Source organism: Streptomyces sp. NPDC020731, assembly GCF_044334705.1.
Classification (GTDB): domain Bacteria; phylum Actinomycetota; class Actinomycetes; order Streptomycetales; family Streptomycetaceae; genus Streptomyces.
Window position 1 is genome coordinate 1 of sequence record NZ_JBIRTN010000019.1, and the last position, 112,704, is coordinate 112,704.

The 112,704-nt window shown below is 72.6% G+C and carries 104 protein-coding genes and 2 pseudogenes (1 of these 106 only partly in view); 62 read left to right on the forward strand and 44 right to left on the reverse strand.

Annotated features, from left to right (window positions below; genetic code table 11):
* Positions 1-269 (reverse strand): cbb3-type cytochrome c oxidase subunit I (locus ACH4VX_RS26685; protein ID WP_398370731.1); only part of this gene is annotated, 269 nt, incomplete at its 3' end.
* A gap of 106 nt (positions 270-375) precedes the next feature.
* Here ACH4VX_RS26685 and ACH4VX_RS26690 point away from each other — a divergent pair.
* Both ACH4VX_RS26690 and ACH4VX_RS26695 read left to right on the forward strand, forming a co-directional pair.
* The gene (locus tag ACH4VX_RS26690; protein ID WP_398370733.1) at positions 376-921 is read left to right on the forward strand and encodes an RNA polymerase sigma factor; all 546 of its coding nucleotides are present in this window, start codon (positions 376-378) and stop codon (positions 919-921) included.
* Positions 914-1,906 (forward strand): CU044_5270 family protein, encoded by a 993-nt coding sequence (locus tag ACH4VX_RS26695; RefSeq protein ID WP_398370735.1) that lies wholly within the window; start codon positions 914-916, stop codon positions 1,904-1,906. Before ACH4VX_RS26690 ends, ACH4VX_RS26695 begins: the two co-directional genes overlap by 8 nt.
* Before the next feature lie 20 nt (positions 1,907-1,926).
* Here ACH4VX_RS26695 and ACH4VX_RS26700 read toward each other — a convergent pair whose 3' ends face one another.
* On the reverse strand, positions 1,927-2,292 hold the full coding sequence (locus ACH4VX_RS26700) for a nuclear transport factor 2 family protein (protein WP_398370737.1): 366 nt from the start codon (positions 2,290-2,292) through the stop codon (positions 1,927-1,929).
* 122 nt (positions 2,293-2,414) lie between these two features.
* Entirely contained in the window at positions 2,415-4,169 is a 1,755-nt protein-coding gene (locus ACH4VX_RS26705; protein WP_398370739.1) for an ABC transporter ATP-binding protein, read from the reverse strand.
* Between the two features lie 141 nt (positions 4,170-4,310).
* Between ACH4VX_RS26705 and ACH4VX_RS26710 the strand changes: the two genes are divergently transcribed.
* The 6 genes from ACH4VX_RS26710 to ACH4VX_RS26735 all read left to right on the forward strand — a co-directional run bounded on the left by ACH4VX_RS26710 (position 4,311) and on the right by ACH4VX_RS26735 (position 9,086).
* On the forward strand, positions 4,311-5,399 hold the full coding sequence (locus ACH4VX_RS26710) for an S-(hydroxymethyl)mycothiol dehydrogenase (RefSeq protein ID WP_398370740.1): 1,089 nt from the start codon (positions 4,311-4,313) through the stop codon (positions 5,397-5,399).
* Positions 5,399-6,028: an MBL fold metallo-hydrolase gene (locus ACH4VX_RS26715; RefSeq protein ID WP_398370742.1), complete on the forward strand. Its 630-nt coding sequence runs from the start codon at positions 5,399-5,401 to the stop codon at positions 6,026-6,028. The genes ACH4VX_RS26710 and ACH4VX_RS26715 overlap by 1 nt, the downstream gene beginning before the upstream one ends.
* A gap of 102 nt (positions 6,029-6,130) precedes the next feature.
* Positions 6,131-7,045: an SDR family oxidoreductase gene (locus ACH4VX_RS26720; RefSeq protein WP_398370744.1), complete on the forward strand. Its 915-nt coding sequence runs from the start codon at positions 6,131-6,133 to the stop codon at positions 7,043-7,045.
* Between the two features lie 50 nt (positions 7,046-7,095).
* On the forward strand, positions 7,096-7,896 hold the full coding sequence (locus ACH4VX_RS26725) for an SDR family NAD(P)-dependent oxidoreductase (RefSeq protein WP_398370746.1): 801 nt from the start codon (positions 7,096-7,098) through the stop codon (positions 7,894-7,896).
* A 143-nt stretch (positions 7,897-8,039) separates the two neighbouring features.
* Positions 8,040-8,735, forward strand: coding sequence for a L,D-transpeptidase family protein (locus tag ACH4VX_RS26730; protein WP_398370747.1), 696 nt, complete (start codon positions 8,040-8,042; stop codon positions 8,733-8,735).
* Between the two features lie 165 nt (positions 8,736-8,900).
* Positions 8,901-9,086: a hypothetical protein gene (locus tag ACH4VX_RS26735; RefSeq protein WP_398370749.1), complete on the forward strand. Its 186-nt coding sequence runs from the start codon at positions 8,901-8,903 to the stop codon at positions 9,084-9,086.
* 549 nt (positions 9,087-9,635) lie between these two features.
* Here the strand turns inward: ACH4VX_RS26735 and ACH4VX_RS26740 are convergent.
* A complete protein-coding gene (locus ACH4VX_RS26740) occupies positions 9,636-11,012 on the reverse strand; it encodes a S1 family peptidase (protein WP_398370751.1) in 1,377 nt (458 codons plus the stop codon).
* Positions 11,013-11,199: 187 nt separating this feature from the next.
* Between ACH4VX_RS26740 and ACH4VX_RS26745 the strand changes: the two are divergent.
* The 3 genes and pseudogenes from ACH4VX_RS26745 to ACH4VX_RS26755 form a co-directional block, all read left to right on the forward strand.
* Positions 11,200-11,418 (forward strand): annotated as a pseudogene (locus ACH4VX_RS26745) (pyridoxal phosphate-dependent aminotransferase); the annotation flags it as partial.
* A 154-nt stretch (positions 11,419-11,572) separates the two neighbouring features.
* On the forward strand, positions 11,573-12,304 hold the full coding sequence (locus ACH4VX_RS26750; RefSeq protein WP_398371002.1) for a class I SAM-dependent methyltransferase: 732 nt from the start codon (positions 11,573-11,575) through the stop codon (positions 12,302-12,304).
* Between the two features lie 10 nt (positions 12,305-12,314).
* Positions 12,315-12,695: a PPOX class F420-dependent oxidoreductase gene (locus tag ACH4VX_RS26755; protein WP_398370753.1), complete on the forward strand. Its 381-nt coding sequence runs from the start codon at positions 12,315-12,317 to the stop codon at positions 12,693-12,695.
* Between the two features lie 30 nt (positions 12,696-12,725).
* On the opposite strand, the gene ACH4VX_RS26760 is transcribed toward ACH4VX_RS26755, so the two are convergent.
* Positions 12,726-13,142, reverse strand: a complete 417-nt coding sequence (locus ACH4VX_RS26760) for a Zn-ribbon domain-containing OB-fold protein (protein ID WP_398370754.1) — start codon at positions 13,140-13,142, stop codon at positions 12,726-12,728.
* 161 nt (positions 13,143-13,303) lie between these two features.
* A pseudogene (locus ACH4VX_RS26765) lies at positions 13,304-14,022 on the reverse strand (TetR family transcriptional regulator).
* A 129-nt stretch (positions 14,023-14,151) separates the two neighbouring features.
* Here ACH4VX_RS26765 and ACH4VX_RS26770 point away from each other — a divergent pair.
* Positions 14,152-14,982: a hypothetical protein gene (locus ACH4VX_RS26770; RefSeq protein WP_398370756.1), complete on the forward strand. Its 831-nt coding sequence runs from the start codon at positions 14,152-14,154 to the stop codon at positions 14,980-14,982.
* A 74-nt stretch (positions 14,983-15,056) separates the two neighbouring features.
* Positions 15,057-15,683: a peptidoglycan-binding protein gene (locus ACH4VX_RS26775; RefSeq protein WP_398370758.1), complete on the forward strand. Its 627-nt coding sequence runs from the start codon at positions 15,057-15,059 to the stop codon at positions 15,681-15,683.
* Positions 15,684-15,691: 8 nt separating this feature from the next.
* Here the strand turns inward: ACH4VX_RS26775 and ACH4VX_RS26780 are convergent, their stop codons facing one another.
* The 3 genes from ACH4VX_RS26780 to ACH4VX_RS26790 all read right to left on the reverse strand — a co-directional run bounded on the left by ACH4VX_RS26780 (position 15,692) and on the right by ACH4VX_RS26790 (position 19,785).
* Complete coding sequence (locus ACH4VX_RS26780; RefSeq protein ID WP_398370759.1) at positions 15,692-18,088, reverse strand: SpoIIE family protein phosphatase; 2,397 nt, start codon at positions 18,086-18,088, stop codon at positions 15,692-15,694.
* A 113-nt stretch (positions 18,089-18,201) separates the two neighbouring features.
* Entirely contained in the window at positions 18,202-18,576 is a 375-nt protein-coding gene (locus ACH4VX_RS26785) for a hypothetical protein (RefSeq protein ID WP_398370761.1), read from the reverse strand.
* A 291-nt stretch (positions 18,577-18,867) separates the two neighbouring features.
* Positions 18,868-19,785 (reverse strand): MurR/RpiR family transcriptional regulator, encoded by a 918-nt coding sequence (locus tag ACH4VX_RS26790; RefSeq protein ID WP_398370762.1) that lies wholly within the window; start codon positions 19,783-19,785, stop codon positions 18,868-18,870.
* 171 nt (positions 19,786-19,956) lie between these two features.
* On the opposite strand from ACH4VX_RS26790, the gene ACH4VX_RS26795 reads away from it, so the two are divergent.
* Entirely contained in the window at positions 19,957-20,118 is a 162-nt protein-coding gene (locus ACH4VX_RS26795) for a hypothetical protein (RefSeq protein WP_398370764.1), read from the forward strand.
* Between the two features lie 235 nt (positions 20,119-20,353).
* Positions 20,354-20,767: a DUF3662 domain-containing protein gene (locus ACH4VX_RS26800; RefSeq protein ID WP_398370765.1), complete on the forward strand. Its 414-nt coding sequence runs from the start codon at positions 20,354-20,356 to the stop codon at positions 20,765-20,767.
* A gap of 68 nt (positions 20,768-20,835) precedes the next feature.
* Here ACH4VX_RS26800 and ACH4VX_RS26805 read toward each other — a convergent pair whose 3' ends face one another.
* Together ACH4VX_RS26805 and ACH4VX_RS26810 are read right to left on the reverse strand one after the other, a co-directional pair.
* A complete protein-coding gene (locus tag ACH4VX_RS26805; RefSeq protein ID WP_398370767.1) occupies positions 20,836-21,345 on the reverse strand; it encodes a GNAT family N-acetyltransferase in 510 nt (169 codons plus the stop codon).
* A gap of 16 nt (positions 21,346-21,361) precedes the next feature.
* Positions 21,362-22,024, reverse strand: coding sequence for a nucleoside/nucleotide kinase family protein (locus tag ACH4VX_RS26810; RefSeq protein WP_398370768.1), 663 nt, complete (start codon positions 22,022-22,024; stop codon positions 21,362-21,364).
* 93 nt (positions 22,025-22,117) lie between these two features.
* Here ACH4VX_RS26810 and ACH4VX_RS26815 point away from each other — a divergent pair, with 93 nt between their 5' ends.
* The 4 genes from ACH4VX_RS26815 (at position 22,118) to ACH4VX_RS26830 (ending at position 27,559) form a co-directional block, all read left to right on the forward strand.
* A complete protein-coding gene (locus ACH4VX_RS26815) occupies positions 22,118-22,855 on the forward strand; it encodes a beta-phosphoglucomutase family hydrolase (protein ID WP_398370769.1) in 738 nt (245 codons plus the stop codon).
* Positions 22,852-25,206: a glycoside hydrolase family 65 protein gene (locus ACH4VX_RS26820; RefSeq protein ID WP_398370771.1), complete on the forward strand. Its 2,355-nt coding sequence runs from the start codon at positions 22,852-22,854 to the stop codon at positions 25,204-25,206. The genes ACH4VX_RS26815 and ACH4VX_RS26820 overlap by 4 nt, the downstream gene beginning before the upstream one ends.
* A gap of 168 nt (positions 25,207-25,374) precedes the next feature.
* Positions 25,375-26,886, forward strand: a complete 1,512-nt coding sequence (locus ACH4VX_RS26825; protein ID WP_398370773.1) for a hypothetical protein — start codon at positions 25,375-25,377, stop codon at positions 26,884-26,886.
* Positions 26,887-27,070: 184 nt separating this feature from the next.
* Entirely contained in the window at positions 27,071-27,559 is a 489-nt protein-coding gene (locus ACH4VX_RS26830) for a DUF5709 domain-containing protein (protein WP_398370774.1), read from the forward strand.
* 83 nt (positions 27,560-27,642) lie between these two features.
* Here ACH4VX_RS26830 and ACH4VX_RS26835 read toward each other — a convergent pair whose 3' ends face one another.
* The 4 genes from ACH4VX_RS26835 to ACH4VX_RS26850 form a co-directional block, all read right to left on the reverse strand.
* A complete protein-coding gene (locus ACH4VX_RS26835) occupies positions 27,643-27,849 on the reverse strand; it encodes a hypothetical protein (RefSeq protein WP_398370776.1) in 207 nt (68 codons plus the stop codon).
* 185 nt (positions 27,850-28,034) lie between these two features.
* The gene (locus tag ACH4VX_RS26840) at positions 28,035-29,240 is read right to left on the reverse strand and encodes a glycoside hydrolase family 64 protein (RefSeq protein ID WP_398370778.1); all 1,206 of its coding nucleotides are present in this window, start codon (positions 29,238-29,240) and stop codon (positions 28,035-28,037) included.
* Positions 29,241-29,553: 313 nt separating this feature from the next.
* Positions 29,554-30,444: a Gfo/Idh/MocA family protein gene (locus ACH4VX_RS26845; RefSeq protein ID WP_398370780.1), complete on the reverse strand. Its 891-nt coding sequence runs from the start codon at positions 30,442-30,444 to the stop codon at positions 29,554-29,556.
* 133 nt (positions 30,445-30,577) lie between these two features.
* Positions 30,578-30,991 (reverse strand): VOC family protein, encoded by a 414-nt coding sequence (locus tag ACH4VX_RS26850; RefSeq protein WP_398370782.1) that lies wholly within the window; start codon positions 30,989-30,991, stop codon positions 30,578-30,580.
* 218 nt (positions 30,992-31,209) lie between these two features.
* On the opposite strand from ACH4VX_RS26850, the gene ACH4VX_RS26855 reads away from it, so the two are divergent.
* The 3 genes from ACH4VX_RS26855 (at position 31,210) to ACH4VX_RS26865 (ending at position 34,330) form a co-directional block, all read left to right on the forward strand.
* Positions 31,210-32,067, forward strand: a complete 858-nt coding sequence (locus ACH4VX_RS26855; protein ID WP_398370784.1) for an aldo/keto reductase — start codon at positions 31,210-31,212, stop codon at positions 32,065-32,067.
* A gap of 123 nt (positions 32,068-32,190) precedes the next feature.
* Entirely contained in the window at positions 32,191-33,960 is a 1,770-nt protein-coding gene (locus ACH4VX_RS26860; protein WP_398370786.1) for an ABC transporter ATP-binding protein, read from the forward strand.
* Between the two features lie 112 nt (positions 33,961-34,072).
* Positions 34,073-34,330, forward strand: coding sequence for a DUF5133 domain-containing protein (locus ACH4VX_RS26865; protein ID WP_398370788.1), 258 nt, complete (start codon positions 34,073-34,075; stop codon positions 34,328-34,330).
* Positions 34,331-34,351: 21 nt separating this feature from the next.
* On the opposite strand, the gene ACH4VX_RS26870 is transcribed toward ACH4VX_RS26865, so the two are convergent.
* Positions 34,352-35,323, reverse strand: coding sequence for a GlxA family transcriptional regulator (locus ACH4VX_RS26870; protein ID WP_398370790.1), 972 nt, complete (start codon positions 35,321-35,323; stop codon positions 34,352-34,354).
* Positions 35,324-35,511: 188 nt separating this feature from the next.
* Between ACH4VX_RS26870 and ACH4VX_RS26875 the strand changes: the two genes are divergently transcribed.
* Both ACH4VX_RS26875 and ACH4VX_RS26880 read left to right on the forward strand, forming a co-directional pair.
* Positions 35,512-35,985, forward strand: coding sequence for a DUF2269 family protein (locus ACH4VX_RS26875; RefSeq protein ID WP_398370792.1), 474 nt, complete (start codon positions 35,512-35,514; stop codon positions 35,983-35,985).
* Between the two features lie 169 nt (positions 35,986-36,154).
* The gene (locus tag ACH4VX_RS26880; RefSeq protein WP_398370793.1) at positions 36,155-36,370 is read left to right on the forward strand and encodes a hypothetical protein; all 216 of its coding nucleotides are present in this window, start codon (positions 36,155-36,157) and stop codon (positions 36,368-36,370) included.
* Between the two features lie 22 nt (positions 36,371-36,392).
* Here ACH4VX_RS26880 and tgmB read toward each other — a convergent pair whose 3' ends face one another.
* From tgmB to ACH4VX_RS26900, 4 genes are all read right to left on the reverse strand, one after another.
* Positions 36,393-37,376: an ATP-grasp ribosomal peptide maturase gene (tgmB, locus tag ACH4VX_RS26885; RefSeq protein ID WP_398370795.1), complete on the reverse strand. Its 984-nt coding sequence runs from the start codon at positions 37,374-37,376 to the stop codon at positions 36,393-36,395.
* Between the two features lie 16 nt (positions 37,377-37,392).
* A complete protein-coding gene (gene tgmA / locus ACH4VX_RS26890) occupies positions 37,393-37,584 on the reverse strand; it encodes a putative ATP-grasp-modified RiPP (RefSeq protein ID WP_004935783.1) in 192 nt (63 codons plus the stop codon).
* Positions 37,585-37,704: 120 nt separating this feature from the next.
* A complete protein-coding gene (locus ACH4VX_RS26895; protein ID WP_398370797.1) occupies positions 37,705-38,031 on the reverse strand; it encodes a YkvA family protein in 327 nt (108 codons plus the stop codon).
* A gap of 348 nt (positions 38,032-38,379) precedes the next feature.
* Positions 38,380-39,492, reverse strand: coding sequence for a hypothetical protein (locus ACH4VX_RS26900; RefSeq protein WP_398370799.1), 1,113 nt, complete (start codon positions 39,490-39,492; stop codon positions 38,380-38,382).
* A gap of 409 nt (positions 39,493-39,901) precedes the next feature.
* Here ACH4VX_RS26900 and ACH4VX_RS26905 point away from each other — a divergent pair, with 409 nt between their 5' ends.
* From ACH4VX_RS26905 to ACH4VX_RS26920, 4 genes are all read left to right on the forward strand, one after another.
* A complete protein-coding gene (locus tag ACH4VX_RS26905; protein WP_398370800.1) occupies positions 39,902-40,309 on the forward strand; it encodes a hypothetical protein in 408 nt (135 codons plus the stop codon).
* The gene (locus tag ACH4VX_RS26910) at positions 40,306-41,082 is read left to right on the forward strand and encodes a DUF4388 domain-containing protein (RefSeq protein ID WP_398370802.1); all 777 of its coding nucleotides are present in this window, start codon (positions 40,306-40,308) and stop codon (positions 41,080-41,082) included. The genes ACH4VX_RS26905 and ACH4VX_RS26910 overlap by 4 nt, the downstream gene beginning before the upstream one ends.
* Before the next feature lie 38 nt (positions 41,083-41,120).
* A complete protein-coding gene (locus ACH4VX_RS26915) occupies positions 41,121-41,627 on the forward strand; it encodes a roadblock/LC7 domain-containing protein (RefSeq protein ID WP_398370803.1) in 507 nt (168 codons plus the stop codon).
* A gap of 86 nt (positions 41,628-41,713) precedes the next feature.
* Entirely contained in the window at positions 41,714-42,088 is a 375-nt protein-coding gene (locus ACH4VX_RS26920; RefSeq protein ID WP_398370805.1) for a hypothetical protein, read from the forward strand.
* 51 nt (positions 42,089-42,139) lie between these two features.
* Here ACH4VX_RS26920 and ACH4VX_RS26925 read toward each other — a convergent pair whose 3' ends face one another.
* Positions 42,140-43,342, reverse strand: coding sequence for a globin domain-containing protein (locus ACH4VX_RS26925; protein ID WP_398370806.1), 1,203 nt, complete (start codon positions 43,340-43,342; stop codon positions 42,140-42,142).
* Between the two features lie 340 nt (positions 43,343-43,682).
* Here ACH4VX_RS26925 and ACH4VX_RS26930 point away from each other — a divergent pair, with 340 nt between their 5' ends.
* Both ACH4VX_RS26930 and ACH4VX_RS26935 read left to right on the forward strand, forming a co-directional pair.
* Positions 43,683-45,413 carry a GAF domain-containing protein gene (locus ACH4VX_RS26930; RefSeq protein ID WP_398370808.1) on the forward strand — a complete coding sequence of 577 codons (1,731 nt, stop codon included), beginning with the start codon at positions 43,683-43,685 and terminating at the stop codon, positions 45,411-45,413.
* Positions 45,414-45,534: 121 nt separating this feature from the next.
* Positions 45,535-47,904 carry a glycoside hydrolase family 65 protein gene (locus tag ACH4VX_RS26935; protein WP_398370810.1) on the forward strand — a complete coding sequence of 790 codons (2,370 nt, stop codon included), beginning with the start codon at positions 45,535-45,537 and terminating at the stop codon, positions 47,902-47,904.
* 77 nt (positions 47,905-47,981) lie between these two features.
* On the opposite strand, the gene ACH4VX_RS26940 is transcribed toward ACH4VX_RS26935, so the two are convergent.
* From ACH4VX_RS26940 to ACH4VX_RS26955, 4 genes are all read right to left on the reverse strand, one after another.
* On the reverse strand, positions 47,982-49,346 hold the full coding sequence (locus tag ACH4VX_RS26940; RefSeq protein WP_398370811.1) for an FAD-dependent oxidoreductase: 1,365 nt from the start codon (positions 49,344-49,346) through the stop codon (positions 47,982-47,984).
* A gap of 134 nt (positions 49,347-49,480) precedes the next feature.
* Positions 49,481-52,219, reverse strand: coding sequence for a SpoIIE family protein phosphatase (locus ACH4VX_RS26945; protein WP_398370813.1), 2,739 nt, complete (start codon positions 52,217-52,219; stop codon positions 49,481-49,483).
* A gap of 209 nt (positions 52,220-52,428) precedes the next feature.
* Positions 52,429-52,974 (reverse strand): hypothetical protein, encoded by a 546-nt coding sequence (locus ACH4VX_RS26950; RefSeq protein WP_398370815.1) that lies wholly within the window; start codon positions 52,972-52,974, stop codon positions 52,429-52,431.
* Between the two features lie 29 nt (positions 52,975-53,003).
* Complete coding sequence (locus tag ACH4VX_RS26955) at positions 53,004-53,537, reverse strand: ATP-binding protein (protein WP_398370817.1); 534 nt, start codon at positions 53,535-53,537, stop codon at positions 53,004-53,006.
* Positions 53,538-53,720: 183 nt separating this feature from the next.
* Here ACH4VX_RS26955 and ACH4VX_RS26960 point away from each other — a divergent pair, with 183 nt between their 5' ends.
* Together ACH4VX_RS26960 and ACH4VX_RS26965 are read left to right on the forward strand one after the other, a co-directional pair.
* Positions 53,721-53,951, forward strand: coding sequence for a DUF397 domain-containing protein (locus ACH4VX_RS26960; protein WP_398370819.1), 231 nt, complete (start codon positions 53,721-53,723; stop codon positions 53,949-53,951).
* A gap of 163 nt (positions 53,952-54,114) precedes the next feature.
* A complete protein-coding gene (locus ACH4VX_RS26965; RefSeq protein WP_398370820.1) occupies positions 54,115-55,035 on the forward strand; it encodes a helix-turn-helix domain-containing protein in 921 nt (306 codons plus the stop codon).
* A 71-nt stretch (positions 55,036-55,106) separates the two neighbouring features.
* Here the strand turns inward: ACH4VX_RS26965 and ACH4VX_RS26970 are convergent, their stop codons facing one another.
* Positions 55,107-55,928 carry an SAM-dependent methyltransferase gene (locus ACH4VX_RS26970; protein WP_398370822.1) on the reverse strand — a complete coding sequence of 274 codons (822 nt, stop codon included), beginning with the start codon at positions 55,926-55,928 and terminating at the stop codon, positions 55,107-55,109.
* Positions 55,929-56,153: 225 nt separating this feature from the next.
* Here ACH4VX_RS26970 and ACH4VX_RS26975 point away from each other — a divergent pair, with 225 nt between their 5' ends.
* The 3 genes from ACH4VX_RS26975 to ACH4VX_RS26985 all read left to right on the forward strand — a co-directional run bounded on the left by ACH4VX_RS26975 (position 56,154) and on the right by ACH4VX_RS26985 (position 60,835).
* Positions 56,154-58,553, forward strand: coding sequence for a molybdopterin oxidoreductase family protein (locus ACH4VX_RS26975; RefSeq protein WP_398370824.1), 2,400 nt, complete (start codon positions 56,154-56,156; stop codon positions 58,551-58,553).
* On the forward strand, positions 58,550-59,041 hold the full coding sequence (locus ACH4VX_RS26980; protein WP_398370825.1) for a hypothetical protein: 492 nt from the start codon (positions 58,550-58,552) through the stop codon (positions 59,039-59,041). The genes ACH4VX_RS26975 and ACH4VX_RS26980 overlap by 4 nt, the downstream gene beginning before the upstream one ends.
* Before the next feature lie 132 nt (positions 59,042-59,173).
* Positions 59,174-60,835 carry a hypothetical protein gene (locus ACH4VX_RS26985; RefSeq protein WP_398370827.1) on the forward strand — a complete coding sequence of 554 codons (1,662 nt, stop codon included), beginning with the start codon at positions 59,174-59,176 and terminating at the stop codon, positions 60,833-60,835.
* 46 nt (positions 60,836-60,881) lie between these two features.
* Here ACH4VX_RS26985 and ACH4VX_RS26990 read toward each other — a convergent pair whose 3' ends face one another.
* Complete coding sequence (locus ACH4VX_RS26990) at positions 60,882-61,064, reverse strand: hypothetical protein (RefSeq protein ID WP_398370829.1); 183 nt, start codon at positions 61,062-61,064, stop codon at positions 60,882-60,884.
* An 88-nt stretch (positions 61,065-61,152) separates the two neighbouring features.
* On the opposite strand from ACH4VX_RS26990, the gene ACH4VX_RS26995 reads away from it, so the two are divergent.
* The 9 genes from ACH4VX_RS26995 (at position 61,153) to ACH4VX_RS27035 (ending at position 72,271) form a co-directional block, all read left to right on the forward strand.
* Positions 61,153-61,320: a hypothetical protein gene (locus ACH4VX_RS26995; RefSeq protein WP_398370831.1), complete on the forward strand. Its 168-nt coding sequence runs from the start codon at positions 61,153-61,155 to the stop codon at positions 61,318-61,320.
* A gap of 425 nt (positions 61,321-61,745) precedes the next feature.
* A complete protein-coding gene (locus ACH4VX_RS27000; RefSeq protein ID WP_398370833.1) occupies positions 61,746-62,648 on the forward strand; it encodes an alpha/beta hydrolase in 903 nt (300 codons plus the stop codon).
* Positions 62,649-62,813: 165 nt separating this feature from the next.
* Positions 62,814-65,567 carry a LuxR C-terminal-related transcriptional regulator gene (locus tag ACH4VX_RS27005; protein ID WP_398370834.1) on the forward strand — a complete coding sequence of 918 codons (2,754 nt, stop codon included), beginning with the start codon at positions 62,814-62,816 and terminating at the stop codon, positions 65,565-65,567.
* Positions 65,568-65,714: 147 nt separating this feature from the next.
* Complete coding sequence (locus ACH4VX_RS27010) at positions 65,715-66,974, forward strand: helix-turn-helix domain-containing protein (RefSeq protein WP_398370836.1); 1,260 nt, start codon at positions 65,715-65,717, stop codon at positions 66,972-66,974.
* A gap of 400 nt (positions 66,975-67,374) precedes the next feature.
* Entirely contained in the window at positions 67,375-68,157 is a 783-nt protein-coding gene (locus ACH4VX_RS27015) for an ABC transporter ATP-binding protein (RefSeq protein WP_398370837.1), read from the forward strand.
* Positions 68,154-68,957 (forward strand): ABC transporter ATP-binding protein, encoded by an 804-nt coding sequence (locus ACH4VX_RS27020; protein WP_398370838.1) that lies wholly within the window; start codon positions 68,154-68,156, stop codon positions 68,955-68,957. The genes ACH4VX_RS27015 and ACH4VX_RS27020 overlap by 4 nt, the downstream gene beginning before the upstream one ends.
* On the forward strand, positions 68,954-69,850 hold the full coding sequence (locus tag ACH4VX_RS27025; RefSeq protein ID WP_398370839.1) for a branched-chain amino acid ABC transporter permease: 897 nt from the start codon (positions 68,954-68,956) through the stop codon (positions 69,848-69,850). Before ACH4VX_RS27020 ends, ACH4VX_RS27025 begins: the two co-directional genes overlap by 4 nt.
* On the forward strand, positions 69,843-70,988 hold the full coding sequence (locus ACH4VX_RS27030) for a branched-chain amino acid ABC transporter permease (RefSeq protein WP_398370841.1): 1,146 nt from the start codon (positions 69,843-69,845) through the stop codon (positions 70,986-70,988). Before ACH4VX_RS27025 ends, ACH4VX_RS27030 begins: the two co-directional genes overlap by 8 nt.
* Positions 70,985-72,271: an ABC transporter substrate-binding protein gene (locus ACH4VX_RS27035; protein ID WP_398370843.1), complete on the forward strand. Its 1,287-nt coding sequence runs from the start codon at positions 70,985-70,987 to the stop codon at positions 72,269-72,271. Before ACH4VX_RS27030 ends, ACH4VX_RS27035 begins: the two co-directional genes overlap by 4 nt.
* A 23-nt stretch (positions 72,272-72,294) precedes the next feature.
* Here ACH4VX_RS27035 and ACH4VX_RS27040 read toward each other — a convergent pair whose 3' ends face one another.
* Positions 72,295-72,777 (reverse strand): MSMEG_6728 family protein, encoded by a 483-nt coding sequence (locus ACH4VX_RS27040; RefSeq protein WP_398370844.1) that lies wholly within the window; start codon positions 72,775-72,777, stop codon positions 72,295-72,297.
* A gap of 90 nt (positions 72,778-72,867) precedes the next feature.
* Positions 72,868-73,911 carry an L-glyceraldehyde 3-phosphate reductase gene (gene mgrA, locus ACH4VX_RS27045; protein WP_398370846.1) on the reverse strand — a complete coding sequence of 348 codons (1,044 nt, stop codon included), beginning with the start codon at positions 73,909-73,911 and terminating at the stop codon, positions 72,868-72,870.
* A gap of 230 nt (positions 73,912-74,141) precedes the next feature.
* Between mgrA and ACH4VX_RS27050 the strand changes: the two genes are divergently transcribed.
* Positions 74,142-74,690: a snapalysin family zinc-dependent metalloprotease gene (locus ACH4VX_RS27050; RefSeq protein WP_398370847.1), complete on the forward strand. Its 549-nt coding sequence runs from the start codon at positions 74,142-74,144 to the stop codon at positions 74,688-74,690.
* 203 nt (positions 74,691-74,893) lie between these two features.
* Here the strand turns inward: ACH4VX_RS27050 and ACH4VX_RS27055 are convergent, their stop codons facing one another.
* The 3 genes from ACH4VX_RS27055 to ACH4VX_RS27065 form a co-directional block, all read right to left on the reverse strand.
* A complete protein-coding gene (locus ACH4VX_RS27055; protein ID WP_398370849.1) occupies positions 74,894-76,216 on the reverse strand; it encodes a lipase family protein in 1,323 nt (440 codons plus the stop codon).
* A 176-nt stretch (positions 76,217-76,392) separates the two neighbouring features.
* Positions 76,393-77,568 (reverse strand): S1 family peptidase, encoded by a 1,176-nt coding sequence (locus tag ACH4VX_RS27060; protein ID WP_398370851.1) that lies wholly within the window; start codon positions 77,566-77,568, stop codon positions 76,393-76,395.
* 250 nt (positions 77,569-77,818) lie between these two features.
* Entirely contained in the window at positions 77,819-79,126 is a 1,308-nt protein-coding gene (locus tag ACH4VX_RS27065; protein WP_398370853.1) for a cation:proton antiporter, read from the reverse strand.
* A gap of 320 nt (positions 79,127-79,446) precedes the next feature.
* On the opposite strand from ACH4VX_RS27065, the gene ACH4VX_RS27070 reads away from it, so the two are divergent.
* The 4 genes from ACH4VX_RS27070 (at position 79,447) to ACH4VX_RS27085 (ending at position 82,381) form a co-directional block, all read left to right on the forward strand.
* Positions 79,447-79,911: a hypothetical protein gene (locus ACH4VX_RS27070; protein ID WP_398370855.1), complete on the forward strand. Its 465-nt coding sequence runs from the start codon at positions 79,447-79,449 to the stop codon at positions 79,909-79,911.
* A gap of 132 nt (positions 79,912-80,043) precedes the next feature.
* Positions 80,044-81,129, forward strand: coding sequence for a GNAT family N-acetyltransferase (locus ACH4VX_RS27075; protein ID WP_398370856.1), 1,086 nt, complete (start codon positions 80,044-80,046; stop codon positions 81,127-81,129).
* 51 nt (positions 81,130-81,180) lie between these two features.
* Positions 81,181-81,747, forward strand: coding sequence for a DUF2269 domain-containing protein (locus ACH4VX_RS27080; RefSeq protein ID WP_398370858.1), 567 nt, complete (start codon positions 81,181-81,183; stop codon positions 81,745-81,747).
* Positions 81,748-81,937: 190 nt separating this feature from the next.
* Complete coding sequence (locus ACH4VX_RS27085) at positions 81,938-82,381, forward strand: ATP-binding protein (RefSeq protein ID WP_398370860.1); 444 nt, start codon at positions 81,938-81,940, stop codon at positions 82,379-82,381.
* Between the two features lie 28 nt (positions 82,382-82,409).
* On the opposite strand, the gene ACH4VX_RS27090 is transcribed toward ACH4VX_RS27085, so the two are convergent.
* A complete protein-coding gene (locus ACH4VX_RS27090) occupies positions 82,410-82,538 on the reverse strand; it encodes a hypothetical protein (RefSeq protein WP_398370862.1) in 129 nt (42 codons plus the stop codon).
* 133 nt (positions 82,539-82,671) lie between these two features.
* On the opposite strand from ACH4VX_RS27090, the gene msrA reads away from it, so the two are divergent.
* Complete coding sequence (msrA, locus tag ACH4VX_RS27095; RefSeq protein ID WP_398370863.1) at positions 82,672-83,184, forward strand: peptide-methionine (S)-S-oxide reductase MsrA; 513 nt, start codon at positions 82,672-82,674, stop codon at positions 83,182-83,184.
* Between the two features lie 44 nt (positions 83,185-83,228).
* Here msrA and ACH4VX_RS27100 read toward each other — a convergent pair whose 3' ends face one another.
* Complete coding sequence (locus ACH4VX_RS27100; protein ID WP_398370865.1) at positions 83,229-83,702, reverse strand: carboxymuconolactone decarboxylase family protein; 474 nt, start codon at positions 83,700-83,702, stop codon at positions 83,229-83,231.
* Positions 83,703-83,878: 176 nt separating this feature from the next.
* On the opposite strand from ACH4VX_RS27100, the gene ACH4VX_RS27105 reads away from it, so the two are divergent.
* Positions 83,879-84,103: a hypothetical protein gene (locus ACH4VX_RS27105; protein ID WP_398370867.1), complete on the forward strand. Its 225-nt coding sequence runs from the start codon at positions 83,879-83,881 to the stop codon at positions 84,101-84,103.
* Between the two features lie 24 nt (positions 84,104-84,127).
* Here the strand turns inward: ACH4VX_RS27105 and ACH4VX_RS27110 are convergent, their stop codons facing one another.
* Positions 84,128-86,677 carry a discoidin domain-containing protein gene (locus ACH4VX_RS27110; protein WP_398371004.1) on the reverse strand — a complete coding sequence of 850 codons (2,550 nt, stop codon included), beginning with the start codon at positions 86,675-86,677 and terminating at the stop codon, positions 84,128-84,130.
* Positions 86,678-87,228: 551 nt separating this feature from the next.
* Between ACH4VX_RS27110 and ACH4VX_RS27115 the strand changes: the two genes are divergently transcribed.
* The 5 genes from ACH4VX_RS27115 (at position 87,229) to ACH4VX_RS27135 (ending at position 95,163) form a co-directional block, all read left to right on the forward strand.
* Positions 87,229-89,505 (forward strand): catalase, encoded by a 2,277-nt coding sequence (locus ACH4VX_RS27115; protein ID WP_398370869.1) that lies wholly within the window; start codon positions 87,229-87,231, stop codon positions 89,503-89,505.
* A gap of 493 nt (positions 89,506-89,998) precedes the next feature.
* Positions 89,999-91,180: a spore photoproduct lyase family protein gene (locus tag ACH4VX_RS27120; RefSeq protein WP_398370870.1), complete on the forward strand. Its 1,182-nt coding sequence runs from the start codon at positions 89,999-90,001 to the stop codon at positions 91,178-91,180.
* 80 nt (positions 91,181-91,260) lie between these two features.
* Positions 91,261-92,115 (forward strand): ABC transporter ATP-binding protein, encoded by an 855-nt coding sequence (locus tag ACH4VX_RS27125; protein ID WP_398370872.1) that lies wholly within the window; start codon positions 91,261-91,263, stop codon positions 92,113-92,115.
* Complete coding sequence (locus ACH4VX_RS27130) at positions 92,112-93,092, forward strand: ABC transporter substrate-binding protein (protein WP_398370874.1); 981 nt, start codon at positions 92,112-92,114, stop codon at positions 93,090-93,092. Before ACH4VX_RS27125 ends, ACH4VX_RS27130 begins: the two co-directional genes overlap by 4 nt.
* Before the next feature lie 4 nt (positions 93,093-93,096).
* Positions 93,097-95,163: an iron ABC transporter permease gene (locus tag ACH4VX_RS27135; RefSeq protein ID WP_398370875.1), complete on the forward strand. Its 2,067-nt coding sequence runs from the start codon at positions 93,097-93,099 to the stop codon at positions 95,161-95,163.
* A gap of 53 nt (positions 95,164-95,216) precedes the next feature.
* On the opposite strand, the gene ACH4VX_RS27140 is transcribed toward ACH4VX_RS27135, so the two are convergent.
* The 7 genes from ACH4VX_RS27140 to ACH4VX_RS27170 form a co-directional block, all read right to left on the reverse strand.
* A complete protein-coding gene (locus ACH4VX_RS27140) occupies positions 95,217-95,669 on the reverse strand; it encodes a phospholipase (protein ID WP_398370877.1) in 453 nt (150 codons plus the stop codon).
* Positions 95,670-95,812: 143 nt separating this feature from the next.
* Positions 95,813-96,406 (reverse strand): sugar O-acetyltransferase, encoded by a 594-nt coding sequence (locus tag ACH4VX_RS27145; RefSeq protein WP_398371005.1) that lies wholly within the window; start codon positions 96,404-96,406, stop codon positions 95,813-95,815.
* A 114-nt stretch (positions 96,407-96,520) separates the two neighbouring features.
* Positions 96,521-98,560 carry an RICIN domain-containing protein gene (locus ACH4VX_RS27150; RefSeq protein WP_398370878.1) on the reverse strand — a complete coding sequence of 680 codons (2,040 nt, stop codon included), beginning with the start codon at positions 98,558-98,560 and terminating at the stop codon, positions 96,521-96,523.
* A 121-nt stretch (positions 98,561-98,681) separates the two neighbouring features.
* Positions 98,682-100,718 (reverse strand): beta-galactosidase, encoded by a 2,037-nt coding sequence (locus ACH4VX_RS27155; protein ID WP_398370880.1) that lies wholly within the window; start codon positions 100,716-100,718, stop codon positions 98,682-98,684.
* 73 nt (positions 100,719-100,791) lie between these two features.
* Positions 100,792-102,129: an ABC transporter substrate-binding protein gene (locus ACH4VX_RS27160; RefSeq protein ID WP_398370881.1), complete on the reverse strand. Its 1,338-nt coding sequence runs from the start codon at positions 102,127-102,129 to the stop codon at positions 100,792-100,794.
* A gap of 89 nt (positions 102,130-102,218) precedes the next feature.
* Entirely contained in the window at positions 102,219-103,166 is a 948-nt protein-coding gene (locus ACH4VX_RS27165; protein ID WP_398370883.1) for a carbohydrate ABC transporter permease, read from the reverse strand.
* 4 nt (positions 103,167-103,170) lie between these two features.
* On the reverse strand, positions 103,171-104,097 hold the full coding sequence (locus tag ACH4VX_RS27170) for a carbohydrate ABC transporter permease (RefSeq protein WP_398370885.1): 927 nt from the start codon (positions 104,095-104,097) through the stop codon (positions 103,171-103,173).
* Between the two features lie 353 nt (positions 104,098-104,450).
* On the opposite strand from ACH4VX_RS27170, the gene ACH4VX_RS27175 reads away from it, so the two are divergent.
* The 3 genes from ACH4VX_RS27175 to ACH4VX_RS27185 all read left to right on the forward strand — a co-directional run bounded on the left by ACH4VX_RS27175 (position 104,451) and on the right by ACH4VX_RS27185 (position 106,621).
* The gene (locus ACH4VX_RS27175; RefSeq protein ID WP_398371007.1) at positions 104,451-105,446 is read left to right on the forward strand and encodes a LacI family DNA-binding transcriptional regulator; all 996 of its coding nucleotides are present in this window, start codon (positions 104,451-104,453) and stop codon (positions 105,444-105,446) included.
* Between the two features lie 46 nt (positions 105,447-105,492).
* Complete coding sequence (locus ACH4VX_RS27180; RefSeq protein WP_398371009.1) at positions 105,493-105,756, forward strand: SAM-dependent methyltransferase; 264 nt, start codon at positions 105,493-105,495, stop codon at positions 105,754-105,756.
* 103 nt (positions 105,757-105,859) lie between these two features.
* Complete coding sequence (locus ACH4VX_RS27185; RefSeq protein ID WP_398370886.1) at positions 105,860-106,621, forward strand: sulfite exporter TauE/SafE family protein; 762 nt, start codon at positions 105,860-105,862, stop codon at positions 106,619-106,621.
* Positions 106,622-106,627: 6 nt separating this feature from the next.
* Here ACH4VX_RS27185 and ACH4VX_RS27190 read toward each other — a convergent pair whose 3' ends face one another.
* Entirely contained in the window at positions 106,628-107,422 is a 795-nt protein-coding gene (locus tag ACH4VX_RS27190) for an SDR family NAD(P)-dependent oxidoreductase (protein ID WP_398370887.1), read from the reverse strand.
* Positions 107,423-107,621: 199 nt separating this feature from the next.
* Here ACH4VX_RS27190 and ppk2 point away from each other — a divergent pair, with 199 nt between their 5' ends.
* The gene (gene ppk2 / locus ACH4VX_RS27195; protein ID WP_398370889.1) at positions 107,622-108,620 is read left to right on the forward strand and encodes a polyphosphate kinase 2; all 999 of its coding nucleotides are present in this window, start codon (positions 107,622-107,624) and stop codon (positions 108,618-108,620) included.
* A 5-nt stretch (positions 108,621-108,625) separates the two neighbouring features.
* On the opposite strand, the gene yicI is transcribed toward ppk2, so the two are convergent.
* Entirely contained in the window at positions 108,626-110,896 is a 2,271-nt protein-coding gene (gene yicI / locus ACH4VX_RS27200) for an alpha-xylosidase (RefSeq protein ID WP_398370891.1), read from the reverse strand.
* 293 nt (positions 110,897-111,189) lie between these two features.
* Between yicI and ACH4VX_RS27205 the strand changes: the two genes are divergently transcribed.
* Both ACH4VX_RS27205 and ACH4VX_RS27210 read left to right on the forward strand, forming a co-directional pair.
* Entirely contained in the window at positions 111,190-112,449 is a 1,260-nt protein-coding gene (locus ACH4VX_RS27205; protein ID WP_398370892.1) for an ABC transporter substrate-binding protein, read from the forward strand.
* Between the two features lie 11 nt (positions 112,450-112,460).
* Positions 112,461-112,704, forward strand: partial view of a carbohydrate ABC transporter permease gene (locus tag ACH4VX_RS27210; protein WP_398370894.1) — the beginning only. Its footprint extends 710 nt past the window's final position; 244 of the gene's 954 nt are visible here — the first part of the coding sequence; its start codon is at positions 112,461-112,463; its stop codon lies beyond the right edge, outside the window.

The window sequence follows — 112,704 nt, forward strand, 5'->3', positions numbered from 1 at the left end:
ATCCAGTTCGCGAAACCGGCGAACAGCGGCGTCGCGAACATCAGCAGCATGATCGTGCCGTGCATCGTGAACGCCTGGTTGAACTGCTCGTTCGACACGATCTGCAGGCCCGGCCGGGCCAGCTCGGCACGCATCACCAGCGCCATCACGCCACCGATGCAGAAGAACACGAACGACGTCACCAGGTACAGCGTGCCGATCGTCTTGTGGTCCGTGGTCGTCAGCCACGCGAGGCCCTTGCGGCCCCTGAGTCCGTCGATGCTTTTCACGACCCGCCTGTGTCCGCGCCCCGCCCGCCGGTCACACTCGGAGGATGCGACATGGATCACGGCACCCGGCCGTGACGATCGTGGGGATGCCGGACACGAACGGGACATGAGCGACGACGAGATCTTCGCCGCTGCCTATCGCGAGCACTACTGGGCGGTCAGCCGCTATGTCGCGCGGCGACTGGACGGGCGTACGAGCGAGGTGGAGGAAGTGGTGGCGGAGGTGTTCACGGTCGCCTGGCGGCGCCGGGCGGACCTGCCGGCCTCCCCGCTGCCCTGGCTGTACGGCGTGGCACGCAACTGTCTGGCCAACGCGGTGCGCGGCCAGGGGCGCCGCCGACGGCTCGTCGACCGGCTCGGCAACGACCACACCGCCCACCGCCGGCACTTCGTGGCCGGCCCCGGCACCGAGGCGCCGGGCGACTGGGTGCACGAGGCGCTGGCCCGGCTCTCCCCGGGTGACCGGGAGGTGCTGCGGCTGACCGCCTGGGAGGAGCTCGGCATCGACGAGGTCGCCGTCGCCCTCGGCTGCGGCCGGCGGGCCGCCACCATGCGGCTGCACCGCGCCCGCCGGCGGCTGAGAGCCGAGATCGACCGACTGTGCCCCGCACTCGCCGACGCGCACGCCTCCAAGGACCACGGCCATGACTGACGAACTCGACCTGCTGCGCCGCGCCAACCCGGTGCCGGACGACGGCCCCCACTTCGGCGACGGCCCCCTCGACCACCGCGCGGAGCGCCGACTCGGCCGGCTGATGGACGACCGGCGCACCGGACGGCGTACCCCGCTGCGGCTCGGGGGCCGCTTCCGGCCGGCCTGGGCCCTCGCGGCCGTCGCGGTCGTCGCCGCGCTCACCTCCGTGCTGCTGCTCGGCGGGCCCGCCGCCACTCCCGCGATCGCCGCGCCCCGCCCGCTGGCCGTTCTGGCCGACTCCACGCCCGTCCCCCTGGACCGGCTCGCCGAGCGGGCCGCGACCGCCGCGGCCGACGGCACCCCGGCGCTGCGCCAGGGCACGCACGTGCAGTCCTGGAGCCTGGGCATGAGTGACGGAGAGCCGCCGCTCACCCTGCCCGAGGAGCGCATCGTGCGCTGGACGGCGGACGGCCGGCACACCGAACTCGTCGTGGCCACCGACCCCCGGCACCCGGGCCGGCCCGTCCTCACCGACGAGGACGGCGAGCCGCGCCTCGTCGACGACGGACAGGTGATCAGCCGGGGGACCTTCCCGCCGAGCTGGAGCGACGCCCCGCCCGCCGCGCGCCCGCCGCACGACACCGGCAGGCTGCGCGCCTACCTCGCCGAGACGGTGCACGGCGGGATCCGGACGACGCCCGAACTCCTCGACGCCACCGTGCAATTGCTCGACCACTGGACGCTCGGCGCCCGCGAGTCCGCGGCGCTCGCCCGGCTGCTGGCGGACGCCGACGGGCTGCGGCCCGCGGGCGGGGTGACGGACCGGCTGGGCCGGTCGGGCCAAACCTATGTGTACGACGACGGCTCCGGCGTCCGCCACATGCTGATCCTGGACCCGTCCACCGGCGCCGTCCTCGGCCTGGAGGAGACGTTCACCACCGATCAGCCCGAGTACGGTGTGCGGGCGGGCGATGTCATGCAGTACAGCGCCTGGATGCGCTGACCACCTCCGTACCGCCGTTCCTACTCGTCCCAGGCCTGGATCATCACCTGTCCGGTGATCCTGCCGTCCCGCAGCGTGAGCATCGACTCCGACAGCACCCGCACCCCGTCCGGGTACCGACAGCTCTCGCAGTAGGCCGCGTGATCGCCCTGGACGACGCACGCCTCGAGCGTGTGCGTCATGTCGCGGCTGTAGACGTCGTCCAGCACGGCGGCGATCTCGTCCCGGCCGTGCAGGACCTTGGGGTGGCTGGGCTGGGTGTTGCGGTCCACGATGCGCAGTTCCGCGTCGTCCGCGTAGAGCGACACCAGGTTCGCCGACGTGTCCGCCTCGATGCCCCGGCGCAGCGTGTCGGTGCCGAAGACGGGGTGTGCCGCGGTTGTCATGATGACCTACCTCCTCCGAGGGGCCGCGGCCCTGACCTCCGGCGGGCCGGGACGGCCTCTCCTACGAGCGTCCTCCGGCCCGCCGGGCACGGCAAGCCAGGCACCACGCCGGCCCGCGCCGCTCACTCGGCCGTCGCGAGGAACTGCGTGGCCGCCAGCTCCGCGTACAGCGGATCGGCGGTCACCAGCTCCCGGTGCGTGCCGACGGCCCGTACCCGGCCCGCGTCCATCACCACGATCCGGTCGGCCGTCGTCACCGTGGACAGCCGGTGCGCGACGACCAGGACGGTCGTCGTACGCGCCACATCGGCGACGGTGTCCCGCAGCGCCGCCTCGTTCACCGCGTCGAGCTGCGAGGTGGCCTCGTCGAGCAGCAGCAGCCGGGGGCGGCGCAGCAGGGCGCGGGCTATGGCGACCCGCTGCCGCTCACCGCCGGACAGCCTGGTGCCGCGATGCCCGACGAGGGTGTCGAGCCCGTTCGGCAGCTTGGCCACCAGACCGTCGAGCCGGGTCGTCTTCAGCACCCGCGTCAGGGTGCCGTCGTCCGCCTCGGGGTTGCCCAGCAACAGGTTGTCCCGCAGGGAGCCCGACAGCACCGGCGCGTCCTGCTCGACGTACCCGATCGCGGCCCGCAGTCGCGACAGCTCCCAGTCGGCCAGATCACGGCCGTCGAGCGTGATCACCCCGGAGTCGGGGTCGTAGAACCGCTCGATGAGGGAGAAGACGGTGGTCTTGCCCGCGCCGGAGGGACCGACGAACGCGGTCATGCCCCGGGCGGGCACGGTGAACGTCACCCCGTGGTGGACGTACGGCAGGTCGTCGTCGTACCGGAAGCGGACGTCCTCGAAGGCGAGCGCGGCGGGCGGCGTGCCGGTGTCGGGCAACCGCACGGGCCCGGCGGCCGGTTCGGCGGGCAGCCGCAGCGCCTCCTGGATCCGGGCGAGGGCGGCGCTGCCCGTCTGGTACTGCGTGAGCGCGCCGACGACCTGCTGGATCGGCGACATCAGATAGAACACGAACAGCAGGAACGCCACCAGCGTCCCGATGTCGATGGCGTCGGTCGCCACCCGCGCGCCGCCCACCGCGAGCACCGTGATGAACGCGATCTGCATCGCGAGCCCGGCCGTGTTGCCCGCCGCGGCCGACCACTTGGCGGCGCGCACGCTCTGCCGCCACGACTCCTGAGCGGCCTCGTGCAGCGTACGTTCCTCCCGCGGCTCGGCACCGGACGCCTTGACCGTGCGCAGCGCGCCGAGCACCCGCTCCAGCGAGGCACCCATCACACCGACCGCGTCCTGCGCCTGCCGGGAGGCCCGGTTGATGTGCGGCACGATCACACCCAGCACCGTGCCCGCGAGCGCGATCACCCCCAGGGTGACACCCAGCAGCACCGGGTCCACGAAACCCATCAGCGCCACGGTCGCGATCAGCGTCAGTCCGCCCGTGCCGAGACCCACCAGCGAGTCCGTGGTCACCTCGCGCAGCAGGGTGGTGTCGGAGGTGATGCGGGCCATCAGATCGCCCGGCTCACTGCGGTCGACGGCCGTGATCCGCAACCGCAGCAGATACGACGACAGCGAGCGCCGCGCCCCGAGCACCACCGACTCGGCGGTGCGCCGCAGCACATACGAACCCAGCGCCCCCAGTACGGCGTTGGCGACCACGAGCGCCGACATCAGCAGCAGCGCGCCGGTGATCGTCCGGTCGTCCGAGAGGTCGTCGATCAGGTCCCGGGCCACCAGCGGCAGCATCAGCCCCGTCGCCCCGGTCATCAGGGACAGCACGGCGCCGCCCAGCAGGGCCCACCGGTGCGGCCGTACATATCCGAGAAGCAGCCGCCAGGCGGGCGGACCGGATTCCTCTGCTGCGATGTTCACGTCGCCCCCCATGGCGTCGGATGGAGGTTCAGGCTACGTCGCGGGGGCGGACCCGCCGCACGGCGGGCGGCGGGCGGCGTGAGCGATCGTTCCCGCGTAGGGTCGGGGGGACGGACACCGGCCGACGAAGGAGTCAGCAGCATGGCGCAGGAAGTACGCGGCGTGATCGCACCCGGCAAGGACGAGCCGGTGCGGATCGAGACGATCGTCGTGCCCGATCCCGGCCCCGGCGAAGCGGTCGTCCGGGTCCAGGCCTGCGGGGTGTGTCACACCGATCTGCACTACAAGCAGGGCGGGATCAGCGACGACTTCCCCTTCCTGCTCGGTCACGAGGCCGCGGGCGTGGTCGAGTCGGTCGGCGACGGCGTCACCGACGTCGCGCCCGGTGACTTCGTGATCCTCAACTGGCGTGCGGTGTGCGGGAAGTGCCGCGCCTGTCTGCGCGGACGCCCCTGGTACTGCTTCGACACCCACAACGCGGAGCAGAGGATGACCCTCGCCTCCACCGGTCAGGAGCTCTCACCGGCCCTGGGCATCGGAGCCTTCGCCGAGAAGACCCTCGTCGCCGCCGGACAGTGCACCAAGGTCGACCCCGCCGTCTCCGCGCAGGTCGCCGGGCTGCTCGGCTGCGGGGTGATGGCCGGCATCGGCGCCGCGATCAACACCGGCAACGTCGGCCGGGGCGACTCGGTCGCCGTCATCGGCTGCGGAGGCGTCGGGGACGCGGCGATCGCCGGGTCCCGGCTGGCCGGAGCGGCGAGGATCATCGCCGTCGACATCGACGACCGCAAGCTCGACACCGCGCGCTCCATGGGCGCCACGCACACCGTCAACTCGCGCGAGACCGATCCCGTGGAGGCGATCCGCGGACTCACCGGCGGCTTCGGCGCCGACGTCGTCATCGAGGCCGTCGGCCGCCCCGAGACGTACCGGCAGGCCTTCTACGCCCGTGACCTGGCCGGCACGGTCGTCCTGGTCGGTGTACCCACCCCGGAGATGAAGCTCGAACTGCCGCTGCTCGACGTCTTCGGCCGCGGCGGCTCCCTGAAGTCCTCCTGGTACGGCGACTGTCTGCCCTCCCGGGACTTCCCGATGCTGATCGACCTGCATCTCCAGGGCCGCCTGGACCTGGGCGCGTTCGTCACCGAGACCATCCGACTGGACGAGGTGGAGAAGGCGTTCGAGCGGATGCACCAGGGCGACGTGCTGCGTTCGGTGGTGGTGCTGTGATGGCTGCCCGCATCGAACGACTCGTCACCTCCGGGCAGTTCAGCCTCGACGGCGGCACCTGGGACGTCGACAACAACGTGTGGATCGTCGGCGACGACCACGAGGTGATCGTCATCGACGCCGCCCACGACGCCGACGCGATCGCCGAGGCGGTGGGGGACCGGCGCCTCACCGCCATCGTGTGCACCCACGCCCACAACGACCACATCGACGCCGCGCCCGCCCTCGCCGAGCGCACCGGTGCCACCATCTGGCTGCACCCCGACGACCTGCAGCTGTGGAAGCGGACCCACCCGGACCGCGACCCCGACTCCTGGCTGGTCGACGGCCAGGTGATCGAGGCCGCCGGCGCCGACCTCACCGTGCTGCACACCCCGGGACACGCGCCCGGCGCGGTCTGCCTGTACGACCCGGGGCTGGCGGCCGTGTTCACCGGCGACACCCTCTTCCAGGGCGGTCCGGGCGCCACCGGCCGCTCCTTCTCCCACTTCCCGACGATCATCGACTCGATCCGGGACCGGCTGCTCACCCTCCCGCCCGAAACCGAGGTCCTCACCGGCCACGGCGACCCGACCACGATCGGCGCGGAGGCCCCGCACCTGGAGGAATGGATCGCCCGGGGCCACTGATGAGGCCCGCCCGGGTGACCGGCGCGAAAAGGTGACAGAAGATGTCCGGCTTACCCGTCACCCTCGAAGCGACAGCGGAGAACGGGTGACGGGAGGCCGTACATGTCGGAGCAGCTGAAGGGCGGGGTCGCGCTGGTGGCCGGGGCGACCCGGGGAGCCGGACGGGGCATCGCCGTGGAACTGGGGGCGGCGGGCGCGACCGTGTACGTCACGGGCCGCACCACCCGAGCCCGCCGCTCCGAGTACGACCGCCCCGAGACCATCGAGGACACCGCCGACCTGGTGACCGGGGCGGGTGGCCGGGGCATCGCGGTGCCGACCGACCATCTGGAACCGGGGCAGGTGAAGGCACTGGTCGACCGCATCGCCGGCGAACAGGGCCGCCTGGACGTCCTCGTCAACGACATCTGGGGCGGCGAGACGCTCTTCGACTGGGACGCGCCCGTCTGGGAGCACGACCTGGACAAGGGCCTGCGCCTGCTCCGCCTCGCGGTCGAGACACACGCGATCACCAGCCACCACGCGCTGCCACTGCTGCTGCGCCACCCCGGCGGACTGGTCGTCGAGGTCACCGACGGCACCGCCGACTACAACCGCGACCACTACCGCGTCTCCTTCTTCTACGACCTCGCCAAGTCCTCCGTCCTGCGCATGGCGTTCGCCCTCGGCCACGAACTCGGCCCGCGCGGCGCCACGGCTGTGGCCCTCACCCCGGGCTGGCTGCGCTCGGAGATCATGCTCGACCACTTCGGCGTACGCGAGGACAACTGGCGCGACGCTCTCGACGACGTCCCCCACTTCGCGATCTCGGAGACCCCGCGCTACGTCGGCCGGGCCGTCGCCGCCCTCGCCGCCGACCCGGACCCGGCCCGCTTCAACGGCACCTCCCTCTCCAGCGGCGGCCTCGCCCGGGAGTACGGCTTCACCGACCTCGACGGCAGCCGCCCGGACGCCTGGCGCTATCTCGTCGAGGTCCAGGACGCGGGCAAGCCGGCGGACGTGACCGGTTACCGCTGACCCCGTCCGCCCCCTGCCGCCGTGATCGCCCCGGCGGCTACCTTCACCCCATGACGACGGACACACGGCGCTTCGCCGGGCACGGGGTTCTCATCACGGGGGCGGCACGCGGCATCGGTGCGGCCACCGCCGCGCGGTTCGCCGAGGAGGGGGCGCGGGTCCTGGTGGCCGACGTGGACCCCGACGAGGCGGAGCGGACGGCGTCGGCGCTGCGGGAGCGGGGGCCCGGCGCCGAGTCCTTCGCCTGTGACGTGACCGACCGGGCCTCGGTCGAGGCGGCCGTCGCACACGCCGTGGACGCCTTCGGCTCGCTCGACGTCCTGGTGAACAACGCCGCCCACTGCACGCCGGACGCGTCCCGCTTCGAGGACGAGCCGGGCGACGAGTGGGCCACGGACCTCGACGTCACCCTCACCGGCGCGTACCGCTGCTGTCGCGCCGCGCTGCCGCACCTCGCCGCCTCCGGCCGGGGCGCCATCGTGAGCGTCGGTTCCGTCAACGGCCTCCAGGACTTCGGCAACCACGCCTACAGCGCGGCCAAGGCGGGCCTGATCTCCCTCACCCGCACCCTCGCCGGGCACGCGGCGCCCCGCGGGGTCCGGGTCAACCTCGTCGCACCGGGAACCGTCCGCACCCGCGCCTGGGCGGGCCGGGACGCGGAGCTCGAAGCGGCCCGGCGCCTCTATCCGCTGGGCCGGGTCGGCGAGCCCGAGGACATCGCGGCCGCCGTCGCCTTCCTCGCCTCCCGCGACGCGGCATGGATCACCGGCACCACCCTCGTCGTCGACGGCGGCATCACGGCGGTCAACTCGGGGTTCCGGCAGGCGCTGGGCGAGGCCGCGCCGCAGTAGTCGATCATTTTCGGCCCTGCTGCCCGGATGTCACCGCTCGGTCACGTACCGGTCCGTCCGTACAACCGATTTTCCTGTTGGGTCGTCTACCTGGCAGAGTGCGCAGGCCATGCGCTCACTTCTGCGGAAAGGCAAAACGGACCATGGGGGACATACGTAGACGGAGTGCCGTCGCTCTCGGGGTCACCTCGCTGGTGGCCCCGCTCACACTCGCGCTCGGCGCGACACCGGCGCAGGCCGCGAGCTGCACCACCTCGGCGGGCCCGTACCAGAAGAAGGTGGAGAAGTTCCTCGGCCGTCCGGTCGACGGGAAGCAGTCCTCCGCCGACTGCAAGGCCATCCGCGCCTTCCAGACCAAGCACGGCATCACACCGAACGTCGGGTACGCCGGCCCCGTGACCTGGGGCGTGATGGACCTGATGAACAAGCAGAAGGCCGTCGGAAAGAACCCGAACAAGTCGGGTAAGTGCCCCACGAACAAGGGCCGTATCGCCTGTGTGGACCTCACGCTCCAGCTCAGCTGGATCCAGGACGGCAAGAAGCTCGTCCACGGCCCCGTCCCGGTCCGCACGGGACGCAACGGGTACGAGACCCGCACCGGCCTGAAGAAGATCTACTGGCGCAACATCGACCACGTCTCGACCATCTACGACGTGCCGATGCCCTACAGCCAGTTCTTCGACGGCGGCCAGGCCTTCCACTCGGTCGGCGTCAGCATGTGGAACCCGCCCGGCTCCCACGGCTGCGTCAACATGACGAAGACCGCCGCCAAGAAGTACTGGTCGCTGCTGAAGAACGGCGACGACGTCTACGTGTACGGCCGCAAGCCGGGCACCTGATCGCCGCGGGCGCCCGGTCTGCCGGGCGCCTCGCACCCCGGGCGCGCCCATGGGATCCGGATGTGAACTCGCCCACGTTCCCTGGCAGATGGCGTGATCAGCGACACTGCCCGGAATGTCCGATAAGCGTGCGATTGCTCACAGCGCCTTCACGTCCGGCGCCGTATGCTTCACGGCATGTCCACCAGTGTTGAACCCTCCTCCGAGCGATCGGCTGCCGAGGTCAACGAGGAGATCCGGGCCCTGTGGCTCCGGTCGGGCGGGACACTCAGCGTCGAACAGCGCGAGGAGTACCAGCGCCTGGTCCAGGAATGGGCCTCGGCCTTCCCGCAGCCGGCCAGGGCCGCCTGAGCGGCTGCCGCACGGTCCCGGACAGTCATCCTGTCCACAGGGCACCCGTCACCGAATGGGTGCCCTCCTCGCACTGACCTCGGCCCTCTGCCGCGGCGTCGTCGACTTCGCCGGCGGGCTGCTGTCCCGCCGCGTCCCGCGTGCCGCCGTCACCTTCCTCGGCCGGCTCGGCGGCCTGCTGCCCGCCACAGGCGCCGCTCTCCTCCTGCCCGCAGGCGCCCTCGCCGGCTCCGACCTCCTCCGGGGCGCCCCGTCCGGCGCCCCCCCCGCCGCTCCGGTCTCCTGCGACTGCCCGTGCGACCGCGCGCCCAGGCCCTGCTGGCCGGGGCGGGCGCCGCCCTCGGCCTCATCCTCCACCTGCCGGCCGCCCGGCGGCAGATGCTCGCCGTCGCGGTGGTCCTCGCCTCCCTCGACCCCGCGCTCCCGGTCGTCCTCGGTCTCGCCGTCCCGCACGAACACATCACCCGGCGGCAGACCGCCGGGCTGCCGGGAGCCGCCCCGGCGGCCGTGCTGCTCACCGCCGGCCGACGGCCTGGCCCCGCCGCCCGCTCAGCCCCACGTCGCCGAGTAGTGACGCCGGTACGCCTTGCGGTCCTGCTCCGCCCGTATCCAGCGCGACGCCACCAGAGTGACCAGACTGCCCGCGATCACCAGCAGCCCGGGACCGACGTTGCGCGGGTCGGCCAGCCGGGACAGCAGTGTCGACGCGTCCGGGACGATGCCCCGCACCGGAGTCGACGACCCCGGCGAGGCGGCGTCCGGAGCCGCCGCGCCCCGCGCGTCCGACGGAGCGGGGGAGGGCGCCGCCGCACCGCCGTCGGCCCCGGGCGCCACGATGAGCCGTACGCCGAGCTGCGCCAGCGCCTTCGTCACCGGCTGGAAGTACGTCGTACCGCCCGTCCGGCAGTCACCGCTGCCGCCCGACGTGACACCGAGCGCGATGCCCTCGGAGAACATCGGACCACCACTGTCCCCGGGTTCGGCGCACACATCGGACTCGATGAGACCGCTGACCGTGCCCTCGGGATAGTTCACCGTCGCGTTGAGCGCGGTCACCTCGCCGTCCCGCAGCCCGCTGGTGCTGCCGCTGCGGAACACCCGCTGGCCCACCGCCGGATCCGCCACCCCCGTGATGCGTACGCCCTTGCCGTCGCCGACGGCCACCACGCCGGCGCCCTCACCGGCCCGGCCGCCGGCGTACTCGATCAGCGAGTAGTCGTCCCCGGGGAAGCTGCCGCCGACCGTCGTCCCGACCTCCTGCCTGGCCTGGTTGTCGGCGAACCACACCGACCCGTCGGGCCCGCAGTGCCCGGCCGTGAGGATGAAGTCCCGCTCCCCGTCGGTCACGTTGAAGCCCGCCGAGCAGCGGCCGGCCGTCGACAGGATGGGCCGCGCCCCGTTGAGACGGGTGGTGAAGGTGCCCTCGCTCCGCTCCATGCGGACGAAACCGCCGATGCCGTCCGCCACTTCGGTCAGCTCGGACCAGTCGTCCGCCGACACCGTGCGGTCGCCCCGGACCACCACCTCGTTGGTCCGGTAGTCCACGGCCCACGCCGTCCCGGGCACGCGCGGCGCCGAACCCAGTGTTCGGGCCGCGGACTTGAGGTCGTCCATGCTGTGCCGCACCATCTTCGGCTCGGCGCCGGCCTCGCGCACCTCGGCCGCCGCCTCCTCGTCGGTGACCGCGACCACCGCCTTGCCGTCGGCGGCGATCCAGCTGCCCGCCGTACGGGACGTGCCGAGCTTCGACACCAGGCCGGCGCCCGGTCCGGCCGCCGTCTCCTCGGCGGTGGCGAACGGAACCGCGTCGGGCGCGCGGGGCTCACTGGCGACGGCTTGGGTGACCATCGTGGCCCCCAGGAGGAGTCCGCCGACGGCCGCCAGCCGTGTCACTCGCCGGACGACCCGTCGTCGTGCGTGCCTCATGCGTGGCTCCCGAACCTCAGCGGCGCGGTGCGCACACCGCGAGGACCTCCCCTGAGTCGAAGGCCCTCTTCCCATACGGGTCCGCGGCCCGGCGCGTTCAGCCCGGGCGTGATCCCGTCCGGCGGAAGGCGGCCGACGCCCCGTCGTCCCGACGCCCACGCGCATCACGGCCGCCTATCGTGGGCCCATGACCAGGATCCCGCACGAGACGTCCGGTGAACCGAATCCGCCGCACGCCCTCGGCCTGGACCGCCTGCGCCGTCGCACCGGCATGAAAGGGCGCACCTGCCCCGAGGACGTGCTGCCCCTGTGGGCGGCCGGGATGGACGTACCCCTGGCCGAACCGATCGTCCGCGCCGTCACCGGGGCGATGGAACCCGGCGACACCGGCTCTCCCGCCCAGACCTTCCTCCGGCACGGCCGCGCGGCCCTCGACTCCGGCCTGCCCTCCGGCACGGGAGGGGCCGGCCACGCCCGGCTGAACCTCGCCGCCTCGCCCGAGGTGCCCGGGGAGGCGGTGCGGCGGATGGCGGCCGTCGTGGAGCGCGCGGGCGGTGCCCGTGGCTGACGAGTGCTACGGCCACCCGCGGCTCGCCGCGGTCTACGACCCGCTCGACCCCGACCGGGGCGATCTCGACGCGTACCTCGCCGTGGCGGAGGAGTTCGGCGCCCGACGGGTGCTGGACATCGGCTGCGGAACAGGGGTGTTCGCCCTGCTCCTGGCCGACCGGGGGATCGAGGTCGTCGGCGTCGACCCCGCCGGGGCGTCCCTCGACGTGGCCCGGGGGAAACCGGGCGGCACACGGGTCCGCTGGATCGAGGGCGACGCGACGGCGCTGCCGCCGCTCGAGGTCGATCTGGCGACCATGACGGCCAACGCCGCCCAGGCCGTCGCCGATCCCGGCGCCTGGCACGGCACCCTGCGGGGCGCCCACGCGGCACTGCGGCCCGGGGGGCGTCTGGTGTTCGAGACCCGCGATCCGGCCCGGCGGGCCTGGGAGCGGTGGACCCGGGAGGAGTCGTACCGCAGGGCGGACGTACCCGGCGTCGGCACGGTCGAGAGCCGGCATCAGGTGACCGCGGTGGACGGCCCGCTGGTGACGTTCCGCACCACCTACGTGTTCGCCGCGGACGGGGCGGTGCTGACGTCGGACTCGACGCTGCGCTTCCGCGAGCGGGAGGAGGTCGAGGCGGACCTGGCCGGGCACGGCTTCGCGGTGGAGGAGGTACGGGACGCCCCCGACCGTCCGGGCCGGGAGTTCGTCTTCGTCGCACGCCGCCCGGAGGCCTAGACTTCCCCGCATGGATGATGCGTCGCGGGACCGGCTCGGGGCGGGGAAGTACCTGTTGGTCACCAGCTACCGCAAGAACGGCACGCCCGTCGCCACGCCGGTGTGGGTGGTGCGGGACGGTGACGCGCTCGGGGCGTGGACCGTCGCCGACTCGTGGAAGGTGAAGCGGATCCGCGCCCGTGGCGACGTCCTCGTCGGCCCCTGCGACGTACGCGGCAACCCGACCGGTGACCAGCTCCCCGCCACGGCGGAGATCTGCGACCCGGCCACCACCGCCCGCTACCGGAGGCTGATCGCCCGCAAGTACGGCCTCGTGGGCCGGCTGACCCTCCTGGGCAGCCGCCTCCGCCGGGGCCCGAACGGCACGGTCGGCATCCGCTTCACCCTCTGAGGGGCGCGCCGGGCCGTACCCGGGAGCCCGTCAGGTCCAGGCCCGGAACGGCTCGTCCACCAGCTGGAAGACCGGCTCGCCGCGCACCGGGTCCTTGGCCGTCGACAGCCGTACCCGGTCGCCGCTGTGGATGCCGATGGGCGGCCCCATGACCCGGCCGCGCACCACGAACCCCTCGGCCATCTCGATCAGGGACACATTGCGGGCCGCCGGGGTGTTGCGGTGCAGCACCGTGGAATGGCGGATCGTACCGGCGCCCTCGCTGCGCTCCGTGCGCAGCTCGCTGCCCTGGCAGACCGGGCAGAGCAGCCGGTGGTACATGGCGGTGCCGCACCAGGTGCAGCGCTGGAAGAGCATGGCCTCCGCCCGGTCCCTGTCCTGGGGGTCGAGGACGCCCGTCGCGGAGCCGGCTGCCTGCTGAGCGACGCTTCCTGAGAGGTGGTACACGCTGGTCAACTCCCTGCACTCGGCCGGAATCCCGCGTGCGCGGTCACCCGGCACGCGCGTGCCGGTGCGCCCTGCCACCGTGCACAGCCACAGAGTATGGCACTCAGTGCCACCCGTAAAGGCACTCCGTACCCTCAATTCGGAGTGAGCGGCCCACCCCCTCACCCGCGTCCGAGCGCGGTCTCCAGTTCCTGCACCACCCGCCACAGCGGCGCCCCGCGCCGCGAGACGACCACCACCCGTCCTCGGGCCCCTCGCCCGCCGTGGCGACGGGCCCGGCGCCGAACGCGGACCGCACATGCCCCAGCGCGTGGTCCACCGCGGTCTCCGCGTCCCCCTCCCCGTCCGAACGCAGCCAGGAGCGCAGCGCGTTGTTGTGCGCCGCGACCACCGCCGCCGCGATCACATCGGCGCGGAGGATGCCGTCCCGCAGACCGGCGAAGCGCGTCCGCAGGTATCCGGCCAACGCCCGCTCGTACCGCCAGACCACGGACAACTCGTACGCCCGCAGTCCGGGCACGCTCCTGGTGAGCCGGTAGCGCTGCACGGAGAACGCCGGGTTCTCGGCGTACATCAGCAGCACCAGCCGGGCCGCGTCGCAGACCCTGCGCACCGGTTCGTCGTCGGAGCCCGCCGCCAGGAAGGCCGTCATGTCGGCGAGGCACCGCTCGTGGTCGGGGAAGACCACGTCCTCCTTGGACGGGAAGTAGCGGAAGAAGGACCGCCGTCCGACCCCGGCGAGCGCCACGATGTCGTCGACCGTGGTCTGCTCGTAGCCCCGCTCCAGGAACAGCCGGAACGCCGCCGCGACCAGGGCGTCCCGCATCGGCGGCTTCTCGGCCCTGTCCCCGCGGCCGGGAGCCGCACTGCTGGAGCTCATGCACGGAACGTAGCACCGGGAAACCACTGATGGCACTCAGTGCACTCCATACACGGAACCCGGTACCGCCGTGGCCCCTTCCCGCAGGTCGTTCCTATGATCGAGCCACCGCCGCCCCGAGGAGCCCGTATGCCGCCCGCCCGCCCCCGCGTCCTGTACGTCACCGACCTGGCCTACCCGGCCCGCGGGCGCCGCTACTGCGACGAGGACGTCTTCCTCACCTCCCGGCTGCGTGAGCACGTCGACCTCGCCCTGTGCCATCCGCGGGACACCGTCGCCCTGATGGACGGCTTCGACGCCGTCGTGGTCCGCAACAGCGGTCCCGTGCTGGCGTACCAGGACGCCTACGACGCCTTCCGCGAGCGTGCCGCCGCGACCGGCACACCGGTCTACAACCCGCTCACCGGCAGGGGCGACATGGCCGGCAAGCAGTACCTGCTCGACCTGACCGCCGCCGGCCGCCCGGTGATCCCCACCGTCGACCGGCCGGAGGACCTGCACCGGCTGCCCGGGACGCAGCGGTACGTGGTCAAGCCCAGGTTCGGCGCCGACTCCATGGGCCTGCGCGTCGTCCCCGCGGACGAGGTGGCCGGCCTCCTCGACGGGGACGTCCTGGCGCAGCCGCACGTCGACTTCGCCTACGAGGTCTCCTTCTACTTCGTCGACCACGACTTCCAGTACGCCCTGCACGCCCCGCACACCGAGCACCGCTGGCAGCTGGAGCGGTACGAACCCACCCGGGACGACCTGGAATTCGCCCGGGGCTTCATCGACTGGAACACCCTCGACCACGGCATCCAGCGCGTCGACGCCTGCCGCGCACCGGGCGGCGAACTGCTGCTGGTCGAACTGGAGGACCTCAATCCCTATCTGTCCCTCGACGCCCTCGACGACACCGGCCGGGAGGCGTTCGTGTCCGCCATGACGGCATCCCTGCGCCGCTTCCTCCACGACGCCTGAACCCGCGGGCCCCTCGCCACGTATCTCTGTGCGCAGGCGGATCGACTCCCCGCGCGGCACGGAAGGAGAGCGACGTGACGACACCGCCCGGGCCGGGACGGCCGCACGACGGACCGCCCCTCGAACCCGTCCGCGTCCTGCGCCCGCGCCGCACCGACGCGCTCGCGGAGCTGTTCCGGGAGTTCGAGCGGGAGGAGCGGGGCGGGTACGAGTCGGTTCCGCTGCCCCGGCCGCCGCACGGGTCCGAGGACCGGACACAGGAGCTCCCGCCCGTACCCGCGGCCCGGCACACCTCCGGGATCCGCCGTACGGCCCTGGCACTCGCCGTGGCCGCCGCCGCGGTGGCGGGCTTCGGCGGCGCGCTCCTGCTCGCGGAACACGGCGCCGAAACCCGCGCGGCACCGGACCCGCGTCCGTCCACGACCGCCCCCTCCACCCCGGCCCCGCCTGCCGCCCCCACCGGGCGGGGATTCCTCCACGAGGGCGACTCGGGCCCCGAGGTGACCGAACTCCAGGAGCGGCTGCTGCGCATCCCGGACGTCTACCGGTCCGGCACCGCCGACGGCCGCTACGACGCCACCCTCTCCGCCGCCGTCGCCCGCTTCCAGCTCTGGTACGGCATCCAGGGCGACGAGACCGGCGTCTACGGTGACGACACCCGCCTCGCGCTGGAGTCCCGCACCGGCCGGTCGGGCACCTGACCCGGTGGCTACGGCTCCTTCGGCACCCGGATGTCCAGCACGCACACGTCGTCGCGGCGCTCGTCCTCCAGCATCGCCTCCAGCAGCGTTCCCAGGGACCCGGTCTCGTCGCCGGGGTGGGCCGCCACGGCCTCGGCGAGACGCCCGAGGCCCACGTCGATGTTCTCCGGGGGCCGCTCCACCAGACCGTCGGTGTACAGCAGCACCCGGTCGCCCGGTTCGAGACGGCACTCGGCCTCCTCGAAACGCGGCGCGGTGGCTCCGCCGAGCAGCATGCCACTGGGCCGGCGCAGATACGTCACCTCGCCGTCGCGCAGCAGCAGGGGCGGGGTGTGTCCCGCCTGCGCCCAGACCAGGCGCCGCTGCGCCGGCCGGTAACGGGCGAGCACCATGGTCGCGGTGCCGTGGCTGTCCCGGGAGTGCAGCAGCAGGGTGTTGAGCCGGGCGAGCGCACCGGTCAGCGAGGACCCGGTGATGACCATGCCCTTGGCGGTGAACCGCAGCTGGGCCATGGTGGCCACGGCGCCGATCCCGTGCCCGGCGACATCGCCGACGACGAACAGGGCGTCGCCGTCGGGCAGTTCGATGGCACTGAACCAGTCGCCGCCGACGTGTATGCCGGCCTGGGCGGGAAGGTAGGCGACCTCGACGCGCAGTCCGGCCAGGTTCACCTCCCGTTCGGGCAGCGGCAGCAGGGCGTTCTGCAGCCGGGCGACCAGGGTCCGTTCGGCCTGGAGCACGTCGTGCTGGGTGAGGATGGCCCGCTCGGTCTCCACCAGGGCGAGCTCGGCCCGCCGCCGCGCGGTCAGGTCCTGCACGAAGCCGTGCACCTCGACGGGCGTGCCGTGCAGGTCGGCCACCGCCTCGGCGACGAGCCGCAGATGCCGGACGCCGTGTGTGCCGCGGACCCGGAACTGGATGTCCAACGGCAGCGCCTCGTGGGCCAGGGCGTCGACGGCGTGGCTCAGCGCGGACCGGTCCTCGGGCACCGCGAGTGCGGGGAGGCCGACGAGCCGGACGGGCCCGTCCGCGGGGTCCCGGCCGAGGATCGCGAAGACCTGTGACGACCAGGACGCCTCGGACCTGGCCAGGTTCCAGTTGGCCCAGCCGAGGTTGCCCAGCCGCTGCAGGTCGGCGAGCCGCTGCTCCTGCCGGTCGGAGGAGGCGTGCCGGACCCAGGTGACGACCAGCGCGTCCGCCGGCCGGGTCACCCGTACGGAGTACGTGGCCAGCTCGGTGACGCCGTCCACGACCTCCTGATGGGCGAACGGCTCGCTCTCGTACGTTCCTCCGTGGGCCAAGGTGTCCAGGCAGCCCTGCCACACCGGGGTGTCCGCCAGGTCGGGCCGCACCTCCCGCAGCCGCCGTCCGGCCGGATCGCCTCCGGTGCCGCCCAGGACGTCGGCCGTCCGGGCCGTCACGGCGTCGATCCGGAAGTCCTCGATCCCTCCGGACGGACCGCGCAGCGGGGTCAGCATCATGGCCGCGACCGGCAGCGCCGCGAAGAGCGCCCGTACGGCGTCCGGGAGCGGGGCGGCCACGGGCTCGGACGGGGTGGTGAACGTACGCATCCGGCCGGCGCAGAGCCGGACCACCCCGCGCAGATGGGCGCGGTCGCGCGGGGTGAAGGGGCCGGAGCGCCCGCGCAGCACACCGACGCAGACCTCGGGGCCGTCCCCGCCGGGCAGCGGCAGCCAGGCGCGGGACCGCCATCGCCCGGGCGGGTCGCCGATCAGCAGGTACCGCGTGCTGTCCTCGGCGAAGTCCTCCAGCCAGAGAGGTTCACCGGCTTCGAGCGCGTCCAGCACGGCGATCCCGCTGAAGGGGGGCACCTGACGCCACCGGGCGGCCAGCTGTTCGTCGACCCCGGAGTGCCCGAGCAGTTCGAGGCCACCGCCGGAGCGCCGGGCGTAGATCATGACCGAGTCCGCGGCCAGGTCCTGCCCGAGGTGTTCCAGCAGGCACCGGGCCAGTTCCTGGGGTGTGCCGGTGTGCACGAGGACCCGGGCGAGGCGGCTCAGGGCGTCGGCGACGTCGTCGGGAGCCGGGGGCGCCGCCGGCGGGTCGGCCTCGGGCAGGCCGGCCGTCGCGTCCCCGGTGTCCTCGACCGGCCGTGCGGGCGGCTCGCCGGACCGGGCGGGCACCAGTTCCCCCAGGGTGATCCAGCACTCCTCCAGCAGGGTGCGGCGGGCCGCCTTGGCGCGCTGGAGCAGGGTCTCGCCGGCGGCGTCGGCGGAGCAGCCGCTCAGCGCCATCACCACGCCCTTGGCCCGCTCCACGACGGTCGATGTCACGGCCTGTTCGCGCAGCCGGTCCATCTCGGCCCGCTGCCGGGCGACGACCTTGGCCAGTTCCACCAGGTCGGGTGCGGCTCCGGGCTCCACCGGGACAATGGGCTCCCTCATCACGCGATGAGCATCGCACACCTCTCCCGGTTCGTTGACCGGCTCGTTCGCCCGGAATCCGCGGACGGCCCGGACCAGGGGGGCGTGACGTGCGCACCCGGTGGGGACCGCGGTCAGCGGCCGGGCCCGGCCAGGGCCTGGGCGACCGCCCGCACACTGCGGGCGATGTGCTGGAGCTGCGTGACCTCGGCCGCGTAGAGCTTGATCGTGTGCTCGATGACCCCCTCGTGCAGTCCGGCCCGGGGCAGGTCGGCCCGGGCGGTCTGCAGGGCGGTGCGGGCCACCCGGATCTCGTGCTCGACCTGGATCTGGGCGTGCCGGGCCAGCAGGACGGGGTGCCGGACGAACGCCGGGTAGCTCGCGTAGCGCGCGGGCACCAGCTCGCGCAGCCACTTGACCGCCGAGCGCTCCCAGTCGTAGCTGCCGGGGGTCTTGACCTGGCAGGGCCAGTCGGGACCGAGTCGCGTGGTCGTCAAGGGCATGATCATCGCTTCCGGGTGTACGGCGTCGCGTGGGTGGACGACGGAGTGGGGCGGCCCCGGCCCAGGGGACGACCGGGGCCGCCACGAGTGGCCGGGCAGGGGAGGCCCGGCCGAACACCCCGGCCGCCGGAGCGGGTAGGAGCCGGTGACTTCGGGTGTTCGTGCAGGCGCCCGGTGCTGAGCGGCCGGGCGTGATCCGTGAGCAGTATTTATATATGCCATCTGGTTTGCAAGACGTATGAAAACATTCATGCGCGCTTTGATGGGGACGTTTCCCGTGGGGTGACTCCGGCGGGGTCAGTCCCTGAGGAAGAAATGATGTTCGTCGGCGACGTGCTCGTACTCGTCGAGCCGGGCCTGCGTCCGCTCCGGGTCCGCGTCCGTCATGGCCTGCAGCAGCGCCGCGCACATCACGCCCGGAGCGGCGTAGGAGTCGAACACCAGCCGTGACCCGGTGCCGGTGGCGAAGGTGACGTCGGCCTCGTCCACGATCGGGCCCAGCGCCAGGTCGGTGATCAGCGCGACCTTCAGCCCGGCGCTGCGGGCGACCCGCACCGCGGTCAGGGTCTCCTGGGCGTGCCGCGGCATGGAGAACGCCAGCACCCAGGTGCCGCCCGCTTCCCGCGACTGCAGCAGCGCGTCGTAGGCCACGCTGCCGCCCAGCGTCACGAGCCGTACGTCCGGGTGGACACGGCGGGCGGCGTAGGCGAAGTACTCGGCCAGGGAGACGGAGATGCGCAGGCCGAGGACGGTGAGCGGGGCGGAGGCGGACAGCCGGCGGCCGACCTCGATGAACCGGTCGGCGTCGGCGAAGTCCCGCCGCAGGTTCTCCAGGTTCTCGATCTCGGCGTCCACCGCCGCCTGCAGCTCGTTGCCCCGGATCTCCTCGGCGGGACCGCCGGAGCGGGCGCCCAGCGTGATCGACTGGAGCTTCTCCCGCAGCGCGGGGTAACCGCTGAAGCCGACCGCCGAGGCGAACCGGGTCACCGAGGGCTGGCTCACCCCGGCCCGGTCCGCGAGATCCGTGATCGACAGGAACGCCGCCTCGGCGATGTGCTCGATCAGGTACTGGGCGATGCGCCGCTGGCCGGGGGAGAGCCGGGGCCGGTCGAACAACGTGCGGAGCTGGGCCGTCGGGGACACCTCCGGGTCCTGTCCCGCCTTCCCCGAGGTGATCGCGGATGCCTGTGCGCGTGCCTGTTGCGGCGATCGCACCGGGGCGCCTCCTTCGTCTCCCACGAGGGTTCAACATAGCCCACCCACCGTGGTGACCAGGCTGCCCACCGGAGCACACCGGACCGCTCCACCGGGGATATCCGCGCCTCCCGTGGGAACCCGACGGCACAGTGAAGCGGAAACCCCATGACACACCAGGAGCCACCGGACATGACCGTCCCCGAGGAGAACCGGCCGAAGACCCGGGACACCGATGACGTCGTCGAGCGGCAGGACGACAACGAGGCGCGCACCCGGGGCGGCACCGGCCGCACGATGCGCGAGGCACTGGAGGAGGCCGAGATAGAGCCCGACGACTTCCAGGAGCGCTAGGAGATGTCGTCTGGATCTTGCCGAGCCGGGCGGGGTCCGGCACGCACCTCCGCGGCGTTGCCGTCGGTCCTCGACGCCCCGCGTCGACTCCCTCCTCCGCCTCGCGTCCGCACGCACCGGACCCCGCCCGGCTCGGCTGTGAGGCGCCGTCGCCCGAAGCCGGCCTGATCCAGACGACACCCCCTGGACCACCCACCGTCCCCCGCCCTCGACCACGTTTCAAGCAGGTGAAAGCATGAGCGCCCTGAGCGCACTGGAAGACGCCCTGGAAAACCGATGGGAAGCGCTGTGGGCGCGGCTGTTCGGCCGGGAGCCGGTCGAACTCGTCGACGCCCTGCGGCGCGAGTGCGACAGCCACGCCGTGGTGTGCCGGGCGGGCCGGGTGATGGTCCCCAACGCCTACGACGTGGAACTCGCCGAACCCGTGCACGAGGAACTGACCCGCCGCGGCAGTCGCGTGGGACAGGCTCTCACCGACCGGCTGGCCCGGCACGCGGCGCGCCACGGCTACGAATGGGCGGGCCCGCTCGCCGTGCACGTCCGCCGGTCCTCCGAGGTCCCCAACGGCCGCTACCGCGTGGCGAGCAGCGTCATGCCGCACGTGAGCGCGGACGCCTTCCAGCGCGCGGGGCAGCCGACGCCCGGCTGACGGCGCGGGTCGGCGCCGGTGGACCGTGATCGAGTGACCGACGTCGTCGACCGGACGGCTGCTCCCGATCAGCTCGGCCGGTCGGAGGTCACCACGGCCGGGGCCCGCATGGCGAGTTCCTCCAGCGGGGCACCGGTCAGCCGGCACACCGTCCACTCCTCCAACAGCTCCGCGCCGAGCGACCTGTAGAACGCGATCGCCGGTTCGTTCCAGTCCAGCACCACCCACTCGAAGCGCTCGAAACCGTTCTCCCGGCAGATCGCCGCGAGGGCGGCCAGCAGGGCCTTCCCGTGTCCGGCACCGCGAGTGCCGGGGCGGACGTAGAGGTCCTCCAGATGCATCCCGCGCGTGCCGGTCCAGGTCGAGAAGCGCGGGAACCACAACGCGAACCCCGCGATGCCGCCGGTGCCGTCGTCCTCGGCGACCAGGACGGACGCGGCGGGATGCTCGCCGAACAGGGCCGCGCGCAACTGCTCCTCCGTGGCGCGGGCCTGCTCGGCGGCCTTCTCGTAGGCGGCGAGTTCGCGGATCATCGCGCGGATCTCGGGGACATCGTCGACGGTGGCTTCTCTGATCACGGGACGAGAGCCTGCGTCACCGGGCCGTACCCCGTCCAGCCGGTTCCGGCGGGTGGACCACCAGATCGGCCCTGTCCCGCGTCGCTGCGACCAGTTCGGCGTTGCGCCGGTCGCTGCGCCCGGCCCACGCCACCGCCTCCTCGTGGCTCTTGCCGAACTCCTCGTGCCGGGCGATCAGCCGCCGCGACCGCTCCTCCTCGTCCAGGACGCAGAACCACACCTCGTCGAGCTGCGGCCGGACCCGCGCCCAGGCACCGGTGTCCAGCAGCAGGTAGTTGCCCTCCGTCACCACCAGCCGGGCCGCCGGCGGTACCGGGAGCGCGCCCGCGACCGGCTGCTCCAGCACCCGCTCGAAGCCGGGGGCGTACACGACATCGTCGTACGCCTCCTCGCGCAGCCGCCGCAGCAGTGCCGCGTATCCGGCCGCGTCGAAGGTGTCCGGGGCGCCCTTGCGGTCCCGGCGGCCGAGACGGTCCAGTTCGGCGTCGGCGAGATGGAAGCCGTCCATCGGGACATGTACGGCCCACGGCTCCCCGGGGCCGTTCAGCTCCCGCACCAGCCTCCCGGCGAGCGTGGACTTTCCCGCGCCCGGGCTGCCCGCGATGCCGAGGATCGCACGCCGGCCGCCTCGCGGGAGGGCACGGGCACGGCGGAGGAGGTCGTCGAAGGTCGGTGCCACACAGAAGAGTGTGGCACCGGGGAAGCAGGTGTCCTGCCGCCATGTGGCCCGCGCCACTCACTGTTCGGCGCCGTAGGGGGAACGGTGTCCTCTATGACGGATCTGGGTCTGCCCGATGACATCCTCGCCTGCCTCTTCGATCTCGACGGCGTCGTCACGAAGACGGCCGTCGTCCACGCGGCCGCCTGGAGGGAGATGTTCGACGACTTCCTCCGCGAACGGGACGGCGACGCCCTCCGGCCCTTCACCGACGCCGACTACGACGAGTACGTCGACGGACGCCCGCGCGCCGACGGCGTCCGCACCTTCCTCGCCTCCCGCGGCATCGAACTGCCCGAGGGCGAACCCGGCGACCCGCCCGACGCCCGCACCGTGCACGGCCTCGGCAACCGCAAGAACGAGCTGCTGCTGGCGAAGATCCGCACCGACGGCGTGGAGCCCTACGACGGCACCCTGCGCTACCTCGAGGCGGTCCGCGCCCGCGGACTGCGCACCGCGATCGTCTCCTCCAGTGCCAACTGCCGTGACGTACTGCGGTCGATCGGTGCCGAGGACCTCTTCGACGTCCGCATCGACGGCGTGGTCGCCGCCGAGCGCGGCCTGCCCGGGAAGCCGAAGCCCGACACCTTCCTCGCCGCCGCGGCGGACCTCGGCGTCGAGCCGTCCCGGGCCGCCGTGTTCGAGGACGCGCTGGCCGGCATGGACGCGGGCCGCGCCGGGCACTTCGGTTACGTCGTCGGCGTGGACCGGGTGGGCCGGGCCGACGCGCTGTACGCGCACGGCGCCGACCGGGTCGTGACGGACCTGGCCCACCTGGGAGGTGACGAGTGATCACCCAGCGGGCGTACGCCGTCGAGCCGTGGACCGTGCGCGAACGCAGCCTGGACCTCGACGTCCTGGCGCAGAGCGAGTCCGTGTTCGCGCTGTCCAACGGCCATGTCGGCTGGCGCGGCAACCTCGACGAGGGCGAACCGCACGGCCTGCCCGGCTCCTACCTCAACGGCGTCCACGAACTGCACCCGCTGCCCTACGCCGAAGCCGGCTACGGCTACCCGGAGTCGGGCCAGACGGTCATCAACGTCACCAACGGCAAGGTGATCCGGCTGCTGGTCGACGACGAGCCGTTCGACCTGCGCTACGGGCGGCTCGTCGGCCACGAGCGGACCCTGGACCTGCGCCGGGGCGTCCTCGAGCGGGTCTGCGAATGGACCTCCCCGGCCGGCTCCACGGTCCGGGTGCGCTCCACCCGTCTGGTCTCCCTCACCCAGCGGGCCGTCGCCGCCGTCGCCTACGAGGTCGAGCCCGTCGACAGCCGCACCCGCGTGGTGGTGCAGTCCGAACTGGTCGCCAACGAGAGCCTGCCCGGACCGGACGACGACCCGCGTGCCGCCCGCGCCCTGAAGTCCCCGCTGGAACCGGAGGAGGACCTCGCCAAGGACCACCGGCTGCGCCTGGTGCACCGCACCCGGCGCAGCGGCCTGAGAGTCGCCGTGGCCGCCGACCACGTCGTCGACGGCCCCGCACGCACCACCACCGGCTGCGAGAGCAACGTGGACGTGGCCCGGCTGACCGTCACCTCCGTCCTGGAGCCGGGGCAGCGGCTGCGGGTGGAGAAACTCGTCGCCCACGGCTGGTCCGGCGCCCGCTCCCGGCCCGCCATGAGCGACCAGGTGGAGGCGGCGCTGGCGGCCGCCGCGCACAGCGGCTGGCAGGGCCTCCTCGACGAACAGCGGGCCTACCTGGACGACTTCTGGGCCCGCGCCGACGTCGAGGTCGACGGCGACGAGGAGATCCAGCAGGCCGTCCGCTTCGCCCTCTTCCACGTCCTGCAGGCCGGGGCCCGCGCCGAACGGCGCGCGATACCCGCCAAGGGGCTGACCGGCTCCGGCTACGACGGCCACGCCTTCTGGGACACCGAGGTGTTCGTGCTGCCCCTGCTGATCTGCACCGCGCCGGACGCCGCCGCCGAGGCGCTGCGCTGGCGGCAGACCACCCTGCCCGTCGCCCGCGAGCGCGCCACCCAACTCGGTCTGCGCGGGGCCGCGTTCCCCTGGCGCACCATCGAGGGCTCGGAGGGCTCCGCCTACTGGCCGGCCGGCACCGCCGCCTTCCACGTCAACGCCGACATCGCCGACGCCGTGGTGCGTTACGTCCAGGCCACCGGTGACGAACGCTTCGAACGCGACACCGGCGTGGAGCTGCTGGTGGAGACCGCCCGCCTCTGGCGCTCCCTCGGCCACCACGACGACCGGGGCGTCTTCCACATCGACGGCGTCACCGGACCGGACGAGTACAGCGCCGTCGCCGACGACAACACGTACACCAACCTCATGGCCCGGGCGAACCTGCTGGCCGCCGCCGACGCCTGCAAGCGCCACCCCGACGTCGCGGCGGACCTCGGCGTCGACGAGGAGGAGAGCGCCGGCTGGCGGGACGCCGCCGAAGCCGTGAACGTCCCCTACAACGACGCGCTCGGCGTGCACGAACAGCACGCGGGCTTCACCCGCTACCAGCGCTGGGACTTCGCCGGCACCCGCGCCGACCAGTACCCGCTGATGCTGCACTTCCCCTACTTCGACCTCTACCGCAAGCAGGTGATCAAACAGGCGGACCTGGTGCTGGCGATGCACACCTGCGCCGCCTTCTTCGACGAGGTCTTCGACGAGGATCAGATCGCCCGCAACTTCGCCTACTACGAGCCGCTGACCGTACGGGACTCCTCGCTGTCGGCCTGCGTCCAGGCCGTCCTCGCCGCCCGCACCGGCCACCTGGACCTGGCCCACGCCTACACCGCCGAGGCCGCCCTCATGGACCTCGCGGACCTGGAGCACAACACCCGGGACGGACTGCACATCGCCTCCCTGGCCGGCACCTGGACGGCCCTGGTCGCCGGGTTCGGCGGCATGCGCTGGGACGACGGCAGCCTCCGGTTCGCCCCGCGGCTGCCGTCGAGACTGCGCCGCCTGGCCTTCACCCTGCGGTTCCTCGGCCGGTGCCTGCGCGTGGAGGTCACCGCGGACCGGGCGACGTACACGCTGCGGTCCGGACCGCCGCTGACCATCCGCCACCACGGAACCGAGCTGACCGTGCGCGAGGGCACCCCCGTCGGGCGTCCCGTCCCGCTGCCCAGGCCCCGCCCGGCGCCCGAGCAGCCCCCGCACCGGGGCCCGCACACGCGCTGACCGGCGGCGGGCCCCGGGGCGGGTGGCCGTATCCCGTCCTGCGGGCCCGCCGCCCGCGGGTTAAGTTGTCGGAGATCTCCGGAACGCCGGTTTCCTGGAACCCGTCCTTCAGAGCGCAGGGCCCGTGGAACCCGGGACCCGATGACACGCGGGAATGAGGGACGGACGATGACCGACGGCACCGGGGCCCTGCTCACCGGCACACGGCGGCGCGAGCAGCGGGGCGGGCCGGGTCCCTCACCGCGCGGCGGCACCCGCCCGCTCGCGGTGCTCGCCGCCGTCTTCACCCTCGCCCAACTCGCGCTGGTCCGCCCCGTGCTGGGCCTCGGCTGGGACGAGATCGTCTACACCAGCCAGGTCACCTCCCACCACCCGGCCGCCTTCTTCAGCGCACCCCGCTCCCGGGGCGTCTCCTTACTGGTGGCGCCCGTCGCGTCCTGGTCGGAGTCCACCGCCCTGCTGCGCGTCTACCTCGCCCTCCTCTCCGGCCTCGCCCTCCACCTGGCCCTGTGCTCCTGGCGCGGCCTGTTCCCCACCCGGGTCCTGGTCACCGCCGGCGCCTTCTTCGCCTCCTTGTGGGTCACGCTCTTCTACGGTCCCCAGGCCATGCCCAACTACTGGGTCGCCGTCGGCGCGCTGACCGTGGTCGGCTGCTTCCTGCGCCACCGCGCGGACCCCTCGTCCGGTGGCCCCCTGGGGGGAGTCGTGGCGGGGGCCGCGCTCATGGCCTGGATGCGGCCCACCGACGCCGTCTGGGTGACGGCCCCGCTCCTCGTCCTCGCCCTGGCCGGCCGGCACCGACGGTCACTGCTCGCCCTCGCCGGCGGCCTGCTGGCGGGAGCGGTCCCCTGGGTGGTCGAGGCGTACACCGCCTTCGGCGGTCTGCGGGAGCGGCTCGCCGAGGCCTCCCGCATCCAGGGCGGGCTCGGCCTGGACATCGCCGTCGACGACCAGTTGCGCAGCCTGGGCGGACGCGCCCTGTGCCGTCCGTGCACGGGCTCGATGCCCCACCCGGTGATCACCCTGTGGTGGTTCGTCCTGCCGCTGCTCGCCGTCCTCGGACTGATCGTCGCCGTACGGGCCCGCCGTGCCCTGCGCACCGCGGTGCCGCTGGCCTGTGCAACGACCGCCGCCCTGCCGTACCTGTTCATGATCGGGTACGCGGCACCCCGCTTCCTCCAGCCCGCCTACGCCCTGCTCGCGATCCCGGTCGCCGACGCGCTGTGGTATCTGGTCACGGCACCGCGCGGAAAGTGGCGGCCGGCCGCCAGGACTCTGGTCGCACTCGGTCTGGCCGGTCATCTCGCGGTGCAGCTGACCGTCCTCGTGCTCACCGTGGACCGCAACGTCGACAGCCGCCGGGACTGGGCCCGCACCGCCGACGACCTGCACCGGCTCGGTGTCCGCCCGCCCTGTCTGATCACCGGCCACGAGGCGATCCCCATCGGTTACTACACCGGCTGCTCCTCCGGCGCGACCGCCGGGAACAACGAGAACACCACGGCCGAGGAGATCCTGCGGACCGCGGGCCGCGTCCCGGTCGCCGCCCTCACCGGGCCCGGTGGCACACCGCCCGGGTACGCCCGCTCCTGGCCCGTCCACCGGCTCGGTGACCTCGAGGCCCGTATCGCCCCGGCGCCCGTCCCCGGCGCTTCGACGGGTCTCCCGCGCACCCGGTAGCGGAGGTTCTGCCGGCCTCCACGACTTCACGGGGGCGGCCCGGATCCTGCCGGTCGTGCCGGGCCACGGCGGCTGAGCCCGCGCAACCCGTGCTCGGTGAGGAACGGTTAGAGACCGCCTGACGGGAAACGCGGATCTGACACCCGGGACGAACGAGCCGACGCAGCGTGACAGGGAGGAAGACATGGGCACCGAGCCGATGGGGGACGACGCGTACCAGCCCACCGGGAGCAACGAGGAGCAGGAGGACGCCGCGCCGCTCGACATGCAGGACGCCGTCGACGAACGGACCTACGACGACACTCTCGACGAGGGCTACTCCCCGCCGGAGAAACCGCTCGGCGTGACCAAGTACGGCACCACGGCCTCGGAGCAGCACGAGGGGGAGACCCTCGACCAGCGGCTGGCCCAGGAGGTGCCGGACGCGTCCGTGCCCGCCGGCGACGAGGTGGGCGACCTCCCCGGCGGCGAGGGCGAGCCGGTCGACCCGGAAGCGGGCACCGGCCGCGCCGGACGCCTGGTCGCCCCGGACGAGGGCGCCCACCCCGACACCACGAAGGAGTCCGTCGCCGAGGACGTCGGCATCGACGCGGGGGCGGCCGGCGCGGAGGAGGCCGCGATGCACGTCGTGGAGGACGGGGCGGCGCTCCCGGAGGACCGGGACGGAACCTGACCCCGGCACGGCGCCGCCGGCCCGGTGCACGATCACACCGGGCCGGCGGCGCCGTCCTGTTCCGCGAGCGGGTGCACGCGGGTTCAGGGCAGCATCTTGTCCAGGGCGGCGGGCCCCTCCTCGTCCAGCTTCCGCCTGGCCCACTCGAGGTTGTGCGGGGTGAGGTCCTTGCCCGAGGCGAGGACAAGGTCTTCCGGCGACACATCGGTGCCGGTGCGGGCGTGGAGCAGGCTGTCCGGGGTGGCGCGGTCCTCGGGCTGCGGGGACGCGTCGGGCTGGGACGTCGACATCTTCTGGCTCCTCGGGTCCGGATCGCTGGAACGGCCCCGGTGCTGTCATCGGGTCCGACACCCACCATTCAACGCGGGAGCCCGCCGTGCATCCGGAACGCTCGCGGCACCGCGGTGAAGGGCCGCTCCTCCTTGGGGGCCGGGGTACCTTCCCCGGCCCGCGGGAAACCTGCTCCGCGAGCCGCCTAGAAGGCCGTGAGCGTCAGCCGCAGGCCCGTGGGGGCCGTGTCCTGGATGTACGAGGCGAAGTCGGCCACGTCGTCGAAGGCGAAGCCGTACGCCTTGCCGTCCTCGGTGGCCGTGTGAACGGCCTTGGAGTAGTGGTTGGTGAGCTCGGTCCGGTAGAAGACCGAGGCGTCGGCCGTCGGCTGGTCGGGGTGGCTGAGCAGCGTCGAGCGGTTGAAGCCGGCGCCCAGCACGGCGGCGACCGGGCCGGTCGTGCCGTCGTTGGGGGCGGCGAGGGCGCCGTCGCAGAAGAGGACGTCCCGGGTGGAGGGCTTGCCGAAGGAGACCTGGGCGGGCCCGTCGAAGGTGAACCTCTCGCCGCGCACCCGGCCGGTGAAGGTGCCGGCGTTGGTGGTGACCTCGAGGTCCCGGCCGGTGTAGGTGCTCCACACCTCGTCGATGTACGGGGCGAGGTAGTCCTTGGCGAACAGACCGGCGTCCAGACCGTGGCCGGGGGCGATGATCCGGGTGTCGTCCACGACGAGCCGGGAGAACGCCTCCACCTGCTTGACGGCGGCGAACGCGGCCGCGCGGCCGCCCTCGCGCACGGCGCCCGTGGTCTGGTCCTTGGAGCCGGTGAGCCGGATGCCCATCGGCACGCTGAACATGTCGACCATGGTCGTGTTGCAGAACATGCCCGAGGAGTTGTACGTGAACTCGGCACAATCGTGCAGCACGCCGTAGTTGGGGTCGGAGGTGACCCAGCCGGCCGGGTACTGCAGCGCCGCGTTGCCGTTGCCGTCCGTGACGACCTTGAACTTGAGCTTCGCGCCGAGGGACACGTAGATCCGGCCGGACATGTACGGCAGGGACAGCCTGGTCTCCCCGCTGCCGGCCAGACCGATCGCGTAGTCGGTGAAGCCGTCGGGGCCGTTGTCGGAGGCGGCGACCGGGGCGACGGTGCCCTCCGGGGTGACCCGGACCTGACGGCCGTCCACGTTGCCCACGATGTAGAGGTGCACGTTCGCGTTGCCGAAGGAACCGCTGTTGTTGACGATCGTCAGCGGCAGGGCCCCCGCCGCTGCCGTGCCGGCCTTCCGCTCACCGGACTGGTCCGCGAGGGCGTGCGGAGCGATCGCCGCCGCCGCGGGAATGGCCACGGCGGCTCCGCCGAGGGCGAAGAGGACCTTGCGACGGCCGAGGTTGCGCTGATGACGGGGAGTCATGTGGGGGATCTCCAGGAGTACTCGTGCGGATTCCTGACCGCGCCGACCGGCCGACGTGGGGGAGGAGAACTGCAGAGAGCGCTCTCAGGACGGTACGTCGGGACCGGCGCGCGACATTGATGCTAGGTACGGTCGTGGCCCCCGCCAACGGTCCGACTTGTCCTCTGCGCCGCGTTGACCTGCGGTTGCTTGAAGAAACGGCGAAGATCCGACGATCGCTTAACCGACCTTTAAGGGCTGCTTAAGCCGGTCGGGCCCGATGGCTACGGAGCGCGTCGAGAGCGCTCCGTTGCGCAGTCGCCCGGCGAAGCCGTCAGCGCGTTCCGCCGCTCAGCAGCGTCTCCGCCGCGGCCAGGGTCTCCGTCACCCGGAGCGCGAACGCCGCGTCGCAGGGATGGGGAGCACCGGTACCGGCCGCGGCGAGGAGGGCGTCCGCGGCCCGGGCGAGCGCCGGGACCGCGCCCTCGGTGGCCTCCGGGAGGGAGGTGACGCCCGCCGTGCCGCGGAGCTCGACCATGGCGCCGGCCGCGGCCGGGGGAGCGGTCAGGCTCAGGGTGAGGCTGCTCGACGCGCCGCTCGCGTGGTCGAGGACGAGATGGACGGTGTCGCCGGGTCCGTACGCCGCCGCCGTCACCCGCCGCGGTTCGCCGAGCACCGGAAGCAGTACGGACAGGGCGTGCGGGCCGACGTCCCACAGGGCGCCCTTCTCCCGCCGCCACTCGGAGGCGGCGAAGGGGTTGCCGTCGGAGGTGAACACCGCCCCGAGCCACTGCGCGCGCCCGGTGAACCAGCCGCCCACGCGTGCCTGTTCGGTGATCCACGCCTGAGGGCCGGGCTGGAAGCGGGTGGTGAAGAAGACCACGGACGCGACCCCCGCCCCCTCGGCCGCCTCGACCACCGCGCGCCCCTGCGCGACGGTCGGCGCGAGCGGCTTGTCGAGCAGCAGATGGCACCCGGCCCGCGCCGCGCGCACCGCCAGCTCCGCCTGTACCGCGGGCGGCAGCGCGACGGCGACGGCGTCCACGTCGGCGAGGAGCGCGTCGACGTCGTCGTACGCCCGGGTGCCGTGCAGCTCGGCCAGTTCCCCGGCGGCGTCGGGCCGGCGGCCCCACACGCCGGCGAGGTCGAGGTCCGGGTGCCCGCTCAGCGCGGGGGCGTGGACCGCCCGCGCCCAGGGTCCGGTGCCGAGCAGTCCGATCCGCATGCCGCCGCCTCTCCCGGGTCCGGCGACCGCCACCGGACCGGTGTCCTGGCGCGCTCCGCCCGCGCGCTCCGGTCAGTACCGTGATCCCTGCCGGAACGTCATGTCAACGGCTGCTCGCCGGGAGGTGCGGGGCTCAGCCCCCGGGCTGGTTGATGTTGACCATCCAGGGGATGCCGAAGCGGTCCGTGCACATTCCGAACACGTCCCCCCACATCTGCTTCTCCAGCGGTACGGCCACCGAGCCGCCGACGGACAGCTTCTCCCAGTAGCCGCGCAGCGCGGACTCGTCCTCGCCGCTGAGGCTCACGGCGAAGTTGTTCCCCGGGGCGTACTTCATGCCCGGCGGCATGTCGGCGCCCATGAGGGTGAAGCCGGCCGCGCTCGCCAGCATGCCGTGCATGATCTTGTCGGAGTTGTCGGCTCCGGGCCGGCCGAAGTCGCCGTACGTGTTGAGCCGCAGCCCGCCGCCGAAGACCTCCTTGTAGAACTCCAACGCCTGCCGTGCGTTCCCGTCGAAGCTGAGGTACGGATTGAGAAGCGAGGCCATGATCATCTCCCGGAACGTCCGCAAAGGGCCGGCTGCGCGCAGCGTAACGCCGGGCAACGGCACCCGCCCGGCGGCGGTGCCGCGGGCGGGGCCCTGATTCAGTGCCCCGTCTGCTGAATGCGTTCGCTTTCTTCTATTGGATTTCGAGCCGCGCGGGGACCAGGCTGGTACGCGCTTTCCGAGATCGTGGGACGACAGCCGGAAGAGGTCACGCGCATATGCACACCCGCCGTATCGGTGATGTCGAGGTCGGTGCCGTCGGACTGGGCGCCATGCCCATGTCGATCGAGGGGCGCCCGGACGAGGCCCGCTCCCTGGCCACCCTGCACGCCGCGCTGGACGCCGGTGTCACCCTGATCGACACCGCGGACTCCTACCATTTGCGCGCTGACGAGGTCGGCCACAACGAGACCCTGATCGCCAAGGCCCTCGCCTCCCACGACCGGGGCGGCGACGTCCTGGTCGCCACCAAGGGCGGTCATCTGCGCCCCGGCGACGGCAGCTGGACGCAGGACGGCAGCCCCGGACACCTGAAGAGGGCGTGCGAGGCGTCCCTGCGCCGGCTCGGTGTGGAGGCCATCGGGCTCTACCAGTTCCACCGGCCCGACCCCCGCGTCCCGTACGCCGAGTCCGTCGGCGCGCTGCGCGAGCTGCTGGACGAGGGGAAGATCCGCGCGGCCGGCATCTCCAACGCCGACCCGGAGCAGATCCGGCAGGCCGACGAGATCCTCGGCGGCCGGCTGGTCTCCGTGCAGAACAAGTTCTCCCCGGCCTTCCGCTCCAGCGAGCCGGAACTGCGCCTGTGCGGTGAGCTCGGCATCGCGTTCCTGCCCTACAGCCCCTTCGGCGGCATCGCCCGGGCCGGTGAACTGGCCTCGGCCCACGCCCCGTTCGCGCGGATCGCGCGGGCGCACGGGGTGAGCGCGTACCAGGTGTGCCTGGCGTGGATGCTCGCCAGGTCGCCGGTCGTCGTACCCATTCCGGGCGCGAGCAGGCCGGAGTCGGTCACCGACTCGGCGGGCGCCGCCGACCTCGTCCTGACGGCCGAGGACATCGCGGAGCTGGACGCCGTCTGAGCCCACCCCGCCCGTCTCAGGCGCTGGACGCCGTGGGCGGACGCCTCACGCGCCTGGTGTACTCCTGGCGCACCGGCGGAGAAAGCGCTTGCTAAAGAAAGTCACAGGGGAGGACCACCACTTATGGCGTCGTCGCTGGAAAGACCGCTCGACCACCGCTACCGCGGCGAGCACCCGATCCGCACCCTCGCCTACCTGTTCCGCGCCGACCGCGGCCGGCTCGCCGCCGCGGTCGGCGTCTTCACGGTCAAGCACAGCCCGGTCTGGCTGCTGCCGCTGATCACCGCGTCCATCATCGACACCGTCGTGCAGCACCAGCCGATCTCCCGGCTCTGGACCAGCACCGGCGTCATCATGTTCATCCTGCTGGTCAACTACCCGCTGCACGTGCTGTACGTCCGTCTGCTGTACGGCAGCGTCCGCCGCATGGGCACCGCCCTGCGCTCCGCCCTGTGCACCCGCATGCAGCAGCTCTCCATCGGCTACCACTCCCGCGTCAGCGCCGGCGTGCTCCAGGCCAAGGTCGTCCGGGACGTGGAGACCGTCGAGCAGATGGTGCAGCAGACCGCGGAGACCGGGCTCGGCGCGACGACCGTGCTCATCGGCGGGCTCGTCATCATCGGCGTCCGCACCCCCGAGTTCCTCCCCGTGTTCCTGATCGTCGTGCCCGCCGCCGCCCTGCTCGTCGCCCGGCTCAGGGCCCGGCTGCGCACGCACAACGAACACTTCCGCCACGAGGTGGAGACGCTGTCCTCCCGGGTGACGGAGATGACCCGGCTCATCCCCGTCACCCGCGCCCACGGCCTGGAGGGCAAGGCGCTGCGCCGGATGGACGGCACCCTGAACCGGCTGCTCACCTCCGGGATGCGCCTGGACCTGGTCAACGGCCGGTTCGGCTCGCTGGCCTGGGTCCTCCTCAACGTGATCGGCGTGAGCGTGCTGGCCGGCGCGGCGCTCATCTCGTACTACGAGGTCTGGAACGTCACCGCCGGCGACGTCGTGATGCTCAGCGCCTTCCTGACCACGCTCACCAACTCCACGACCACGCTGGCGGGGCTGGCCCCGGTCATCACCAAGGGACTGGAGTCCGTCCGCTCGGTCGGCGAGGTCCTCCAGGCCCCCGAACTGGAGGACAACGAGGGCAAGGCGGAGGTCGGCGGAGTGCGCGGTGCGATCACCTTCGAGGGCGTCGGCCACGCGTACGAGTCCGACGGGCGCCCCGCCGTGCGCGACTTCACCCTCGATGTCGCCCCGGGCGAGACCATCGCGCTCGTCGGCGCCTCCGGGGCGGGCAAGTCCACCGTGCTCAACCTGGTCATCGGCTTCATCCGCCCGACCTCCGGCCGGCTGCTGCTCGACGGCACCGACATGAACGGTCTCGACCTGCGCACCTACCGGCGCTTCTTGTCCGTGGTGCCCCAGGAGTCGATCCTGTTCGACGGCACCGTCCGGGAGAACGTCGCCTACGGCATGGACGACGCCGACGAGGAGACGGTACGGGCCGCGCTGCGCGACGCCAACGCGCTGGAGTTCGTCGACCGGCTGCCCCAGGGCCTCGACACCCTCGTCGGGGAGCGCGGCGCACGGCTGTCCGGCGGCCAGCGCCAGCGGCTCGCCATCGCCCGCGCGCTGATCCGGGACCCGAAGGTGCTGGTCCTGGACGAGGCGACCTCGGCGCTTGACACCCGCTCGGAGGCGCTGGTGCAGGAGGCCCTCGCCCGGCTGCTGCGCGGGCGCACCACGTTCGTGGTGGCGCACCGGCTGTCCACCGTGCGCGGCGCCGACCGGATCGTGGTGATGGCGGACGGCCGGATCCAGGAGATCGGCACCCACGAGGACCTGCTGCGCCGGGAAGGGGCCTACACGGCGCTGCACAGCGGGCAGGTGGCCTGACCACCCGGTCAGGGTGTGACGGTTTTCGGTCAATTACGGTCAGTCGATCATATGGGGTGAGTGCTTCCGCCGGGTACGGGCATACGCAGCGAAAACCAGAAAGGGGCGCTTCGTGCTCGTACCGGACCCGAAGGTCGTCAGACGGCTGCTGACACGCTATGCGACGCTGCGGATAGCTCAGGCGGAGCGGTGTTCGCCGGCGACGGCGCGCGAACTGGAGGACGTCAGTTACACACTCTGCGTGATGATGGGGACGTCCGACATCCACGACGCCATCGCCCTGGCGGACGCCCTGCTCGACCGGGCGCGGCCCCCGGCCGGCCGGACCCCGGAGGCCGACGGGGAGAGCGGCCTGTCCCTGGCCGTCTGAGTCACCGGGCCGCTCACCCGTTCACCCGCCGCCCGCGGTGGCGGCGCGCCGTCCGTTGAACGCCGAGCGGTAGGCGTACGGCGTCGTGCCCACGACCTTGCGGAACCGTTCGCGGAACGCCGTGGGCGAACCGAACCCGGCCTGCCGGGCGATCCGTTCGACCGTGTGGTCACTGTTCTCCAGCAGGTACTGGGCACGCCGCACCCGCGCCCGCAGCAGCCACTGCAACGGCGTGGTGCCCGTCTGCTCACGGAACCGGCGGCTGAAGGTGCGCTCGCTCATGCCGGCGCACGCCGCCATCGCCCCGAGGGTGACCTCGTGCGCCAGGTTGTCCTCGATCCAGTCCAGCAGCGGTTCCAGATCCGACCCGCGGGGCACGGGCGGGTGCTCGTGCACGATGAACTGGGCCTGTCCACCCTCCCGCTCCAGCGGCATCACCGACATCCGGGCGGCGTTCGCGGCCACGGCCGAGCCGAGGTCCCGGCGGATCATGTGCAGGCACATGTCCAGCGCGGCGGCGGCGCCGGCCGAGGTGAGGATCTGCCCGTTGTCGACGTAGAGCACGTCCGGCTGCACGTCGACGTCCGGGAAGGCGCGGGCCAGCCGGTCGGCGGCCACCCAGTGCGTGGTGGCGCGCAGGCCGTCCAGCAGCCCGGCCTCCGCCAGCACGAACGCGCCCACACAGACCGAGGCGATCCGGGTGCCCGCCCCGGCCGCCTCACGCAGTGCCGCGAGCACGGCGGGCGAGGGCGGGGGCGCGCCCTCGGCACGGCCAGGGACGATGACCGTGTCGGCGTCCGCCAGCGCCTGAAGACCACGGTCGACGCGCAGGGTGAAACCGCAGTCCGCGAGCACCTCCGGCCGCTCGGCGCAGAGCCGGACCCGGTAGGGGTGCCGGCCGTCGGGCAGCCGCGTCCAGTCGAAGACCTGCAGGGGCGCCGCCATGTCGAACGGCACGACCCCATCGAGAACCAGAATCGCCACGGAGTGCATGACCGCCACGATAGGCGGATTCCCGCCACCCTCCGGAACCGGGGCAACGAGGCGGCGACGGACGCGAGCCGTGGTGAACGGTGTTGGCGGGAACCCGTTGAAACCTGTCGTTCCAGCCGCTGGGTGATCACCCGGCGGGCCCCTAACGTGAGCCCGGCACCGCCGATCACACCATGGAAAGAGTCCCGGTGACCAAGCTCCTGCTGTCCCTCCACGTCCTGGCCGCCATCGTCGCCGTCGGTCCCGTCACCGTCGCGGCCAGCATGTTCCCGCCGGCCGCACGCCGTGCCGTCCCGGCGGAGGGCGACGGGCCCGTCGCGACGGCCGTGACCACCGTCGCGCTGCTCCACCGCATCTGCCGGGTCTACGCCCGCACGGGGATCGCGGTGCCCGTCCTCGGTCTCGCCACCGCCCTGGCGATGGGCGTCCTGGACGACGGCTGGCTCGTCACCTCGATCGGCCTCACCGGGGCCGCCGCCGGAATCCTGCTCGCCTTCGTGCTGCCCAGGCAGGGCGAACTCGTCGAACAGCTGAGCGAGAGCCGGCCCGTCGACCGGCAGAGCACGGTGCAACTCGCCATGTTCACCGGGGTGTTCAACCTGCTGTGGGCGACCGTCACCGTTCTGATGATCGTCCGCCCCGGCTCGACGACGGGGGCCTGATCGCCCGGACCGCCCGGACCGCCCGGCATGCCCGATCTGTGCCGCGCTTTCGGAGCATCCGTTCCGTGTTCCCCCGTACCGGGGAATTCCCCCTTCGGGATGGTCGGCCGCTTAGACTCTGCAGTCGCGTCCCGCATCGGGGCCGACGAGCAGAAAGGCGCGTTGACGGGTGTTCCAGGATTCCCCCATCTACGACCGACTCATCGCGGAGTGCGGCGACGTGCCCGCACAGGTGCGCCACGAGGCCGAACGCGTGAGCAGGGAACTGGAGCTGGTCATGCGGCCCCTGCAGTTCCCCGGCTACGCCCCTGGCCTCGACCGGCCGCACTCCCCGGGCAACGGCTGGCAGCGCACCGCCCTGCTGCCGGGACCACGGCCGCACTGAGCCCCGCGCGGTGACGGTCCCCTCACCGCACCGTGCTGCCCGCCTCGTCGAGCTCGACGGGTTCGTCGGGAATGGGACGGGACAGCCATTCGGCGATGGTCCGGGCGATCGGCTGCCCCGTCTCCACCTCCACGAACCCGAACTGCCCCGACTGGTTGCACTCCAGGAACCACCAGGTCCCGTCGGCGTCCTCGGCGAAGTCGAAAGCGCCGTACGCCAGTCCGGCCCGGCGCAGATACGCGCGTACGGCGTCGGCGGTGCGTGCCGGGACCTCGACCGGCTCCCAGGGCGATCCGGGAGCGGCGAAACGCACATCCACCTCCTCCGGATCCGCGTCCGGCCGCGTCGCCTTACGGGCCGCCAGCAGCCGCTCGCCCACCGCGGTGAGCCGGATGTCGGCCCGCTTGGCGATCCGCCGCTGCAGCAGCGTCGGCCCGAACGCGACCGCGGAGAAGTCCGTGTCCGGCGCCACCCGGCTGGTCGGCACCGCCCGCGGCGGGTCCTGCGGGTGCGCCCCCGACACCGGCTTGACCACCAGATCCGGGAAGCGCTCCGCGAACTCCCGCGCGGCACGCGGGAACGTGGTGATCACCGTGGCCGGCACGGGCAGGCCGCAGCGCTGGGCCAGTCGCAGCTGCCACGGCTTGTGGCGGGCCTGCCGGGCCGCGTCCGGATGGTTCATCCAGCGCGCGTCACAGCCGCGCAGCATGCCGTAGAGCGCCTGCGACGCCTCCTCGGTCAGCCACGCGGACGGCTGCGGCGCGCGCCCGGCCGGCGTGCCGGGCCGGCGCACCCACACGGACCGCAGCCCGCTGATGCTCACCAGCCTCCCCCCGACGGACAGATGGCCGCGGAAGCGGCCGTGGACGTACTCGCCGGACAGTGAGACGCCGTTCGTCAGATCGGCGGGATCGAGGCGCACCACCGGCACACCGGAGCCGTTCAGATGGACGACCGCCATGTCGGCGGTCACATCCTCCTCACAGGTGAGGATCAGCACGGTCATGGTTTACGGTCCGCGTTCAGTCGTCGAAGTGGGTCTTGGAGCCCGCGGTGGACGTCGTCGTCCCCACCTCGCGCAACAGCGCGTGGTCGCAGGCCGCGATCCGTCCGTCGCCGAGTACGTTCAACTGCAGTCCGGAGTCATACGCGTACGGAGTGGCAACGGCCAACTCCACCGCCGGACGTGCGTAGTTGAGCGCGAACGGTTGCATCGTCTCTCCCTCGTCGGTGCTGCGCCGAGCAGGCAACGGCCCCCTGTGCGCCGTCGCTTGGTCCGCCGACTTCTTTTGGCTTCCAGAGACTTATACGAATCGAACGGGTGGTTGGTTTCCTTACGGAGCGTAATCATCGGCGGGTCGCCGGCCGCCCCGCCGGAGGCGTCCTCCGGGAGCCCGGGCACCGGAGGAACCTCGCATGGTGCGCAGAGCGAGCAGGAGCACGCCGATGTCGTCCAAATAGACCGGATCGGGCAGCAGATCGGCCGGCAGCACCAGATAGAGGACCGCGCCCCAGAACACCCAGCGGGGCCCCGTGGGCAGGCCCGCGTGACGCAACTCACGCCGCGTGCGCACCAGTCGGACCAGGACGGCGACGGCGCCGGCCAGCACCACGGCCGCGAGGACCGCGGCGACGACGAGCACCACGGTGGTCGTCTCCAACGGACCGCCCTCCTCCCGTGACCCGTGCCGCGGCCCCGCCGCGACACAGCCTGCACTGAGCGGATTCCCGTTCGCGGCGCCGGTATGACGGCCGGGACCGGCCATGCGCGCACGCGTCCGATGCCCCGCGAAATCCGCGCGGAACGCCGGATCGCCGCAGGCCGCCCCGGTGGCTCGACCGAGTGGCGGTGGGGGTGGAGCGCCCGGAAATGGCCATCGGCCCTCCCGCGGAGCCGATCACGACCACTTCCTCTTCGTCACCTTCCCCGAACGAACCGGTCACACCCACCGGGACGGCCACGGCGACCGCCCCTCCCGCACACCGCGTCCGGGCCGTGCCGGAAGTGCCTAGTGGTCCGACGGGGCCGGGTCCTCGGAGGCGGGGCGGCGGGCCCTGGCGCCGGCCTTGAGGCGTTCCAGGGTGCGGGTCAGCGGGGACGGGGCCCGGGGCGCGGGAGTCTGCCCCGTGCCCAGGGCCCCGGCCGACTCCCGGTACGCGGCCAGCGCCTCATGCGCGCGCTCCGCGGCCTCCCGGTAGAGGTCCCGGGACTTCGTCATCGCCTCCAGCGCCTCGGCGTACATCGCCACCAGCGCCCGCTCGCGGGCGAGTTCCTCCGCCGTCGTCAGCAGGTGCCACTCCTCCCGCAGCGCCGTCAGCGCGTCCCGCGCCCCTTCCGGCAGCGCGCGCGGCAGCGCGTCGTACCGAACCACCGCCTCCACGAGGTCGACCGGTTCCGTGCCGTCCAGGAACACCGCGCGTACGGCGAAGGCGTCGGCGTCGTAGCCCTCGGGCACCGGGCTGCCGGGCAGCACCACCGCGCCCCCGCGCGGAACCTCCACGCCGAACTCCCGCAGCGCCCAGTTCGCCACCCGCGACTGCTGGGGCGTGGCCCGGTGCTCCACCACCCGGTCCCGCAGACCCGGCGGCAGCCAGCGCGCGAGCGGCACCCGGCCGCGCTCGTCCGTGGTCATGGCCTCATGGACGACGACATGGATGTGCCACGCGTCGCGCGCGCAGTCGCGCAGCAGTCGCCGTACGGCCTTGTCGTCCTCGGGAAGCGGATTGATCCCGCCCGGCCGCAGTCCCGTCACCGGGTCGGTGTTCCACTCCGCGTCCGGCTCCGACGGCCAGAACATGGCGGCCGGGGACGGCCAGGAGGAGTCCCAGGGCTGTTCCGCCTCGGCGACCAGGGTCCAGTCCCGACCCGCGTCCGTGCCGGGCGCGAGGCTCAGCCGGGCGCGCACGGTGACCCCGCCGGCGACCCGCGTCCGGGATTCGAACACCAGGTCGGGAGCGGTCTCCGGTGCGGGGAGTTCCAGGAAGTCGTCGATGTCCTGGCCGGCCTTGAGCCAGTGCAGGGTGTGCCGGAGCGACGTGTCGGGTGTGGCACCGGCGTGACGGCCGCGGGCCAGCCAGACTGTGGGAGGGACGGTGGGGCGGGCTGAGGGGGAGGTCGACATGGGTCCAGTCGTGAGCGGGGACACGTGCTCCTGCCAGTATCGTCGCCCGCCGGCCAAAGGGTTGAGCCGGGGCTCCGTCGATCGGCGTGTCGCGCGCGGGGTGTGCGCGGCGCACACGCGGTGACAGCGGTTCACCCGTGGTCCCGGTGACGGGGCCGTCACCACCATGGATGCCGCGGGCGGGGCCGGCCCGCCATCCGCACCGGGGCCGGCCCCGCCCGTACCCGGCCGGACGGCCGCCTCCCGTCCCGGCGGCGGTCGTGGCGGCAAAAGCCCGGACCCTACCAGCGGCGCACCGCCCTTGTCGCATATTCCCCCGGAAAACGCCAAAGCCCTCACCTCGGTCGAGCACACACCGTAGCGTCGACGTCACGTTCGCGGTACAGCCGTGCGAGAAGGGGGATCCGGCGTGCCCGGAATCGACGAGAGCCTGCTGGAAGCCATGCGACTGCCGGGGGCGCGCGGTGCCCTGGTGGTCGACTGGATCAGCGGGCTCGCCCTGGGGGCGGTGGGCGAGGCACCCGGCGAGGACGCGGAGGCCACGGCCGCGGAGACCGCCGAACTCGCCCGCCTGGCCATGGAGAGCGGCACACTCGCGCCCGTCGGCGGCGGCGGCGGCCGGGCCGAGGCGGGCAAGGAACCACCCGTCGACGACCTGATCCTCACCACCGCCGACGCGTACCACCTCCTGCGCTTCGTCGTCACGACCTTCGACAGCACGGTCTTCCTGTACCTCTGGCTCGACCGCGCCGACGGCAACCTCGCCCTGGCCCGGATCCGGCTGGCCGAGATGGCGGACCGGCTGGTGCTCGGATGACCACGGCGTGCACCGACGGAACCGTGCCGGAACTGCTCGGCACCCTCGCGGCCGACCGTGCCACCGGGGCACTCTCCACGGAGTCCGGGATCTTCTACCTCTCGGCGGGACGCGTCGTCCACGTCGAGTCCGCGTGCAGCCCCGACCTCGGCGACCTGCTCACCCGCAGCGGTGCCGTCGCCCCGGCCGGCTGGTGGGACGCGGTCGAGCGGGCCGGGGCCCGTCACCGCGTCGGCCGCCAGCTGGTCGACAGCGGGCGTCTCACCACCGGCGCGCTGGAACTGTGCCATCTGGGCGCCCTGTTCGACGCGGCGTACTTCGCGCTCGCCCACGACGGCGCCACGCTCCGCTTCCGCCCCGGAGTCGCGCACTGGCTCGGCGCGGTCCGCCCGGTACCGGTGGCGACCGTGCTCGGCGAGTCACGGCGCCGCCGCGACCTGCTGCACCGCATCTGGCCCGACCCGGCCGTCGACACCGCCCCGCTCACCCGCGTGCCCGGCACCTCTCCCGCCGAACTCCCGCCCCGCCGCGCCCGCACCCTCGCCCAGGTCGACGGCGCCCGCACCGCCGCACAGATCGCCGCGGTCCTCGCCCACCGCACCTTCCACACCCTCGTCGAACTGCGCCGCCTGGCCGCCGGCGGACTGGTCACCCCCGCGCCACCCCCGCCCGCCACGCCCGTCCACGCCGTCCCCGACGCGGGCGGCGCGGCGTGGGACGAGCCCGACACAGCGCTGCTGAGACGGCTCCTGGACGCCTTGGAGGCACTGTGATCCGCGCGCGCCGACAGCGTGCCGAAAGGAGACTGCTCATGGCCGTCGAGACCGACGTACTGGACGAACTGCGTCGGCTCCGCACCCGCGTACCCCGGCTGGCGGGCTCCCTCGCGGCCACCGTCGACGGACTCGTCCTCGCCCACGACGTACCGGACGCCGAACCGGAAGGGCTGGCCGCGCTCACCGCCGCCGCGCTCGGCGTCGCGTACCGCATGGCGGACGCCGCCGCCCGCGGCGAGTTCCGCGAGCTCCTGGTGCGCGGCAGCCAGGGCTACATCGCCACCTACGCGGCCGGCGCCACCGCCGTCCTCACCCTCCTCGCCGACGACCGGGTCAACGTGGGCCGGCTGCATCTGGAGGGCCGGCGCAGCGGTGCCCGGATCGCGGAGCTGGTGGATACCCACATCGGCCCGGGCGGAGGGCGGCACGCCGACCGGATCGCGACCCGGGAGACCCCCGGACCGGCCCGGCCCATCGGCACCCTCCCGGTGCGGACCCCGCAGCGGCCCGCACACCGGCCCCGGCCCCGGCCCGGCGGCTGACTCCCGACCTTCCCTCCCGGCCGGACGCCTCCGTACGACCCGGCGGCCGGCCCGAATCACCCGTCACGACCGAAAGGGACACTCCCATGGCCAACACCGAGACCTCGCTCAAGGAATGCCTCAGTTCCATCGACGGCGCGACGGCCGCCGCACTCGTCGACTACACCAGCGGCATGGCCCTCGGCACGCTGGGCGGCGGCAAGGACTTCAACCTGGAGGTCGCCGCCGCCGGCAACACCGACGTCGTACGGTCCAAGCTGCGCACCATGGAACACCTGGGGCTGAACGAGGAGATCGAGGACATCCTGATCACCCTGAGCAGCCAGTACCACCTGATCCGCCTGCTCAAGGGGCGCGGCGGGAACGGCCTCTTCCTGTACCTGGTGCTCGACGGCAGCCGGGCCAACCTGGCGATGGCGCGGCACCAGTTGCGCCGTATCGAGGCCGAGCTCGAGGTCTGATCCGGCGCCCGGGCCCTTCGCGCCGTAGTGGACGCGAAGGGCCCGGGGCGGTCAGGCCGCCTCCGGCAGCCACAGGTCGGGGCCGAAGACCTCGTAGTGGATGGCACGGGCGGGCACCCCGGCGTCGAGCAGCCCGCCGCGCACGGCACGCATGAACGGCAGCGGGCCGCACAGGTACACCGTCGCGTCCGCCGGTACGTCGATCCCCGCGAGGTCCATCAGGCCGTTGCGGGCGTCGGGCTCCTCGGGGCCGGGACGCTCGTACCAGAAGACCGCCTCCGCGTCGGGCAGCGAGTCCACCGTCTCGCGGGTCTCGGCGCGCAGGGCGTGCTCGTCGGGCGAGCCGTCCGCGTGCAGGACGAGCACCCGCCGGGTGGAGCCGGTGGCGGCCAGCCGGGCGAGCACGCCCAGCATCGGGGTGCAGCCGATGCCGGCCGAGACCAGGACCAGCGGGGTGTCGGCCTCGTCGAGCGTCACGTCGCCGGCGGGCACGGACAGCATGAGCTCGTCCCCGGTGCCGGTCCGCTCGTGCAGCAGGTCGGAGACCTCGCCGTCCGGTGCGCCGTCCGCTCCCGCGACCCGTTTGACGGTGATACGGCGCAGATCTCCCCCGGGGTCCGAGGACAGGCTGTACTGGCGCAGCTGGTGCACCCCGTCGGGCATGAGCAGCTTCACGCTGACGTACTGGCCCGCCCGGGCCGGCGGGGCGGGCTCGCCGTCGGCGGGGCGCAGCAGGAACGACACCACGTCGTCCGTCTCCTCGTGGCGTTCCACGACCGTCCACGGGCGCCAGATGTCGCCCGGTTCGACACCGGCGTCGTGGTAGAGGCGCGCCTCCCGCGCGATGAGGGCGCCGGCCATCAGCCAGTACACCTCGTCCCAGGCGGCGGCGACCTCGGGCGTCACCGCGTCACCCAGCACCTCGGCGATCGCACCGAACAGGTACTTGTGCACGATCGTGTACTGGTCGTCGGTGATCCCGACCGCCACGTGCTTGTGGGCGATCCGGGACAGCAGGGCGTCCGGGCGGGTGTCCGGATCGGTGAGCAGCGCCTGGGCGAAACCGGCTATGGACCCGGCGAGCGCCCGGCGCTGGGCGCCACTGGCCTGGTTGCCCCGGTTGAACAGGCCGTCCAGCAGCTCGGGCCGGTCGCGGAACATCGAGCCGTAGAAACGCGTGGTGATCTCGTCGAGCGCCCCGGCCACGGCGGGCAGGGTGGCCCGCAGTACTGCGGCGGACTCTTCGGACAGCATGAGGTCTCCCAAAGACGGGACGGGGAAAGAGGGTCGGACCGCGGATCCGGACCGGCGGCAGCACCTGTATAGCAACGCGACATGCCTGTTTCCGGGGGTAACGGGGTTCCTGGGGGCAATGCGGGACCGTCGTCCCGCGGGAAGGGGACCTCCGGCCCCGGAGACCGGCCACGGGACAGGGCCGTCCGGCCCATGCGGCCGAGCGGTCCGCCCGCCCGCGGTCCCCGCCGGTCCGGCCGTCCGGCCCATGCCGTACCGTCACCTTTACTGGACCGTTACCGGGGCGCCGGCCGGGTGGCCGCCGGGGGACGGCGGCGGACGAGGCGACGGAGGCACACGGGTGGCAGGCTCCGAGCGGGACGAGGATGCCCGCGTACGGCTACCGCAGCTGAGGCTCGACGAGCTGCTGGAGGAGCTCCAGGCGCGGATCGACGCGGCCCGTGGCACCCGTGACCGGGTGCACAGCCTGCTGGAGGCCGTTCTCTCGGTCGGCCGGGAACTCGACCTGGAGCAGGTGCTGCACAGCATCGTGGAGGCCGCGGCGGCGCTGGTGGACGCGCAGTACGCCGCGCTGGGCGTGATCGGCCCGGACGGCAGGCGGTTGTCCGCCTTCCACACCGTCGGGGTCAGCGAGGAGGCGATCGCCCGCATCGGCCACTACCCCGAGGGCCACGGCATCCTCGGTGAGCTGATCCGCCGTCCGGAGCCGCTGCGGTTGGAGAAACTCTCCGGCCACCCCGCCTCGTACGGATTCCCGGCCCACCACCCGCCGATGAACACCTTCCTCGGGGTCCCCATCCGGGTCCGCGACCAGGTCTTCGGCAACCTGTACCTGACCGAGAAGCGGGGAGGGGCGCACTTCGACGAGGAGGACGAGTCGGTCCTGTCCACCCTCGCGGTCGCCGCCGGCGTCGCCATCGACAACGCCCGCCTGTACGAGGAGTCCCGGCTGCGCGAGCGGTGGCTGCGGGCCAACGCCGAGATCACCCACGGACTGATGTCCGGCAGCGAACGCGGCGCGGCGCTCGCGCTCATCGCGGAACGCGCCCGGGAGATCACCGGGGCCGCCCTCGCCGTGGTCGCGGAGCCCATGGCCGACACCGACTCGCTGACCGTGGAACTGGCCATCGGACAGGGCGCGGACACCCACCACGGGCTCGTCGTGCCCGTCGACGACAGCCTGCTGGGCCGCGCCTTCACCAGTGCCGCTCCCGTCACCAGCGCGGACATCGCGCGCGACGACCGGGCCTTCCCGGGCCCCGAGCGGTACACGGACCTCGGCCCGGCGGTCGCCGTGCCCATCGGGTCGGGCGAGGGCGTGCGCGGCATCGTCCTGCTGGTGCGGGTGGCGGGCAGCAACGCGTTCACGGACAAGGAGATCGAACCGCTGCAGGGGTTCGCCGCCCAGGCGGCCGTGGCGATGGAGCTGGCGGAACGCCGTCAGGACGCCGAGCAGATCGCCGTGTTCGAGGACCGCGACCGCATCGCCCGCGATCTGCACGATCTGGCCATCCAGCGGCTGTTCGCCACCGGCATGACGCTCCAGAGCGCCGGCCGGTTCATCGACCACAAGGAGGCCTCGGAGCGGGTGCTGCGGGCCGTGGACGACCTGGACGAGACCATCAAGATCATCCGGTCGACCATCTTCGGCCTGCGCTCGCCCGGCGACGCGGGCGTGGGCGGAACCGGCCTGCGGGCCCGCGCCGTACGGGTGGTCGGCGAGGCCGCACCCGTGCTGGGCTTCCCCCCGAGCGTGCGGATGGAGGGCCTGATCGACACCCACGTCTCCAAGGAGGCCGCCGACCACCTGGTGGCCGTGCTCTCCGAGGCGCTGACCAACATCGCCCGGCACGCCCGCGCCGACCGCGCCGAGGTGGCGCTCGAGACCGACGGACGCGAGGTACGGCTGACGGTCGCGGACAACGGTGTGGGCATCCCGGACGGGGGCCGTCGCAGCGGGCTGCGCAACATGGCCGAACGCGCGGAACAGCTGGGCGGCACGTTCGACGTCACCAGCTCCGCCGACCGGGGCACCACCCTGCTGTGGCGCGTGCCGGTGGGGGAGCGGTAGGCGGCTCCCGCCGGTCGGTGTGTGCCGGGCACCCGCCACGGGTACTCCGGTGGTCGGCCGTGGCGTCCGTCCACGACCGGCGCGGAGCCGCGCGGCAGCCGTCGGCGGGAGGAGCGTCGCAGTGACGGGCTGGACCTGGGAGCACGAGGGGTACGATCCCGCCGACGCGCGCCTGCGGGAGTCGCTGTGCACCCTGGGCAACGGATACTTCGCCACCCGGGGCGCGCTGCCGGAGTGTTCCGCGGACGAGGTGCACTACCCGGGCACGTACGCGGCCGGCGTCTACAACCGGCTCGTCTCCGAGGTCGCCGGACGGCACGTCGAGAACGAGGACATGGTCAACCTGCCCAACTGGCTGCCGCTGCGCTTCCGGCTCCCCGGCGAGCCCTGGCTCACCCCCGACACCGCACACGTGCTCGACCACGGCGAGACCCTGCACCTGTCCTCGGGACTCCTGGAGCGCAGGACGCGGTACGGCCTCGGCGCCGGACGGACGCTCCTGGTGCGCCAGCACCGCTTCGTGCACATGGCCGATCCCCACCTGGCGGGCCTGCGCACCGAGTTCACCGCCGAGGGCTTCTCCGGCACCCTGGAGACCGAGGCGGCGCTCGACGGCGACGTCACCAACGCCGGGGTGCCGCGCTACCGGGAACTGGACGGCCGTCATCTGACCCATGTGCTCACCGGCACGACCGCCGCGGACACGGTGTGGCTGCGCTGCCGCACCCGCACCTCGGACGTCCGGATCGCGCTCGCCGCCCGGCTGACGGCACCCGGGCCCGTCACGAACCGGCACGACCGCCCGCGCGCCCTGCAGAGCACCCGTCTGGACCTGGCCGCCGGAGACACCGTCACCGTCGACAAGATCGTCGCCCTGCACACCTCCCGCGACCCCGCGATCAGTGACCCGCTGCACGCCGCCGTCGGCCGGGTGGTCCGGGCGGGCGGCTTCGACGAGCTGCTCCCGCCGCACCTGACGGCCTGGGGCCAGCTGTGGCGCCGGGCCGAACTGGACGTACCCGGCGAGGCGGGCCGCATCCTGCGGCTGCACCTCTTCCACGTCCTGCAGACCCTCTCCCCGCACACCGCGGACCTGGACGTGGGGGTCCCGGCCAGGGGGCTGCACGGCGAGGCGTACCGGGGGCATGTCTTCTGGGACGAGCTGTTCGTCCTGCCGTACCTCAACCTGCACTTCCCCGAGGTCTCCCGCGCGCTGCTGCACCATCGGCACCGGCGTCTGGAGCGCGCCCGCACCGCCGCCCGGGACGCCGGGCGCCACGGCGCGATGTATCCCTGGCAGAGCGGCAGCGACGGCCGGGAGGAGACCCAGCAACTGCACCTCAACCCCCGCTCCGGCCGCTGGCTGCCCGACCACTCCCACCTCCAGCACCACGTCGGATCGGCGATCGCCTACAACGTCTGGCAGTACTGCGAGGCCACTGGCGACCAGGAGTTCCTGCACACCAAGGGCGCCGAGATGCTGCTGAACATCTCCCGCTTCTGGGCGGACTCCGCCACCTTCGACGACCGTCTGGGCCGCTACCGCATCAAGGGCGTGGTCGGTCCCGACGAGTACCACGACGCCTACCCGGACGCCACCGAACCGGGCCTCGACGACAACGCGTACACCAATGTCACGGCCGCCTGGGTGCTCGCCCGCACCCTGGACGTGCTGCGCGGCCTGCCCGAGCCGCGCCGCCGTGAACTCGCCGAGCGGAGCGGACTGGACGCGAGGGAGCTGGAGAAGTGGGAGGAGGTCTCCCGCACCCTCCACGTACCCCTCCACCACGGCGTCATCAGCCAGTTCGAGGGCTACGGCGAACTCGCCGAACTCGACTGGCGGGGCTACCGGCACCGCTACGGCGACATCCGGCGGCTGGACCGGCTGCTGGAGGCCGAGGGCGACACCGTCAACCGGTACCAGGCCTCCAAGCAGGCGGACGTCCTGATGCTGGGCTACCTCTTCTCGCCCGCCGAACTCCAGTCGATCTTCCGCAGGCTGGGGACGATCCTGGACGAACGGACCTGGCGGCGCACGGTCGACCACTACCTGCACCGCACCAGCCACGGTTCCACCCTCAGCGGCCTGGTCCACGGCTGGGTGCTGGCCCGGGCCCGGCGCGCGGACGCCTGGAAGTTCTGCCAGGAGGCCCTGCAGGCGGACATCGCCGACATCCAGGGCGGCACCACCGGGGAGGGCATCCACCTCGGCGCCATGGCCGGCACCCTCGACCTCGTCCAGCGCGGACTGACCGGCCTCGAGACCCGCGGCGGAGCCCTGTGGCTCGACCCGGTGCCCCTGCCCGAACTCTCCTCCTACGGCTTCACCCTGCGCTACCACGGCCACTGGGGTGTCCGGCTGCGGCTGGAGCACGGCCTGCTGGAGATCGCCGTGCCCTCCTCCGGCCGCTCCCCGATCGAGGTCCACCTCCCGGACCGCACGGTCCGCCCGCACCCGGGCGAGACGGACCGCCTGGCCCTCCCCGACTGACACGCGCGGGCGCCCGTCCGGTCCGCGACCGGACCGGACGGGCGCCCGGGAGCGCGACCCCGCGCGGGGTCAACAGGTCACGCGCCGCTCTCCCGCAGCATGTCCTCGCGCTCCACGATCTTCACGCGCTCGCGGCCCTGCGGCTCGCCCAGTGCCTTCTCCGCGGCGTCCAGGCGGTACCAGCCGTCCCAGGTGGTGAAACGGATGCCGCGTTCGGCGAGGAAGGCGTCCACGGCCTCCGGGGCGGGCGAGCCGGGGGTCCCGAGCCGGCCGGCCGCGTAGTCCTTCAGCAGGTTCCCCACCGTCTCGTTGGCGTCGCCCTTGGTGTGGCCGATCAGGCCCACCGGACCGCGCCGGATCCAGCCGGTGACGTACGTGGACTCCAGGTGCTCGCCGGTCTCCTGGATGACGCGCCCGCCCTCGTCCGGGACCGTGCCGGAGTCGATGTCCCAGGGCAGCTTGGGGAGCTTGTCGGAGAGGTAGCCCACGGCCCGGTAGACCGCGCCGACGTCCCAGTCCTTGAACTCGCCGGTCCCCTTGACGTTGCCGGTGCCGTCGAGCTCGGTGCGCTCGGTGCGCAGGCCGACGACCTTGCCGTCCTCACCGAGGATCTCGGTGGGCGACTCGAAGAAGTGCAGGAACAGCTTGTGCGGACGGTCGCCGGCATCGCGGATCGCCCAGTTCTCCAGGGTCTTGGCGACCATGTCGGCCTGCTTGTTGCCGCGCCGGGTGGCGATCGAACCGTCGTCGTAGTCGATGTCCTCGGGGTCGACGATCACCTCGATGTTGGGGGAGTGGTCCAGCTCCCGCAGCTCCATCGGGCTGAACTTCGCCTGCGCCGGGCCGCGGCGGCCGAAGACGTGGACCTCCAGCGCCTTGTTGGCCTTCAGGCCCTCGTACACGTTCGCCGGGATCTCGGTGGGCAGCAGTTCGTCGGCCGTCTTGGCCAGGATCCGGGCCACGTCGAGGGCGACGTTGCCGACGCCGAGCACGGCGACCTTCTCGGCCTCCAGCGGCCAGGTGCGCGGCACGTCCGGGTGGCCGTCGTACCAGGAGACGAAGTCCGCGGCGCCGTAGGAGCCGTCGAGGTCGATGCCCGGGACCGGCAGCGCGCGGTCGGCCGTGGCGCCGGTGGCGAAGATCACACCGTCGTAGAACGCGCGCAGATCGTCGAGGTGGAGGTCGGTGCCGTAGTCCACATTGCCGAACAGCCGGATCTGCGGCTTGTCGAGCACTTGGTGCAGGGCCGTGATGATGCCCTTGATCCGCGGGTGGTCGGGGGCGACGCCGTACCGGATCAGTCCGAACGGCGCCGGCATGCGCTCGAAGATGTCGATGGACACGCCGGGCTCGGCGGCCACGTCGGACTTGAGCAGGGCGTCGGCGGCGTAGATCCCGGCGGGGCCGGATCCGACGATGGCTACCCGCAGGGGGCGGGGCATGGTCAGGTTCCCTTCGAGCGATGACAGGCGACTCGGTTGGAAGCCTAGACTGAGGCATGCCTTACTTGGTACGCGGGTCCGGTCTATGGGCTCATAAGCCTCTCTTATGAGTTCTCCCTACGTGCCCTTATGCCTCACGGAACGGGCTGTTCCGTCCAGATGACCTTGCCGGCGGGCAGATAGCGGGTCCCCCAGCGTTCGGCGAGCTGGGCCACCAGGAACAGGCCGCGCCCGCCCTCGTCCGTCATGGTCGCGTACCGCAGATGGGGCGAGGTGCTGCTGCTGTCGTACACCTCACAGATCAGGTTGCGGTCGTACAGCATCCGCACCTGGATGGGGGTGCCGCCGTAGCGGAGCGCGTTGGTGACCAGTTCGCTCAGGATCAGCTCCGTGCTGAACGCCAGCTCGTCCAGCCCCCACTCGGCCAGCTTCCGGGTGACCGCCGCCCGCACCTCGCCGACGGCCGCCGGATCCGGCGGCACCGGCCACCGGGCGATCCGCCCGGCGGCCAGCGCCCGCGTCCGCGCCACGAGCAGCGCGATGTCGTCACCGGCCCGCGCCGGGCGCCGGGACTCCAGTACGACCCTGCAGGTGTCCTCGGGGGAGTCACCGGCCCGGGACAGCGCCTCGCGCAGTTGCTCCAGGCCGACGTCGATGTCGTGCCCCCGGTCCTCGACCAGCCCGTCGGTGTAGAGGACGAGCCGGCTGCCCTCCGGCAGTTCCAGCTCGGCCGACTCGAACGGCAGACCGCCCAGCCCCAGCGGGGGGCCGGCGGGCACGTCCCAGAACTCCACACCGCCGTCCGGGCGGACCACGGCCGGCGGCGGATGGCCCGCCCGGGCCACGGTGCAGTGCCGGGAGACCGGGTCGTAGACCGCGTACAGACAGGTCGCCCCCGTCACCGGTGCGCTCTGCTCGTCCTGCGCCTCGTCCTGGTCGATGCGCCCGACCAGTTCGTCGAGCAGGGTCAGGAGTTCGTCGGGCGAGAGGTCCAGAGCGGAGAAGTTGTGCACCGCCGTGCGCAGCCGGCCCATCGTGGCCGCCGCGTGCAGGCCGTGGCCGACGACGTCGCCGACCACGAGCGCGACCCGGGCACCGGACAGCGGCAGCACGTCGAACCAGTCCCCGCCCACCCCGGCCTGCGCGGGAAGGTAGCGGTAGGCGATCTCCAGGGCGCTCTGCTCGGGCAGGGTGCGCGGCAGCAGGCTGCGCTGGAGCGTCACCGCCATGCTGTGCTCGCGCGTGTAACGGCGGGCGTTGTCGATGGAGACCGCGGCCCGGGCGACCAGCTCCTCCGCGAGAGCCAGCTCGTCGGTGTCGAACGGCTCCGTCCTCCGTGAACGCCAGAAGCTGACCACTCCGAGCACCAGCGCCCCGGCCCGCAGCGGCACGGTGATCAGTGAATGGATGCCGTACTCCATGACCTGCCCGGAGCGCTCCACGTCCTGTGCGTGCCAGCCCGGCGCCTCGCCGAGCCGGGGCTCCAGGACCGGCCGGCCGGTGGCGAGGCTGACGCCCTGCGGGGCCGACGCGACGAAGCGGATCTGCTCGTTCTTGGGGTAGAGCGGAGCGTCGGCGCCGATCCCCGCCGATGCCGCCCGGCGCAGTACGCCGGCCGCGTCGGGGTGGCCGCCGGCCAGCACCGACTCGAACAGGTCCACCGTGACGAAGTCGGCGAACCGCGGCACGGCCAGCTCGGCGAGCTCCTCGGCAGTGCGGGTGACGTCCAGGCTCGTCCCGATGCCCACTCCCGCGTCGTACAGCATGTTGAGCCGCTCGCGTGACGCCTCCGCCCGGCCGGACAGGGCGCGCAGCTCGGTGGAGTCGCGGACCGTGGCCACGCTGCCGGGCGGGCCGCCCGCCCGGTCGGTGGGCCGCTGGTTGACCGCCAGCAGCCGGTCGGCCACCAGATGCACCTCGTCCGTGGCGACGCGGCCCGAGGACAGCAGCTCGGCGGTGCCGGGGTCCAGGCCGATGTCCGGCACGGGCCGGCCCTCGGCGTCCTCGGGCAGGTCGAGCAGCCGGCGCGCCTCGTCGTTGGCGAGCATGAGCGTCCCGTCCCCGTCGACGATGATCACCCCTTCGCGCACCGAGTGCAGCACCGCGTCGTGGTGTTCGTACATCCGGGTCATCTCGCGCGGGCCCAGGCCGTGGGTCTGGCGCAGCAGCCGTCTGCTCACCAGGGCCGCGCCGCCGGTCGCCAGGGCGAGCGCGGCGAGCGCCGCGCTCAGGACGAGGGGCAGTTGGCCCTCCGCCGCCCCGCCGACGTGCTCGGTCGTGATGCCGGCCGACACCAGGCCCACCACCTCGCCGCCGGCGTCCTTCACCGGCACCACCGCCTGCACCAGCCGGCCGATGGTGCCCTCGATCTCCTCCACCACCGGCTCGCCGGCCAGCGCGGGCCCGATGGTGCCGACGAACTGTCTGCCGATGCGGTCAGGCCTGGGATGCGTGTAGCGGATGCCGTCGGTGTTCATGACGACGACGAAGTCGACCCGCGCCTGCTCGCGCGTCGCCTCGGCACGCGGCTGGAGCACGGCCGTGGGGTCGGGGGACCCCAGCGCCTCGACGATGCCCGGCGCGTTCGCGAAGGTCTCCGCGACGGCCAGCGAACGATGGCGGGCCTCCTGCGTGCTGTCCCGCCGCACCTGCAGCACCAGCGCCACGACGGCGGCCACGACCAGCAGCAGCACGATCATCAAGTGCAGCACGAACACCTGTCCGGCGACGCTGCGTCCGCTCAGCACCGACCGCAGCCCCGCCGCCGAATGCCACCGGGAGCGGCCGTCCGCGTCCCGCCGGCGCCGTACGGGCGCCGCGGCACCGGGCCGCTGGGACGACCGGGGCCGGGATCGACCCATGAGTCGGACCATGTGCCATGTCTACACTGCCGCGCCACGCGAGGCGAGGGACGGCACCCACCTGACCGGCGGGTTGTCACCTTTTCGTCACAGGTTCCCCGGGTCGCGCGCGGCCGTCCCCCGTTGACCGCGCGCGACCCTCCCCCCGGCGCGCGACTCGTCCCCCGAAGGGCCGCGCGCGTTCCTTGACCGGGCCACCCCGGAAACCGTGCTCCGCGGCCTCAGTCGGCCAGGGCGCGGGCCAGCTCCGCGGTGGCGCGGGCGATCTCGGTGTCCGGCTCGGCCAGCAGCCGGTTCAGGTCGCCGCGCCGGGAGCGGACCGCCTGCCGGGCGGCCCGCTCCCACACCACCGGGTTCTCCCGGCGGTTGAGCAGCTTGGGATACACGGCGGCGGTGCTCTCCCACTGCCGGGCGTCGGCGATGGCCCTGAGCAGCTGGATGATCCCGGCCCGGCAGGTGACGTGCGGCAGCTGGGCCAGCTCCCAGAGGAAGGGGACCGTGGCCGCGGTCGCCTGTTCCGTGACGAAGCCGTACTGGCAGATCCGTTTCCGCAGATCCTCCAGGGCGGCGCGGGCGGTGCCGGCGTCCCCCCAGGCGATGCCGTTCAGCAGCAGGGGGATGGCCGCCGCCGAGCCGGTGGAGTCCTGCATGCCGGCCCACGGCACGCGGGACAGCGCCGTGAGGGGTGTGGTCCGTGCCACTCCGGTGGGGGACGTGTGGCGCACAGGGCGCTCGCTGCTCGGCTGTTCCGTAGAAGCGCTGCGCATGGCGTGGGTGCCTTTCCGCGGCAGTCGTGTCAGATGGGAGGTCGGGTCGACAACCGGGTCCACACCGTCTTGCCCGCCGGAGGGGCGGGGGCCCGGCCCCGCCCCTCGGACAGGGCGTCGGCGGTGCGCGGCCCCCGGCCGTGCTCCTCCGGGCCGGAGCCGGCACCGGGTGGGCGGACGGGCGGGTGGTCGTCGGGGTCGGAGACGGTGAGCAGCAGGTACGAGGGCTCCGGGTGGAACCCGAGCCGGATGTCCGGCGCACCCGCGCGCCGCGGCGCCGTGTGTGTCACGGCGTCGGCGGCGGGCTCGGTGGTCACAAGGGTGGCGTCGTCGCGGTGGTGGCCGCGCGACCGGTCGCGCAGGGTGTCCCCGGTGAGGGACCGCGCCCGCGCGAGCCCCTCCCGGCCGCGTGCGAGGCGCAGCGTGACCGGGGTGGACGCGGGGCGGGCCGCCTTCGGTGCCGGGAGCGGCCGGCGCGGATCCGCCGGTACCGCGCCGCGGCCGCTCGTCCGTATCACGGCGGCGGCCGGTGGCCGGAGCAGTGGATGCGCAGGTGATGACACGGCATCTCCCCGATGCGACGTCAGGACGGGGCGCCAGCACGGGGGTTGACGCCGCAGCTATTATCCACGCTGACAGCGCTCGTGTGCAATTGCACGAGAAATTGCGCGAGATTTTTTCCCGGCGCGCGGCCGGACGCCCGGACGGCGCGCCGGGAGGGACACGGGAACAGCAAGGAGACAGCGGTGCCAGGAGTGCGGAACGGAGTGCGGGCCAGTCAGCTGGACGCCCGCTGGATCAAGAGCCGGCACAGCAACGCCGAGGGCAACTGTGTCGAGGTGGCCCCGCTGGCCGACGGGGGGATCGCGATGCGCAACTCCCGTGACCCCGACGGTCCCGCCCTCATCTACACGGCCGCGGAGCTGGCGGCGTTCCTGGCCGGCGCGAAGGACGGCGAGTTCGACCACCTGGTCTGAACGCCCGCGGCGCACCCGGCACCGGCCGCCCGGCCCGGTGCCGGGTGCCGGTGAAGCGGAGCGCAACTCACCACTTCCTCGGGGCTTTCGCACGCGGATGCGGTGAGGGGCAGTCAGATGCGATAGTGTAAACCGCCCTTGTGCCGGTCTGCTGGGAGTCAGGATGTCCGCCGCGTCGCATCGAATCTCCCGTCTGGAACCCTATCTGGACAGGCCCGAGCCTGCTCCGACTCTGCTGAAGATGCTGGTCGGCGTGCAGCTGGCAGGCTTCCGTGACGATGCCGGACTGTCCCAGGACCAGGCGGCGCGCTCCGCCGGCTTCAGCCCGGCGAAGCTGTCCCGCATCGAGTCCGGCAAGGGCCGCCGCCCGCCGGCCGAGAGTGATGTCCGGGCACTGCTGACGCTGTACGGCACCGACGAGTACGAGGCCTCGGTGCTGCTCAAGCTGCTCCTGCGGGCCGGGGAGCCGGGCTGGTGGCAGCGGTACGACAAGCGGCTGATGCCCGAGTGGTTCGACCGTCTGGTCGGGCTCCAGGAGGCCGCCGCCACCATCCGTACCTTCGAGATCCAGTACGTCCCCGGACTGCTGCAGACCGCCGCCTACACCCGCGCGGTCGTCGAGCGGGGGCTGCCGAACGCCCCGGCCGGCGAGGTGCAGCGCCGGGTCGAACTGCGCATGCGCCGCGCCGAACTGCTGCTGCGTGAGACCGCGCCGCAGATCTGGGCCGTCATCGACGAGTCGGTCCTGCTGCGCGTCCTGGGCAGCCCCGCGGTGATGCGTGAACAGCTCGAGCACCTGGCGACGATGGCCGAGCGGACCAACGTGACGGTGCAGATCGTGCCGCTGGACGTGACGAACGCGTCGGCTCCCGCCATCCCCGTGACCTATCTGCGCTTCGGCGGGCTCGACCTGCCCGACGTGGTCTATCTGGAGCACATCAGGAGCGCCAACTTCCTCGAGGACCGTGACGAGACGGAGGAGTACCGGATCGCGCTGGACCGCCTCGCCGACGAGGCGCTCAAACCGCGCGACTCGGTGGAACTGCTCCGCAGGACGATCAAGGAGCGCTACGCCACGGCGTAGCGGCGGGCGCGAACACGCCGACGCCCCCGTGGGACCCGAACGGTCCGGCGGGGGCGTCGCGGCGTCAGGGGCTACAGCGGGAGCCGGCCCACGCCGCCGAACTCGATCCACTCCTGGGTGAGCTGACGGGGTGCCACCTCGGTGTCCGGACGCCAGGTGGACACCTCCACCAGGCCGGGCTCCAGGACTTCCAGGCCCTCGAAGTACGACTCGACGTCCTTCGGCTCGCGCACCCGGCCCCAGTTTCCGTGGGTCGCCCGGCCCATGAAGTCGGTGACGAACTCACGGACCTCGGCGTTCTCGCTGACGAGCTGGCACATCACCATGAAGCTGCCGGGCGCCAGCCGTTCGCGCACCCGGCGGGCCAGGGCGAGCGGACCGTCGGCGTCGTCGTCCGGAATGCAGTGGAAGACCGAGTTGAACAGCACGCAGACCGGCTCCGAGAAGTCGATCAGCCGCTGCGTCTCCGGGTGACCGAATATCTCGTCGGTGTCGCGCATGTCGGCCTGGATGACCGCGGTGCGCCGGTCCTGCTCCAGCAGGGCACGGCCGTGCACCAGCACCATCGGGTCGTTGTCGGCGTACACCACGTGGACGGCCGGGTCGATGCGCTGCGCGACCTGGTGGACGTTGTCCTGGGTGGGCAGACCGGAACCGTGGTCGAGGTACTGCCGTATCCCGTACTCCTGCGTGAGGGTGCGGACCACCCGCTGGAGGAAGCGCCGGTTGTTCAGCGCCAGGCGGCGGGTGCTGGGCACCACCTTGTCGAGTTCCTCGGTCGCGGCACGGTCCGCCGCGTAGTTGTCCTTGCCGCCCAGGTAGTAGTCGTACATGCGCGCTGCCGTCGGCACGGTCGCGTCGATCTCGGTGGACAGCTGCTTACCGGTGTGCATCGTTCCCCCTGCGGGCCGCGCCAACTGGACTGGCTGGACAGGAAGTACATCCTAGGGAGCCAGGAAGGAGCCGTGCCAGCCCGTCGGTGAACGTCGCCCGGAAGGAATGGCGCGCCGACCGATCGAAATAACTCGGAGTGTCCTACTGGATGCCTAATGTGAATACTCACGCTCCGCGGAGTGGGTACTCGCGGGGCGACATCACTTCCCGTGGGAGGTCGGACCTTGGACAGCTCGACGGACCGGATCGCGAACCCCTGGGGCGCGCGCACCCCTTACGCGCCCGGCACCCCCTGGCCGGCCCGCACCGACATGCACCTGGCGGAGGGAATCGGCGAGGAGGACGTGGAGCGGTGGGTGCGGTCCGCCTCCATCCTGCACTCCAACGGCGACGCGCTGGACATCGCGGTGCGCGGGGGACGCATCGTGGGCGTGCGGGGCCGCGCGGTCGACCGGGTGAACCGCGGCCGGCTCGGGCCCAAGGACCTCTACGGCTGGCAGTCCAACCACTCACCGGACCGGCTGACCAGGCCACTCGTGCGGGAGAACGGACGGCTGGTGGAGTCGGACTGGGACACCGCCATGGACCGGGTCACGGCCCGCACGAAAAACCTGCTGGACGAACGCGGTCCGGGCGCCGTCGGCTTCTACACCACCGGACAGCTCTTCCTGGAGGAGTACTACACCCTCGCCCTCATCGCCCACGTCGGCATCCGCACCAACCACCTCGACGGCAACACCCGCCTGTGCACCGCGACGGCCGCCGAGGCCCTCAAGGAGACCTTCGGCTCCGACGGCCAGCCCGGCTCGTACGAGGACGTCGACCACGCCGACACCATCGCCCTGTTCGGGCACAACGCGGCGGAGACCCAGACCGTGCTGTGGATGCGGATCCTGGACCGGCTGGAGGGCTCCGATCCGCCCCGGCTGCTGTGCGTCGACCCCCGGTACACCCCCGTCGCCCGCCGCGCCGACGTGCACCTGGCGCCGCGCCCCGGCACCAACGTGGCGCTGCTCAACGCGCTGCTGCACGAAATCATCCGCACCGGCCGGACCGACCGCGCCTACCTCGACGCGCACACCGTCGGCTTCGACGAACTCACCGCCCGCGTCGAGCGGTGCACCCCGAAGTGGGCGGCGGAGATCTGTGACGTCCCCGCCGCGCAGATCGAACGGGCGGCGGAACTCCTCGGCGACGCACGGCGGTTGCTGTCCACCGTCCTGCAGGGCGTCTACCAGTCCCACCAGGCTTCCGCCGCCGCCGTCCAGGTCAACAACCTGCATCTGATCCGGGGCATGCTGGGCCGCCCCGGCTGCGGGCTGCTCCAGATGAACGGCCAGCCCACCGCCGAGAACACCCGCGAATGCGGCGCGAACGGCGACCTTCCGGGCTTCCGCAACTGGCAGAACGACGAGCACGTGGCCCAGCTCGCCGAGATCTGGAACGTCGAGCCGGACGCCATCCCGCACTACGCCCCGCCCACCCACGCCATGCAGATCTTCCGCTACGCCGAGCAGGGCTCGCTGGGCATGCTGTGGATCACCGGCACCAACCCGGCCGTCTCCCTGCCCGAACTCGCCAGGATCCGCTCGATCCTCGCCCAGGAGCGGCTGTTCGTGGTGGTGCAGGACCTGTTCCTCACCGAGACCGCCCAGCTCGCCGACGTCGTCCTGCCGGCCGCGACCTGGGGCGAGAAGACCGGCACCTTCACCAACACCGACCGCACCGTGCACCTGTCGGAGAAGGCCGTCGAACCGCCCGGCGAGGCCCGGGCCGACCTCGACATCTTCCTCGACTTCGCCGCCCGTATGGACTTCCGCGACAAGGACGGCGGCCCGCTGATCGGCTGGCGGGACCCGCAGGGCGCGTTCGCCGCCTGGCAGCGGTGCAGCGCCGGACGCCCCTGCGACTACACCGGGCTGAGCTACGACAAACTGCGGCACGGCAGCGGCATCCAGTGGCCCTGCACCGAGGACGCCCCCGACGGCACCGCCCGTCTCTATACCGACGGTATCGCCTACGCCCACCCCGACCGGTGCGAGAGCTACGGCAAGGACATGGTCACCGGCGCGACCGTCACCCCGGTCGAGTACCGCTCCCTCAACCCGGACGGCAAGGCGGTGATCAAGGCCGCGGAATACCTCCCGCCGCACGAGGACGCCTCACCCGAGTTCCCCCTCCATCTGATCACCGGCCGCACCGTGTACCACTTCCACACCCGCACCAAGACCGGCCGCGTGCCCGAGCTGAACGCCGCCGCACCGGACGTGTGGGCGGAGATCTCGCCCGCGGAGGCCGCCGCGCAGGGCCTGGCCGACGGTGACCTGGTCCAGGTCACCACCCCGCGCGGAGCGATCCGGGCCCGGCTGCGGACCACCGCGATCCGCGACGGCGTGGTGTTCGTGCCCTTCCACTACGGCTACTGGGACACCCCACAGGGCCACCGGCCGCCCGACGACCGGCCCGGCCGCGCCGCCAACGAGACCACCGTCACCGACTGGGACCCGCTCTCCAAACAGCCGCTGTTCAAGACGGCCGCGGCCCGCATGACGCTGGTCGCCCGGCGCGACGCGCGGCAGGGCACGGGCACCGACGGCAACGGGACGGCGGGGAGCGGCTCATGAGCGGCATCGGCATCACGCTCCGCATCCTGCACGACGACGAACGGGACCTGGAGCAGGACCTGCTGGCCGCCGCCGAGCGCCATCGCACCGAGCACGAGTTCCACCACGTCGCCACCGACGTCGCCCGCTGGTCCCGGGAGCACGCCACGCGGCTCGCCGCCCTCGGCCGCGACCGCGGCGTCCCCCTCTCCGGGCCCCGCGGCAACCCCTTGCCCGGAGCGCTCACCGCTTTGCGGGAGAAGGCCTCACAGGCCCTCGGGCGCCGTCCGGAGACGGGCCTGCTGCTCCTGCACGACCTGCGCGACCTGCATCTGGCCGCCTCGCGCAGCTCGCTCCACTGGGAGATGCTCGCCCAGGCGGCACAGGCCACCCGGGACGCGGAGCTGCTGGAGCTGGTCTCCTCCTGTCATCCGCAGACCCTGCGCCAGATGCGCTGGACCAACACGATGATCAAAGTGCTGTCGCCGCAGCTCCTCGTCGGCGCGTAACCGGCTCGGGCGGCGGATCTCCGCCGACGCCTGCACCAGCGTCTGTGTCCCGCTATCGTCGGGTTCGTCCCTACGGGACGTCCGCCGCCGGTGTCACCGGCGACCGGCCATCCGCTGCTCCGGGAGGCACGCATGGACGACTACTACGACCTCGGCGACCACCACCGGCCCGTGACGACCTCCTCCGCCGGCGCGCAACTCTGGTTCGACCGCGGGCTGATGTGGACGTACGCGTTCAACCACGAGGAGGCGGTCGCCTGTTTCGAGAAGGCGGCCGAGGCCGACCCGGACTGCGCCATGGCCCACTGGGGCATCGCCTACGCCCTCGGCCCCAACTACAACAAACCCTGGGAAGCCTTCGACGGCGACGAACTCGTCGACACCGTCGCACGCACCCACGGGGCGGTGGAGCGGGCGCACGAGAGGACCGCGCACGTCACCCCCGTCGAGCGGGCCCTCGTCGAGGCCCTGCGCGCCCGCTACCCGCAGGCGGAGGCCACACAGGACTGCTCGGTGTGGAACGAGCCCTACGCGGACCGGATGCTCGCGGTGTACGAGAACGCCCCCGGCGACCCGGACGTGGCCACGCTCTGCGCCGACGCCCTGATGAACCTCACCCCCTGGCAGCTGTGGGACCTGCGGACCGGCCGTCCGGCCGACGGCGCCCGCACCCTGGAGGCCAAGGCCGTCCTCGACGGCGCCCTCGCCACCGCCGCGGGCGCCCGGCACCCCGGAGTCCTCCACCTGTACATCCACCTGATGGAGATGTCCCCCACGCCGGAAGCGGCCCTCACCGTCGCCGACCGGCTGCGCGGCGCCGTGCCCGACGCCGGGCACCTGCACCACATGCCCTCGCACCTGGAAGTGCTGTGCGGCGACTACCGCCGGGTCGTCTCGGACAACACCGTCGCCGTCGCTGCCGACGAGAAGTACCTCGAGCGGGCCGGCGCCATGAACTTCTACACGCTCTACCGCGCCCACAACCACCACTTCAGGATCTACGGCGCCATGTTCGCCGGCCGGTCGAAGGTGGCCCTGGACGCCGCCGCGCGGCTCGAGGCCGCCGTCCCCGAGGAACTCCTCCGGGTACAGAGCCCGCCCATGGCCGACTGGCTCGAGGGATTCCTGGCGATGCGCGTCCACGTGCTGATCCGCTTCGGACGCTGGGACGACATCCTGGCGCTGCCGTTCCCCGCCGACCCGGAGCTGCACTGCGTGACCACCGCCATGCTCCACTACGCACGGGGCGTCGCCCTCTCCGCGACCGGCGTCACCGACGGGGCCGAGACGGAACGGGCCGGCTTCCGCGCGGCCGTGCGCCGCGTCCCCGGGAGCCGGACGCTGTTCAACAACACCTGCCACGACATCCTCGCCATCGCGTCGGCGATGCTGGACGGCGAACTCGCCTACCGCAAGGGCGAGTACGACACCGCCTTCGCCGCGCTGGAGCGGGCGGTCGACCTGGACGACAACCTGCCCTACGACGAGCCCTGGGGCTGGATGCAGCCCACCCGGCACGCCTACGGGGCGCTGCTGCTGGAGCAGGGCCGTGTCGAAGAGGCCGAAGCCGTGTACCGGGCCGATCTGGGCCTCGACGGCACCCTGCCCCGGCCCCTGCAGCACCCGGGCAACGTCTGGGCGCTGCACGGGTTCCACGAGTGCCTGCTGCGCACCGGGAGGACCGGGGAGGCGTCGATCATCGCCCAACAGCTCAAACAGGCGACCGCGCTGGCGGACGTACCCGTCGAGGCGTCCTGCTTCTGCCGGCTGGAGACTCACCACCCCTGCCACTGAACCGGCCCGAGCGGGCCGGTTCAGTGGCAGGGGTGGTGTTCCCGTCTCAGCTCGCCTCGACGACGGCCTGGAACGTCTTCATGCAGGAGAAACAGTGCCGGTCCGTCGTGTGCCGACGAGTCGACTCGTCCTGCTTCTCCACTCCGCAGAGCGTGGATGACTTGTCCGTCGTGAGGACATGCCACACCAGCTCCCCCGAAGTGTCTGCACCGCACCACATCTCGTGCATTCCCAGCTCCCTCCGGGTAGGCGTGGAGGCCGCTTCCATACGAGCACGGACCGGGCCCGGACGGCTCGTCCGGCGAGCCAGTCGGGTGATGTGCGGAGCCGGGACGCATACCGGCGGTGCCGGCATCGCGCACTCCGACCGGGACGTGGCGGAGTTCCTGCGGAGCGCGGGGCCGCCGGAGGACGAACGGCTGCTGGACGATCCCGCCCGGGTCGAGCGGGCCGGCGGCCGGGCCCACGTCCACGACGCGGCGTAAGACCCCGGCCGGCCGCCGAAGAGCCGGGAGCGGCGCGGGCCCCCGCCGCGCACCGCGGCCACCGTCGGCGCCGACTCCGGCGGTGACCGCGCCTGCCCGTGTACACCCGCTTCACACCGGCATGCCGCGCGCGGGCACGGCTGCCTCCGGGTGCCCGAGCCCGTCGCGGGGTTCTGCCGCCCGGCATCCGGCGTGCCCGGTGTGGCGTCCGAGCCCGTCGCGAAGCCCCGCGACCCGGCGTCCGGGACGCCGGGTGCGGCGCACGAGACCGGTGAGATTGCCGGTCCGCACCGACCCCCTCCTCTCCGACAGTGGCACCGCCAGTCAATCGGCGACGCCCCCGGCCGGGGCACGGCCCCCACCACGCCGTGATCCCCGTGCACCGGCCGGCGGACGGTTCGCCGCGACAGAGAGGACCACTCGTCGTGCAGCAGCACCCCCACACCAGCAGGCGCAGGACCGGCAGGTTCGCCGCACTGACCGCGGCGGTCGCCGCCGTCGTCGGTCTCACCACCCTCAGCGGCCCCGGCGCCCAGGCGGCCGACAACCCCTACGAGCGCGGCCCGGCACCGACCGAATCGAGCATCGAGGCGTCGCGCGGCCCGTACGCCGTGTCGGACATCTCCGTCTCCTCGCTGTCCGTCACCGGCTTCGGCGGGGGCACCATCTACTACCCGACCAGCACCGCCGACGGCACCTTCGGCGCGATCGCGATCTCGCCCGGCTTCACCGCCTACCAGTCCTCCATCGCCTGGCTGGGCCCGCGCCTGGCCTCCCAGGGCTTCGTGGTCTTCACCATCGACACCAACACCACCCTCGACCAGCCCGCCTCCCGCGGCGACCAGCTGCTCGCCGCGCTGGACTACCTGACCCAGCGCAGCGCGGTCCGCAGCCGCATCGACAGCAGCCGGCTCGGCGTCATGGGCCACTCGATGGGCGGCGGCGGATCCCTCGAAGCCGCCAAGGACCGGCCCTCGCTCCAGGCGGCGATCCCGCTGACGCCCTGGAACCTCGACAAGACCTGGCCCGAGGTCAGGACCCCCACTCTCCTCTTCGGGGCCGACGGCGACACCATCGCCCCGGTCTCCAGCCACGCCGAGCCCTTCTACACCGGTCTGCCGTCCTCCCTGGACCGGGCCTATGTCGAGCTGAACGGTGCCACCCACTTCACGCCCAACTCGTCGAACACGACGATCGCGAAGTACAGCGTTTCCTGGCTGAAGCGGTTCATCGACAACGACACCCGCTACGAGCAGTTCCTGTGCCCGCTGCCCCGGCCGAGCCTGACCATCGAGGAGTCCCGGGGCAACTGCCCGCACACCTCCTGAGATCCTCGAACCCCGCCGAACGACCACCCGGTGGCGGTCCGCGTACGACGCGGGCCGCCACCGGCGTTGTGCGCGCGCACCGCCGGACGCCGGACGCCCTGGGCCCCGGCACACTCGTGGACGCGCCCCCTCCACTCGACCTTACGCGTGAGTAACGTCGAGTGAATGACCGGACAGACGATCCCGCGGCGACAGGCGGTCCACCGGTTGCTGGACGGGCTGCGCACCGATGGCGGCGTCCGCGTCGTGACCGGTGAACCCGGTTGCGGCCGCACGGCGTTCCTGGAGTACGCCGCCGGCTCCTTCCGCGCAGGACCGGTGTGGCACGTACGCGCCGACCCCGGCCGTGGCGCACCGCCGCTGAGCGGCCTGCACACCCTGCTGCGTGCCGCCGGCCGTACCGTGCGGATCGCCGGCGACGGTACGGCGGGGGAGGCGCTGTTCGACGTCCTGCGCGCGGCGGCCGGCACGTCGCCGCTCCTGGTGTGCGTGGACGACGCGCACCTGTGGGACGCCGTGTCGCGCGCCGCGCTGGGGCAGGCCGCCGCGCGGGTGCGTGCGGCGGGGGTCCGGGCGGGACTGCTCCTCACGGTTCCCGGACACCGGCCCGTCGACCGGGAGCTGGCGGCACTGCCCGTGCTGCGGCTGGGTCCGCTGGCACCCGGGGACGCGGCCCGTGTGGTCGACGACGTGACCGGCGGTGCCGTCGACCCCGGAGTGCGCGAGGAGCTGGTGACGGCGGCCGAGGGCAACCCCGCGCTGCTGCTGGCGCTGATCCACCGGCTGTCGCCCGCCCAGCTCGGCGGGCGCCGGGCGCTGCCCCGGCCGCTGGCCGACGGGGAGGTCCTCACCGGGGTGGCCGGCGGATGCCTGACCGGCGTACCGCCGGACCGGGCCGGTCTGCTGCTGACGACGGCGGCCGCCGTGCGCGCGACGGGGGAACCGGACGCCGACGCGGACCTCGTACGGCGAGCGGCCGGGGCCGGCGCGGCACGGCCGTTGCCCGAGGTGCTGGTCCTGGCCGAGGGTCGCCTGCGGTTCCGCAGCGCGCTGCTGGGGAGGGCGGTGTACGCGGGTGCGCCGCCCGAACGGCGCCGTGCCGCGCACCGCGCACTGGCCGCGTGTCCGGCGGGCACCGGTGCGGACGGCGTCCTCGCGCTGCTGCACCGCTCCTGGGCCGTCACGGGCCCCGCCCCCGCCCTCGCGGCCGAACTCGCGGCGGCAGCGGCCTCCGCGCCGCCGGGCCTGCGCCGCAGGGCGCTCACACGCGCCGCCGAACTCACGCCGGACGACGCGGAGCGGGCACACCGCTACACCGCCGCCGCGGCACAGGCCCTGCTCGCAGGGCACTCGCCCGAGGCCCTGCGCCTGCTCGACGCCGCCCGGAGCCGTCCGGCCCCCGCCTCCGTGCGCGGCGGCACGGAACTCCTGCGGGGCGCGGTGCTCCTCGCCGACGGCCCGGTGGACGACGCCCGCGAGTCCTTCCTGCTCGCAGCGGGTCTGCTCGCCGAGACCGACCACGAGGCCGCCGGCACGGCGGCCCTGGGGGCGGCGGACGCGGCCTGGGTCGCAGGTGACCCGGCCTCCTGCCTGCGCGCCCTCACCGCCCCCGGACCGGAGAGGTCGGTTTCCGACCGGTCCGTCGCCGCCGGCCCCGGGGCGGAAGTACCGGCCGCCGGGGCGTCGGCCGGCGAGGGCGCGGGGCGTTCCGTACTGCTGCGGGATCACCGGGACGGGATGCGGGCCGTGCTCCTGGGGCGGTTCGACCGTGCCGCCGGACCACTGCGGCGGGTGGTCGAACGCGGGCTGTCCGGCGACGAACCCGAGCCGCTCCTGCGGTCCTCCTCCGCCGCGCTCATGCTCGGTGACGTGACCGCCGCCCGCCGCGCCGGCGCACGGGCACTCGCCGCGGCCCGCACCCTCGGTTCTGCCGCCCTCGAACCGCGGGCGCTGGAGTACCTGGCCTACGCGGAACTTCGGGCCGGCCGCCACCAGCTCGCCCGGACCCACGCCGAGGAGGGGCTGCGCACCGCGTCGCGGACCGGGCAGCGGAACACGGCCGCCCACCACCACGCGGTACTGGCGCTCGCCGCGTCCATCGAGGGGGAGCGGGAGGTCGTCGCCGAGCACGTCGCCGCGGCCCTGCGCACCGCCCGCCGGCACGGACTCGCGCAGGCCGCGACGCTCGCCCAGTGGGCCGCGGCCCGCGCCGACCTCGGCGCCGGCCGTCCCCGCGAGGCCGCGGACCGGCTGGGCCCCCTGGTCCGCCCCGGCGCCCGCCGCGGCCACTTCGCGGTGTGGATGCTCGCCGTTCCCTGCTTCGTGGAGGCCACCGCACTCGCCGGACATCCCGAGCACGCGGCCACGGCCGTCGAGGACTTCGCCCGGTGGGCCGCCTGCGGAGCCGACCCGCAGGCCCCCGCCCAACTCCTGCGCTGCCGCGCCCTCCTGGCCGCCCCGGACGCGGCCGACACCCTGTACCTGCGCGCCCTGGACCGCCATGAGGAGACAGCCGGAGACTTCGAGCGGGCACGCACGGAACTGCTCTACGGCAAGTGGCTGCGGCGCAGACGCCGGCTGCGCGAGGCACGGAACCGGCTCGGGGAGGCGCTGATGGGCTTCGAACGCTGCGGCGCGCACCTGTGGGCGCAACAGGCCGCCGCCGAGTCGCGGGCGGGCGGTGCGGCCCCCGGCCGGCCGGGGGCCGGGGAACTGTCCCGGCTGACCCCGCAGCAGCTGCGGATCGCGGGGTGCGTCGCCGAGGGCGCCACCAACCGGGAGGTGGCCCTGAGCCTGTCCGTCAGCACCCGCACCGTCGACTACCACCTGCGGAACATCTTCGCCACCCTGGGGGTCCGTTCCCGGGTCGAACTGGTCCGTCTCGTCGAGCAGGCGGAAAAGACCGGTGCACAACCCTAGGGACCGACCGGACGGTATGTCATCCTTCGGGGCAGGACGAGTCCGATGGCGGCCGGCCCACGGGCTCCCCCGTACCGGCCGGGCGCCGATACGGGGACCGCCGCCGCACGGGCACCGCCGGGAAGCCGACCCTGGGGGAGATGCGCGATGCAACACGCCGTACGGCCACGAACCCTGCTGCGCCCTGGACCCGCGCCCGCTCCGCGGCCCCGGACACCGCGCGTGCGGTCGCTGATAGACGCCGACGCGCTGCGCGTGCTGCACCGGGCCGCCCGCGTCCTGCTGGACGACCTGCCCCAGCTCACCGACGGGCTGGTCGCCGTACTGCAGGAGCAGGAGCCCGCGTACCGGGCCGCGGTGGAGGGGGACGCCACCACGACCTGGCAGGAGGTGCACCGCTCGCTGCGGCACAGCATCTCCTCGCTGCTCGATCCACGGGGCGCCCGCGACGCGGCACGGCGCTGCACCTGGAAGATCGGTGCCACGCGCGCCGAGCAGGGGCTGCCGCTGGACGCCCTGCTGCACGCCTTCCGGCTGGGAGGCTCGCTGGTGTGGCAGGGCCTGGTCGACGAGACGTCCCGGACGGCACCCGAGGACGTGCGGCTGCTGGTGCACGTGGCGTCCGACGTGTGGAACTTCGTCGACGAGCACTGCACCCTCGTCGCGGACGCCTACCGGCAGACCGAGCGACAGCTGGCGTGGCGGAGGGAGAACAGGGTGCGTCTGCTGGCCGCGGCCCTGCTGGACGGCACGAGCAGGATCGCCGACCTGCCCGAGGCCGCGCAGGCGCTGGGCCTGCCCGGGCACGGGCGGTACGTGGTCGTCGCGGTCGCCGGCGGACGGCCCACCGGTTGTCCCGGTGCCCAAGCGGCCCTCGCTCCGGGTGTGCGCGTGCACTGGCACACGGGCGTGGACGCCGACTACGGCATCGTCCTGGTCGAGGACGGCACGGAGCCCGTCGTGCCGGAGGAGCGGACGGCCGGTGCGCGGGTGGGCGTCAGCAGCGCGGTCGACGGGCTGTCCGCCGTGGGGGAGGCGCGGCGGCTGGCGGACACCGCGCTGGGTCTGTGCCCCGAGCAGGGCGGCACGGTCCACCTGACCGAGCACCTGCCGGCGGCGCTGGTGGTGTCGAGTCCCGAACTCGGCGCCGCGCTGGCCGAGCGGCTGCTCGGCCCGCTGGCCCACCTCGAACCCGCCGACGCGGAGGTCCTGCTGGACACCCTGGCCACCTGGCTGGCCTGCGACGGCTCGGCCCAACGGGCCAGCCGGCGCCTGTACTGCCACCGCAACACCGTCCTCAACCGCCTCCGCCGCTACGAACAACTCACCGGCCGCTCCCTCTCCCGCCCCACCGACCTGATCGAGGTCAGCCTGGCCCTGACGGCCCGCACCCTCCTCCGCCACTGACCCGCACCCGGCTGCGGGCGACCTGACACAGCCGCGGGCAGTCGTGCCGCCCCCTCACCCAGCTGCGGGCAGTCGTGCCGCTGGGGCGGCACGGGCGGGCGCAGCGGCACCCTGCCGGAGGCGCCCCAGCGGCACCCCGCCCCGGCACCCCGCCCCGGCACCCCGCCCCGGCACCCCGCCCCGGCACCTCGCCCCAGCGGCACCCCGCCCCGGTGTCGCTGCCCCGGCACCCCGTCCCGGTGTCACATGGGCACCCGCACAACCCCCACCCACCCCCATTGGTACGCCGCAGCGTACGGGCGCCGAAACCTGTACCGCCCGCCCGCCCCCGTGCTGTCGTGAGGCATCCCTTCCCCCGAAGCCGTGACCGCCCCGCGCGGTCCGGCCCCGAGGAGCCGTGATGCCCGAAGCACCACCGGACACCCTGCCCGCGCTGCACGTCGAGGACGTGGACGTGACCTACGGCCGCGCGCTGTCCGCCCTCCGCTCCGTGTCCTTGACCGTGCCCCCCGGCGCCGTCGTCGCCCTGCTCGGCGCCAACGGTGCCGGCAAGACGACCCTGCTGCGGGCCGTGTCCGGCACGCTGCGCCTGCACCGCGGCGCGATCACGGCCGGCCGCGTCCGCTACGGCGAGACGGTGCTCGACGGCAAGGATCCCGTCGCGGCGGTACGCGCCGGAGTCGTCCAGGTTCCCGAGGGACGACGGGTGTTCGCCGGACTCTCGGTCGACGAGAACCTGCGCTCCGGTGGCCTCGGCCTCGGCCGGCGCGGGCGCGCCCAGGTCCAGGAGGCCCGCGACCGGGTCTTCACGCTCTTCCCCCGCCTCGCCGAACGCACCCACCAGGCGGCCGGCCTGCTCTCCGGCGGCGAGCAGCAGATGCTCGCCATCGGCCGCGCCCTGATGGCAGCCCCGCGCCTGCTGCTCCTCGACGAGCCCTCCCTCGGTCTCGCCCCGCAGATGGTGTACCGCATCGCCGAGGTGATCCGCGAGATCAACACCCAGGGCACCGCCGTACTCCTCGTCGAGCAGAACGCCGGCATGGCGCTCTCCCTCGCCGATCACGCGCACGTCCTGGAGGTCGGCGAGACCCGTCTGTCCGGCCCCGCCGACGAACTCGCCCGCACCGACGCCGTACGCCGCCTCTACCTGGGCGAGTCGGCCGAGGACCAGGGGGCGGCGTGACCGACCGCACCACCACCGCACCGCCCGTGCTCGACGTACGGGACGTCACCGTGCGTTTCGCCGGACTCACCGCCCTCGACGGCGTCTCCTTCACCGTCGCCCCGGGCTCGGTGCACGCGCTCATCGGACCCAACGGCGCCGGCAAGTCGACCTGCTTCAACGTGCTGTCGGGCCTGTACCGCCCGGCCGCCGGCACGGTGACGCTCGGCGACACCGAGCTGACCCGCCTCGCCCCGCACCGCATCGCCGCGCTCGGCGTGGCCCGCACCTTCCAGAACATCGTCACCACCCACGGCACCGTCGCCGACAACCTGATGCTCGGCCGTCACGCCCTGTCCCGCGCCGGGTTCGCCGCGAGCGCGCTGCGCCTGCCGAGTGCCGTGCGGGAACAGCGCGAGCACCTCGGCAGGGCGCGCGAGATCGCCGAACTCACCGGTCTCGGGGACCACTTCGACAGCCCCGTCGCGCTGCTGTCGTACGGCGACCGCAAGCGCGTCGAACTCGCCCGAGCCCTCTGCCTGGAGCCCCGCGTGCTGCTCCTCGACGAACCCGTGGCCGGCATGAACGCCGCCGAACGTGTCCGCACCGCCGAGGTGGTGGGCGAACTGCGCGCCGAACTCGGCCTGTCCATCGTCCTCGTCGAACACGACATGGGTCTCGTCATGCGCCTCGCCGACGACGTCACCGTGCTCGACTTCGGCAGGCCCATCGCCCACGGCACCCCCGACGAGGTCCGCCAGGACCCCGAGGTGCTGCGCGCCTACCTCGGCACCGACGCGACCGGGGAGGACGCGGCATGACGGCATTCCTCGACAACATCCTCGGCGGACTGGCACTCGGCGCGGTCTACGCGCTGGTCGCCCTCGGCTTCGTCGTCATCTTCAAGGCCTCCGGCGTCCTCAACTTCGCCCACGGCTCCCTGCTCCTGCTCGGCGGCTACCTCACCGCAGTCCTGCACGACGACCTCGGCTTCGCCGGGGCGCTCGCGCTGGCGGTCCTCACCACGGCCGCCCTGGCGGGCGCACTCGACCGGTTCCTGCTGCAACGCGGTGGCCAGGACGCCCACTCCGCCCACGTGCAGACCATCGTCACCATCGGCATCGACATCGTCCTGCTCACCGATCTGTCCCGGCGCATCGGCGGCGACCTGCTGTCCCTGGGCGACCCGTGGGGAAACTCGGTGACCGAGCTGGGTCCGGTGACCGTCGCCGACAGCCGGCTCGCCGCGATCGTGGTGTCGGCCGTGGTCATCGGCGGAGTGTTCGCACTCTTCCGGTTCACCTCCTGGGGGCTGTCCCTGCGGGCGGCGGCCGAGGACCTGGAGGCCGCCGCGCTCATGGGCGTACGGCTCAGCCGGGTGCGCGCGGGCGCCTGGTGCCTGGCGGGCGCGCTCGCCGCGCTGGCCGCCGTGTTCCTCGCCGCGTTCCCCGCGCCCGGACTGGAGCGCACCACCGGCCAGATCGCCCTCAACGCCTTCCCCGCCGCGATCCTCGGCGGCCTCGCCTCCCCGGCCGGCGCCCTCGCGGGCAGCCTGATCATCGGCCTGACCGAGGCACTCGCCGTCGGCTACCAGTCCGAACTGCACGTCCTGGGTGAGGGCTTCGGCGACGTCGCCCCGTACGCCGTGATGCTGCTCGTCCTTCTCGTACGGCCCACCGGGCTGTTCGGCGCGAAGGGGGCGACCCGTGTCTGACCGCATACTCGGCGCCCTCGCACGTCGCCGGGCCGCGCTCCCGCTGCTCGCCGTCGTGCTGTGCCTGCCGCCGTTCTACCTGGACGCCTTCTGGCTGCGGATCGGCCTGTTCTCCATGGCCGCGGCCATCGGCGCCGTCGGTCTCGCCCTGCTCAGCGGCACCGCCGGCCAGCTCTCCCTCGGCCACGCCTTCTTCCTCGCCGTCGGCGCCTACGGCTACGCCTGGCTGGCCGGCGAACCCGGCCCGGGACTGCCCCCCGCCCTCGCCGCGCTCCTCGCGGTACTGCTCGCGGGAGCGGCCGGCGGACTGTTCAGCCCCGTCGCCGCCCGGGTCAAGGGCATCTACCTCGGCATCGCCACCCTCGCCCTGGTCTTCCTCGGCCACCACGTCCTGCTGACCGCCGACTCCGTCACCGGCGGCTTCAACGGCCGCTCCGTGCCCCCGCTGACCCTCGGCGGGTTCACCTTCGCGCAGAGCGACCCCGAACTGACCGTCCTCGGCGTGCCGTTCGGCGCGGAGGAACGGCTGTGGTTCCTGGGCCTGGCCCTGTTCGCGTTCACCTGGTTCACCGCCCGCGGCCTGCTGCGCTCCCGCCCCGGCCGGGCGCTGGCAGCCCTGCGCGACAGCGAGACCGCGGCCGCGGTGATGGGCGTCGACGTGGCCCGGCACCGGTCGGCGGCCTTCGTGGTGTCGTCGATGTACGCGGGCCTCGCGGGAGTGCTCCTGGCGCTCGCCTTCCGCCGCGTCGTCCCGGACTACTTCTCCCTCGCGCTCTCCGTCGACTACCTCGCCATGATCGTCATCGGCGGCCTCGGTTCCGTCGCCGGAGCCACCGCCGGCGCCGTCTTCGTGACCGCCCTGCCGCTGCTGATGACCCGTTACGCCGACCAACTCCCGCTGGTGACCGCCCCGGGCTCCGCCGAGGGCGCCGTGGGCCCCACCGAGGCGGCCCGCTACCTCTACGGCGCGGCGATCGTCCTGGTCCTGCTGTACGCCCCCGACGGTCTGCACGGCCTGGCACGCCGGGTCCAAGGCCGCGTAAGGCGCCGCCGATCCCGTACCCCCGCCCCGGACACCGTCGTCCCTTCGCCTTCGCAACCGGCCGCCGCCGCACGAACCAAGGAGCACACCCCGTGAACACCACGCACCGCACCCGCCGCAACCGGCACCGCACCGCCGGGACCGTCCTCGCCGGCACCCTCGCCCTGCTGCTCGCGGTCACCGGGTGCAGTTCCAAGGCGGACGACGGCGACAAGGGCGGCGAGGCCGCCGACGGCGTCCGCACCGGACCCGGCGTCGGCGCCGACACCATCAGACTGGGCGCCCTCACCGACCTGACCGGCCCCTACGCCACACTGGGCAAGAGCATCGTGCAGGCCCAGCAGATGTGGGCCGACGAGACCAACGCCAAGGGCGGCATCTGCGACCGCAAGGTGGAGATCGTCGTCAAGGACCACGGCTACGACGTGCAGAAGGCGGTCACCGCCTACGCCGACATCGCCCCGGACGTCGTGGCGCTGCCCCAGGTCATCGGCTCCCCGGTGGTCGCCGCGCTGCTCGACGACATCGAGCGGGACAAGATGCTCACCTTCCCGCAGGCCTGGGCGGCCTCGCTGCTCGGCAAGGACGCCATCCAGGTGCTCGGCACCACCTACGACGTCGACATGATCGCCGCGGTCGAGTTCCTCACCCGCACCAAGGGCCTGAAGAAGGGCGACACGATCGGTCACGTCTACTTCGAGGGCGACTACGGCGCCAACGCGCTGGAAGGGTCCACCTGGGCGGCGGAGAAGGCCGGCATGAAGGTGGCCGGCCAGAAGATCAAGGCGACGGACACCGACCTGTCCGCCCAGGTCTCGGCCCTGCGCAAGGAGGGCGTGAAGGCCATCCTGATCAGCGCGGGACCCGCGCAGACGGCCTCGTTGGTCGGCGTCGCCGCCTCCCGCGGTCTGAAGGTCCCCGTCGTCAGCAGCGCCCCCGGCTTCGCGCCCCAGCTGATGAAGACCCCGGCCGCGCCGGCCCTGGCGGCGATGCTCAGCATCGTGAGCGCCGCGCCCGCGGTCAGCTCCGACCTGCCCGGTGTGAAGAACATGGTGGCGTCGTACCGGAAGAAGTACCCGGACTCGCCCGTCGACTCCGGCGTGCTGTCCGGGTACAACGCCGCCCAGCTCATGGGCGCCGACCTGAAGAAGGCCTGCGAGGCGGGCGGCCTCACCCGTGAGGACGTCGTCAAGGCGCACCGGGCGCAGACGAACGCCGACACCGGCCTCGGCACCCCGCAGAACTTCTCCGACGTCGACCGCCCCGCGAGCGTCGAGACGTATGTGCTCAAGCCCGACGCCAAGGCGGTCGGCGGCGTGGTGAACGCGGAGGACGCGCACGCGGCGCCGGGAGCCGAGGAGTACTTGTCCTCGCACTGACGGCCCGCCGCCGGCTGAGACCGTCAGCCGGCGGCCGCCTCCGGGTCGCGGTCGGACGACGGCCAGACGTACGGCAGGTCGTCCGGCTCCCCGGGGAAGAGGTCCGCGTAGGCGGCCGGGTCCTTGCGGACCAGCGCCGAGCGGTGGCTGCGGTGCACGGCGTCGTCCCCCAGCCAGGGCGGGAGCTCACCGGCCTCGGCGAGCTCCCGCTGACCGCGCACCGGTGCCCCGGGCCGCACCCCGGCGAGGTCGGCCACGAGGGTGGCGGCGCAGCTGTCCTGATGGCCCCGGTCCCGCCAGACCCGGCAGACCTCCAGGCCGTACCGCACCAGTGCCTCCTCGTAACCGGTCCACATGCGGACCGCGGGGTGGCGGCGCCACCCGTAGCCCGGAACGATCAGACCGCGCAGCACCTGGAGCGCCTCCACCCGCTGTTTGCCGAGCCGGCGCCGGTCGAGCACCAGCGCCGACTCGCAGAAGTCGGGGTAGGGCAGAAAGGTCTGCATACGGCCGTCCGAACTGTGTGGGGGCCAAGCGGCTCACCGCACCGCAGTTCCCCTTCTCCGGCGGCACACACCTCACGGCGCCCCGAAGGCTCAGCCCAGCGTGCCCAGCCGGGCCTCGCGCCACAGGTCGACGCCGCCCTCGGTGGCGTACGTGTCGATCTCGGCCAGCTCCTCGCCGCTGAAGTCGAGGTTCTCCAGCGCGGCGACGTTCTGCTCCAGCTGCTCGGTGCGGGACGCCCCGATGACCAGCGAGGTGACCCGCGGGTCGCGCAGGGCCCAGGCCAGCGCCATCTGCGCGAGGGTCTGCCCGCGCCGGGCCGCGATGTCGTTCAGGGCGCGCAGCCGGTGCAGCATGTCGTCGGTCAGCCACCCGGTGTCGAACGACTTGCCGGCCGCCGCCCGCGAGTCCTGCGGCACGCCGTCGAGATAGCGCCCGGTCAGCATCCCCTGGGCGAGCGCGGTGAAGCCGATGATGCCGAAGCCCTCTTCCTGGGCCACGTCCAGCAGACCGTCCGTCTCGATCCAGCGGTTCAGCATGTTGTACGACGGCTGGTGGATGAGCAGGGGAGTGCCGAGGTCGCGGAGGACGGCCACGGCCTCACGGCTGCGCTCGGCGTCGTACGAGGAGATGCCGACGTAGAGCGCCTTGCCCTGGCGGACCGCCGTGTCGAGGGCGCCCATCGTCTCCTCGAGGGGAGTGGTGGCGTCCAGCCGGTGCGAATAGAAGATGTCGACGTACTCCAGGCCCGTGCGCTTCAGGGACTGGTCCAGCGAGGCCAGCAGGTACTTGCGGGAGCCGCCGCCCTGGCCGTACGGGCCGGGCCACATGTCCCAGCCGGCCTTGGTGGAGACCACCAGCTCGTCCCGGTACGGCGCGAGGTCCCGCTTCATCAGCCGGCCGAAGTTGATCTCGGCGGAGCCGTAGGGCGGACCGTAGTTGTTCGCCAGGTCGTGGTGGGTGATGCCCAGGTCGAAGGCGCGCAGGGCGATCTCGCGCTGCGTCTCGAACGGCTTGTCGTCGCCGAAGTTGTGCCAGTAGCCCAGGGACAGCAGGGGGAGGTCGAGCCCCGAGCGGCCGGTGCGCCGGTAGCGCATGGTGCCGTCGTAACGCTCGGGGCGGGCGATGTGGTTCATCGGCTGGTCTCCGGTGATGCGAGTGGGGGTGTCCCGTGGGATGGTGTTGATCCTTGCCACAGTGCCCCCGCCCGATCGGGAAGTCCAACCGGTCCCTTCCATGGGATTCAGCGGTACGGCTTCTGAATCGGCGGGCGGCCGGGACGACGGATTGGAGTCCGCGCCGACGGGCAGGCGAAAGCGGAAGCGGCATGAGCACGACTGCCCCGCCCCCCACAAGGAGATCGCCCATGCGAGTCCGTACGCTGACCGGCGGCCTGGCCGCGGTTCTCGTCCTGTCCGGCCCCCTGCTGAACGGCCCGGCCGAGGCCGTCCCGTCCGCCGCCGCGGCCCAGCGCCAGGTGGCCGACGACGTGGTCACCTACGACGCGAGCGGCGCCGCGGAGTTCAAGGCCGCGGTCGACCGGGGAGCGGCGATCTGGAACGAGAGCGTCGAGACCGTCGAGCTGCGTCCGGCCGCGTCCGGGCAGCGCGCCGACGTCCGGATCGTGGCGGACAACGGCTGGCCCCGCTCCGTTCCCGCCTCGCTGGGCAACGGCACCGTCTACATCGGGCGCCAGGCCGTGGACCAGGGCTACTCCACGATCCGCATCGCGGCCCACGAACTCGGCCACATGCTGGGCCTGCCCGACCGCAAGCCCGGCCCCTGCTCCCTGCTGATGTCGGGCGCCAGCGCCGGAACCTCGTGCGTGAACCCCTACCCGAGCGCGGCGGAGAAGGCGCAGGTCGAGCGGAACTTCGAAGGAGCTCCCGCCGGGGCACTCCTGGGACGGGCGTGAACCGATGTGACTACTGAGGCGATCGCCGCTATGGTTGACCCAGGTCACGGCGACGGGAACCTCCAGAGCCCGACCGTGCGTTGGTGGTCCAAGGAAAGACGCCCCGCTTCCTGCGGGGAGATGCAGGTGCAAGGCCTGCCCGGCGCTCCATCCCGAGCCCCGTCCCGGAATTCCGGGACGGGGCTCGCGGCGTTGCCGGTGGCTCAGCGCCGGGCCGGCATGCTCCAGCAGTTGGACCCCGTCGGCCTGCCCTTCAGCCGGTCGGTCAGCCAGGCCACCGCATCGCCCTGGTCGGTGATGAGCGGTGCCAGGTGGTTGGTGAGCAGCTTGTCGCCCAGGTTGGGCAGCCGGACCGCCTTGTAGGTGACGTCACCGCCCTTGGCGCACCAGTCCACCGCCAGCCGGCGCGCCTGCTCGTGCGGGACGATGTCGTCCTGGACGCCGGTGACCAGCCGGACCGGCCCGGTCGGCTTCGTCGTCCCGAGGCGCTGCTCGTCCAGCACGGCCTGGGCGGCGGGCTCGGCGGCGAGGACCTCGGCGATGGACCTGCCGCTCTTCGTCCACTTGGTGCTCTTCGTGAAGCCGTGGCCGAGGATCGCGTCACCGACGCAGGTGGTGGCGATGTCCTCCAGGGCGGCGCGTCCGGTGGCGTTGATGTTCTCCTCGACGACCGCGCGCAACTCCGGCTCGGTCTGGGCGAATCCGTTGATCGACCACCCCAGCGCGCCTGCCAGGGCGCTCCCGTCGATGCCCTTCATCACCTCGGTCAGATCGGCGGGCGGCGCCCCGCTGTAGGTGCCGACGAGCCGCACGTCGGGCGCGTAGGAGCCGTGCAGTTCGGCCGCGGCGGCGCTGGCCCCGCCGCCCTGGCTGTAGCCGTACATGGCCACGCGGGACGCCCCGGTGACGGACGCGCCCGGCACCGAGTGCGCGGCGCGGGCGGCGTCGAGCATGGCGTGCCCCTCGTCGACGCGGTTGACGTAGGTGTGGAGCCGGTCGGTCGCACCGAGGCCGACGTAGTCGGTGACGACGACGGCCGCCCCGGTGGCGAGGAGCCGGTAGACCGCCAGATTCTCGTAACCGAACGACACGGTCTGCCCGTTGAGGGTCAGGGGGTGCTGCAGGGCGAGCGAGGGCGCGCACTGGTCGCCCTGCCCCATGGTTCCCGAACCGACGACCACCAGGGGGCGGGGCCCGTCGCCCTTCCAGTCGGCGGACGGCTCGATGTAGGCGCCGGTGACGGCGACCTGCTGCCCGCTGGAGTCGGTGGAGGTGTACATCAGCCGGGTCGCCGTGCCGGGCAGGGAGCGGCCGTCGAGGCCGGGCAGGCTCAGCCCGAGACGCAGTGGCTCGTGGCGGACCAGTACACCGTCGTCCGCGGGCAGTTCGGCGGGCGGGGTGTAGAAGGCGGGGATGGTGACGCCCCGCGACACCACGGGGTCGCTCGCGGCGGCGGGCGGCGCGGACACGCAGACACAGGCGGTCGTGGCGACCACGGTGGTCAGCACGCTGCTGATACGGCTCACGGCTCACTCCTCGCTCTGCTCCAGGAAGGTGAACCGGAAACTAGCAGCGCTTACTTACCGCTGGTAACCCATGAGTAAGTTACGGCCCGGTAACTTTTGTGGCGGGTGGGCCCTCGGCACACGTGAGAGCGGGCCCCGCCGGTCACCCGGCGGGGCCCGCTCCCGGTCGTGGCCGGTCAGGCCGTGTGCAGCGTCAGCCCGTAGCGGTTGAGGATCTCGTTGACCGGCTGGAACCAGGTCTCGCCCCCGCCGGAACAGTTGCCCCAGCCGCCGGAGGTGACGCCCTGCGCCTGGTCGCCGCTGATGAACGAGCCGCCCGAGTCGCCCGGTTCGGCGCAGACGCTGGTCTTCGTCATCTGATGCACCGCGCCCTGGCTGTAGTTGACCGTCTCGTTCTTGGCCAGCACATTGCCGCAGTGCCAGTGGGTCGTGGAGCCCGAGCGGCAGATCGAGGCGCCGACCGGTGCCTCCGCCGAGCCGCGCACCAGCTGGTCCGACACCGTGCCCCAGCCGAGCACCACCGGCACCGTCCACCAGCCGCTGCCCACGTTCACCCAGGCGTAGTCGTTGCCCGGGAACGAGGAGCCCTGGAAGTTGCCGATGTACGAGCCGTCCCAGCCCCTGACCTGGCCGCCGGCGCCACCGCAGTGTCCGGCGGTGACGAAGCCGCCGTGTACCGAGAAGCCTATGGAGCAGCGGACGTTGCCGGTGTAGTACGGGTCGCCGCCCACCGTCCCGGCGGCGAAGGTCTCGGCCGCCGCCGCCACGGTCCGCACGGTGACCGGGCCGGCCTCGCGGGCCTTGTCCACGAAGGTGCGGACATCGTTGTCAGCACGCTTGTCGGCGACGATGTTCACGACGACCGTGTTGGCGGTCGGGTCGACGGCCCAGCTGCTGACGCCCGAGGGCGCGTCGAGGCGGTCGATGCGGGACCTGGCCGCGTCGAGCTGCTCGGCGCTGTGCTCGACGGTGCGGACGGCGGCGCCGGACGCGCGCAGGGACCGTACCGTGGAGGCGTCGGCGTCCGAGGTGACGGCCACGGTCAGCTTCTCGCTCTTCGCGTCGAACCAGGCGCCGCCGTAGGCGGATCCGGCGGTCCTGCGGGCCTCGGGCACGAGGTCGGTGGCCTCGCGCTCGGCGGCCAGCCGGTCCTCCGCCTCGGCGCGGGTCAGCCCGAAGTCCCACTGCATCGCCTCCAGCAGGCCGGCGGAGGCGGGCGCGGAGTCGGTGGCGCGGGCGGTGGGGGAGTCGGGGGCGTCCTGCGCCGCGGCCGGCAGGGTGCCGGCCGCGGTCCAGCTGCCGATCATGAGCAGGGCGGCCACGCCGGCATGCGTGAGTCTGGTGCGTCTCATGGAAGGTGCCCTTCGTCGTTCCAGCAAGGTGGGGGTGGAACAACCACAGCGTGAGAGCGCTCTCAGTCCGAGTCGGGCAGAGCTTAGCGAGCCGACCGGTGTCAGGTCTATGCCAATGCAGGGCCCAATTCCCGTGTGCTTCGGGCGCCACCTCCGGTTCCGGCCGGCGTCGGGGGCGCACGCCCTCCCGGAGCGCTGCCCCGGAAGGCGGCCCGCGCCAGGAGTCCCTCCTTCCGGGGGGGAAGAGCGGTCAGAGCCGTTCGCCGGCCACCGCGTCCTCGTCCGGATCCGGTCCCGCACCACCCGCCCGGGCCCGGTGGGTCCGCAGCCGGTCGAGGCGCGAGATGACGGGGGTGGCACTCACCCCGTGCAGCACGACGGACGCCAGCACCGTGAAGGTCACCACCGCCCACAACTGCTCGGCCGGGACGCCGAAACCGCCCGAGCCGAGCGCGTGTGCCAGGTAGAACAGCGAGCCGATGCCGCGGATCCCGAAGAAGGCGATCACCACACGCTCCCGGGGGCCGGCGGACGTACCGAGCTGGGCGGTCCACGCGGTCAGCGGCCGGACGGCCGACAGCAGCAGCAGACCCACGACCGCCCCCTGCCAGGTCAGCGACGCCAGCCCGCCCTGCGCGACGAACACCCCGAGCAGGAACAGCATCACGGCGGTCAGCAGCCGCTCCACCTGCTCCACGAAATCGTGCAGCACCATGTGATAGCCGTGGGCGTGCTCCGCCCCGCGGATCCGGCAGGCGGTGACGAACACGGCCACGAAGCCGTAGCCGTGCAGCAGCTCCGTCACCCCGTAGGCGAGGAACGTGGCGCCGATGGCGACGAACCCCTCCCGGTGCTCGGACAGCCGCATCGCCCGCCGGCCCGCCCGGAAGAACAGCCACCCGAGCAGCGCGCCGACGGCGAGCCCCGCGAACACGCCCATCGCGCACTTGTACAGCACGTCGACCAGCGCCCAGCGGGCGATCCCGTCACCGGTGGGACGTCCGTCCGCGGCGGCGAGCGCGACGGCCGCCATGACGAACGGGAAGGCGAGACCGTCGTTCAGCCCGGCCTCGCTGGTCAGCGTGAAGCGCACCTCGTCCTCGTCGTGCTCGGAGTCGGTGGGCGCGCCCACCCGCACCTCCGAGGCGAGCACCGGATCGGTCGGCGCGAGCACGGCCGCCAGCAGCAGCGCGGCGACCGGCGGCCAGTCGAGCAGGCCCCAGGCCAGGAGGCCCACGGCCGCGATGGTCAACGGCATGGTGACGCCCAGCTGCCGCCAGGTGCCCCGCCAGTGCCGGCGGCCGAACGGCCGGTTCAGGGCGAGACCGGCGCCCATGAGGGAGACGAGCACACAGATCTCGGTGATGTGCTCCACCCACGTCCGGTCCGACACCGGGTCGATGTCGGGCATGGGCAGGGGAAGCAACTGGAGAGCGACTCCGCAGACGAGGAACACCAGTGGCAGCGACAGCGGTCTGCGGGCCACCAGCCGGGGCAGCACGGCCGCGCCGAGGGCGCCGGCTCCGAGCAGGGTGAAGAGGTAATCGGGGGAGGTCACCGAACCCAGGTGCCCGGAGTCGGCCGGGGGCACGCCGCGGCCTCGGCCGAAACATCATCCTGGCGGCGGGAGCCCGCCCGAACGGACGGACGCGGCCCTCGCCACCCGTCGGGAGGCGCACTCCGGAGTGCGGGGTGGGGCCCGCGGGAAGCGCCACGGCCGGTGCGCGCCGAGTGCGCCGCCTTGCGACGCGGAGGACTTGACGGAGCGGGACGCGTTCGGCGCTACTGGAAGACGTGCCGGGCGCACATGCGTGGGGGCCCGCCCGGTGCCGACCCGGTGTACCCACCCCCGCCGGACGCACGCCGAAGAGGTGACCGGTGCGGTCTCGATGGGCAGCGGCAGTCGTACTGCTGGCCTCGGTGCTGCTCCTGACCCTGTGCCCCCCGGCGCCGGCAGCGGACCGGCCCGCCCCGGCGCACCCCGCGGCACAGCGGCACCAGCCGGCGGAGGCCCGGCACGACGAGCCGGCCGAGGCAGTGCCGGAAACCGTCGGAGCGCTTGAGGCTCTCGGAGCGCTTGAGGTCCTCGGAGCACCCGAGGCCGTCGGTGAGCCCTTCCCCGGCGAGGGCGACGCCTCGCTCCACCGGCCCGTCGCCCGTCCGCCGAGGGCCTCGGGGGCGGCCGGGGCGACCGGCCCCGCCCACCCGACGGCCGGCACCGCGTCGACGGCCACCGCGCGGCGACGATCCGCTCCCCGGCCGTACCCGCTGGGACCGCCGCAGGGCAGGGGCCCGGCCGACCCGGCCCCCGGCGCCGCCTGCCTGCAGACCTTCCGCTGCTGAGCGACCGCGGTACCGCCCAAGGCCTGCGCCGTGCGGCCGGGTACTGCCCGCCGCGTGCTCCCCGAGCCGGTCCACGGTGACGAGCAGGTCTTCTCGTGTCCCGGAAACCGTGACGACACAGGAGGCACACACATGCAGGGAAAGCGCGTTCTCGTGGTGCGGCCCGACGAACTCGGGCCGAGCGAGCACAAAACGTGGAGACACCTGCGCGCGGAGTCCGGCGCGCCGGAGAACCCGTTTCTCGATCCGGCGTTCACCACGGCCGTCGGACAGGTCAGGCCCGGCGCCCGGGTGGCCGTCCTGCAGGACGACGGAACCCCGGTCGGCTTCCTCCCGTACGAGAAGGGGCCGCTGGGCCAGGGCCGGGCCATCGGTCTCGGGGTGTCGGACAGCCAGGGCGCCGTCCTGCGCCCCGGTATCCGGCTAGACCCGCGCACCCTGCTCGTGGCCTGCGCGCTCTCCTCGTGGGAGTTCGACAATCTGGAGGCCGGTCAGCACCTCTTCGTGCCGCACGCCGTCGAGGAGCTCACCAGCCCGGTGATCGACCTCGACCGGGGATACGAGCACTACACCGACGGGCTGCGCGCCCGGTCCCCCGGCTTCCTCAAGCAGACCCTGGCCAAGGAACGCAGGCTCGCCCGGCAGGTCGGCGAGGTCCGGTTCGTGTACGACGCCCGGGACCCGGAGGCCTTACGGGCGCTGATGCGCTGGAAATCCGCCCAGTACCGGCGGACGGGCCGCCGGGACCGGTTCGCCCAGCGCTGGATCACCCGGCTGGTGGACCTGCTCGCACACGGCGACGATCCCGAGTGCCGCGGACTGCTCTCCGTGCTGTACGCCGGCGACCGCCCCGTGGCCGCCCACTTCGGCCTGCGCTCGGCCACGGTGCTGTCCTGGTGGTTCCCCGCGTACGACCGTGACCACGGCCGGTACTCACCCGGACTGGTGCTGCACCTGCGGATGCTCCGGGCGGCCGCCGCCGACGGTATCCGCATGGTCGACCTGGGCAGCGGCCCCGCCCGCTACAAGGACTCCCTCAAGACCCGCGAACTCCCGGTCTACGAGGGCGCCGTGGTGTGCCCGGGACCGGGCGGGGCCGTGTACCGGCTGGGCCGGGAGCCGGCGCGGGCCGCCCACCGCTTCGTGCGCGGCCGTCCCCGGCTGGCCGACGCGGCCCGGCGCACCCTGACGGGGATGGGCCGGCTGCGCGAGCGCTGACCGCGTCCGGCGTACGCCGACGTCAGCAGGCGGGGTTACTCCCGCCGTCGGATGTCCGCGCGGCCCGGGCCCGGCACCGTGGGTCGGGTGAAACTCAGCCGCCCCGCACGCCGGGCCCACCTCGTCGTCCATGTCCTCGCCTCCGCCGGCTGGCTCGGACTCACCGTCGGGCTGCTCGCGCTCGGCGTCACCGCGAACACCACCGGGTCCGCGGCCGTGGTGGAGGCGTCCGTCCGGGCCATGAAACTCTTCGCGGACCGGCTCCTGCTGCCGATCGCCCTCCTGACGCTCCTCAGCGGTCTCGTCCTGTCCCTGGGCACTCCCTGGGGACTGGCGAGGCACCGCTGGGTGTGGACGAAGTTCTGGCTGACCCTGGCCACGACCACCGCCACGGCCCTCGCGCTGCGGCCGGGCGTGAACGCGGCCGCGGCGGCCGTCTCCGCCGGGCACTCCCTGCCCGACGGGGGCGACGTCCTGATGGGGCCGATCGTCTCCCTGACCGCCTACGTCTTCATGACGGTGATCTCGGTCCTCAAGCCGTGGGGGCCGACCCGCCGCGGCCGGCGCCTCCGTGCGGCCGCCCGGGGGACGGGGGTGGCCGAACCGGCGCGCCTCTGATCACGGGCACGTCCCGGGGCGCGCATTCATCACCGCGCTGACCAGGCAGAACCCACCGGTCACCGCCGTGCGGCGGGCTTCTCGGCGACCACGGCCCTCCGATGTCGGAGGCACCTGTCACACTTCAGTGGCGTGCGGGGGAGCGATGCGGGTAGTCGCGCGGTGTGATCGGTGAGTGAAGGCGGACCGGATGGAACCAGTTCCAGTCGACGAGGGGGCCACGGTGCCAGGCGCACCGCGACTGCGGGCTTCGTACACCCTGGACGACGACGGCACCTGGATAGCCCAGGCACGTCATCTCGCCGCCGCGTTCCTGACCCGGGCGAGGGCGGAGGACGGCCTCCTGGTGTCGACCCGCGCGGTGGAGATCACCCAGCTCGTGGTCAGCGAGCTGGTCACCAACGCCCGCAAGTACGCTCCGGGCCCCGTCGGCCTCGACCTGCGGGTCGCCGGCGATGCCGTCGAGGTGATCGTCCGGGACGGCAACCCCGCGCCGCCGGTGGCCCGGGACGCGGACCCCGGCCGGGTGGGCCAGCACGGACTGGAGATCGTGATGGCCGTGGCCCAGACCCTGGACGTACGGCAGGAGCCGGCCGGCAAGAGCATCACGGCCCGCATCTCGCTCCTCGCCTGAGCCCGCCGAGCCCCGGGGGCCGGAGGATTCACTCGCCGTCCCCGGCCGGCAGCGGCTGTTCCGTCCGGATGACCTCGCCGTTCGCCGTGTACCGCGTGCCCCGGCGTTCGGCGAATCCGGCGACGAGGAACAGTCCGCCATGTCCCTTTTCCGGCACCGCCGCACGGGCGGGCGCGAACGCGTCGGTACGCCGCTGCCCGAAGGAGGCGGCACGGCCGGAACAATGGGGTCGCCGGTGCGGTTCTCACTGATGAACGCCGCAGGACACGTGGGAGAAGGGCGAGACGAAGATGACGACGAACGAGGAGAGGGCGCTGCTCGCGGGCGGCTGCTTCTGGGGCATGCAGGAGCTGATCCGCACGTTCCCGGGTGTGCTGACCACTCGGGTGGGCTACAGCGGCGGTGACGTGCCGAACGCGACGTACCGCAACCACGGCACCCACGCCGAGTCGATCGAGATCACCTACGACCCCGCCGTCACCGACTACCGCACGATCCTGGAGTACTTCTTCCAGATCCACGACCCGAGCACGAAGAACCGGCAGGGCAACGACATCGGGACGAGCTACCGCTCCGCCATCTTCTACGTCGACGACGAGCAGAAGCGCGTCGCCGAGGAGACGATCGCCGATGTGAACGCCTCGGGGCTGTGGCCGGGCGCCGTGGTGACCGAGGTCGTGCCGGCCGGACCGTTCTGGGAGGCCGAGCCGGAGCACCAGGACTACCTCCGGCGTTACCCGGACGGCTACACCTGCCACTTCCCGCGGCCCGGCTGGCGGCTGCCGAAGCGCGCGGAGGCCTGACGGACGCCCGCCCCGGCCCACCGGGCCGGGGCGGGCGCGGCCGGTCAGCCGAACTGGCCGGGCCGGTAGTCACCGGCGGGCTGCTGGTTGATGACGTTGACGCGGTTGTAGGCGTTGATGACGGCGATCAGCGAGATCAGGGCCACGAGCTGGTCCTCGTCGTAGTGCTTGGCCGCGTTCGCCCAGGCCTCGTCGCCGACGCCACCGGCCGCGTCGGCGAGCCGGGTGCCCTGCTCCGTCAGCTCCAGCGCGGCCCGCTCCGCCTCGGTGAAGACCGTGGCCTCCCGCCAGGCGGCGACCAGATGGAGCCGGACCGACGTCTCCCCGGCCGCGGCGGCGTCCTTGGTGTGCATGTCGGTGCAGAAGCCGCAGCCGTTGATCTGGCTGGCGCGGATCTTCACCAGCTCCTGGGTGGCGTGCGGCAGCCCGGAGTCCGCCACCGCCTTGCCCGCCGAGTTGATGTGCTTCAGCACCTTGGCCGCGAGGGGGTTGGCGAAGAAGTCGAGGCGCGCTTCCATGATGACCTCCTGGTCGGTTCCTGTGGTTACGCAGCACTGACGGACGGGCTCCCCTTTGTGTGACCGGAACGGGAGTGTGACCTACGTCTCTCTGTCGGGTGACGCCGCGCAGCGTGCCGTTCCCGGGGCACCGGACGACCGATAACCTGGCCGGATGGACGGGGAGCGGAGCGTCGGTGAGTGAGCGTCGGGAACGCGACTGGACGGACATGACGCCCGGGGACTTCGACCTCGACGCTCCGCTGTGCCTCAACGTGGGAACCGGCCCCGTCGCGGTGCCGGCCGAGCCGGACGAGTACGGCACGGCGCCGCTGTTCGGGGAGGAGACCCCGGTGCGGGGCCCCGGCCCGCGCCGTACCCCGCGCCGGACCGCCCCCGACGAGCAGGGGCAGTTGTTCTGAATCCGGCACGGGGCACTGTCACGCTCAGGGGAACTGCGTGACCTTGGACGGGACGGTGTCCGTCCCCGACGTCGGGGAGCCCGTGTCGTTGATGACGTGACGGTACTGCCCCTTGCCGCCGAGGGAGATCACCTGCAGGTGCCGCATCCTGATGCCGGGCTTCACCGGCACCTGGAATCCGTGGTGCTGCACGATGGTGTCGTCGGACGTGTAGTTGCAGTAGCTGCCGAGTGCCCAGGCCTCGTGTTCGTTCACCGAGTCGGCGACCTTGTAGGCCGCGTATCCGACGATGCCGTCATGGGTGATGGCGGCCTCGTTCGGGGCGTCGTACGCCTTCTCGTTCTGGAAGAAGATCGTGCGGCCGCGTTCGCCGTTCCAGAGCACGTCGTACTTGTTGAAGTGCTCGACGAACAGGCCCGTGGTGAGGACGTCGTCGCCGTTGACGCGCAGTCCGTAGTCGGCGCGGTTGGTCTCCCAGCCGACGCCCTCACCGTGATCGGCGCGCCAGATCCAGGTGTGGTCGACGATCACGTCGTCGCTGTTGACCACGACGGAGTCGGTGGCCCGGCCAGGACCCGCGCCGCCGATGCGGATGAACACGTCCTGCATGGTGGTCGGGTTGGCGGAGTGGTCCGCCGAGGAGCCCGGCTGACCGATCCGCAGCAGCGTGTCCGAGTTGACCGGACCCGCGTCGATCAGGAAGCCGGCCAGCCGGACGCCGTCGACGTCCGCCACGTGCATGGCGTCGATCCCGTTGTCCGGGATGACCGTCGCCAGACCGAGACCGAGCACCACGGTGTCGGCACGGTCCACCTCGATGGTCCGGTCGATGTGGTAGACGCCGGGTGTGAACAGCAGGTTGAGGCCCTGGTCGAGCGCGGCGTTGATGGTAGCGGCCGTGGCACCGGGCTTGACCACGTAGAACCGGTCGAGCGGCAGCGAGGTGCCGCCCGCGTTGGCCGGCCAGGACACACCGCGCGCGTTGGTGCGCTTGGCGGGAACGAACACCTTGTACTCGTTGCCGTCCAGGTACAGGAACGGCTTCTCACGGGAGATCGGAGTGGTGTCGAACGTGGTGTACGGGCCGGTCTCGAAGTTGCCCGCCGGAGCGCCCTGGACACCCGTGAACGTCATGTTCCACACGCCGTTGGTCCAGCCGCCGACGGAGCTGTCCCGCGTGTACCACTGCTGCTGGGAGTACGGGCCGACGGTGCCGTCGATCTTCGAGTCGGCGATGTAGCCGCCGGAGGCCCAGCCGTAGCCGTCGGGGGCGAGGTTGAGTCCGCCCTTGACGTGGATCCGGCGGAACGGAGCGGCCTGGGCGACCGCCCAGCGGTCGGTGCCGTTGACGGGGTTGATGGCGAGGTTCTCCGCCGAACGCCAGAAGTTCTGCGTGGCGTTGCCGTTGAACCAGCCGGCGTCCACGGTGATGTCGCCGTTGATCTGGACGTCGTCGGGGTTGAGCCCGAGGCCCGAGACCGAGGTGTAGAAGCCGAGTTGGGCGTTGATGTCGTCGTACGTGCCCGGCTTCAGCAGGAACTGGTAGCGCCCGCTGCCGAACTGGTTCGTCTCCTGCTGGGCGAAGACCTGGTCGAACTTCTGCTGGAGGTTCGGCGTCGACGGGTCCACGACGATGACGTTCGGACCCAGGTCGCCGCCGCCCTCGATCGGACCGCCGCCGCCGTCCGACGTGGTGTGCACGGCGACCTCCCACAGGGAGTAGCCGTAGCCGGTGCCGCGGGCCGTGCCGAGGACGCGGACGTACCGGCCCTCGCCGCTCACCTCGTAGGAGGCCCGGCCCCCGGTGGCGCCGGTGACGGACTTGAGCGTGGTCCAGTTCCGCCCGTCGGCGGAGGCCTCGATCCGGAAGTCCTTGGCGTAGGCGGCCTCCCAGTTCAGATCCACCGCGCACAGGTCGCGCACCGCGCCCAGGTCGACCCGCACCCACTGCGGGTCCGAGGCCTGGCTCGACCAGCGGGTGCCGGCGTCACCGTCGAAGGCGGCGGAGGCTGGGGTGCCCGCGTTCTCCGTGGAGGAGGCGGAAGCGGGCCTGCCCCGGGCGGCGTCGGCCGTGCCGCAGGAGGCGGGCGGGTTGCCGCCGGTGGTACCGAAGACCTGGAACTCCCACAGCGAGTAGCCCCACGCGGTGGCCCGGTCCAGGCCCTGCATCCGGACGTAGCGGGCCTGCCCCGACACGTCCACGGTGTCGACGCCGCCGTCGCTCCCGGTCACGGTCCTGGCGTCGGCCCAGTCGCCGCCGTCCCCCGAGAACTGGATCTTGTAGTCCTTGCCGTGGGCGGCCTCCCAGTTCAGGACGACCCGGGTGACGGACGCCGTGGCGCCGAGGTCGACCTGCAGCCACTGGTCGTCGCTCGCCGCCGACGACCACCGGGTGCCCGTGTCACCGTCCACGGCGCCGCTCGCGGGTGTGCCGGCGTTCTCGGTCGAGGAGGCGGTGGCCGCCCTGCCCTGGGACAACGGGGTCTCGGCCGCGGTGGCCGGGGCCTGGGCGGCGGGCAGGGTGACGAGTGCCGCCGTGGCGACGAACGCCGCACCCAGGGCTCTGCGTCTCAGGCGGCTCAAGTGCTTCATGTGTCTCATGCGTCAGCCTTCTGCCGGTGCGATGTGGGGTTGCGGGCGAGCCCGCGTGCGGGCGGGCCGGGCCGTCCGGGCGGCGGATGGTGCGGTGGCGCTGCTCTCTGTGTGTGAGGGCATGCCGGAGGACTGAACGCGGCCCCGCGACCGCTTAGTTCAGGCTTTGATTTAAGTGGTGAGACATTGTGTGGGCAAGCCCCCGGACAGGAATTGGTGAGCGTGCGCCCGTCGGTGCGGCGGCATACCGGACCGAATCCGCATGCCTTGACCACCGGGCCGGGGGTACGCGGGCGGGGCGGTCGGATCCGGCGGGGAGGAACGGAGAGGGAAGTGCGGGTGTGGCGCTTCGGGGCGGGGGCGGGGATTTCACCCCATCGGCGGGTGCCCGCTGCGAGGGTGTGCCCGCCATGAGACGTTGACGGCACCCGATGCCCTTTTCGATCGCCTTGTCCCCTTGGATCGCCCGCAGTCGGCAACTGAACGCGCGGCCACCCGTACGTGGCCGGTCTGAAGCGGAGGAGTGTCACCCCATGAGCGAGGCCAACCCCGTCAAGCGGGCAGCGAAGAAGATCACCGAAAAGCTGCAGGACGACGGATCGGCCCCGGCCGACGGCATTCCCGGACGGCCGGGCTCCCGGCCGCCGTCCGTGGCCGAGCCGACCGAGCCCCGCGAGCCGCTGCCGCCGAAGCCGGACCAGAGCGGCCCGGCCACCGTGTCGCCCACCGGCCAGCCCACCGGTGCCGACCAGGCCAGGGTGGCGCAGTCCGGGAGCTATCTGACCAACGCGCAGGGCACCCGGCTGTACGACACCGACCACTCGCTCAAGGCGGGTCCGCGCGGTCCCGTACTGCTCCAGGACCACCACCTGCGCGAGAAGATCATGCACTTCGACCACGAGCGCATCCCGGAGCGCGTGGTCCACGCCCGCGGCGCGGGCGCGCACGGGGTCTTCCAGAGCTACGGCACGGCGGCCTCCGTGACCAAGGCGGGGTTCCTCGCCGCGGACGTCGAAACGCCGGTGTTCGTACGGTTCTCCACCGTGGTCGGCTCGCGGGGTTCCGCCGACACCGTGCGCGACACCCGCGGTTTCGCCACGAAGTTCTACACCAGTGAGGGCGTCTTCGACCTGGTCGGCAACAACATCCCGGTCTTCTTCATCCAGGACGCCATCAAGTTCCCCGACGTCGTCCACGCCGCGAAGCCGCACCCCGACAGGGAGATCCCGCAGGCGCAGAGCGCGCACGACACCTTCTGGGACTTCGTCTCCCTGCACACCGAGGCGACCCACCACACCCTCTTCTTCATGGGCGACCGCGGCATCCCGCGTTCCTTCCGGATGATGGAGGGCTTCGGCGTCCACACCTTCCGGCTGGTCGACGCCGAGGGCGGCACGACGCTGGTGAAGTTCCACTGGAAGCCCAGGCTGGGCGTGCACTCCCTGGTGTGGGACGAGGCGCAGACGATCAACGGCGTCGACCCGGACTTCCACCGGCGGGACCTCGCCGACGCCATCGAGGCGGGCGCCTACCCGCAGTGGGAGCTGGGCATCCAGACCTTCCCCGACACTCCGGAGCAGACCTTCGAGGGCATCGACCTGCTGGACCCGACGAACATCGTGCCCGAGGAACTCGCCCCGGTGCAGCCGGTGGGGCTGATGACCCTCAACCGGAACCCGTCCAACTTCTTCGCCGAGACGGAGCAGGTCGCCTTCCACGTCGGTCACCTCGTACCCGGGATCGACGTCACCGACGACCCGCTGCTCGCGGGACGGCTGTTCTCGTACCTGGACACGCAGATCACGCGCCTGGGCGGCCCCAACTTCCCGCAACTCCCCATCAACCGGCCGCAGGCACCGGTCAACGACATGCTGCGCGACGGCATGCACCAGACGGCGGTGCACCGCGGCGTGGCCCCCTACCGGCCCAACTCCCTCGACGGCGGCTGCCCGTTCACCGCGGGCGCGGACACGAGCGCGTTCATCGAGGCGCCGGTGACCGTCCCGGAGGGGCGGAAGGTGCGCGAGGCGCCGGAGTCGTTCGCGGACCACTTCAGCCAACCCCGCCGGTTCTGGCTGAGCATGAGCCCGGTGGAGCGCGAGCACATCATCGGCGCCTACACCTTCGAACTGGGCAAGTGCTACGAACAGGCCATCAGGGAACGGACCCTTCAGGTCCTGGCCAACATCGACCCCGAGCTGTGCGCCGGTGTCGCCGAGGGGCTCGGCCTGCCCGCGCCGGGGCCCACCGTGCCGCTCGCCGACGTCGAACCGAGCCCGGCCCTCTCGCAGATCGGGGGGACCTGGCCGGTGGACGGGCGTGTCATCGGTATCGTCGCCGGCCCGGACGGCGACCTCGACGGCGTCCACGCGGTACGCGACGCGGTGCTCGAGGCGGGCATGGTCCCGCTGGTCGTGGCGCCGACCGGCGGCACGCTCGGCTCGGGCGACTCGGCCCTGACGGTCCAGCGCACCTACGTCACCGCGCGTTCCGTCGAGTTCGACGCCGTACTGCTGGCCGGGGTACCGGCCATGGGCGACGACCTGCCCGGCGTGCGCGACGGCAAGGGCGCGCCCTCCGCCGTACAGCCGGCGACCGACCCGCGGATCGGCCTGCTGCTGACCGAGGCGTTCCGGCACGGCAAGGCGATCGGCGCGTGGGCGGGCGGCGAGGCGGCCCTCGAAGTGTCCGGCGTCCCCACCGACGCCCCCGGCATCGTGGTCGCCGACTCCGGCCCCACCGCCCTCGGCCAAGTCCGCGAGCTGCTGGCCTCGCACCGGGTCTGGGAACGCTTCACGACCCGGGCCTGACCCCCGGCCCCGACCGCCGGGGAGTTCCCGGCGGTCGGCCGGGCCCCGTCGCGCCGGGTGACGTGCCGCCGGCGCCCGTGCGGTGGTGTGAGAGCGGTCGGGCGTACGGGCAGCCCGGTGTGGTCGGCCCGGTCGCGGTGAGAGCATGTGCTGCCCGCCGCCTGTGCGCCTGTGCGCCTGTGCGGGGAAGCGGACGGGCTGCGGCGAGCCCCGGGCGGTGGGCTCGGCCCGGTCGTGGTGGGGGTTTCCGTCACCGTTGTCCGTGCAGCCGCGGGGGCGGTCGCCAGTGAGTTCTCGGCGGTCGGCCCGGCCCGGTCGTGGTGAGGGCGCCTGCCACCCACCGCCCGTACGGCCGGGCGGGGGCCGGTGACCTGCGGTCCGGTCGGGCGCGGCGCGTCGGCTCGTCGCCGTACAGTGGGAGGACGGCCGGATTCCGACGGAACCGGTCGGCGGGCACCCGCACCGCATCCCCGCCCGAGAAGCCGGTCAGTACATGCGCCATCGTCCTTCCCCGTCCCACGGCCCGCAGGAGCCGCTCTTCGGCCTCGACGAGTTGCCGGTGGCACCGGCGGCCGAGCCGGCGCCGTCCACTGCCGCCTTCCGGGACTCCGCGCAGGCGCGTCGGCTTCTCGCGATCCGGGAGATCCACGCCGAACCGGCCGCTGCCGCCTCGCCCCGCGGGCGGCAGATCCTCGCCCGGTTCCCCGGGGCCCGGCTGATCGAGGTGGACTCCCACTGGCGCGTCCCCGAGCTGCACGGCAACGAGGGCAGCGCCGACCGCTGGATGCGGATCAAGCGCGAGACCCTCGTGCTCGGCGTGAAGAAGACGCTCACCACGCGCCCCAACGGCCGCTCCGCCGACTGGATCGCCCCCGGCCCGTCCAACGGCTGCGCCCTGTCCTGCGTGTACTGCTACGTACCCCGCCGCAAGGGCTTCGCCAACCCGATCACCCTCTTCACCAACATCGACGGGATCATCGCCCACCTCGGGCGGCACGTCGCGGCACAGGGCCCCAAAACCGAGCCCAACCAGTGCGACCCCGAAGCATGGGTGTACGACATCGGTGAGAACGGTGACTGCTCCGTGGACGCCCTCGTCTGCGACAACACCGCCGACCTGGTCCGCGCCTTCCGCGACTGGCCCACCGCGAAGGCGTCCTTCGCGACCAAGTTCGTCAACCCCGACCTGCTGGAGCTCGACCCGCGCGGCCGCACCCGTGTCCGGTTCTCGGTGATGCCGGCCGATGACTCACGCCTGCTGGACCTGCGCACCAGCCCGGTCGACCGGCGGATCGCCGCCGCCACGGACTTCCTCGACGCCGGGTACGAGGTGCACTTCAACCTCTCGCCCGTCGTCGTCCGCCCCGGCTGGCAGGACGCCTGGGCCGAGCTGCTGCGGCACATGGACGACGTACTGCCCGAGCGCGTGAAGCGGCAGGCCCGCGCCGAAGTCATCATGCTCACCCACAACGCGGACCTGCACGAGGTCAACCTTCGCTGGCATCCGCGAGGCGAGGACGTGCTGTGGCGGCCCGTCGCGCAGGAGACCAAACGCTCCCAGAACGGCGCCCTCAACCTCCGCTACCGCGCCGGCATCAAGCGCCGAGCCCTCGCGGACCTGCGTGAACTGATCGCCCGGCACACACCGTGGCTCGGTATCCGCTACGCCTTCTGACGGACCGACAGAAACCTGTTCCGGCTTTCCCGCAGGTCACCCCCTGATAACGAGAATTAAGGGTAGGCTAACCTTGCCTTGTGATTCCTGCTGAAGAGGCGGCCCTGGGCCCGCGTGGCCATCAACTGTCGGCCACCGATGTGACCGTGGCGTACGACGGCGCCGACGTCGTGCACGACGCGGCGCTGACCCTGCGGCCCGGCGAAGTGACCGCCCTGGTGGGCCCGAACGGCAGCGGCAAGTCGACCCTGCTGCGCACCGTCGCCCGGCTGCAAAGGCCACGCAGCGCCACGCTCACGATCGACGCCGGCACCGACGCGCTGGCCCTCGGCCCCCGGGAGTTCTCCCGCCGCGTCGCCCTGCTGCTCCAAGGACGCCCCACCCCCAGCGGTCTCAGCGTGCGGGACGTCGTGGAGTTCGGCCGCTATCCGCACCGCGGCCGGTGGGGTGGCACGGACCCCGGCGGCCGCGCCGCCGTGGACCGCGCCCTCGCCCTCACCGGCGTCGCCGAACTCGCCGAGCGCGGAGCCGAACACCTTTCGGGAGGACAGCTCCAGCGCGTGTGGCTGGCCGGCTGTCTCGCCCAGGAGACCGGCGTCCTCCTCCTCGACGAACCGACCACCTACCTCGACCTGCGCTACCAGGTCGAACTCCTCGACCTCATGCGCGACCTGGCCGACGAGCACGGCATCGCCGTCGGCGTCGTCCTGCACGACCTCGACCAGGCGGCGGCCGTCGCGGACCGGATCGTGCTGCTCGCGTCCGGACGCGTCGTCGCCGAGGGTCTGCCCGAGGACGTCCTCACCCCGGAGCGCCTGACCGAGGTCTACGGCATCCGCATCGAGGTCGACACCGATCCCCTCACCGGCCGGCTGCGTACCCGTGCCCTCGGCCGTCACCACACCCGAAGCGAAAGGCTCAGCACCACCTCATGAGACGCCTCCTGCTCACCGCGCCCCTGGCCACCGCCGCCGCTCTCCTGCTGGCGGCCTGCGGCACCACCGAACCCGCCGCCGACGACGACGCCAAGGAGTCCGCGCAGGCCATCACCCTCACCGACGCCACCGGTGCGAAGGTGGAACTCGACGGACCCGCCAAGAAGGTCGTCGGCACCGAGTGGAACGTCGTCGAGCACCTGGTCTCCCTCGGCGTCGACCCGGTGGGCGTCGCCGACGTCAAGGGCTACAAGACCTGGAACGCCGCCGTCCCGCTCAAGAACGAGCCCAAGGACATCGGCACCCGCGGCGAGCCCAGCATGGACACCATCGCCTCGCTCGAGCCCGATCTCATCGTCGCCACCACCGACCTGAAGCCCGACGCCGTCAAGCAGTTGCGCAAGGTCGCCCCGGTCCTGGAGGTGAAGTCCGCCGACGCCGCCGACCCGATCGGGCAGATGCTGAAGAACGTCGACCTCATCGCCGAGGCCACCGGCACCACCGAGCGCGCCGCGACCCTGAAGAAGGACTTCGACACCAAGCTCGCCGAGGGCTCGAAGGCCCTCGCCGACGCCGGCCTGGACGGCGCCGAGATCGCCTTCGCCGACGGCTACGCCGCCTCCAACCAGGTCTCCGTCCGCCCCTACACCTCCGGTTCGCTCATCGGCGCCGTCAACGAGCGGCTCGGACTGAAGAACGCCTGGAAGCAGAAGGGCGACGAGGCCTACGGCCTGGCCGCCACCGACGTCGAGGGGCTGACCGACCTGGGGAAGGTCCAGTTCGTCTACATCGGCAACGACGACGACGCGACCAGCGACCCCTTCGGCAAGGAGCTCGTCGAGAACTCCGTGTGGAAGTCGCTGCCCTTCGTGAAGTCCGGTGACGTCCACCGCATCGACGACGGCATCTGGATGTTCGGCGGCACCGGCTCGATGGAGGCGTACACCGACTCCGTCGTCGCGGCGCTGACGAAGTAGCACGATGGCCGTCACCGCCACCACTCCCACCGCCCGTCCGGCGACGGTGTCGTCCCGGACGGGCGCGGCCGCGGTGACGACCGCGCTCGTGCTCCTGGTCGCGGCCCTCGCCGTCGTCGACATCACCCAGGGCACGGCCGCGGTCGGCCCGGCAGAGGTCCTCAAGGCCCTCACCGGGCAGGCCGACGCGGCCGACGCGTCGGTCGTCATCGCCTCACGACTGCCCCGGATGACCGCCGGGCTCCTCGTGGGCGCGGCCCTCGGCATGGCCGGCGCCGCCCTGCAGGCCGTCAGCCGCAACGTCCTGGCCTCCCCGGACACCCTCGCGGTCAACGCGGGCTCCTACCTCGCCCTCGGCCTCGCCTCCGTGGCCGGGGTGTCGCTGCCGCTGCTCGCCTCCTCGGGCGTCGCCTTCGCCGGTGGACTCGTGGCGGCGGCCGTCGTCCTCGGACTGTCGGGGCTCGGCGCGGGTACCGTACGGCTGGTGCTCGCCGGCACCGCGCTCGCCCTCGGCCTCACCGCCGTCACCGAGGGGCTGCTCCTGCTGTTCCCGCAGGAGACCGAGGGCCTCTACCAGTGGAACCAGGGCAACATCGGCCAGAACGGCTTCGACGGTGTCCTCCAGATGCTGCCCGTCGCCGTCGTCGGACTCGTCGGCCTGCTGCTCATCGCCCGCCGGGTCGACGCCCTCGCCCTCGGCGACGACGCGGCCCGCGGACTCGGCGTCCCGGTGCGGGCCACCCGCGTCACGGCCGTCGTCCTGGCGACGCTGCTGTCCGCGGCGGCCGTCACCCTGGCCGGCCCGATCGGCTTCGTCGGCCTGTGCGCCCCGGCCCTCGTCCGCCCGCTCGCCCGATGGGCCCGGGGGATCCTGCGGCTGCGGAGCGCCGTGCCGGTCGCCGGACTCGCCGGCGCCGCACTGGTGCTCGGGGCGGACGTGCTGCTGCGTACGTTCGTCGACTCGGACACCGCGGTCGCCGTCCCCACCGGTGTGGTGACCAGCCTCGTCGGCGCGGTGTTCCTGGTGGTGATGGCGGCCCGGCTCCGCGACACCGCCGGTGCCGCCGCGCCGGACAAACTGCGCATCCGCAGCCGCGCCGTCTTCCTCACCACCCTCACCGTACTGTCGGTCGTCCTGGTCGGCGTCACCGTCGCCGCCGTCCTGCTGGGCGACAGCAAGCTGCTGCTGGGCGACGTGGTCAACTGGGCGCAGGGCAGAGCGGGCAGGACCGTCTCCTTCGTGCTGGACACCCGTATGCCCCGGGTGGCCGCCGCGCTCCTCGCCGGAGCGGCGCTCGCACTGGCCGGAACCCTGGTGCAGGCCGTCACCCGCAACCCGCTCGCGGAACCCGCCGTCCTGGGCGTCTCCGGCGGTGGCGCGCTCGGCGCGGTGATCCTCGTGACCACGGTCCCCGTCGTCGGAGGGTGGGGCGTCGCCGGGGCGGCCTTCGCGGGATCCGCGGTCGCCGCGGCCGTCGTGTTCGGCCTCGCCGCGCGCGGGGGCTACCAGCAGAACCGGCTGGTGCTCGTCGGCATCGGTGCCGCGACCGCGACAACGGCCCTGATCAGCCTGCTGATCGTGCTCACCGACCCGTTCAACGCGACCAAGGCCCTCACCTGGCTGTCGGGCTCCACGTACGGCCGGACCATGCCCGACGTCCTTCCCCTCGCGGCCGTCCTCGCCGTCGGCGTCGTGGTGGCCGGCGTGCGGCACAGGGAACTCGACCTGGTCTCCCTCGACGAGGACACCCCCCGGCTCCTCGGACTCGACCTGGCGCGCGGACGGCTGGGCTTCCTCGTCCTGAGCGTGCTGCTCACCGCCACCGCCGTCGCCGCCGCGGGCACCATCGGCTTCGTCGGCCTGGTCGCCCCGCACGCGGCGCGCGCCCTCGTGGGACGGCGGCACACCCGCATCCTGCCGGTCGCGCTGCTCCTCGGCGCCGTGCTGGTGTGCACGGCCGACCTGTTGGGCCGTACCGTGATCGCCCCCGCCCAGCTGGGCGCCGGCCTGATGACGGCCGTGATCGGCACGCCGTACTTCCTGTACGTGCTGGTGCGCAGCCGCCGGTAGATCCGCGCGGCGATCGCCGCCCGCCGCCGGCCGTCCCACGGCGGGCGGCGGGCTCAGCCGAAGACCTTGACGGCCTGGTAGTACGTCCACGCGGTGCTGTTGCAGGCGGTCTTCGTGGCGCCGCTGTAACTGTTGCAGACGCGCTTGAGGTCTTCGTGGAAGGCGCTGTCGATCCGTGCCTTGTTGGCGCTGAACGTGCCCGCGGCCTTGTGGTTGCGGTAGCCGAAGTCATGGCGGGCGCAGGCGGTCGAGAACGGGAAGCCGAAGGGATTGTCCGGGGAAGTGGAGCAGTAGTCGGTGGACCAGTCGAACCGGTAGGCGGACCAGGCGGACCGGTCGGCGCGGGCCGCGGTCCAGGAGTTGTGGCTCGATGCGCTGGTCTGCGTCCAGCTCGCGAGGACCTGGGGTTTGTCGGCGGGTACGGCGTCGGCGGCTGTGGCGGTGCCGAGGACACTGACCAGGGCCAGGGCCGGGGCGGCGAGTGCGGTGGCGAGTCTCCGGTGCATCTCACACCTCCATGGGGCTGCGGCCCGACCACCGGGCCGCAGGTACATGTCAAACAATGCCCCGGTGGTCCCTCCCCTCACACCACATCCAGTGGACGAACAGGTGACCCTTCGGGTGAGCGGGTCCCGGCGCCGGGACCCGCTCAGCTCCGCGCGGTACGCGGCGGCCGGTAGCTCCAGTCCCGGTCCGCGTCGGTGATCGGCCGCAGGACGCGGGCCGGGGTTCCGGCGACGACGGTCATCGGCGGCACGTCGGCGGTCACCACACTGCCCGCGCCGACGACCGAGCCCCGCCCGACGGTCACCCCGGGCAGGATCACCGCGCCGGCCCCGACCCACACGTCGTCCTCGATGCGCACCGGCGCCGAGAACTGGCTGCCGTCCCGGCGCAGTTCCGGGTGGACGGGATGACCGGTGGTGCTGATGGTCACATGGGGCGCGAACATCACGCGGTCGCCGACGAAGACCTCGACGTCGTCGACCAGGGTGAGGCCGAAGTTGACGTACACGTCGTCGCCGAGGTGCACATGACGGCCGTAGGCGACGTACAGCGGGGGCTCGATCCACACGCCCCGGCCCACCGCGCCGAGCAGTTCGCCCAGCAGGGCGCGGCGGGCCTCCTCGTCGCGCGGTCCGGTGCCGTTGTACTCGGCGGCGAGCTCCTTGCCGCGCAGCCGCTCCTCCTCCAGGCGTTCGAGGCCGGGCGCCGAGTCGGTGTACAGCTCGTGGGCCGCCATGCGGCGGCGTACCTCGCGCTCGGCGTCGTCGTGTGCCACTGGTTCTCCATGGGTGTCGTGGAAGCGGCCCGGCCGCACCACCGGGCGGTGGTGCGGCCGGGTGGGACGGATCGGTCAGTCCGTGACGTCCGTGACCGTCCAGCGCTGGTTGGAACCCGAGTTGGGCTGCCACGTCGTGACCGCGGCGCCCTCGTGCGTGGCCTGTCCGCCGACCTCGAGGAGGCGTCCGGTGGCCGCGTTGACCAGGGTCCAGGTGCCGTCGCCCGTGGTCGACATGATCCACTCGGCGGCCGGGTCACGCTTTCCGGTGTCGGGCTCGGCCACCGGCACGTCGTCCCGCACGGCGAGACGCCTGTCGTCCACCGGGCTGGTGAACTCGTAGCGCTCCCGCACGCCGTCGTCGGGACGCACCGCGCTCAGCCGCCACTGCTGGGAGGCGGAGTCGTCGCCGGTACCGATCACGAGGCTCGTGCCGTCGTCCGCGACGGTGACCGCCTTGCCGCTCTGCACACCGGTCAGGGTGTACGTGTGGCCCTTGCGCAGCAGTGAGGCGTCCTTCGCGACGCCGGAGACGCCTTTGACGACGAAGGAGGTCACCGACTGGGCGGGCACGGTGAAGGTGGCCGAGCGGTCGGTGACCTCGATGGCCCCGTGCCGCTCCAGCTTGCCGTCGGCACTGGTCACCACGGGGGTGACGGTCGCGTTCCGGCTGACGGTGCGGAACTTGGACAGGTCGACGGTGACATTGCGCGCCCCGGTGGTGCTGTTGACGTGGACGAGCGAGGCACCCTTGCCGTTCTTCGTCACCGCCGCCGCGCTGGAGGTGTCGTCCACCTTGATCAGCCGGTCGCCCGGCTTGATGAAGTGGGTGAAGTTGCGGGCGGTGTCGAACTTGGTGTTGGTGTGGACGGGGCAGGTCTCGAGGGTGTCCTCGGAGGTGCAGCTGAAGGGGAGCTGGATCTCGCCCCAGTTGCCGCCCCTGGCGGACTCACCGCCGGGCTTCATGTTGTCGTGGTCCTCGACGGGCTGCCAGAACACCCAGGCGCGCGGCTCGAGTTCGCGCAGGTCGTCGACGATGCGCTGGGCGAGGCCGAGACCGGGACGCATGTCCGTGAAGCTCTGTCCGTCGCCCCAGTCGCCCTCGACCTCGCTCATCCACAGCCGCTTGTCCCCGGCCTTGGCGATGTCGCGCACGGTGGTGCGCTGACCGGTGCCGTAGGTGTGGACGTTCAGCTGGTCGACGAGGTCACGCGCCTCGGGCGAGTAGGTGTTCCAGTTCTGCGCGAAGATGGACGGGTTGGTCTCGTCCATCGCGGAGATCTCCGCCCCGGTCTTCGCCTTCTTCAGCGCCGGGGCGAGCGCGTGGAGCACCTTCTCCTGGAGCTCGGGACCGATGTGGGCGCCTTCCTGACGGCCGCCGACGGGTTCGCCGTCCGCGCCGAGGCGGGTGCTCCAGTAGTTGGTGTTCGGCTCGTTGAAGGGGTCGACGGTGTCGACCTTGATGCCGTGCGCCTTCTCCAGCCGCTTGGTGGCGCCCGCCATGTAGGCGGCGAAGTCGTCGACCGCCCCGGTCTTCAGCTGGTCGGTGGTGGCGTCGAACCCACCGGACACATAACCGCTGACGGTCATGAACCAGGGCGGGGAGTTGCTGAAGGTCTCCCAGTGGGTGATGTCCTTCTTGATGCGGTCCACCCACCACCGCTGGGTGGCGTCGGCGTTCTCGTTCCAGTCGGCGGGGTCCTCGGCGTCCCACCAGTCGGTGTCCTCGCGGGTGGTGCCCGCGGGCGCCTTCCACCAGCCCTCGACCGCGCCACCGGCCCGCAGGTAGTCCTTCACGTCGGGGGCGTTGCCGCCGCCGACGTTGTACCGGGCGATGTTCAGGGCGAGGCCGTCGTCGCCGAACAGCAGTTGTGCGAGCTTCTCGCGGATCTGAGGCGGGTAGTCGCCGGTGGCGTTGGCGAACCAGACCAGGCTGGTGCCCCAGCCCTCGAACTCCTCCTGCTGATAGGAGGGGTCGGGCCGGACGGTGACGGAGGGGAGGTCCGCGGCCTGGGCGGCGGACGTCGGCCCGGGGATCAGGGCGGCCCCGGTGGCCAGGGCTGCGGTCAGCCCGGCGGCCGTGAGGAGCCTTCTGTTGCGGGTGCGGCGTGCCATCGGTGTGCTCCCAACATTGAGGTGTGTGGTCGCGCTTCGGTGGACCCTCCCGCCGCACCGGCGGCAGGCGGGAGGGGACGGCCCCCGGAACGGATGCGTGCCGTTCCGGTGAGTGGGGGTGTCAGGCGGGCGGCTGCCGCAGTACGGCGACCGCGCGGGGCCCGAGCGTGAGGGCGCCGTCGGCGCCGGTGGTGCCGACGAGCACCTCCCCGTCGAGGCCGCGCACCACAACGGTGTCGTCCGTCCGGTTCACCAGGAACAGGAACCGTCCCTCGGCGCCCCTGCGTACGACCGGCTCGATCAGCCCCCGTACCTCGGCGGGAAGTTCGCTCTCCACGCCGGCCGGCCCCAGCAGCCGAGGCAGCAGCGAGGTGAGCCCCTCGACACCGAGCCGGGTGGAGACGTACGCGGCGGAACCCCCGCCCGTCGGCCGCCGGGTGACGGCGGGCCTGCCCGACTGCTCGCCGGTGCGGTAGCGGGCCAGGACCTCGGTCCCGGCGTCGGTCACGGTGATCCGGTCGGTCCACAGGGCGCCGGTCGTGCCGTCGTCGAGCTCCACGCCGGCGCCGGCGAGCAGCGGGCCGAACTCCTCGATGCGGATGCCGAGCAGGTCCCGCAGGGCGCCCGGATAGCCGCCGAGCCAGACGTGGTCGTGCTCGTCGACGACACCGGAGAAGTACGTGGTGATCAGGTGGCCGCCCTGTTCGGCGTACCGGGTGAGGGTCTTCGCCAGGTCGGCGGGGACCAGGTGCAGCACGGGGGCGATCAGCACCTGGTGGCGGTGCAGATCGGCCCGGGTGGTGACGAGGTCGGCGCGGACGCCGAGGGCGAGGAGCGCCGAGTACCAGTCGAGCGCCTCCTGCCGGTAGTCGAGCAGGGAGGTGGGGTGGGAGTCCTGCTCGCTCGCCCACCACGACTCCCAGTCGTAGAGGATGCCGACCCGGGCGGGCTCCCGCTCGCTCCCGGCGAGCGGGGCGAGCGTCTTCAGCGTGGCGCCCAGTCCGGCCACCGCGCGGAACAGCTCGCTGTCCGCACCGGCGTGCGGGACCATCGCCGAGTGGTACTTCTCGGCACCCGCCGCCGACTGCCGCCACTGGAAGAAGCACACCGCGTCGGCGCCGTGGGCGACGTGCAGCAGCGAGTCGCGGGCCAGGTCACCGGGGCGCTTGGCCACGTTGACCGGCTGCCAGTTGACGGCGCTGGTGGAGTGCTCCATCAGGAACCAGGGCCGCCCGCCGGAGATGCCGCTGGTGAGATTGGCGGAGAAGGACAGCTCGTCGCGGTCCTGCGGACCGGGGTGGACGTAGTGGTCGTTGGAGACGAAGTCGATCTCGTCGGCCCAGTCGGGGTAGTTCATCCCCTTGGTGTTGCCCATCACCATGAAGTTGGTGGTGACGGGGATGTCCGGGGTGAGCTCCCGCAGGATCTCCCGCTCGGCGCGCAGGTGGTCCCTCAGCGCGTCCGAGGAGAACCGCTTGAAGTCCAGCTGCTGCGTGGGGTTGGGGTGGGAGGCGGCCAGCCGCGGCGGCAGGATCTGCGCCCAGTCGGTGTACCGCTGCGACCAGAAGGCCGTGCCCCAGGCGCTGTTGAGCGCCTCCACCGTGGAGTAGCGGGCGCGCAGCCAGTCCCGGAAGGCGCGGGCCGCGTCGTCGGAGTAGTCGTAGACGTTGTGGCAGCCCAGCTCGTTGTTGACGTGCCAGGCGACGAGCGCCGGATGACCGGCGTAGCGGGTGGCCAGCTCCCGGACCAGGCGCAGCGCGTACCGGCGGAAGACCGGCGAGGTGGGCCGCCAGTGCTGGCGCGCCCCCGGCCACAGCGTCTCGCCGGTGGCCGTGACCGGGAGGATCTCCGGGTGGGCCGTGGTGAGCCAGGGCGGCGGGGAGGCGGTGGCGGTGGCGAGGTCGACTCCGATGCCGCCCCGGTGCAGCAGGTCCAGGACCTCGTCGAGCCAGGCGAAGTCCCAGGTGTCCTCGGCCGGTTGCAACCGGGCCCAGGAGAATATCCCCACGGACACGAGGTTCACGCCGGCCTCGCGCATCAGCCGGACGTCCTCCTCCCACACGGCGCGGGGCCACTGCTCGGGGTTGTAGTCGGCGCCGTAGACGAGACGGGGGGCACCGTCCGCCCCGCCGGTGCGGGACAGGAGGGTGGAGATCATGGCGGTCCTTCCGAGGCGTGGTGCACGGGGGGCGGCGCGGAGTCGCCCGCGCCGCCCTGCGTCTGGTGCCGTCCTACTTCTCGACGGTGAAGCCCTGCTCCTCGGCGTACTTCACCGAGGCGTCCTGCCAGGCCTTCAGACCGTCCGCGAGCGTGGTGTTCGAGACGTAGGCCTTGCCGACCGTGTCGTTGAAGATCGAGTGGGCGTACTGCTGGAACGGCAGGTACGACCAGTCGCTGGCGACGTTCGCGGCGGACTCGGCGAAGATCTTGTTCGCCTCCTGGCCGCCGAGGTAGTCGAACTTGGTGTTCTGGAAGTCGGCGGACTGCAGTTCCGCCTTGGTGGCCGGGAAGGCGCCCTGCTCGACGCGGGTCCGGACGCCGTCACCGGAGTTCGCGTACTCCACGAAGGCGTAGGCGAGTTCCTTGTTCTTGCCGAGCGAGGGCAGGGTCAGCGAGCTGCCGCCGTTCTCCGCGCTGGCCTTGTCGCCCTTGGTCCAGGCCGGCATCGGGGCCGCGCGCCAGTCGCCGGCCGCGTTCGGCACGCCGCTGACGAAGTTGGCGGGCATCCAGGCACCGGTGGTCAGGGTGGCGATGGTGCCGTCGCCCAGGCCCTTGTACCACTCGTCGGTCCAGCCGTGGACCGGGGCGAGGAGCTTCTCGTCGATGAGCTTCTGCCAGGTGTCCGTGTACTTCTTGGCCTTCGCGTCGCTGAAGTCGATCTTCACGTTGGTGCCGTCGACCTTGTACGGACGCGAACCGGCCTGCCACAGCAGGCTGGTGGTGAAGCCGGCGTCGCCGGCGTCGTTGGCGATGTAGACCTTGGGGTCGGCCTTGTGCAGCTTGCGCGCGGCGTCGACGTACTCGTCCCAGGTGGTCGGGACGGCGATCTTGTACTTGTCGAAGATCTTCTTGTTGTAGAACATCGCCATCGGGCCGGAGTCCATCGGCAGGCCGTAGACCGCCTCGTCCTCGCTCACGGCGTTCCACGGACCGGGCGTGTACGCGGAGGCCAGCTTGTCGGCGCCGAAGGGGGCCAGGTCGGTGAGACCCTTGCCGAGGGCGTACTGGTTCACCGCGAAGTACTCGATCTGCGCGACGTCCGGGACGCCCTTCTCGGCCGAGATCGCGTTCGACAGCGCGGTGTAGTGCTTGTCGCCCGACCGCTCGCCGACGAGGTTGACCTTGACCTTCGGGTACTTCTTCTCGAAATCGGCGGCGACCGTCTTCAGCGTGGGCTCCCAGGACCACACCGTCACCGTGCCGCCCTTCTTCAGGGCCGCCTGGACGTCCGAGGCGGAGACCGCCTTGTCGGCGGAGTCGTCGTCGGAGCCGCCGCAGGCGGTGGCGCCCAGGGCCACGGCGGACAGAAGGGCGATGCCGCGCAGCAGGCGGCCGGTGTTTCTGCGCATGAGGGTGCTTCCACTTCTTCGTGGGTGGGACGGGGGTGAGGGTGGTGGTGCGGAGGGCGGGGCTGAGGGGCGGCCGGGGAGCCGCGCGGTCACTCCTTGACGCTGCCCGCGGCGAGACCCGACTGCCAGTACCTCTGGAGCAGCAGGAACGCGGCGATGAGCGGCAGGATGGTGATCAGCGAACCGGTGATCACCAGGTTGAAGATGACCTCGCCACCGACGGTCTCGGCCTGGGAGTTCCACGTGCTCAGGCCGAGCGTCAGCGGGTACCAGTCCGGGTCCTTGAGCATGACCAGCGGCAGGAAGTAGTTGTTCCAGGTGGCGACCGTGGTGAACAGCAGCACGGTCACGATGCCGGGGGCGAGCAGCGGGAGGGCGACGGTGAAGAAGGTGCGTGCCTCGCCGGCCCCGTCGATGCGGGCGGCCTCGAGGAGCTCGGTGGGAATGGCCTCGGTGGCGAACACCCACATCAGGTACAGGCCGAACGGCGAGACCAGCGAGGGGATGATCACCGCCCACGGGGTGTCGGTCAGCCCCATCTTGCTGAACATCAGGAAGGTGGGCACCGCGAGGGCCGTGCCGGGCACCGCCACCGCGCCGATGACCGTGGCGAAGACGCCGCGCTTGCCGGGGAAGTCGAACTTCGCCAGCGCGTAACCGCCGAGGACCGCGAGGAGGGTGGCCCCGCCGGCGCCCAGCACCACGTACAGCAGGGTGTTCAGCAGCCAGCGCGTGAACACGCCGTCGTGGTAGGTGAACGTGTCGCGGATGTTGTCCCACAGCGCGAAGTCGTCGGCGAACCACACCCCGGACGAGTCGGCCAGACCCGCCTGCGTCTTGGTGGCGTTGATGACCAGCCAGATCAGCGGCACGACGGTGTAGACGACGACCAGGGAGGTCAGCACGGTCAGCAGCACGCTGCGCCTGGGCTTGCCGGCGGAGTGCCTGCGCGTCCCGCGCAGCCGTGGCGCGCCGCGGCCGGGACCGGAGGCCTTGGCGGGTGCGGCCGGGGCGGCGGTGGTGAGAGGGCTGCTCATCGGGTCACGCTCCCTTGCGCATGCCGCGCAGCTGCACGACGTAGGCGATCACCATCGTGATCAGGCCCATGATGATGGCCACCGTCGCGGAGTAGTTGTGCTGCTGGCCGTTGAAGGACAGCGAGTACGTGTAGAAGTTCGGCGTGTAGTCGGTGGTGAGGGCGTTGCGGGCGAGCGGACGCAGGATGTTCGGCTCGTTGAACAGCTGGAAGCTGCCGATGATGGAGAAGATCGTCGCGATGACCAGGGCGCCCCGGATCGCGGGCAGCTTGATCGCGGTGATCACGCGGACCTGTCCGGCGCCGTCGATCTCCGCCGCCTCGTACAGCGAGTTCGGGATGACGCGCAGCGCCGAGTAGAAGATCAGCATGTTGTAACCGACGAACTCCCAGGTGACGATGTTGCCGATGGACGCCAGCACCAGGTCGGGGGAGAGCGGGTCGGGCAGCGAGACGTCGAACGCCCCGTTGATGTCGCCGACCAGGCCGTACTTCGTGCCGTACATGAAGCCCCACATGAGGGTGGCGACCACGGCGGGCACCGCGTACGGCAGGAAGATCGTGATGCGGAAGAAGCCCTTGCCGTAGAGCCGGCCGCTGTCCAGGGCCAGCGCCACCAGCAGCGCGATGCCGAGCATGATCGGCACCTGAATGCACAGGAAGAGCGAGACCCGGCCGAGGGCCGCCCAGAACCGGTCGTCCTGGAGCGCCTGTTCGTAGTTGTCGAAGCCGACGAAGACGGTTCCGCCGATGAGCTGGTCGCGGAAGAGGCTCAAGTAGATCGAATACGCGATCGGCGCCAGGAAGACCAGGGCGAACACGGCCACGAAGGGACCGATGAAGCCCCACCCCGTCCAGGAGCGGCGGTCCCGTCTCGCCGGAGGAGGCGCCGGCCTCGGCTCGGCGTCCACCGGCGGTTGCAGCGTCGTCATGTCGTTCCTCGCTCGTCACCGTTCGGGACCGGCGGCCGCCCGGCGCGTAAGCCGGACGACATGCCCCTGCACATGATGTTTGCGTAAACATCGGTCACCGCGAAGCGCCGCCGAGCTGTTATGTTTACGTAAACATCGGATGGCGGAATGTTTACACTGCCCTCCTGAGGACGGTCAAGGGTCCTCTGGGCAAACGGTGACGCGAGCAGTGACAGGAAGGCGGCTGACGGCGAGTGGACACGGCCGAGAGAACGCCGGCGAACGCAGCCGGCCCCGCCACCGAGGTCATCGAGGCCGCCGCGGCCGGCGGCGGCGCGCGGCGCACCCGGGGCGGCGCCCGGACCACGGCCTCCATGGCCGACGTGGCCCGCCTGGCGGGCGTCTCCTCCCAGACCGTCTCCCGTGTCTCCAACGGCTACGCCGGTGTGAACGAGGAGACGCGCCGGCAGGTGCTGGCCGCGATGAAGGAACTCGGCTACCGGCCCAACAGCGCGGCCCGCGCCCTCAAGCGCGGCGAGTTCCGCACCATCGGCGTCATCATCTTCACCCTGTCCACCACCGGCAACGTCCGCACCCTGGAGGCGATCGCCACCTCCGCCGCGCGTGAGGGCTACGCCGTGACGCTGCTGCCGGTCGCCGTGCCGACGCAGGACGAGGTGCGCGGGGCGTTCTCCCGGCTCGAGGAACTCGCCGTCGACGCCGTCATCGTCATCATGGAGGTCCACCTCCTGGACGCTGCGATGATCCAACTCCCCCCGCACGTCCAGGTCGTCGTGGTGGTCGACTCCGACGCCGGCGACCATTACACGGTCGTCGACACCGACCAGGCGGGCGGCACCCGCGCCGCCGTCGAGCATCTGCTCGGCCTCGGCCACCGTACGGTGTGGCATCTCGGCGGCCCCGAGGACTCGTTCGCCGCCCAGCGCCGTACGGACGCCTGGCACGCCGCCCTCACCGAGGCCGGCCGGGTGCCTCCGCCCCTCGTCCGGGGCGACTGGTCGGCGGACTCCGGCTACCGGGCCGGCCTCGAACTCGCGGCCCGTCAGGAGTGCACGGCCGTCTTCGCCGCCAACGACCAGATGGCGCTTGGCCTGTTGCGCGCCCTGCACGAACGCGGCCGGCGCGTACCGGAGGACGTCAGTGTCGTCGGCTTCGACGACATCCCCGAGGCGTCCTCCTTCCTGCCCCCGCTGACCACCCTCCACCAGGACTTCGCCGAGGTGGGGCGGCTCTGTGTGCAGGCGGTGCTGAGCAAGGTGCGCCAGGACGGCCCCGAGCGGGGCACCACGCTCGTGCCGACCCGGCTGGTGCGGCGCGCCAGCACGGCACCGCCACCGGAAGCCACCTGACGGTCGAACTCCCTTTCCTCACAGACCGGTCGGCGTGCGAGGCTTGGTGATCGTCGGGCACGTTCGAACCACTCCCTCGTGCTGTCGCACGCCGCCCGGCCTCCACTCCGAGCCGGCCGGGCGGGTCACGGCCGAGTACGCCCGCGTCGGCGTCCGCCCGGGCTTTCGCGCCCGCGCCGAGGTCGCCCGCTTCTTCGACGGCCCGGACCTCGTCGACCCCGGCCCGGTGACCGCGCCGGGGTGGTTCCGGACGGACCCGGCGCCGTCGCCCGAACGCGGGTGTGGCGAGGCTCTCCCGACCCTTCGGTGATCGCCGAAGGGCACGCGGGCTAGCGTCATCCCATGAACGTTTCTTCGGGCCCCGGACCGCACCGGCCGTCACCGGGCGGCGACGACGCGACCGGAGCCACGGCGTGACACCGCCGGAGATGCTCGGCGTCTTCGCGGCGGGTGTCGGCGCCGGCGCCATGAACGCGGTCGTCGGCTCGGGGACGCTGGTCACCTTTCCCGTGCTGCTCGCCACCGGGCTGTCCCCGGTCACCGCTACGGTCTCCAACGCGCTCGGACTGATCCCAGGCTCCGTCAGCGGCGCCATCGGCTACCGCAGGGAACTCGCCGGCCAGGGCCGACGCGTCCGCAAGTTCGGCGTCGGCGCCGCGCTGGGCGGGCTCTGCGGCGCGACGCTCCTGCTGACCCTGCCCGCCGAGGCGTTCGAGACCATCGTGCCGACCCTGGTGGGGCTCGCCCTCGTCCTGGTCGCGTTCCAGCCCCTGATCGGCAAGAAGGTGCGCAGCCGCCGCGCGAAGGGACACTCCTCCCGCCGCGACGGCGGATGGCCGCTGTCCGCCGGGCTGACCCTGGCCAGCGTCTACGGCGGCTACTTCTCCGCCGCGCAGGGCATCATCTACATATCCCTGATGGGCCTGCTCATCGACGAGCCGCTGCAACGCCTCAACGCCGTCAAGAACGTGCTCGCGGCGATCGTCAACACGGTCGCCGCGGCCTTCTTCCTCTTCGTCGCCGACTTCGACTGGACGGCCGTCGCGCTCATCGCGGCCGGATCCGCCCTGGGCGGCCAGCTGGGAGCGAGAACCGGCCGCAGGTTCAGCCCCGCGGTGCTGCGCGCCCTCATCGTCACGATCGGCACCCTCGCCCTCGTCCAGCTGCTCCGCTGACCGCTCTCAGGGCAGGATCGCGTCCACGTAGCCGCCGTCGACGCGCACGGCCCCGCCGGTCGTCGCGGAGGCCTGCTCCGAGCTGAGGTAGACGACCATGTGGGCGATCTCCTCCGGCTCGATCAGCCGCTGCAGCAGCGACTGCGGCCGGTGCTCGCGCATGAAGGAACGCTGCGCCTCGTCCCACGGGAGCTCGCGGTCGACCAGTTCGTAGATGAAGTCCTCCACTCCGCCGGTGTGGGTCGGCCCCGCGATGACCGAGTTCACCGTGACACCCGTGCCCGCGGCCTGCTTGGCGAACCCGCGGCCCACGGCGAGCAGCGCCGTCTTGGACATCCCGTAGTGGATCATCTCGGCGGGCGTGACGATCGCCGAGTCGCTGGCGATGTACTGGATGCGCCCCCAGCCGCGCTCGCACATGCCCGGCAGGAAGAGCCGGGTCAGCCGCACGGCGGCCAGGACGTTCACTTCGAAGTAGCGCCGCCACTCCTCGTCGGTGATCTCCAGCGGATCCGCGGAACCGAAGATGCCGAGGTTGTTGACGAGGATGTCCACCCGCGGCAGGGCCGCGGCGACCTGCTCGGCGCCCGCCTCGGTGGTCACGTCCGCCGCGACCGGCACCACGTCGGCACCGGGCACCTCCCGCTCGAGGGCGGCGGCACTGTCCCGTACGCGCTCGGTGGAGCGCCCGTTGACCGCGACCCGGGCGCCCGCCCGCGCCAGCCCGGTGGCGATCGCCGCACCGATGCCCTGCGTGGAGCCGGTGACCAGCGCCGTACGGCCCTTCAGATCGATCTGCATGTCGTGCGTCCCCTTCGCCTGGGTACCAGTGCCCGCATGCGATGCCCGAACACGGACAGAAGGCGCTGCCCGCGCGTCGGTAGCCCGCGCACGCGCTCCGCCTGGTCCTGCTCCTTCCCCGGACCCGCGGCCGAATCACCGCAAATCGTCCGGCGGGCATACGCTTCTTGTAGCGCACTCGAAAGAGGCGGGAGGCGACGTGACGGCCGAACACGCGGACGCGCCGGACGACCGGACCAGGGCCGGGACCGGCGGGAACGGCGACGATCTGCTCCACGGGCTGGAGGTGGACGACCGGCGCCCGGAGCGGCCCGTGCTGCTCGACGCCGACGGCACCCCGATCGAGACCTGGAGGGAGAACCACCCCTACGACCGCAGGATCCGCCGGGCGGAGTACGACAGGACCAAGCGCATCCTGCAGATCGAGCTGCTGAAGGTGCAGCGGTGGGTCAAGGACACCGGTCAGCGCGTCGTGGTGATCTGCGAGGGGCGGGACGCGGCAGGCAAGGGCGGCACCATCCAGCGGTTCATGGAACGCCTCAACCCCCGTGGTGCCCGCGTGGTCGCCCTGGAGAAGCCGACCGAGCGGGAGTCGGGGCAGTGGTATTTCCAGCGCTATGTGGCCCACCTGCCGGCCCGCGGCGAGATCGTCTTCTTCGACCGCTCCTGGTACAACCGCGCGGGCGTCGAGCGGGTCATGGGGTTCTGCACGGACGCCGAGTACCGCCAGTTCCTCGAACAGACGCCGATGTTCGAGCGGCTGCTCACCGACGACGGCATCATGCTGGTGAAGTTCTGGTTCTCCGTGTCCCGGGCCGAGCAGCGGACCCGGTTCGCGATCCGCCAGGTCGATCCGGTACGCCGCTGGAAGCTGTCGCCGATGGACCTCGCCTCGCTCGACCGCTGGGACGACTACACCGAGGCCAAGATCGAGATGTTCCGGGCGACGGACACGCCCCACGCGCCGTGGACGGTCGTGAAGAACAACGACAAGCGGCGGGGCCGGCTCGAGGCCATGCGCAGCCTCCTCGACCGCTGCGACTATCCGGCGAAGGACCACGGGGCCCTGGGCAAGCCGGACCCGCTGATCGTGGGCTCGGCGGACACCCTGCTGGAGGCCGGTGAGGAACCAGCGGTCCTCTCACCGACCCCCCTCGCGGGTCCCGGGGACGGCCCGGGCAGTCACCCGGACATGTGACCCCGTCACACCAGCGGCAGCGTCACCTCACCCGTGCCCCGCGCCTCCGCCCCGCCGGCCACGCGCACCGTGAACGGGCGGTCGGTCCCGGACGCGGTGACCCGCAGGACGTCGCCGTCCCGCCGGACCCGGAACGTCGCGGCCGCGAGTCCCGCCGTGTCCGGCACGGTGACCTCGGCCGCGTAGTCGGTCGCGGCCGGGGGGTGCGCGAGCAGCACCGGAGCGTCCAGCCAGTCGCCGTCGGGCCGGGAGTCGTCGCCGGCCAGCGGCAGCACGGCGCCCTCACGGACGTAGAGCGGAAGGCTGTCGTAGCCGTGCCGCTCGGTGCGCCAGCACGGGCCGGTGACCCGCTCGCCGCTCAGCAGATGGGTCCAGGTGCCCTCGGGCAGATAGACCTCCACCTCGCCGTCCTCGCTGAACACCGGCGCGACCAGCAGGTCGGGGCCCAGCATGTACTGGCGGTCGAGCGGGCGGCAGGCCGGGTCGTGCGGGAACTCCAGCACCATGGGCCGCATCATCGGGACGCCCGTGCGGTGGGCCTCGGCGGCGGTGCCGTACAGGTACGGCATCAGGCGGTGCTTGAGCAGGGTGAACCGCCGGGCGACGTCGACCGCCTCGTCGCCGAACTCCCACGGCACCCGGTACGACGTGGAGCCGTGCAGCCGGCTGTGGGAGGAGAGCAGACCGAAGGCGAGCCAGCGCTTGAACACCTCGGGGACGGGCGTGCCCTCGAAGCCGCCGATGTCGTGGCTCCAGAAGCCGAACCCGCTCAGCGACAGGGACAGACCGCCGCGCAGCGACTCGGCCATCGCCTCGAAGGACGACCAGCAGTCGCCGCCCCAGTGCACCGGGTACTGCTGGCCGCCGGCGGTCGCGGACCGGGCGAAGAGCACGGCCTCACCCTGCCCGCGCTCCTTCTCCAGGAGCTCGAACACGGTCCGGTTGTACAGGTGCGTGTAGTAGTTGTGCATCCGCTCGGGGTCGGAGCCGTCGTGCCAGACGACATCGGTGGGGATGCGCTCGCCGAAGTCCGTCTTGAAGCTGTCCACTCCCTGGTCGAGCAGCGCCTTGAGCTTCGACTGGAACCAGGCGCGGGCGTCGGGACTGGTGAAGTCGACCAGGCCCATGCCGGCCTGCCACAGGTCCCACTGCCACACGTCGCCGTCCGGGCGGCGCACCAGATGCCCGAGGGCCGCGGCCTCGTCGAAGAGCGGGGACTTCTGGGCGATGTACGGGTTGATCCAGACGCTGATCCGCAGACCCTTCTCCTTGAGCCGGGCCAGCATGCCCTCCGGGTCGGGGAAGACGTCCGGGTCCCACTGGAAGTCGCACCACTGGTACTCGCGCATCCAGAAGCAGTCGAAGTGGAACACGGACAGCGGGATGCCGCGCTCGGCCATGCCGTCGACGAACGAGGTCACCGTCGCCTCGTCGTACGACGTGGTGAAGGAGGTACTGAGCCACAGGCCGAACGACCAGGCCGGGGGCAGGGCCGGGCGCCCGGTGAGGGCCGTGTAGCGGCCGAGGACGTCCTTCGGGGTGGGTCCCGCGACGACGTAGTACTCCAGCGCCTGGTCCTCGACGCTGAACTGGACCTGCCCGACGGACTCGGAGCCGACCTCGAAGGAGACGGCGCCGGGGTGGTTGACGAAGACGCCGTAGCCGCGGGAGGAGAGGTAGAACGGGATGTTCTTGTAGGCCTGCTCGCTGCTCGTGCCGCCGTCGGCCTGCCAGACGTCGACGGTCTGGCCGTTCTTGACGAACGGGGTGAAGCGCTCGCCCAGGCCGTAGATCTGCTCGCCGACACCGAGGGACAGCCGGCTCAGCACATGGTGGGCCCCCTCGTCGGTGGTGGCGAAGGCGGTGCTCTTGGCGCCGGCGCGGGTCAGTTCGTGTCCGTCCGCGTCGTGGAAGGTGAGCGCGAAGGGGCCGGTCCCGTCCAGGCGCAGGGTCAGGGGACCGCTGGTCAGCTCGGTGACGGTGCCGTCCCGGCACACCGCCCCCGCGCCGTCCGCGTCCCCGGTGAGGGCGAAGTCGGGGCCCGGCCGGTACTTGCCCGCGTGATGGGTGACCCGCACGCCGATCACACCCTCGGCGGGGGAGAAGCACTCGACCGTGATCAGCGGCGCGTTGAGGGTGTCGCCCCTGCGTGTCACTTTCTTCACGGCGGCGTAGCCGGTGAAGCGCTTCGATTCCGGGCGCACATCGCGAACTTCGGTAGCGTACGAGATCTGGACACCGTCACGGATGCGCCAGAAGCCGTCAGTGAATTTCATGGTCTTCCTCGGAGGGGGAGGGCGGCAGAGGCCCGGAAGGAAGCCTCTGACCAGGAACTATGACAGGAGACGTGGAACCTGTCACGACTTGGCGCAAGCAGATCGTATCGCTGGGGGTCTAGCGCGACCGGCTTCCGCTGGCGTATTAGTAATCAGGCAAAACAAATTACACCCGGTGCAGCGCCAGGCAACACCTCGGCGGGAGCCGCCACCAGTCGAAGCGCTTCACCAGTCTCCTGAAAGAGTCACCAGCTCAGCGCACGTTGAGCCGGTCCCACGCAAGGGCACCCACCGTGACAGCACATCCTCCGGTTGCCGCACACCGCGCGCGCGGACGTTCGCGCGGAGCCGTCACGTCGTTCGCAGCCGTCTCCGTCCTCATCGCCGGAGCGGCGCTGACCGGCTGCGCACAGCAGCGCGACAGCGACGTGTACACCGTGATGAACTCCTCGACCGACGAGACCTACCACCGCTGGGACGCCGAGGCGATGGCCCGCTGCGGCAAGCAGCTGGGCGTCACCGTCGAGCAGCAGAGCGTCCCCGCCTCGCAGGTGATGACGAAGGCCCTGCGCATGGCCTCGTCGAAGTCGCTGCCGGACATCGTGCAGTTCGACGCCTCCGAGATGCCGACCTTCGCCGACGCCGGCGGGCTCGTCGACCTGCGCACCCTGGGCCTCGCCACCGACGACGTCCCCGAGGGCATCGTCGACTTCGGCTCCTACCAGGGCACGTACTACGGCGCGGCCCGCTCCGTGAACACCCTCGCGCTCTTCTACAACAAGGACATCCTGGACGAGGCGGGCGTACGGGTGCCCACCACCTGGGACGAACTGCGCCGGACGGCGAAGGAACTCACCGAGGGCAACCGGTACGGCCTGGCGCTGAGCGCGGGCGGCGCCGAGGACGGCGTCTTCCAGTTCACTCCGTTCATGTGGTCCAACGGCGGTGACGAGACGGATCTCGACAGCCCTCAGGTCGTCGAGGCACTCGACTACTGGAAGGCGCTGCTCCAGGACGGGTCGCTGTCCAAGTCCACGGTCAACTGGACACAGGCCGATGTGAACGACCAGTTCATGGCCGGGAACGCCGCGATGATGATCAACGGTCCGTGGCAGGTCGAGACCCTCAACACCAAGAAGTCGCTGCACTGGGAGATCGCGCAGATCCCCGTCCCCGAGGCGGGCGCCGACTCGGTGGGACCGCTCGGCGGCGCCGTGCTCACCGTGCCCCGCACCGGCGACACGGAGCGCGAGAAGACGGCCGGCCGGATCGTCGACTGTCTGGCGAGCGAGAAGGAACAGCTCACCTACGCCCTGAACAGCTGGATGGTCCCGGCCAACGAGAAGGCCGCCGCGAAGTGGCGCGAGGAGGTGCCCGAGCTGGACGCGCTGGCCGACCAGGTCGCCGCCGCCCGGTCCCGCACCGCCGAGCTCGGCGCCGGCTGGTCGGGCGTGTCGCTCGCCCTGCAGAGCGCCTTCCAGTCCGCCCTGACCGGCCAGTCCAGCGAAACCGCCCTGCAGCGCGCCCAGCAGCGCGCCACGAGCGGGAACTGAGGTACGCGCCCATGACCACCTCCACCGTCACCGCTCCGGGGTCCGCGAAGACCCCCGGGAAGGCCACCGCGCCGGACCCGGCCCGGCAGCGCCTGCGCCGCAGACTCGCCCGGTGGGGCTTCGTCGCCCCCGCCGTCGCCTTCATGCTGCTGTTCTTCGGCTACCCGCTCGTCCGCAACATCGTGATGAGCTTCCAGCACTACACGCCGAAGACGTTCTTCACCGGCGAGGCCCCCTTCAACGGCGCCGACAACT

What these genes read in the sequence shown, in the direction of transcription:
- ACH4VX_RS27140 (WP_398370877.1), bottom strand. Translation starts at nt 95,669, where the DNA reads ATGCACCGGAGACTCGCCACCGCACTCGCCGCCCCGGCCCTGGCCCTG.
- ACH4VX_RS26840 (WP_398370778.1), bottom strand. Translation starts at nt 29,240, where the DNA reads ATGACTCCCCGTCATCAGCGCAACCTCGGCCGTCGCAAGGTCCTCTTC.
- ACH4VX_RS27155 (WP_398370880.1), bottom strand. Translation starts at nt 100,718, where the DNA reads ATGATCTCCACCCTCCTGTCCCGCACCGGCGGGGCGGACGGTGCCCCC.
- ACH4VX_RS27010 (WP_398370836.1), top strand. Translation starts at nt 65,715, where the DNA reads ATGCAACACGCCGTACGGCCACGAACCCTGCTGCGCCCTGGACCCGCG.
- ACH4VX_RS27160 (WP_398370881.1), bottom strand. Translation starts at nt 102,129, where the DNA reads ATGCGCAGAAACACCGGCCGCCTGCTGCGCGGCATCGCCCTTCTGTCC.
- ACH4VX_RS26845 (WP_398370780.1), bottom strand. Translation starts at nt 30,444, where the DNA reads ATGCGGATCGGACTGCTCGGCACCGGACCCTGGGCGCGGGCGGTCCAC.
- ACH4VX_RS27150 (WP_398370878.1), bottom strand. Translation starts at nt 98,560, where the DNA reads ATGGCACGCCGCACCCGCAACAGAAGGCTCCTCACGGCCGCCGGGCTG.
- ACH4VX_RS26965 (WP_398370820.1), top strand. Translation starts at nt 54,115, where the DNA reads ATGTCCGCCGCGTCGCATCGAATCTCCCGTCTGGAACCCTATCTGGAC.
- ACH4VX_RS27075 (WP_398370856.1), top strand. Translation starts at nt 80,044, where the DNA reads ATGCAGGGAAAGCGCGTTCTCGTGGTGCGGCCCGACGAACTCGGGCCG.
- ACH4VX_RS27190 (WP_398370887.1), bottom strand. Translation starts at nt 107,422, where the DNA reads ATGCAGATCGATCTGAAGGGCCGTACGGCGCTGGTCACCGGCTCCACG.
- ACH4VX_RS27120 (WP_398370870.1), top strand. Translation starts at nt 89,999, where the DNA reads ATGCGCCATCGTCCTTCCCCGTCCCACGGCCCGCAGGAGCCGCTCTTC.
- tgmB (WP_398370795.1), bottom strand. Translation starts at nt 37,376, where the DNA reads ATGACCGTGCTGATCCTCACCTGTGAGGAGGATGTGACCGCCGACATG.
- ACH4VX_RS27170 (WP_398370885.1), bottom strand. Translation starts at nt 104,097, where the DNA reads ATGACGACGCTGCAACCGCCGGTGGACGCCGAGCCGAGGCCGGCGCCT.
- ACH4VX_RS26910 (WP_398370802.1), top strand. Translation starts at nt 40,306, where the DNA reads ATGACCACGGCGTGCACCGACGGAACCGTGCCGGAACTGCTCGGCACC.
- ACH4VX_RS26985 (WP_398370827.1), top strand. Translation starts at nt 59,174, where the DNA reads ATGGACGACTACTACGACCTCGGCGACCACCACCGGCCCGTGACGACC.
- ACH4VX_RS27015 (WP_398370837.1), top strand. Translation starts at nt 67,375, where the DNA reads ATGCCCGAAGCACCACCGGACACCCTGCCCGCGCTGCACGTCGAGGAC.
- msrA (WP_398370863.1), top strand. Translation starts at nt 82,672, where the DNA reads ATGACGACGAACGAGGAGAGGGCGCTGCTCGCGGGCGGCTGCTTCTGG.
- ACH4VX_RS26860 (WP_398370786.1), top strand. Translation starts at nt 32,191, where the DNA reads ATGGCGTCGTCGCTGGAAAGACCGCTCGACCACCGCTACCGCGGCGAG.
- ACH4VX_RS26950 (WP_398370815.1), bottom strand. Translation starts at nt 52,974, where the DNA reads ATGCGCAGCGCTTCTACGGAACAGCCGAGCAGCGAGCGCCCTGTGCGC.
- ACH4VX_RS26740 (WP_398370751.1), bottom strand. Translation starts at nt 11,012, where the DNA reads ATGAGGCACGCACGACGACGGGTCGTCCGGCGAGTGACACGGCTGGCG.
- ACH4VX_RS26780 (WP_398370759.1), bottom strand. Translation starts at nt 18,088, where the DNA reads ATGAGGGAGCCCATTGTCCCGGTGGAGCCCGGAGCCGCACCCGACCTG.
- ACH4VX_RS26695 (WP_398370735.1), top strand. Translation starts at nt 914, where the DNA reads ATGACTGACGAACTCGACCTGCTGCGCCGCGCCAACCCGGTGCCGGAC.
- ACH4VX_RS26830 (WP_398370774.1), top strand. Translation starts at nt 27,071, where the DNA reads ATGGGCACCGAGCCGATGGGGGACGACGCGTACCAGCCCACCGGGAGC.
- ACH4VX_RS27100 (WP_398370865.1), bottom strand. Translation starts at nt 83,702, where the DNA reads ATGGAAGCGCGCCTCGACTTCTTCGCCAACCCCCTCGCGGCCAAGGTG.
- ACH4VX_RS26725 (WP_398370746.1), top strand. Translation starts at nt 7,096, where the DNA reads ATGACGACGGACACACGGCGCTTCGCCGGGCACGGGGTTCTCATCACG.
- ACH4VX_RS26980 (WP_398370825.1), top strand. Translation starts at nt 58,550, where the DNA reads ATGAGCGGCATCGGCATCACGCTCCGCATCCTGCACGACGACGAACGG.
- ACH4VX_RS27145 (WP_398371005.1), bottom strand. Translation starts at nt 96,406, where the DNA reads ATGGCGGCCCACGAGCTGTACACCGACTCGGCGCCCGGCCTCGAACGC.
- ACH4VX_RS26940 (WP_398370811.1), bottom strand. Translation starts at nt 49,346, where the DNA reads ATGCCCCGCCCCCTGCGGGTAGCCATCGTCGGATCCGGCCCCGCCGGG.
- ACH4VX_RS27130 (WP_398370874.1), top strand. Translation starts at nt 92,112, where the DNA reads ATGAGACGCCTCCTGCTCACCGCGCCCCTGGCCACCGCCGCCGCTCTC.
- ACH4VX_RS26855 (WP_398370784.1), top strand. Translation starts at nt 31,210, where the DNA reads ATGCACACCCGCCGTATCGGTGATGTCGAGGTCGGTGCCGTCGGACTG.
- ACH4VX_RS27175 (WP_398371007.1), top strand. Translation starts at nt 104,451, where the DNA reads ATGGCCGACGTGGCCCGCCTGGCGGGCGTCTCCTCCCAGACCGTCTCC.
- ACH4VX_RS27050 (WP_398370847.1), top strand. Translation starts at nt 74,142, where the DNA reads ATGCGAGTCCGTACGCTGACCGGCGGCCTGGCCGCGGTTCTCGTCCTG.
- ACH4VX_RS26795 (WP_398370764.1), top strand. Translation starts at nt 19,957, where the DNA reads ATGACCGTCCCCGAGGAGAACCGGCCGAAGACCCGGGACACCGATGAC.
- ACH4VX_RS26730 (WP_398370747.1), top strand. Translation starts at nt 8,040, where the DNA reads ATGGGGGACATACGTAGACGGAGTGCCGTCGCTCTCGGGGTCACCTCG.
- ACH4VX_RS26690 (WP_398370733.1), top strand. Translation starts at nt 376, where the DNA reads ATGAGCGACGACGAGATCTTCGCCGCTGCCTATCGCGAGCACTACTGG.
- ACH4VX_RS26720 (WP_398370744.1), top strand. Translation starts at nt 6,131, where the DNA reads ATGTCGGAGCAGCTGAAGGGCGGGGTCGCGCTGGTGGCCGGGGCGACC.
- ACH4VX_RS26900 (WP_398370799.1), bottom strand. Translation starts at nt 39,492, where the DNA reads ATGTCGACCTCCCCCTCAGCCCGCCCCACCGTCCCTCCCACAGTCTGG.
- ACH4VX_RS26800 (WP_398370765.1), top strand. Translation starts at nt 20,354, where the DNA reads ATGAGCGCCCTGAGCGCACTGGAAGACGCCCTGGAAAACCGATGGGAA.
- ACH4VX_RS26770 (WP_398370756.1), top strand. Translation starts at nt 14,152, where the DNA reads ATGCCGCCCGCCCGCCCCCGCGTCCTGTACGTCACCGACCTGGCCTAC.
- ACH4VX_RS26915 (WP_398370803.1), top strand. Translation starts at nt 41,121, where the DNA reads ATGGCCGTCGAGACCGACGTACTGGACGAACTGCGTCGGCTCCGCACC.
- ACH4VX_RS27005 (WP_398370834.1), top strand. Translation starts at nt 62,814, where the DNA reads ATGACCGGACAGACGATCCCGCGGCGACAGGCGGTCCACCGGTTGCTG.
- ACH4VX_RS26825 (WP_398370773.1), top strand. Translation starts at nt 25,375, where the DNA reads ATGACCGACGGCACCGGGGCCCTGCTCACCGGCACACGGCGGCGCGAG.
- ACH4VX_RS27135 (WP_398370875.1), top strand. Translation starts at nt 93,097, where the DNA reads ATGGCCGTCACCGCCACCACTCCCACCGCCCGTCCGGCGACGGTGTCG.
- mgrA (WP_398370846.1), bottom strand. Translation starts at nt 73,911, where the DNA reads ATGAACCACATCGCCCGCCCCGAGCGTTACGACGGCACCATGCGCTAC.
- ACH4VX_RS27115 (WP_398370869.1), top strand. Translation starts at nt 87,229, where the DNA reads ATGAGCGAGGCCAACCCCGTCAAGCGGGCAGCGAAGAAGATCACCGAA.
- ACH4VX_RS26785 (WP_398370761.1), bottom strand. Translation starts at nt 18,576, where the DNA reads ATGATCATGCCCTTGACGACCACGCGACTCGGTCCCGACTGGCCCTGC.
- ACH4VX_RS26920 (WP_398370805.1), top strand. Translation starts at nt 41,714, where the DNA reads ATGGCCAACACCGAGACCTCGCTCAAGGAATGCCTCAGTTCCATCGAC.
- ACH4VX_RS27080 (WP_398370858.1), top strand. Translation starts at nt 81,181, where the DNA reads ATGTCCGCGCGGCCCGGGCCCGGCACCGTGGGTCGGGTGAAACTCAGC.
- ACH4VX_RS26835 (WP_398370776.1), bottom strand. Translation starts at nt 27,849, where the DNA reads ATGTCGACGTCCCAGCCCGACGCGTCCCCGCAGCCCGAGGACCGCGCC.
- ACH4VX_RS26710 (WP_398370740.1), top strand. Translation starts at nt 4,311, where the DNA reads ATGGCGCAGGAAGTACGCGGCGTGATCGCACCCGGCAAGGACGAGCCG.
- ACH4VX_RS27025 (WP_398370839.1), top strand. Translation starts at nt 68,954, where the DNA reads ATGACGGCATTCCTCGACAACATCCTCGGCGGACTGGCACTCGGCGCG.
- ACH4VX_RS26925 (WP_398370806.1), bottom strand. Translation starts at nt 43,342, where the DNA reads ATGCTGTCCGAAGAGTCCGCCGCAGTACTGCGGGCCACCCTGCCCGCC.
- yicI (WP_398370891.1), bottom strand. Translation starts at nt 110,896, where the DNA reads ATGAAATTCACTGACGGCTTCTGGCGCATCCGTGACGGTGTCCAGATC.
- ACH4VX_RS26990 (WP_398370829.1), bottom strand. Translation starts at nt 61,064, where the DNA reads ATGCACGAGATGTGGTGCGGTGCAGACACTTCGGGGGAGCTGGTGTGG.
- ACH4VX_RS26850 (WP_398370782.1), bottom strand. Translation starts at nt 30,991, where the DNA reads ATGGCCTCGCTTCTCAATCCGTACCTCAGCTTCGACGGGAACGCACGG.
- ACH4VX_RS27165 (WP_398370883.1), bottom strand. Translation starts at nt 103,166, where the DNA reads ATGAGCAGCCCTCTCACCACCGCCGCCCCGGCCGCACCCGCCAAGGCC.
- ACH4VX_RS27040 (WP_398370844.1), bottom strand. Translation starts at nt 72,777, where the DNA reads ATGCAGACCTTTCTGCCCTACCCCGACTTCTGCGAGTCGGCGCTGGTG.
- ACH4VX_RS26735 (WP_398370749.1), top strand. Translation starts at nt 8,901, where the DNA reads ATGCTTCACGGCATGTCCACCAGTGTTGAACCCTCCTCCGAGCGATCG.
- ACH4VX_RS26815 (WP_398370769.1), top strand. Translation starts at nt 22,118, where the DNA reads ATGACGGATCTGGGTCTGCCCGATGACATCCTCGCCTGCCTCTTCGAT.
- ACH4VX_RS26700 (WP_398370737.1), bottom strand. Translation starts at nt 2,292, where the DNA reads ATGACAACCGCGGCACACCCCGTCTTCGGCACCGACACGCTGCGCCGG.
- ACH4VX_RS26970 (WP_398370822.1), bottom strand. Translation starts at nt 55,928, where the DNA reads ATGCACACCGGTAAGCAGCTGTCCACCGAGATCGACGCGACCGTGCCG.
- ACH4VX_RS26945 (WP_398370813.1), bottom strand. Translation starts at nt 52,219, where the DNA reads ATGGTCCGACTCATGGGTCGATCCCGGCCCCGGTCGTCCCAGCGGCCC.
- ACH4VX_RS26715 (WP_398370742.1), top strand. Translation starts at nt 5,399, where the DNA reads ATGGCTGCCCGCATCGAACGACTCGTCACCTCCGGGCAGTTCAGCCTC.
- ACH4VX_RS26995 (WP_398370831.1), top strand. Translation starts at nt 61,153, where the DNA reads ATGTGCGGAGCCGGGACGCATACCGGCGGTGCCGGCATCGCGCACTCC.
- ACH4VX_RS26870 (WP_398370790.1), bottom strand. Translation starts at nt 35,323, where the DNA reads ATGCACTCCGTGGCGATTCTGGTTCTCGATGGGGTCGTGCCGTTCGAC.
- ACH4VX_RS27085 (WP_398370860.1), top strand. Translation starts at nt 81,938, where the DNA reads ATGGAACCAGTTCCAGTCGACGAGGGGGCCACGGTGCCAGGCGCACCG.
- tgmA (WP_004935783.1), bottom strand. Translation starts at nt 37,584, where the DNA reads ATGCAACCGTTCGCGCTCAACTACGCACGTCCGGCGGTGGAGTTGGCC.
- ACH4VX_RS27060 (WP_398370851.1), bottom strand. Translation starts at nt 77,568, where the DNA reads ATGAGACGCACCAGACTCACGCATGCCGGCGTGGCCGCCCTGCTCATG.
- ACH4VX_RS26755 (WP_398370753.1), top strand. Translation starts at nt 12,315, where the DNA reads ATGGATGATGCGTCGCGGGACCGGCTCGGGGCGGGGAAGTACCTGTTG.